This is a genomic window from Sphingomonas sp. NPDC079357, from assembly GCF_044901155.1.
GTDB lineage: Bacteria > Pseudomonadota > Alphaproteobacteria > Sphingomonadales > Sphingomonadaceae > Sphingomonas.
This window is the reverse complement of the sequence record NZ_JBJDOM010000005.1, coordinates 53493-163182: the sequence shown is the minus strand read 5'-3', so window position 1 is coordinate 163182 and position 109690 is coordinate 53493. Positions and strand designations below refer to the sequence as shown.

The following is a 109690-nucleotide window of genomic DNA, read 5'->3' as shown; positions in this document are numbered from 1 at the left end:
TCAAGTCCGGGCCGACGAATAAGAAGTTCGATCGATCAATCGACGAACGGCCTAGCAAGCATCCAGGCCGCCCCGCGCTTACGTGCGGGTTACGAGCTAATCAGAGCAACTCGTCGAGTGCGTGGTGCAGGGCGCGTCGCGGTTCATCGAACCCGTCCATTCCCAGCGCTTCGAGAAAAGCACGCTGCGCCGCCTCGCCGAACCCGCCGAGGTCGCGCCAGCCGATGAAGATGTCGCGATACGGATCGCCGACGCCCAGCAGGCCGACATCGATACAGCCCGCGATCGTGCCGTCCTCCGCGACGATGATATTTCCTAGCGCGAAGTCTCCATGCACCACCACTGCGCCCTGAGCATGGCCGGCCAGTTCCTCGACCTTGGCGAGAACACGCTCAGCGCTCCACCCCTCGTGGGCGGAGTCGAAGTCGTCGACATCGACCAGTCCGTCGGCAACCATCCGGCGCACCATCGGCAGCCACGCCGCCACGCTTGAGTCGAATGGACAGTCGACCGTCGACAGACCGTGGAGCCGCTGGAGAAATGCCGCCATGCCCCGCGCAACCGATACGCTACGCACCGCACGATCCACCTTGATGAAGTCGACAGCCGGCACCCCCGGCACCGCGCTGGTCAGAAGCCACTCGGCGTCGTCCGCCGTCGCCGTCGCGATGACGACAGGCGCATGAATACGGCCGGCCAGCCATTGCAATCGTGCAATCTCGGCGACGACCAATTCGCGCGCCGTGCCGCGCCCGACCTTCAAGTACAAGTCGTCGTTCGCGCCGACGAGGCGGTAGACCTCGGCGCCCGATTGTCCATCGACAACGTTGATCAGACGACGATCACCGGCGTGAACGGCGATCGCGTCCGGCAGGTCCACGTCAGATGAACTCGATCTTCGACACCAGATAATAGCGCTCGCCCGCCGGCACCGACACCTCGACCTCGTCGTCGAGGCTGCGCCCGATCAGCGCGCGCCCCAGCGGCGAATTGTAGCTGATCCGACCGGTCTTGGCGTCGGCCTCGGTCTGGCCGACGATCTGATACTTCACCGGCTTCTCATCCTCGTCGAGCAGCGTGACGGTCGCGCCGAACACGATCTTGTCGCCCGACAGGTCGCGTGGATCGATGATCTGCGCGCGGCTCAATTTGTCCTCGATATCGGCGATCGTCGCCTCGACCTGACCCTGCCGCTCCTTGGCGGCATGATATTCGGCGTTTTCCGACAGATCGCCGTGCGCGCGCGCTTCCTCGATCGCATCCACGATCAGCGGGCGCTCGATCTTCAGCCGCTTCAGGTCGGCAGTCAGCTTTTCATAGCCTTCCTGCAACATCGGCATCTTTTCGACCGTCGCCATCGCCCTTGTCCTTCGTAAAAAACGCGTCCCCGGAAGCGGCCCTCTCCCTGCGAAGGCCGCCCCTTACATCAGCACATATGTCCGGGGATCAGTTGTGCGGCTGCGAATAATAGGATTGCAACGGCCGTACTTCAAGGTTGCGCACGCCATCGCCGGTCACAGCGGCATGGATCGCCTGTGCCGCCTGCACCGCAGCCGAGGCGGTGGTAAAGTATGGCACCTTTCCGTTCACCGCCGCGGCGCGGATCGGCTGCGAGTCCTTCAGGCTCTGCCAGCCCTCGGTCGTGTTGAAGATCAGCGCGATCGCGCCATCCTTGATCCGGTCGACGATATGCGGCCGCCCCTGCGCGACCTTGTTGACCGTCTCGACCGGCAGCCCGGCGCGCGACAGGTGATCGGCGGTGCCGGTCGTCGCGACGATCGTGAAGCCGGCGTCGACCAGTGCGCGCACCGCGGGGACGATCAGATCCTTGTCGCCGGACTTGACGCTGACGAACACCGCGCCGCCGGTCGGCAGCACGGTGCCCGCGCCCAGCTGCGACTTGGCGAAGGCGGTGGTGAAGTCGGTCGAGATGCCCATCACCTCGCCGGTGCTCTTCATTTCCGGCGACAGCACCGGATCGATGCCGGGGAAGCGCGCGAACGGGAACACCGCTTCCTTGACCGCGAAATAATCGATGTCGCGGTTGATCTTCGGCAGGTCGCGCAATTTTTCGCCCGCCATCACGCGGCTGGCGATCTTGGCGATCGGCGCGCCGATCGCCTTGGCGACGAACGGCACCGTGCGGCTGGCGCGCGGGTTGACCTCAATGAGGTAGACCTGCCCGTCCTTGACCGCGAACTGGATGTTCATCAGCCCGACGACGCTCAGCCCGCGCGCCAGCGCTTCGGTCTGTCGCTCGATCTCAGCGATGATCTCCGCCGGCAGCGAATAGGGCGGGATCGAGCAGGCGCTGTCGCCCGAATGGACACCAGCTTCCTCGATATGCTGGAGCACGCCCGCAACCACCACGTCCTCGCCGTCGCAGATCGCATCGACGTCGACCTCGATCGCATCGCGCAGATACTGATCGATCAGCACCGGCGCGTCACCCGACACCTGCACCGCGGTCTGGATGTAATCCTCGAGCTGCTGGTCGCTGTCGACGATCTCCATCGCGCGCCCGCCCAGCACGTAGCTGGGGCGCATCAGCACCGGATAGCCGATGCGGTTGGCGACGTTCAGCGCCTCCTCGCGGCTGCGCGCAATGCCGTTCGACGGCTGGAGCAGCTTCAGGCGGTTGACCAACGCCGCGAACCGCTCGCGATCCTCGGCCAGATCGATCGCGTCGGGCGAGGTGCCGAGGATCGGGATCCCCGCCTTCTCTAGCGCGCGCGCGAGGTTCAGCGGCGTCTGCCCGCCGAACTGCACGATCACCCCGACCAGCTCGCCCCGCGACTGTTCGACGTGCAGGATCTCCAGCACGTCCTCGGCGGTCAGCGGCTCGAAATACAGCCGGTCCGACGTGTCATAGTCGGTGCTCACCGTCTCCGGATTGCAATTGATCATGATCGTCTCATATCCGGCGTCCGCCAGCGCGAAACAGGCATGGCAGCAGCAATAATCGAACTCGATGCCCTGCCCGATCCGGTTCGGCCCGCCGCCCAGGATCACGATCTTGCGGCGATCCGACGGCTGCGCCTCGTTCTCGGGCTCGCCGAACGACGGCGCCTCATAGGTCGAGTACATGTACGGCGTCTTGGCGTCGAACTCGGCGGCGCAGGTGTCGATCCGCTTGAACACCGGACGAACGCCCAGCTTGAGCCGATGCTCGCGCACCTCGTCCTCGGTGACGCCGCCGGTCATCGCCTTGACCGCCTCGTGGATCAGCCCCGAGCCACGCGCGATTCCGCGCTCCATGCCGCGCAGATTCGCCGATTGCAGCGCCAGCCACGCCAGCCGCTTGTCGGAGAAGCCCATCGCCTTGAGCCGGCGCATTCCGGCCGCCTCGATCGGCAGCCCGTCCTTCATCACCTCGTTCTCGGCGGCGACGATCTCCGCCATCCGCTCGAGGAACCACGGATCGTATTTGGCGATCGCGTTCACCTCGGCGACGGTGAAGCCCTCGCGCAGCGCCTGCGCCGCGACCAGCAGCCGGTCGGGCGTCGGCGAGGCGAGCGCCGCCTCGATCTCGGCGCGCGGCGCGCCGACCAGCCGCTCGACATGGTTGAAGCCCGACAGCCCGGTTTCCAGCCCGCGCAACGCTTTTTGCATCGATTCGTGGATGTTGCGGCCGATCGCCATCACCTCGCCGACCGATTTCATCGCGGTGCCCAGCACCGCCTCGGCGCCCTTGAACTTCTCGAACGCGAAGCGCGGGATCTTGGTGACGACATAGTCGATCGTCGGCTCGAAGCTCGCCGGGGTCGCGCCGGTGATGTCGTTCTCGATCTCGTCGAGCGTGTAACCGACCGCCAGCTTGGCGGCGACCTTGGCGATCGGGAAGCCGGTCGCCTTCGACGCCAGCGCCGACGAGCGCGACACGCGCGGGTTCATCTCGATGACGATCAGGCGGCCGTCCTTCGGATTGACCGCGAACTGCACGTTCGACCCGCCGGTCTCGACGCCGATCTCGCGCAGCACCGCGATGCTGGCGTTGCGCATGATCTGATATTCCTTGTCCGTCAGCGTCAGCGCCGGCGCGACCGTGATCGAGTCGCCCGTATGGACGCCCATCGGATCGACATTCTCGATCGAGCAGATGATGATGCAATTGTCCGCGCGGTCGCGGACCACCTCCATCTCATATTCCTTCCAGCCGAGCAGCGACTCCTCGATCAGCACCTCGGTGGTCGGCGACGCGTCGAGCCCCTTGCGGACGATCTCGATGAATTCCTCGCGATTGTACGCGATCCCGCCGCCGGTGCCGCCCAAAGTGAAGCTCGGGCGGATGATCGCGGGCAGCCCGACCTTCTCCAGCCCCTCCAGCGCTTCCTTCTCGCTATGCGCGATATGGCTGCGCGCGCTTTCCAGCCCGATCTTGTCCATCGCGTCGCGGAACTTCAGCCGGTCCTCGGCCTTGTCGATCGCATCGGCATCGGCGCCGATCATCGTCACGCCGAACTTCTCCAGCGTGCCGTCGCGGAACAGCGCAAGGGCAGTATTGAGCGCGGTTTGCCCCCCCATGGTGGGAAGAACCGCGTCCGGACGCTCACGTTCGATGATCCTTGCGACAACTTCCGGCGTGATCGGCTCTACATAGGTCGCGTCGGCCAGCTCGGGATCGGTCATGATCGTCGCCGGGTTCGAATTGACCAGGACGATGCGATAGCCCTCTTCCTTGAGCGCCTTGATCGCCTGCGTGCCCGAATAATCGAACTCGCACGCCTGCCCGATGATGATCGGACCCGCGCCGATGACGAGGATGGAGGAGATGTCGGTGCGTTTGGGCATTAGTAGCGCGCCTGCTTGATGACGAAGACAGAATTGATCATTGCCGGCAGCTGCCCTTCCTCAAGGTCAAACGTGCCGCCGTTGGACGACAATGGGCAGGTTCTTCGGATCAGATTCGGAAAGTCCTTCAGGTTCAGCAGGATCAGCCGCTGGATCCGCTCCGCCGGTATGCCCCGCTTCAGCGGTACGTTGATCCCGATCTTGCGATAGGCGGGCACCTCTTGTCCGATCCCGTTCCGGGCGCGGCCGCAGTCCACCGTCGTCAACAGGCTCATCCCCGCATCGGTGCGGGACACGTTGAGTCGCGGGTAGCCGATGTATTCCGCGGAACAGAGCGGCTGCCCATCCGCACCGACCGGATCGGCGGGGCATGACAGCGACCACTGAAACTGCGTCAATACTGGCGGCTTGCCCGCCTGCTGCGCCGCCGCTCCAGGCGTGAGTTGGAGCGCGAGCAAGACACCAAAAACTTGTCTTGCCACGCTCACGCCAGAAGTCCCACGAACCGCTCGAAAAGATAGAAACTATCCTGCGGCCCCGGGCTCGCCTCAGGGTGGTACTGCACCGAGAACGCCGGCCGGTCGGTCAGCTCCAGCCCCGCGTTCGACCCGTCGAACAGCGACACATGCGTCTCGCGCGCGTTCGCGGGCAGCGAGTCGCGCTCAACCGCGAAGCCGTGGTTCATGCTGGTGATCTCGACCGCGCCGTCCTGCACACGCTTGACCGGATGGTTCGCGCCGCGATGCCCCTGGAACATCTTGGTCGTCCGCGCGCCGACCGCCAGCGCCAACAACTGATGTCCCAGGCAGATGCCGAACAGCGGCTTGCCGGTGTCGAGCAATTGCCGGATCACCGGCACCGCATATGCGCCGGTCGCCGCGGGATCGCCGGGGCCGTTCGACAGGAAGATGCCGTCCGGATTCAGCGCCATGATCTCTTCGAACGTGGCGCTGGCCGGCACCACCGACACCTTCGCACCGGCCTGGACCAGATTGCGGAAAATGTTGAACTTGCTGCCATAGTCGATCGCGACGACGTGCGGGCGCTCGCCATCGTTGCCAGCGTCATAGCCGAAGCCGAGCTTCCAGATGCCGCCCGCCCATGTCCCGTGCGTCTCGCGGGTCACGTCCTTGGCGAGGTCCATGCCCTCCAGCCCCGGCCAGCCGCGCGCCATCTTGAGCAGCGCTTCGAGGTCGAATTCACCGGACGGCGAATGCGCCACCACGCCGTTCGGCGCGCCGCCCGAGCGGATGCGCCGTGTCAGCGCGCGCGTGTCGATGCCGGCCAAGCCGATGCGCGTGTGGCGCTTCATCCAGCCGTCGAGATTCTCCATCGCACGGAAATTGCTTGGCGCGGTCGGGTCCTCGCGGACGATCATGCCCAGTGCGTGCGGGTTGTCCGCCTCGACGTCGTCGGGGTTCGCGCCGACGTTGCCGATGTGCGGGAAGGTGAAGGTGATGATCTGCCCGGCGAAGGACGGATCGGTCATGATTTCCTGATAGCCGGTCATCGCGGTGTGGAAGCACACCTCGCCGACAGCGGCGCCCTCCGCGCCGAAGCCGCGCCCCCACGCGACCTCTCCATTGGCCAGAACGAGGACGCCAGTGGCGCCGTCGGGCATGGGGGCGTGCGGAAACTCAGGCTCGGCCATGATGGGCGGGCACTCCTTGAAAGGGTCGGCAATGTCGCTAAGCCCCGCCCGCTAGAGACGCATCGGCGATGCGTCAATCTGTTAAGGACGAGTAGATGATTCGCGACGACATCAAGGCAGCGCAGATCGCGGCGATGAAGGCCGGCGACAAGGAAGCGCGCGGCGCTATCGGCTTGATTCAGGCCGCGATCAAGAATCGCGACATCGAGGCACGCACCGGATCGGCGCCGACCGACGATGACGCGCTGGTGATCGAGGTTCTGCAGAAAATGGTGAAGCAGCGCCGCGAATCGATCGCGATGTACGAGCAGGGCGGCCGCGCCGAACTCGCTGCCGCCGAGGCCGCCGAGGTCGCGGTGATCGAGCGCTTCCTGCCGGCGCAGATGAGCGAGGAGGAGACGAAGGCAGCGATCGAGTCGATCAAGGCCGATCTCGGCGCGAGCGGCATGAAGGACATGGGCCGCGTAATGGCCGAACTGAAGGCCCGCCACGCCACGACGCTCGACATGAGCAAGGCGAGCGGGCTGGTGAAGGCGGCGCTGGCCTGACGCGGGCCGATCGGGTTGTCATGATCGCGCGCCAAGTAGGAAGCGCTGATCGCTGGTGACTGGTCGAGGCTTTCGCGGCTGGCGACTGCGTCCGGGGCACGTCCTTCGACAAGCTCAGGACGAACGGAAGGGGGAGCGGAAGGCGGTTCGGGCATAAGGGATCGCCCGGGGGGACGTATCACCCTCTCCTCCGTTCGCGCTGAGCCTGTCGAAGCACGTGCCCCACCACGCGGCGTATCGACCTTGCGGCCACATTGTGGCAGGCGCAGCCGATGGTCTTTTGGGCATATCTCCTTCGGTGCGGCGACGGCAGCTACTACGCCGGCCACACCGACGACCTGCCCGCGCGAATCGGTTTGCACAATGCAGGACGTGGCAGCGACTATACCGCGCGCCGTCGTCCGGTAGAGCTGGTCTGGTCGCAGGAGTTTCCGACCCGCATCGAGGCGCTGGAAAGCGAACGCCGCATCAAGGGCTGGTCGCGCGCCAAGAAGGAGGCGCTGATCGCGGGAGACTGGTCGAGGCTTTCGCGATTGGCGACTGCGTCCGGGGCACGTCCTTCGACAAGCTCAGGACGAACCGAAGTCAGCGTGGCAGCGGAAATGTCCGCATGAGTCTCACCCCCGCCTTCCTCGACGAACTCCGCGCACGCACCTCGCTGACCGCGCTCGTCGGCAAGACCGTCAAGCTCACCCGCGCCGGCCGCGAGTCGAAGGGCTGCTGCCCCTTCCACAACGAGAAGACGCCCAGCTTCTACGTCAATGACGACAAGGGCTTCTATCATTGCTTCGGCTGCTCGGCGCATGGCGACGCGATCCGCTGGCTCACCGATCATCAGGGCCTGCCGTTCATGGATGCGGTGAAGGAACTCGCCGCCGCCGCCGGGATGGAGGTTCCCGCCCCCGACGCGCGCGCCGCGCAGCGTGCGGAGAAGGCGAAGTCGCTCCACGACGTCATGCAGGCCGCCGCCGACTGGTTTACCCAGCAACTCGGCGGGATCGACGGTGCGGAAGCGCGCGCGCTGCTCGACCGGCGCGGGATCAAGGACGCGACGCGCAAGGCGTTCGGCTTCGGCTTTGCCCCCGACGCGCGCGGCCGGCTGCGGACCGCGCTCAAGGACTTCGGCGACGACATGCTCGTCGAGGCCGGGCTGCTGATCCAGGTCGAGGGCAAGGAGCCCTATGACCGGTTCCGCGGCCGGCTGATGATCCCGATCCGCGACCCGCGCGGCCGCGTGATCGCGTTCGGCGGGCGGATCATCGGCGAGGGCGAGCCGAAATATCTCAACTCGCCCGACACCCCGCTCTTCGACAAGGGCCGCACGCTCTACAACCTCGATCGCGCGCTGCCCGCCGCGCGCAAGACCGCGCGGCTGTTCGTGGTCGAGGGCTATATGGACGCGATCGCGCTGGCGCAGGGCGGGATCGGCGAGACCGTCGCCCCGCTCGGCACCGCACTGACTGAGCAGCAGCTCGAACGGCTGTGGCGGGTGGTCGACGTCCCGGTGCTGTGCTTTGACGGCGACAAGCCCGGGCAGAAGGCCGCGCTCCGTGCCGCGCACCGCGCGCTGCCGATGCTCGCGCCCGGCCGCAGTCTCGGCTTTGCGACGCTTCCCGAGGGGCAGGACCCGGACGACCTGATGCGCGCGAAGGGCGCACAAGGGTTCGAGGCGCTGGTACGCGAAGCGGAGCCGCTCGCCGATCGCTTGTGGAAGCACGAACTCGCCGCCGAGCCGCTCGATACGCCCGAACAGCGCGCCGGGCTTAAGAAGCGGCTGAACGATCTTGCCGAGACGATCGCCGACCCGTCGGTGAAGGCCGAATACAGGGCCGAGTTCCGCAACCGCTTCGACGAGCGCTTCGCGCGCCAGCGGCAGCCGTTCCAGCAGCGTCAGCCTTTCTACCCGATGGGACAGCGCAAGCCCGGCCAGAAATGGTCGCCGCCCCCGCCCCCCGTCACCGAGGATGCCAAGAAGGTTGGCGCCGCCGGCAATATCGACCGCGTGCTCGCCAAGGCGGTGCTCGCCGGGCTGATCCGTCATCCTGCGGAGATCGCGCGGCACATGGAAGTTCTCGGCAGTCTCAAGCTCGCCGACGGCGCGCTCGGACGGCTGTTCGAGGCGGTAGTCGATGTCGCGCTGGAGGACCGCCGCACCGTGCCGCTTGATAGCGGCGGGCTCGTCACCATATTGGCGCGGTCCGGTTTCGAGGCGATCGCCCACGATCTACTGCGAGCCGATACGATGCCCTATTCGTTCACCCGTGCCGGTGGCGACGAAAAACTTGCGCGCGAGGACCTCGACGAGGCGATCGCGGTGTTGATCGCGCGGCCGGAGGTGGATGCAGCGCTCGCCGAGGCAACCTCGGCGATGCAGACGCATTTCACCGACGAGGCGTTCGAACGGCAGGTGGCATTGGTGAACGAACAGCGTGCGCTCGACGAGCGACTTGCAAATCTGGTGCAGGCAAACGAAGACGCCCGCGCGCTTGGACCCGAGGACGATTGATGGCGAAGATGAACGGTGGCGGTGCTGACGAAGGCGCGGAAGTGGCCGATGCTCCGCTGATCGACCTGAACGACGCGAACATCAAGAAGCTGATCGCGCGCGCCAAGAAGCGCGGCTACATTACCTACGACCAGCTCAACGAAGCGCTCCCGCAGGATCAGATGTCCTCCGACCAGCTCGAGGACGTCATGTCGGCGCTCAATGAGATGGGCGTCAACATCGTCGAAAACGAGGAAGCGGGCGAGGACGGCGAGACCGAGGAGCGCGCCGACGACGAGGAGCAGGAGGCCGTCGACGGGGAAGCCGACGGTTCCGCCCCGGCGGTCGAGAAGAAAAAAGAGACGATCGATCGCACCGACGATCCGGTCCGCATGTACCTGCGCGAGATGGGGGCCGTCGAGCTGCTGTCGCGCGAGGGCGAGATCGCAATCGCCAAGCGCATCGAGGCGGGTCGCGACACGATGATCCTCGGGCTGTGCGAAAGCCCGATCACCTTCAACGCGATCATCGACTGGTCGACCGCGCTCAACGAAGGCACGATGCAGCTGCGCGAGATCGTCGATCTCGACGCGATGCTCTCCAAGGGTCCGTCGGCCGAGCAGGTCGAGGGCGCCGAGGACGATTCGGGCGAGATCAGCGCCTCGAACGCCGGGCCGCAGTTCAAGGAAGAGGACGAGCCCGAGGAAGCGCCCGCCGACGACGATGACGACATGACCGAGCGTCGTGCGCCGCGTCCGTCCGACGAGGAGGAAGAGGACAATACCCTCAGCCTCGCGCAGATGGAGGAAACGCTCAAGCCGCAGGCGCTGGAGAAGTTCGCCAACATCACCGCGATTTACCGCAAGTTCTCCAAGATGCAGGAGAGCCGGCTGGAGGCGATGAGCGGCGGGATCGAGCTGTCGGCGGCCGAGGAGCGCAAGTACCAGAAGCTGCGCGAGGACCTCACCGCCGAGGTCGAGAGCGTCCAGTTCCACCAGACCAAGATCGAGTATCTGGTCGACCAGCTCTACAGCTACAACCGCCGGCTGACGACGCTCGGCGGGCAGATGCTGCGGCTGGCTGAGCGCCACAAGGTCAACCGCAAGGATTTCCTCGAGCGTTACATGGGGCATGAGCTGGACGAGGGCTTCCTCGCTTCGGTCACCGGGCTCGACAAGAAGTGGACGGCGTTCGCGACCAACGAGGTCGCGGCGGTCGATCGCATCCGCACCGAGATCAGCGAAATCTCGCAGCAGACCGGCATGGCGCTCAGCGAGTTCCGCCGCATCGTCAACATGGTCCAGAAGGCGGAGCGCGAGGCGCGCATCGCCAAGAAGGAGATGGTCGAGGCGAACCTGCGGCTGGTGATCTCGATCGCCAAGAAATACACCAACCGCGGCTTGCAGTTCCTGGATCTGATCCAGGAGGGCAACATCGGGCTGATGAAGGCGGTCGACAAGTTCGAGTACCGCCGCGGCTACAAGTTCAGCACCTACGCGACCTGGTGGATTCGTCAGGCGATCACCCGCTCGATCGCGGATCAGGCGCGCACGATCCGCATCCCGGTCCACATGATCGAGACGATCAACAAGCTGGTGCGCACCAGCCGCCAGTTCCTGCACGAGCAGGGCCGCGAACCGACCCCGGAGGAGATGGCCGAGCGCCTCTCGATGCCGCTGGAGAAGGTCCGCAAGGTGATGAAGATCGCCAAGGAGCCGATCAGCCTCGAAACGCCAATCGGCGACGAGGAGGATTCGCATCTCGGTGATTTCATCGAGGACAAAAACGCGGTGATCCCGGTCGATGCCGCGATCCAAGCGAACCTCAAGGAAACCGTCACGCGGGTGCTGGCGTCGCTCACGCCGCGTGAGGAGCGCGTGCTGCGGATGCGGTTCGGGATCGGGATGAATACCGATCACACGCTGGAAGAGGTCGGCCAGCAATTCTCGGTCACGCGCGAGCGTATCCGGCAGATCGAGGCAAAGGCGCTGCGCAAGCTCAAGCATCCGTCGCGCAGCCGCAAGATGCGCAGTTTCCTCGACCAATAAGGCTTTGGGGGAGAGCGGGCGATCTCGTTCTCCCCGGCCTTTCGGCGTGCAATCTGGGTCATCAACTGCCTGATCTGGCCGGTTCGACGTCATTCTGTAAACCCGCCCTTTACATCCCCGCGCTATGGTTGCCGTCGACTGCCGTGCCGCTGCTGGCCGGCGGGCGGTACTGAGCGGAGGAAAGCGTGACGATCGCGATTGACAAGCGGCCTCAGGGTTGCGCTGCGACGATCCTTGCGATGGTCGCCAGTGACGGTACCGCCGCCGCGCCGCACGCCCGCGCTCTGGCCCTGCCGAGCGCAACGCTGCGCGACATCGCCGATGCGGTTCACGCGCTTTGCGTCATCCATGGTTCCTTTCCCGGCATCGTCGACCATGCGTTTAGCGGCTCGACCGATCCTTTCGCGCGCGACTGGCTGGAGCAGGCAGCGAATGCCGTCAGCACGGAACGCGCGCTGCTGGTCCGGCTCACCGCGGCCGTCGGCCCGCTGCCGTCGACGCCCGGTCAGGCCGCATCGCAAGCCGCGATCCTCGGCCAGCGCAACGCGCTGGAACTGCTGTCACGTTCCGACCGCGCGGGTTGTGCGACCGGCACCGCCATCGCGTTCGTGCTCGACTGGGTCGCGGTGCGCGGCGTGCTGGACAGTTGCGCGCGCCGTATGGCGCTGCCGACCGGCGAGCCATTCATGGCCGCCGCGCATCAGGCGATGGCGCTGCTGAAGGCGATCGAGGCAAGCGCATCGGTCGAACGGGCGATGGCATTCGGTGCACAACAGATGCTCGCGCAGCATCGTGGACTGTGGCAATTGCTGGAATCACGCGCCGCCGCCCGTCAGGCGATGTAGCGCTTCGCCTTGCGCGGCCGGGCGCTGCCGCTATCCATACCCGATCTTCGATCAGGATTGGGTTGAGCGATGCAGCGCTTCGAGGGTACGCAGGATTATGTCGCGACCGACGATCTGAAGATCGCGGTCAACGCCGCGGTTGCGCTACGCCGGCCGTTGCTGGTCAAGGGCGAGCCGGGCACCGGAAAGACCGTGCTGGCGCAGGAGATCGCCCGCGCGGCCGGTGCCGAACTGATCGAGTGGAACGTCAAGTCGACCACCAAGGCGCAGCAGGGTCTGTACGAATATGATGCGGTCGCGCGGCTGCGCGATGGGCAGCTGGGTGACCCGCGCGTGCACGACATTGCAAATTACATCCGCCGCGGCAAATTGTGGGACGCGTTCACCCGCCCCACTCCGCCGGTGCTGCTGATCGACGAGATTGACAAGGCGGACATCGAATTCCCGAACGATCTGTTGCAGGAACTCGATCGGATGGCATTCCACGTCTACGAAACCGGCGAGACGGTGCGCGCCGCCCAGCGCCCGATCGTGGTCATCACATCGAACAACGAGAAGGAACTGCCCGACGCTTTCCTGCGCCGCTGCTTCTTCCACTATATACGCTTCCCCGATCGCGAGACGATGCAGGCGATCGTCGACGTGCATTTCCCCGGCATCCAGAAGCTGCTGGTCGGCCGCGCGCTCGACATTTTCTACGAGGTCCGCGAGGTGCCCGGCCTCAAGAAGAAGCCGTCAACCAGCGAGTTGCTCGACTGGCTCAAGCTGCTGCTCCACGAGGACATGCCGCTCGACGTCCTCCAGAACCGCGATCCGACCAAGGCGATCCCGCCGCTGCACGGCGCGTTGCTCAAGAACGAGCAGGACGTCATGCTGTTCGAGCGGCTGGCGTTCATGGCGCGCCGGGCACCGCGCGGCTAATGTTCCTCACGTTCCTCGATCAGCTCCGTGCCGCCGGCATCCCGGCGGGAATGAAGGAGCATCTTCTGTTGCTCGAGGCGTTGCAGGCTGAGGTGATCGAACGCAGCCCGGAGCAATTCTACCATCTGTCGCGCGCGATCTACGTCAAGGACGAGGGGCTGTACGACCGCTTCGATCGGGTATTCGGGCTCGTCTTCAAGGGTTTGGAAACGAGCTTCGCGGCTGCCGACGGGGCAATCCCAGACGAATGGCTGAAGGCGATCGCCGAACGCTATCTGTCGGCGGAGGAAAGGGCGAATATCGCGGCGCTCGGCTCATGGGACGAGATCATGGACACGCTCCGCCAGCGGATGGAGGAGCAGCACGCCCGACATCAGGGCGGGTCGAAATGGATCGGCACCGGCGGCACCAGCCCGTTCGGCAACGGCGGCTACAATCCCGCCGGCGTGCGGATCGGCGGCGAGTCGCGCCACCGCCGCGCGATCAAGGTGTGGGAACAGCGCGAGTTTCGCGATCTCGACAACAGTCGTGAGCTGGGCACGCGCAATATCAAGGTCGCGCTTCGCCGGTTGCGCCGCTTCGCGCGCGAGGGCGCAGCCGACGAGCTGGACATCGACGCGACAATCGCCGGCACGGCGCGCCGCGGCTGGCTCGACGTCGCGATGCGACCCGAGCGACGCAACGCCGTCAAGCTGTTGCTCTTCCTCGACGTCGGCGGGTCGATGGACCCCTTCATCCGACTCTGCGAGGACCTGTTCTCCGCCGCGACCGCCGAGCTTAAGCATCTTGAATTTTTCTACTTCCACAATTGCCCCTATGAGGGCGTGTGGAAGGACAACCGCCGCCGGTTTCAGGAGCGCATGCCGCTGTGGGACATACTCCATCGTTTCGGTCACGATCATAAGCTGGTGCTTGTCGGCGATGCGTCGATGAGCCCGTATGAGATCACCCAGCCGGGCGGATCGGTCGAACACATGAACGACGAGCCCGGCGCGGTGTGGATGCAGCGGCTGACCGCCACCTACCCCGCCGCGGCGTGGCTCAACCCGCTACCGGAAGCACATTGGGACTATACCGCATCGGTCGGAATGATTCGTGAGCTGATGAGCGGGCGCATGTATCCGCTAACCCTCGACGGGCTTGACGCGGCGATGCGCGAGCTCACCCGGAAACGCTGAACAGTTGCGATTCCCGCAGCCATCATCGCGCAGGTTGCAATTGCTGCAACACGCTTCCTTCACCAAATGAATGCCACACGCTGCACCGCAGCAAAGCAATCTTTTGTGAGGCCGTGATGCTCTACCTCGTTTACCTGATCGCCCAATATCGCAACCAGGCTCGCGCGCGCACCGAAGCAGCGAACGACACCGACGTCCGTCACGCTGCCTGAGCCGCGTCCGCGCAGCGCCTATCTCGTGGCGCTGCGCACGTAAGGCGTGAAGGTACCAAGCAACAACGGTGCCTTGGGGATACCCGACTCGCGGGTCAGCGGACGTACCCGATCGTTGCGGCACAATTGGCCGCCGAACGGCTCGGTGATCAGAATATCGTCATCGTCGAGCGTCTCCGCACGCGCCTGCGGCACGTTGACGTAGATGCGCGATCCGACGCGCCATGTGAGCGCCCGCTCCGAGATGATTTGCACCGAGTTATTGTCATTCGGGCTCACCGGAATACAGCGCACCGGCGCCTCCGCCACCCGCCCTTTCAGCAGTTTCGCCATATCCTCATCAGGGCTCGACCGGGCAGCGTGCGCGGGAGCGGCGAAGGTGGCGACCAGCGCGGCGGCGACGATCATGTTCTTCATGGATGACCTTCTGGCGCACGCTGGCTGAACCATCGCTGACCCATGGCCATCCATAACTGATCTGAAGCAAGTGGATGATCCCGGAACGACGGAGGGTCGCGGCCCGTTTCGACGATCTATGGACGCTCTCCGCTGATGCCCGCCGTCGATACCGCCGCGCCGCTATCCGTCGCCGAACAGGCCGCGATGCTTGCCGAACTGCTGGTAAAGCAGAATGTTATCGTGGCGCTCGCCGACGATGTCCGTGCTGCCGCCGTCGCGCAGGCGCTTGAGGCGGCGATGCCGACTGTGACCGTGCTATTCTGCCCCGGCAGCGACGCGCTGCCCGGTGAGGATGCGCCCCCCTCCCCCGCCAACGTCGGCCAGCGCGTCTCCGCATTGCGCCGCGCTCGCCGGCTTGGCGCGGAAAAGCATCCGCCGCGGGTGGCACTCGTCACCACCGGTGAGGCGCTGGCGCGCGCCTATCCCGCGCCCGCCGCCTTCGACTCGGTACCGCCAACCGTCAGGCACGGTGCGCCGCTCGATCTTGCCGCGCTGTTCGCCGAACTCGAAGACCTCGGCTATATCAGCGATGAGCGGGTCGACGAGCCCGGCGAGGTTGCGCTGCGCGGACAAGTGCTCGACGTCTTTCCCGCCGACGCGGCGCTGCCGCTTCGTGTTGAAGTGGCTGACGGCAAGGTGGTTGCGCTGCGCTGCTACGATCCCGCCGACCAACGCTCGATCGACGATGTCGCTGAACGCGAACTCGGACGCGTCGCCGAACCTGCCGCTGGCGACGACCGCACCACTCTGCTCGATCATTTGCCCGGCGCAACCGTGATCGTCGACGATGCCGCCGACGAGCGACGCCGCCGTTTCCTGACGCTCGTCGCGGACGCAACCCGCCGCGCGCCCAAGCGCGCCGCGCGCGACGTAATCGATGACCGCGCTTGGCGAGTGGCGTTCGATGCCCGCGAGAGGCAGGCGCTGGCCCGAGAAGGCGAGCCGCCGCCGCGCTTCGCCGAGCAGAAAGCGCCGCTGCGGGCGTTCGCCAGACTGGCAACGGAGGCATGCGACGCCGGGGATCGCGTCGTGCTGCTTGGCAGCGCGCGTGATCTGCGCTTCTTGCGAACTCGGGTCGCCAAGGTGCTCGGCGACGAGCCCGCCACGGTCGACGCCTGGGCCAAGGTCTCCGTGGCGAAACGGGGCACGTTACTCGCGCTCGAATGGGCCGCCGACCGCGGCTTCCGGCGCAAGGGCGTACTCGCGATCGCCGCCGCCGACCTGCTGGGGAGCCGCGCCGAGCGCGAGCAACGAACGATCGCCTCGACCGACGCCGGTCTGCTCGATGTCGGCGAAATCCGGATCGGCGATGTCGTCGTCCACGAGGATCACGGGATCGGCGTTGTCGCCGGGCTTGAACAACTTCCCGACGATGGCGGCGACGCGATCAAGCTGACCTACGCGCAGGACGGCGTGCGGCTGGTGCCGGTCGGCGAGGCCGACCGCATCTGGCGCTACGGCGCGGAGGCGGATGCGGTGACACTCGACCGGCTCGACGGGTCGAGCTGGCAGAAACGCCGCGGCGAGATCGACGCCGCGATTGCGCAGAGCGCGCGCGATCTTACCGCGCTCGCCGAGGAACGCGCCGCACGCGATGCGCCGGTTCTCGACCCGGACCCCGCCGCTTATGAGCGGTTCGCGGCCGGCTTCGCCTTCACCGAAACCGCCGATCAGGCAAAGGCGATCGCCGCGGTGCGCGCTGACTTGGCTGCCGGGCGGCCGATGGACCGGCTGGTGATCGGCGACGTCGGCTATGGCAAGACCGAGGTCGCCCTTCGCGCCGCCGCGCTCGCCGTGCTGGCGGGCAAGCAGGTCGCGATCGCCGCGCCGACCACCGTGCTCGCACGCCAGCATCTCGACACCTTCACCGCGCGCTTCGAGGGCAGCGGCATCGAGGTCGCGGGGCTATCGCGATTGTCGAGCGCCGCCGAAAAGAAGCGCGTCAAGGCCGGGTTGGCGGATGGCTCGATCCAGATCGCCGTTGGCACCGGCGCTGTCGCGGGTAAGGGCGTGGTCTACAAGGATCTCGCGCTGGTCGTCATTGACGAGGAACAGCGCTTCGGAGCGGCGGACAAGGACAAGCTGCGCGGGCTGTCGGCCGGGCACGTCCTGACCCTGTCGGCAACACCGATCCCGCGGACGCTGCAGTCCGCGCTGGTCGGTCTGCAGCAATTGTCGATCATCGCCACCCCCCCTGCCCGCCGCCAGCCGATCCGCACCGCCGTCGGCGGCTTCAACCCCGAGACGCTGCGCGCCGCGCTGTTGCGCGAGAAGAGCCGCGGCGGGCAGAGCTTCGTCGTGGTACCCCGCATCACCGACATGGCGCCGCTTGCCGAACAGCTCGGCAAGCTCGTGCCCGATCTCGAGGTAATCCAGGCGCATGGCAAATTGCCCGCCGACGATCTCGACGCGGCGATGGTGCGGTTCGGGCGCGGCGAAGGCGACGTGTTGCTCGCCACGAACATCATCGAGGCCGGACTCGACGTTCCGCGCGCCAACACGATGGTGATCGCGCACGCCGACCGCTTCGGTCTGTCGCAGCTCCATCAGCTGCGCGGACGCGTCGGGCGCGGCAGCCGGCGCGGACAGGTGTTGTTGTTCACCGATCCGGACCACGAGATCGCTCCGCGCACGCTCAAGCGGCTGCGGACGCTGGAGGCGTTCGACCGGCTCGGCGCGGGGTTCGCGATCAGCGCGCGCGACCTCGACATGCGCGGCGCGGGCGACCTGCTCGGCGAGACGCAGGCCGGGCATATGAAGCTGATCGGCATCGATCTTTACCAGCAATTGCTCGAAGGCGCGCTGCGCCGCGCACGCGGCGAGGAGGTCGAGCGCTGGACTCCCGAGCTGCACCTCGGGGTCGAGGGACGTCTGCCCGAAACGTGGATTCCCGACGAGGAACTTCGGGTGACGATCTACGCCCGGCTGGCGCGGATTACCGAGGCGGTGTCGCTCGATGCGCTGGAGGAGGAACTGGAGGACCGGTTCGGCGCGCTCCCGGACGAGGCGTGCACCTTGCTGGCGACCGCGAGGTTGCGCGTGGATGCAAGCGCGGCGGGCATCGCCAAGGTCAGCGCGGGGCCGGCGGCGGTGGCGCTGGAGCCGCATAACGGGACCGCGATCGATGCGGCGGCGTTCGGGCTGGAGCAGAAGGAACGGCGCTTCCTGCTGCGCGAGCGGATCGACGATCCGTATGCCCGCCTGGAACGCGCGGGCGAGCTGGTGCGCGAGCTGGCCGAGGCGTGAGCGCCCGGGTGTTGGCGAAGGTGGCGCAGAACGAGGGGTGAAGCGCTCCTTGTGGTGTCGTCGTGCGCGCTCGGGCTTTTACGATAGCAGTTGTTGGATGGTGTAGGACACAGCCTCCTACCCATCCGTCGTCATTCCCGCGAAGGCGGGAATCCAGACGCGCAGGTCGTTGCAGGAGTCCCGACGCCAGAGGTTCTGGATTCCCGCCTTCGCGGGAATGACGGAGTCGGGGAGGAAGCGGCTTCCTCCCCTCGCACGCATCAGAAGCGCACGCGACCGCCGAGTGACAGCACCACGGCGTGTGCGTCCTCCAGCCGGCCGTTGACGAGGATCGGGGTCTGCACACCGGTGCCGGCATAGGCGGCTGTCGTGCGGTCGATCGTCGCATCGGCGAAGTCGACGTAATTGGCCGCGGCATCCAGCGAGAAGTGCGGGGTGACGTCGAACGATGCACCCAGCGCGTAATTCCAGCGATTGGCGTCGGGCACGCGCGCATCGCGCTCGCCGTCGCGGGTCGGGGTCAGCGTGCGTTGCGCACCGCCACGTACCGTGAGGCGCGGCGACACGGCATAGTCGACGCCCGCCGCATAGCTCCAGATGCTGCGATAGTTCTCGGGCAGCGCGGCGTTGATCGGCGCGCCGAGGCGGATCGCATCGAACTTCTCCCAGGTCGAGCGGATCGTCTGCGCATTGAGCGTCAGCCGGTCGGTGGCGCGGAAGCGGCCGCCGACCATGATCTGCGCGGGCGTGTAGAAGGTCGCCTCGACCCCGTTGAGGACACGGTTCTGGCGTTCGAGCGACCCGAGCAGCCCGCTGACGGTCAGGTCGCCCTTGAGGTTATGTTTGATCGCCGACTTGTAGCTGACGCCGACCGTCGCCCAGTCGTTGTGCATCTGGAAGCCCGCGCTCCAGCCCACGTCCCAGCCGTCGCCTTTTAGCGTCTGGTTGCCGTCGGGAAGCGTCGCCGAAAGGTTGGGCAAGGCATTGCCGAGGCTGGCGTCGACGTGCTCGACATTGGCGGCGCCGCCGACGCGCAACCAGTCGGTGACCGCGACCGCGACCGACGGCTGGATGTCGAAGGTGCGCAGATAGGTGCGATCGGCGCTGTAGCGCGCCCAGCTGTCGCTGCTGTAATCGGTCGTAAAGCTGTACGGCGACGTCACCGCCAGCCCGACCGCGAGCCGGTCGCCCAGCGGCACCGCCACCGCACCCGACGGCAGCACGCCCTTGTTGATCGGATCGCGCGACGTTGATGAACCGCCGACCGGCGCGAAGGTGCCGCCCGGACGGCGGATCACGGTGCCGTTGTCGACCACGTCACCCTTTGGAAGGATCACCGACGCACTGACGGTTGCCTCGGCGCGCTCGATCCCGGCGATCGCCGCCGGATTCCACCACAGCGACGCCGCGCCGGTGTCGGCGGTCTCGCCCGAGAAGGCGCGGCCCGCGCCGCGTGCCGCCTGCTCCTGAAGGTAGAAGGCCTGTGCGTGCGCGACGCCGGCGAGAGCGGACGATGCAGCAAGCACGGTCGCCGTGGCGATGATGCGGTGACGGGTATTCATGGCGATCCTCATGTCTTTTTGTGTCTGGGCCCGGTGTTCCTGCGTCCCGCTTCGTTGAACGCAAGATGAATCGCTTCCCCGCCCGAGCCGACGGGGAAGGATGTGGGTCAATTTCGCAACGGTTTGCCCGTCATCAACATGCTCTCGACGCGCGCATGGGTACGCTCGTCATGCGCGCTTTCCATGAAGGCGTCGCGCTCCAGATCGAGCAATTGCTGCTCGGTGACGGTGTCGACCAGATCGGCCTCGCCGCCGGTCAGCACGTTGGCGAGCCGCCCGGCGACCACCTCGTCATAGGCTGTGGCGACGCCCTTGCGGCGGAAGTCGGCGACCGCGCCGGCCAGCCCGGTGCGCCCGCTCGCGCCCGGCAGGCGGAAGGTCGGCGGCTCGGGCGGGGTGTAGCCGTCGACCAGCGCCAGCGCCTTCGCCTTGGCATCGGCGAGCAGCCGGTCGCGGTTCATGGTGATCCCGTCGGAGGGGCGCAGGAACGCCATCTCCTTCGCCTGCGCCGCCGAGCGCGACACCTGCGCGGTCGAGATCAGCTCGAACGCCTTCATCACCGCCGGCATCGGCCCGCGCGGCATGCCCTTCGATGTGGCGAGCCGGTCGAGCAATTCGCCATGGCCGCCCCAGCCGGGGACCAGTCCGACCCCGGCCTCGACCAGCCCGATATAGCTTTCGGCGTGCGCCTGCACCGCGTCGGAGTGGAGCAGCACCTCGCAGCCGCCGCCTAGCGCCATGCCGGCGGGGGCGCTGACCACCGGGAACGGCGCGTATTTTAGCGCCTTGAACGCCTGCTGCCCGCCGACGATCAGCTTCTCGATCTCGCCCCATGCCCCGGCCTTCACCGCGAACAAGGCGAGCCCGAGGTTGGCGCCGGCCGAGAAGTTGCTGCCCTCGTTATAGATCACCAGCGCCTTGAACCGCTCCTGCACCAGCGGGATCGCCTGCTGGATCAGGCTGGCGACCTCGCCGTCGAGCGCGTTCATCTTGGCCGTGAATTCGAGGCACAGCACGCCGTCGCCGATGTCCCACAGCGCGGCCGACGCGCTTTTCGCGACCGGCTGCGAACGGCGCTTGATGTCCTCCAGCAGCACCACACCCTCGGCGCGCGGCACGTCGTGATAGGTGCCGTCGCTGCCGAGATACTGGCGCACGCCGCCCTCGACGCGGTAGAACGGACGGTCGCCGGCGGTGTCGAGGATCGTGGGCACGGCGCGGCCTTCGACGCGCAGCCGCTCGGCGAGCTTGCCCGGCCCGAGCCGGTCGATCAGCTCGAACGGCCCGAACTTCCAGTTATAGCCGAGCTTCATCGCGTCATCGATCGCGACGATATCGTCGGCGGCCTCGCCGACCAGCATCGCGGCATAACCCAGCACGCTGCCGAGGATCGTCCACGCATAGTCGCCGACCTTGCCGGGGACGGTGACGAGCGCGGCGAGATCCTTTTCGGCGGCGGCGGGCAGCCCCTGGGGCTTGGCCTCGGGGCGATAGTCGCCGGTGGTCAGGTCGATCGCCAGCTTGGTGCGCTTGCCATCCGCGCTTTTGTCGAGCCGGTAGAAGCCGCCCTTGCCCTTGCGCCCGGTGAAGCCCTCCGCGATCATCCGGTCGACCAGCGGCATCGGACGGACGGTGTCGAAATACGGATCGCCCTGCGGCAGCGTGTCCGACAGGCTCTTGGCGAGCAGCGGCATCAGGTCGACGCCGACGAGGTCGATCAGCGCGAAGATGCCGGTCTTGGGCACGCCCATCGGTCGCCCGCCGATCTGGTCGGCTTCCTCGACGGTCAGCCCCTGGTCGATCGCGGCATTGACCGCGACCGCCAGCCAATAGGTGCCGATGCGGTTGGCGATGAAGCCCGGCGTATCCTTGGCGCGGACGATCCGCTTGCCCATGAAGCGGTCGACGAAGTCCTCGACCTTGCCTGCGGTGCCCGCATCGGTGTCGGTGCCGCGGACGATCTCGACCAGCCGCATGTAGCGCGGCGGATTGAAGAAGTGCGTGATGAGGAAGTCGCTGCGGAACTGCTCGCTGCGGCCCTCGACCAGCCGTTCGAGCGGGATCGTCGAGGTGTTCGACGACACCGCGGTGCCGGGACGCTTCAGTTGCTCCAGCTTGGCATAAAGCGATTGCTTGATGTCGAGCCGCTCGACGATCGCTTCGACGATCCAGTCGCATTCGGCGACGCGCGTCAGATGGTCGTCGATGTTGCCGATCTCGACCAGCTTCGCCGCCGCCTTGGACATGAACGGCGCGGGTTCGGTCTTGAGCATTTTCGCGACCGCGCCCTTGGCGACCGCGTCGCGATCGTCACCCTGCTTCGCGGGAATGTCGAGCAGTAGCACCGGCACGCCGGCATTGGCGACCTGCGCCGCGATCCCCGCGCCCATCACGCCCGCGCCGATCACACAGACCTTTTTAATGTTGTCGGTCATCACACGCGCTCCAGCACGGTGGCGATGCCCTGCCCGCCGCCGATGCACTGCGTGGCGAGCGCATAGCGCTTGCCTTCGCGTGCAAGCAGCGCGGCGGCCTTGCCGACGATCCGCGCGCCGGTCGCGCCGAGCGGGTGGCCGATCGCGATCGCGCCGCCGTCGAGGTTGATCGTCTCTTCCTTGAGCCCGAGGTCACGGATGCAGGCGATCGCCTGCGACGCGAACGCCTCGTTGATCTCGACGATATCCAGGTCGCTGGCGGCGATGCCGGCGCGCTCCAGCGCCTTCTTCGAGGCGCCGATCGGGCCGAGCCCCATCGTCTCGGGATCGCAGCCCGACACGCTGATCGCCTTGATCCTGGCGAGGATCGGCAGGTTGTGCTTCTTGGCGAAGTCCTCCGACGTGACGAGCACCGCGCTGGCACCGTCGGTCAGCGGCGAGGAGGTGCCGGCGGTCACCGAGCCGTCTGCCGAGAAGGCCGGCTTGAGCCCGGCAAGCGCCTCGGCAGTGGTGTCAGGGCGCAGCGTGCCGTCCTGATCGACCGCGCCGGCCTTGGTGATGATCGCGACGATCTCGTCGGACAGGCGGCCGTCCTCGCGCGCCGCCGCCGCCTTCTGCTGGCTCTTCACCGCAAAGGCTTCCTGCTCGGTGCGGGTGATCTGGTACTTTTGCGCGACATTCTCGGCGGTCTGACCCATGCCCATGTACGCGCCCGCGCTCTTGGCGGCGAGTTCGGGGTTGGGGAGCGGGTTGTAGCCGCCCATCGGCACGCGGCTCATCGACTCCAGCCCGGCACAGATATACGCCTCGCCCGCGCCGACCGCGATCTGCCCCATCGCGATGTGGATCGCGCTCATCGACGAGCCGCAGAAGCGGTTGACGGTCATCCCGCCCACCGACAGCGGCAGATCGGCGAGCAGCCCGATCATCCGCGCGACGTTCAGCCCCTGCTCGCCCTCTGGGAAAGCGCAGCCGAGCACGATGTCCTCGATCAGCGATGCGTCGACGCCGGTCTTCTCGATCAACCCGCGGATCGTCTGCGCGGCAAGGTCGTCGGGCCGGACCCGCGCCAGCGCGCCCTTGCCCGCCAGGTGGAAAGGCGACCGGGCATAGCCGGCAATCACGACGTCGGTCATCGGTAACCCTCTCGATGCGATAAGTTGGCTACCGTTTACGTCAACGTCAGTGTAGGCTCAAGAGGATTTCACTCCGTCGCCTCTGCGAAGGCAGGGGCCTATGGCTGTCGAATGTTGCGGATGATCTGACACACGGATGTCGTCCGTGTGTCAGGCGCATCTACCGACTAAGCAGACATGGGCCCCTGCCTGCGGAGGGCGACGGTGAGGTCAGATTCCCAGCGAAATCCGCGCTGCCAGCCGGTCGCCGGCATGTTCGCGGACAGCGAAGCGCGACAGGTCCGGTCCGTTGCGGATGTCGGTGCCGGTATATTCCAGCGCCACCGTCAGCGGCCCGGTGATATGCTGCACGCCCAGCGACCAGTCGTGATAGCTCCCGTCCGGCCGCAGCCGCGCGGCGCGGATCGCGTCGTCAACGCTGCCCGAGGAGCGCCCGGCGCTGCCGGTCACCGTCCACGGCGTCGCGGGGATGCCGACGCGCCCGCGCACGCCGAGATAGAGATTGTCGCCGCCGATCGCGCTTTGCGACGGGGCGTAGCGCGCCTCGACCCCGGCCTGTGCCGGACCGAGCGAGTAGTTGAGCCCCGCGCCCAACTCGCCGTAATTCATGTTCCCGCGCGCGCCGGTGAAGAAATGCCCGGTCGCGAACGCATCGAGGCGAAAGCCGGCGAGGTCGCGCGAATAGCCGAGCGTCGGCTCGATCACGCCGTCCGCCCCGTCGTGGCGCGCGTCGCCGCGTATGGCGAGCACGCGCGCGCCGAGGTCGAACCCGGCGGGCAAATCAATGCGCGCATAGGCGGACGGCGCCGCCTTGCCCTCGCTCCAGCTGATCCCGCGGCGGCGTTCGTCGGTGGCGAGTTCGACGCCGGCCTGGACCTGCGCTGCGGCGGGAAGTGCCGCCACGCCCGCGAGCATGGCGGCGATCACATGACGCATCCGCACCTCAGCCGCGAACCCGGTCGTGCGCGGCGTCGAGTTCGGCGACCAGCGCATCCTGATCGCGCGCGGCGACCGCGAGCAGATGGTCGCGGACCTTGCCGCTGCGCGCCGCGACATCTTGCGCGATCGCATCGCGCTGCGTCGCGCACCAGCCCGGGCGGCTGCCAGTCAGCGGCGCATCGGCACTGATCGTGCGCGCCATCATATGCCCGGCGGCGTGGCGCGCCTCGCGGTGGACGTCGACCGAAGCGGTCCAGGCGCAGCGCAGCGCGCTCGGGCGTCCAGGCGCGCCGACCGCACCGAGCTGCTTGTGCGTGACGTCGACCGCGCTGCGGTACGTGACATCGACCTGTTGCCCGCGGTGATCCATCTGCACGCGGTGCGCCTCTTCGGCGATGGGGGTGCCGAGCAGCAGCCCGGCGACGATCGAGACGATCATGGGTTTCTCCTTGCGTCGGCCCCGGACCATGCTGCCCGGTAACCGTATTCCGAGATACGTACGCGCCGCATCGCTTCAACGATCCGGCCGCCCGCGTAACAATTTGTCATCGAGCGTTGTCGATTGCGCCACGAGACGCCACAACATACCGCAATGCCCTACGCTCCCGCCCTTCCCACCATCGCCGAGGCGATCCAGGCCTCGCTCAGCCCGGTGTTCGTGCTGACCGGCATCGGCGCGCTGCTCAACGTGCTGACTGGCCGGCTGTCGCGGGTGATCGATCGCGTGCGGGTGCTCGAGGAACGGCATCCGCAGATCGACCTCGACGAACGCGCGCGGCTGGTGTGGGAATTGCGCCGGCTCGCCAAACGGATGAGCGTCATCAACTTCGCGCTGTTCCTGGCGGTAGCCAGCGCGGTGGCGACCTGTATCGTCGTGGCGCTGCTGTTCATGGGGGCGCTGACCCACAGCCATATCGGCCCGTATGTCGCGGTCAGCTTCATCCTCGCGATGTCGCTGCTGATCGCCGCGTTCGTGGCCTTCATGATCGAGGTGCGACTGTCGAGTCGCGCGATACGCGTGCGTGACGAATTGCTGCATTGATCCGGTCGTGGGCCACCGCAACCACGCCCCGCGCAAGCGTACCGTACCGGTCAAGCTCGGCGGCATCGTCCGTCCGCGCGGCGAGGCCGCGGCATGAGCGTGACGCTGGCGATCACCCTCGCCGCCGCGCAGATGCCGGGGATGAATCATGTCGGGCACAGGCCGAGCATGACGATGCCGATGCCCAAGCTGGCCGCCAAGCCGAGGACCACGGCCAAGCCCAAGCCCAAGCCCAAGCCCAAGCCAAGTTCGCGCGCGGCGAAGCGCGTCCCCCGTCCGGCGTCGGCGATGATCATGACAATGCCCGAGGTCGCGCCCTGCTCGCCGGAACATGCGGCGATGGGGCATTGCGAAGCGCCCGAATCGACCACGACACCGGGACCGTTCGAGCCCTGCCCGCCCGAACATGCCGCGATGGGGCATTGCCACGTCGCGCCAGTCGATGCTGCGGCGAGCGGTATCACCCTGCCCGCCAGCGACGCCTTGGCCCGCACGCGATAGCGCCGCGAACACGGCGGCATGCGGTCGCCGCTGTCGACGGCCTCGCGCCTTACTGGTTCGATGTCGAGGCGACCGCCTTCTGCCCAATCGCGGCGACGTGCCGGCGCGGGTTGAAGGTTATGATGACCAGCGGATCACGCAGAGGCTGATCTTGCAGCCGCGTGCCGAACTGAACTCGTCGGCGCAGGACGTCGCGCAGTCGCGGTGTCATAAACCGCGTTCGCGGCGGCGAGGTAGTGCCGCTGGGCGTGCGGGCGTGGTGCTAAGCCCGTTCCCTCAAGAGGAGGGGTGGCAGGACGCGTCACCGCACAAGCGCGTCACCGGTAATCTTGTCGATGCTGGTGCAGCTGGTCAGCGCCATCGCGACGCGCATCTCGGCCTCGACGAGTTGCAGCATGTGGCTGACCCCCGCCTCGCCGCGCGCCGCCAGCGCATAGACCCAGGCGCGCCCGAGCAGCACGCCGTGCGCGCCCAGCGCCAGCATCCGCACCACGTCGAGCCCCGAGCGCACGCCGCCGTCCGCCAGCACCGTCATCCGGTCGCGCACCGCCTCGGCGATCGCGGGCAAGGCGCGCGCGGTCGAGGGCACGCCGTCGAGCTGTCGCCCGCCATGGTTCGAGACGACGATCCCGTCCGCGCCCAGTTCGGCGGCGGCCAACGCGTCCTCGCGATCGAGGATACCCTTGATGACCAGCGGCCCGTTCCAGCTCTCGCGGATGAACTCCAGGTCACGCCACGACACCGTCGGGTCGAAATTGTTGCGCATCCAGGCGAAGAAATCCTCCAGCCCGGTGTTGCGCCCCAGCACCGGCGCGACGTTGCCGAGCTGGTGCGGACGCCCGCGCACCCCGACGTCCCATGCCCATTGCGGGCGCAGCATCGACTGCCACGTCCGCCGCATCGTGCCCGCCAGCCCCGGTGCTCCCGCCAGCCCGCTGCGATAATCGCGATACCGGGAGCCCGGCACCGGCATGTCGACGGTGAAGATCAGCGCGGTGCAGCCGGCCGCGCGCGCCTGCGCCAGCAGGTCCTTCATGAAGGCGCGGTCCCGGATCATGTAGAGCTGGAACCAGAACGGCGCGTCGGTTTGCGACGCTACCTCGCCGATCGGGCAGGCGGAAACGGTCGACAGGCAGAACGGCACCCCGGCCTTGTTCGCGGCGCGCGCCGCCTGCACCTCGCCACGCCGCGCGTTCATTCCCGCCAGCCCGATCGGCGCAAGCGCGACCGGCAGCGCCTGCCGCCGGCCGAACAATTCGGTGGAAAGGTCGAGCGTCGAGACATCGGTCAGCACCCGCTGCCGCAAGGCGATGTCGGCGAGATCATCGACGTTGCGCCGCAGCGTCGCCTCGGCATAGCTGCCACCGTCGATATATTCGAACAGGAACCGCGGCAGTCGCCGCCGCGCCAGCTCGCGATAATCGAGCGCCGATGCTGCCTTCGCCATATGCTGCCGGGTCCCTGTCGTGATCGCGCGCCTGATTAGCGGATGATCACGATGTTGCCACCCCTCGGGGACGAGCGAGGGCGCTCGCTATTCTTTCATCACCCTCGAACCGGGTCGGTGATCAGCCGGCCTCGGCGGTGCGCTGCGCCATCAGCATCTGCAATCCCGGCGGCTGCGCCTGCTGCAACGACAGGTCGCTGAGCGGATCGGACGGATCCTCGCGGAACGCCACCAACCGGATATGCGCCGCGACATAGGAATGAAGAAAACAGCTCTGGAAGATGCTGTCGCTCCACAGTCCGTTCAGCACATGCTGCATATCGAGCGAGAGTTGCGCCATCAGTTGCTGTGCCCCATCGGCGACCACCAGCACGCCGACGCCGGGCCAGCCCTCGCCGACGAACGTCGCCGCTTCACGGTTGAACGGCACGGTCGGCCCGGCATGTTCCTCGCGATAGGCGATCCCCGCCACCGTCACCCCGCGCGCGCGCGCCGCCGCCATGTCCTCGGCGAAGACATCGAACACCGCGGGAAACAGGTCGAACAACACGATCTCGCGCGCTTCCGCGATCATCGCGCGCACGCGCTCGATGACATGCGGGACCGAGCGGAGCTGAAAAAAGTCCTCGGCGCGGGTCGGCTGATAGACCGCGCTCAACGATGTGAGCGCTTCGGTATGACGACGCTCGAAATCGCGCTTGAGCGAAGCGAACAGCTCGGCGGGCGGGATCGGCGTATAGGTGACCGGATCGTTGCTGTTGCTGGCCAGCAGCACGCCCTTCTGCTCCATCACCTTCAATGCCTGATAGACATTGGCCGGCGCCTTGCCGACGCGCTGTGACAGGCGATAGCCGGTGGCGGGCGCCTGGCGGAGCAGCTCGGTGTAGAGCGACGACTCCAGGTCGGTGAATCCGAAGGCGCTGAGCGCGGTGTTCGGCTGCATGGGGTACTCCGGGAAGAACGCGCGGGTGCCGCGTCCCGGCCAGCCCGCCCCGGTGCTATATAGGACAATTCCCCTTTATCCAGCGACTTGCAGCCTTACCGGATCATCCAGGCCCTCTGGAGTGACGATCGCGAAGTGCCGAAACACGTCGCCGCATCGCTCGTCTCCATCTGACGAGCTAAGTTACCAATGGCATGATTTCCGGAGAGCAGGTCACACCCTATGAAGCGGTCGCGATGCTGGACAGGTCCGTGGCGGCGTCGATCGGCACCCCCGCTTCCTTTCGCTCGGAATAACGATCGACCAGTTGCGCTGCGTGCGGGCGTAGCAGCACCGTGAACCGCACCAGCTCCTCCATCACGTCCACGATCCGGTCATAGTAGCTGGACGGCTTCATGCGCCCGGCGTCATCGAACTCGTTGAACGCCTTGGCGACGCTCGACTGGTTCGGGATCGTCACCATCCGCATCCAGCGACCCAGCACGCGTAGCGTGTTGACGCTGTTAAACGACTGTGATCCCGCCGACACCTGCATGACCGCGAGCGTGCGGCCCTGCGTCGGCCGCATACCGCCCATCGAAAGCGGTAGGTGATCGATTTGCAGCTTCATGATGCCGGTAATCTGACCGTGGCGTTCCGGGCTGCACCACACCTGACCCTCCGACCATAGAGACAGCTCGCGCAATTCGTGGACGGCCGGGTGGTCGTCGCCGGCATATTGGTCGGGCAGCGGCAGTGTCGATGGATCAAAAATGCGGGTTTCGCAGCCGAAGAACCGCAGCAGACGCGCTGCTTCCTCGACGCTCAGGCGGGAATAGGATCGCTCGCGCAGCGAACCGTAGAGCAGGAGGATACGCGGCGCGGGATCAAGCGGGCCGAGCCCCAGCGCCGGCCCTTGGATGACGTAGGCAGGATCGAGCGCCGGAAGGGTATCGGGATCAGCGAGCGTACGGAGCGGCATCAGAGGGCTTTCATGAGATAAGCGGCCGACGCGGGGCACAGCGCGGCGAACTCGCGCGATCCGGCGACGGCCGGGGGAGCCGCGCCGCGATCGGCGTCGGCATAGCCGAGCGTCCGGAAGAACGGCGCGGCCGTCGTCGTCAGCAGGTGGAGGCGACGTACCCCGAGGGTGTGCGCCTGTCGTTCGAGGGTGGTGACCAGTGTTCGGCCCAGGCCATGCCTGCGGCGATCGGCGAGGATGACAATCGAGCGGAGCAGGCGGTCGTCCCCTTCACCCTCCAGACCGCCATAGCCGACGAGGCTATCGGCCTCGAACCTGAAGAACAGGCGGCCGGGATCGACGAGATCGGCACTTGGCAGGTTGGCGGCGTCGAGCAGGCGTGCGAGCTCGGTCAGATCGTCGGGTTCGAGCGCCGTGATGGTAAGCCCCATCACGCGATGCTGATCCTGATCGCGAGCGCCGCGAGCGTGATGAGCAGCGCCGGCACGGTAAGCGTGACGCCTACCCGGAAGTAATAGCCCCATCCTATCCGAATGCCCTTTTGTCCGAGGACGTGCAGCCACAGCAGCGTCGCAAGCGAGCCGATCGGCGTCAGCTTGGGACCGAGATCGCAGCCGATCACGTTGGCGTAGATCATCGCTACCCTGATCGCGCCCGTGGCGTGGGTGGCGTCGATCGAGAGCGCGCCCACCAGCACGGTCGGCATGTTGTTCATCACTGATGACAGGACGGCCGCGATCACGCCCGTGCCGAGCGCCGCGCCCCACACGCCGCCTCGCGCCGTGCGATCGAGCAGCGCCGCCAGATGGTCGGTCAACCCTGCGTTCCGCAGGCCGTAGACGACCAGGTACATGCCGAGCGAGAAGATCACGACCTGCCACGGCGCGCCGCGCAGCACCTTGCCGGTCCGGATCACATGGCCCCGCCCGGCGATCACCAGCAGTGTGATCGCGCCGGCTGCGGCCACGGCGCTGACCGGCACGCCAAGCGGTTCGAGCAGAAAGAATCCGGCGAGCAGCAGCGCGAGAACTATCCAGCCTGCGCGGAACGTCGCAGCATCGCGTATTGCGTCATGCGGCGCGCGCAGCGCGGCTAAGTCATAATCGGATGGAATGTCGCGCCGGAAGAAGATCAGCAGCGCGCCCAGCGTAGCGGCGATCGACACCAGATCGACCGGCACCATCACGGCCGCATAGTCGCCGAACCCGATCCTGAAGAAGTCCGCCGACACGATGTTGACGAGGTTCGACACGACCAGCGGCAGGCTGGCGGTGTCGGCGATAAACCCGGCAGCCATGACGAACGCCAGCGTCGCTTTGTCCTTGAAGCCTAGCGCGCGCAGCATGGCGATGACGATCGGCGTCAGGATCAGCGCCGCCCCGTCATTGGCGAACAGCGCGGACACCGCAGCGCCGAGCAGCACGATCAGGACGAACAGCCGGCGACCATGCCCCCCACCCCAGCGGGCGACGTGCAATGCCGCCCATTCGAAGAACCCGGCTTCATCGAGCAGCAGGCTGATGACGATGATCGCGACAAACGCGGCGGTCGCATTCCACACGATGCCCCACACCACCGGCACATCGGACAGCGTGACGACGCCCGCGAGTAGCGCCACGACGGCCCCGCCCATCGCGCTCCATCCGATCCCGAGACCCTTGGGTTGCCAGATGACGAGCGTGATCGTCGCGACGAAGATCAGGACGGCAAGCAGCATCAGGCGACGCGCTGGCCCGAGGCGTCGACCACTTGCTCGCCGTCTTCCTTGGCGAACGCGCCGCGCTGGCCGCTTGGCAGCAGATCGAGGACGGCTTCGGAAGGGCGGCACAGCTTCACGCCGAGCGGCGAGACGACCAGCGGTCGGTTGATGAGGATGGGATGCGCCATCATCGCGTCCACCAACGCGTCGTCGGACAGCGCCGTGTCGCCCAGGCCCAACTCCGCATAGGGCGTCCCCTTCTCGCGCAGCAGATCGCGGGGTGTCATGCCGGCGCGGTCGATCAGCTCGACCAGCAGCGCACGGCCGGGCGGAGTCTTCAGATACTCGACCACATGCGGCTCGATGCCGGCATTGCGGATCATCGCCAGCGTGTTGCGCGAGGTGCCGCAGTCGGGGTTGTGATAGATAATCATATCGACGGCCACGGGATGTCCTTTCAGCAGCAGGGGGTGAGTTCGGCGACGAGCGGCGCGCACAGTTCCGCGTTGCCGGCGCAGCAATCCTTGACGAGGAACAGCGTCAGCGCGCGCAGGCCGTCGAGATCGGCACGGTATATGATCGAGCGGCTATGCCGTTCGGAGCGGACGAGGCCGGCGCGCGCGAGGATGCCAAGATGCGCCGACATGGTGTTCTGCGGTACGTTGAGCTGGCGGGCGATATCGCCCGCAGCCACGCCGTCCGGTTCGTGACGCACCAAAAGGCGGAATACATCGAGCCGCGTCCCTTGCGCGAGCGCACCCAGCACAGCGATCGCCAAATCTTTTTCCATTTATCCAGCATAGTGGATATTATGCAGGCGGCGCAATCTTTCCGACGAAATTCGGCCCGCCACGCCTTCCGGCTCGGAACAGGATTACAGGCGCGGTTTGCGCGCCTTGCCTTGCCGAGGACCAGCAGCATGATTGATGTGAACGACCCCCAAGCGATCAAGGAAGAGTCGCGCCAATCGCCGCCGCTGCTTTTGCGGCTTGGCGAAGGCGGTGCGGCCAATTTCACTACCCGACAGTCGAGTTGCCTCAGTGTGTACGCGGATCAGCGCACCCATCCATGAAGTATCAAAATTGCTTGGTTGCCGAAGGCTGGCTAGATGAGTTTTTCAATGTCGTGCCGGCTCGGTTTGAGCTCACTAACAATGACACCGGCGATGATGAAAGCCGCGCCTACCAGCGCTAACGCAGGTAGGCGGTCACCGGCGAGCCGACCGAGCGCGCAAACTACCGACTCCCGCGACGGTCGGAGTGTGAGAAGTCTGCGTCAACGCGCCTGCGTTGCGCGATGGCTGACCATCCTGTTCATCTCACCATCTGCACTCGGTTTGTACCTGCAGAATGAACAAACGTCCGCTTCTGGGTCGCTACCGCCATCATCGCGCAATCGAGCCGTCCAGCGGATGGAGCTTCACCTCGTCGCGTCGAGAATGACGGCGACTGTCTCCTCCGGCGTGTCCCACATCGGAAAGTGCCCGCTGCCATTAAACCAGTGGAGCTCGGCGCCGGGAAACGCTGCCTGCGCGCGCGCAGCCTGTCTGGGAAGGCAGAGCCGGTCGTGCCTGCCCCACCCAATGACCACCCGGCCGGTGCCGGCAGCGGCAGGACCGGACTGCTCAGGTCCGGTGGCAAGGCTCCGGACCAGCGCATCGAATGTCGGCGTCTTACTGAGACCTTCCAGCTCGGTCGCGACGGTCTCCCCGTCAAGCGCCCAAGGACGCGCAGAGAGCTGAGCGAGCAGCGCCGTGCGCGACGCTGCGTTCCGGCTCAACGCCGGCAGAGCTGGCCGAATGGCTCGCAGCAAGCGACCGGAGGCGCCGATGGTGGTTTTGAATAAGGTTCGCTCCCAGCCTCGCCAGAAGCCGCCAGGATCAAGCGCGACCACGTTGCCGACGAGTCCACGCCGCGCGAGCTCAAGCACAATCCGCGCGCCCATGGAACTGCCGACAACATCAACGCCAGACAAGCCGGCCTCCGCGATGTAACGCTCGACGCTGCCGACCAGGCCATCAAACATTCCGCTGTCTGACTCGGCAGGGGTAGCACCATGGCCGGGAAGGTCGACCGCGACGACCTTCCGCGAGGCGCTGAGTGGGTCCAAGACGGTGCTCCAAGATCGCCAACTCCCGCCCAGGCCGTGGATTAGAAGCAGCGTGCGTCCAGTGCCGCGCTCGATCGTGTTCATGCCGTCTCCGCCTTGTCGCTTAAAGACGCTCAACGAGCACGGTCGCTTCGCGGGCCCGGCCTCTATCGGGTGACGGGCGTTGGAGATCGGTCCGCAGGCCCCCGCCGGAAGGCGGTGGGGCCAAGTAAGTCTTCCTGTTTAGAAAAGCGTCATCGGATATGAAGGAGAGACCACTTGCGAGCAGCGCTACGTTTGCACTGAATGGCCGCTTGTCAGACTTTCTGGCCGCCTTCTAGAAGCTTCGTTTTCGAAGGCGCCTCACGCTCCCACAACTTCCTTTCTGCGGTGTAGTTTCGGGAAAGAGCAATCGGGAACGAATTTTGAGAACACGCCTCCCTGCGTGGACGCCAACGGGGTCGACGCCAGCCGCCTCCCCGCCGTCGATTCGCGCTTTGGAGAAGTCGGGTTCGAGCTCTTGCCCGACTAGTCCGTCCAATCATCAATCAGACGTATCTCAGCACCCTGAACGCGGCTAAGGCTATGCGGGATTGGAAGTCCGGGGGACGGCCAAGCTGTTAAGAGGGCGGGGTATTGTCGCAAATTCAGACTTCGCGCCGTGCGGGCGCGTTGAAGGGGTTGGAGGTACTCGACACCCCTGAGGAGCAGGCGTTCGACGACATCGTGTTCATCGCGTCGCGCACCTGCGACACGCCGATCGCCCTCATCAGCCTGCTTGATGACGATCGACAGTGGTTCAAGGCGCGTCTGGGTCTTGACGTACGCCAGACGGAGATGGCCCAATCGGTATGTCAGATCGACGTGGACGAAGCCGAAATTCTGATCATCCCCGACCTGACGTGCGATCCCCGTACCGCGGCGAACCCCTTGGTAACGGGCGAGCGGGCGTTCCGCTTCTATGCCGGCGCACCGCTGGTCCTCCGCTCAGGAATGGTCGTCGGGCGGCTCTGCGTGATCGACACGAAGACGCGCCCTGAAGGCCTTACACAGGAACAGATGACGCTGTTGCGCGCGCTCGGTCGGCAGGTTTCCGATCAGCTCGAACTTCGGCGTGCCGCGCAGGTCAGCGCGCGGCTGCTGCAGCTGCAAACGGCACTCATTGAAATCGGTGAGCGCATTCGCGCCAGCGAGGAGGCGTTCGAGATGACCTCCGCAGCAGCGGCCGTCGTCGGTCGCATCCTGGGGGTGCAGCGGGCGAGTTTCGGCTTGGTCGATCCCGATGTGGAGATCGTCGATGTAGAGGCGGACTGGACCGCGCCGGGCATCGCGAGCATCGCGGGGCGGCACCGCTTCGACGATTACGGCGCACTTCGCGCCGATCTGGTGGCGGGTGACCCCTTGGTCATCGACGATGTCGCGACGGACCATCGCACTTCAGCCCATACCTCGGCAATGCACGCGCTCGACATCGGTGCGCTGGTCAACATGCCGGTGCGGGAACGCGGACGCACAATTGCCATCTTCATCGTCAACGCATCGCGACCACGGTTCTGGACGCCCGACGAGGTGCTGTTCCTGCGCAGTGTCGCGGATCGTCTGGAGGCAGGCGTCGCCCGCCTGCGTGCCGAGCAGCAGCAAAGCGTCCTCAACGGCGAGATCAACCACCGGCTCAAGAACATGCTGTCGATGATCCAGGCGATCGCCAGCCAGACATTGCGCACCGTTTCCGAGCGCGAACCGGTCGAGAGTTTCGAGCGCCGACTGGTCGCGCTGAGTGCGGCGCACGACGTGCTGCTTCAGAAGAGCTGGAAAGACGCGGACCTGCGGACCGTTGCCAAGGCCGTGGTCGAGACGGTCGGATTCGGTGAGCGGATGACCCTGGATGGTCCTTCGGTGCCGCTGGGCGCGCGTGCCGCGCTGTCCTTTTCGCTCGTCGTTCACGAGCTGATGACGAACGCGTGCAAATATGGCGCGCTCTGCGTGGAGGGGGGTCACGTTGAACTGACTTGGGCCATCGAGGGCAATGACCTGATTGTCCGTTGGCGCGAACTTGGCGGTCCGCCTGTTGTCGCACCGAGCCGAAAAGGCTTCGGATTTAGGCTGATACAGCTTGGTCTGGCCGGAACGGGCGGCACCGAACTCCGTTATGAACCCGACGGATTCGAGGCTGACCTGCGGGCCTCCGTCGAGCACTTGGCCCAGGCGTAGCAGGAATCTATGACAATTGCTTCTCACGAGCCCGTGCCGATCGTCCTCGTTGTGGAGGACGAGCCACTGCTGCGGCTGTTCGCGGTACAGGTGGTCGAGGACGCTGGCTACGAACCTCTGGAAGCGGCGAACGCCGCCGAGGCCATCGCGATCTTGGAGAGCAGACCGGATATCAGGATCGTCTTTACCGACATCGACATGCCGGGCGGCCTGGACGGCATAAAGCTAGCCGCGTGCATCCGCGACCGCTGGCCACCCATCAAGATCATCATCACGTCAGGAAAGCCATTGCCACCGCGGACGGTCATACCGGCGGAGACGGTGTTCTTCCCCAAGCCCTACCGGCAGGATCGCGTAATTGCTTCGCTCCAACAGATGGCTGCATGAGGCGTTTGCGGCAGGTCTTCCGTGACACCTGCCGTCGGTGACGTTTTCTCGATTGACCATCCTTTTCAGGAAAGCGGGTGGCGCATCGCGCAGTCAGCCAGAGCCATACCCAAAGCGTACCGCCACGAAATCGATCAGTGGCGCGGTTCAGGCCAAGGCATGGAGGCCGACCGCAACTCAGAATGAGAAGTTCCGCTTCCGCCCAAAACTAGCCGTTGCTGAGCGATGGCAGCTTGCCCAATAACTGCCTCTCGTTCACGTGATGCGGGAGCCTGAGGTGCCCATGTCCGTACTTGACGAAAACGCCGCGATCTTAAGCGGCATCGAGGCCGATGGGAGCGATCTCGGCTCGCCGCGCAGGGTCGACTTCGCGCACGTCTTTCCGGAGCGCAGGGCTGCCGACGCCTTCGCTGAGGCGGCGACCCGGGTTGGGTTCGAAGTCGGTATCGAAGAGGTCGACCGGGAAGGCGACCCGTGGGATGTGATCGCCTCGAAGACCATGATCCCGTCAGCCGAGAGCATCACTTCGGTCGAAGAGCATCTCGGAAGAATGGCTCAGGAGCATGGTGGCGTTCCAGATGGTTGGGGCTCTGAACGGGTCTGAAGATTGAGGGTCCGCTTCTAGCAAATTCGGCCCGAGGGCGGTCGGACTGCTCACCACCAGAAACGGACATCGAGGCTTTTTTCCTAGATCCGGGGCGAGGACGAACCCGATTATACCCCCCTGATACCGCAGGCATTGGTCCGCTCGCGCACGGTATACGCCACCAACGGGCGTTATTTAGCGCCAGAGAAACCGACGCGGCACCCTCCTTCCAAAAGGCAAGTGGGGAACGCCAACGCTCGCCATTCTTTGGACCATCTTCCGCTACCGGCTATCAGTGTAGCGACGAGGTACCTGGGCGATTGAGGATCATGAACACGAAACCGGGCTGGGGATTGATAAGCGGACTTGCTCTGATCGTGTCAGGCTGCGCCCCAAAGCCCATTCCCATTCAGCCACCGCCTCCTATCGTGTTTGTTACGCCGCCACCCCCATCGATGCCGGCGGGTGGCTATGTCGGCATGAAAATTCCGGCAAAGCTCAAGGACGGCAAATACTTCACCCCGAACCTCAACAATACGGATTCCGCGGCGGTTTGGCATCTACGTAACGCGTTGAACGTAGCGGCGCTTGGCTGCGACCTGGAAGGTGGCGGGATCGTCGATGCCTACAATGCCTGGATCAAGACGCATGCCGCCGTTATCGATCGCTTCTACCAGGCCCTGATTCGGGAATGGCAGGGGCCCGGCTGGATCGATTGGCAGCGCGTTTATGACGACGATCAGACGCGTATCTACAATTTCTATGCGCAACCGGCGATGCGGGCGGGCTTTTGCGCGGCCGCTCGACTGGAGGTGACGCAGGTCGGCCAGATCTCGGATGACGACTTGCCGACCTTTGCCCGAGCGGCTTTGCTTCGGCTAGACAAACCGTTCGTCGATTTTTACGCGGCGTTCGACGCTTGGCAAACCTATTATCAGTCGTTCCAGCCAAAGGCGGAGAAGATCGATAATATTCCCGTCGTGATCGTTCCGCCGCCGGGGAAAGCGACACCCGACGGCGCTAATGCGCCCGAACCACAGACATCGCCGAGACCTGATCCATCATAAAGGCTTCGCCAAGGAGCTCTTTCTGCGGCGCTGTGCGATCGATCCTAGATGAGAATTCGATACGCCTCTTCGTCACCGCAAGCTCGGCCGCAGTCATGCAGCGGCGCGCAATGAGCGACTGAACGGCCGATTACCACGGGAACTCGCTTCAAAGTGGACGGGCAGCTAACCCGCCTCAATGCGACATTCGGCCGTTTGAGGTGGAGGAACCCTCCGCCGCAGTAGCCTTTTTCTCTCGGCGGAACCGGCGATCGAACTCGAATATACCCACCGAGTACCCGTGCACCCTCATCCGCTTGCCCGGCTCGGATTGTGACGACGCACCAGATGTGATCAGGCTGGGCCAATGCTGCGCGCGCACGGTAGCCTGTTTAAGCTTCGCGGGCAGGATCATGGACGCGCCTGACCCTTCGTTTTATTCTGTGATCATGGGCGGACAAAAGGGGAGCACGCCATGCGAACGATCGGTTTGATGGCGGGGATGGCGATCGTCGGAGCCGCGACGCCGGCGTTGAGCAAGGAGGTTCAGCGAACGGCCAAGCAAGTCGTCCCTCTGAATATCGGCGACTGGCTCGGGCCAGACGATTATCCGCCTGGAGCGATCTTCGCTGGTGAGCAAGGGCGCGTGGTGGTGATCGTGTCGATCGACGCTACCGGTCGCCCCACTGCTTGCAGCATCGACGTTTCGATCGGTGCTCCCGCCCTCGAAAAAGGCACGTGCGATCTGGTGCTCAGTAAGGGGAAATTTGAACCGGCCCGCGACAAAGAGGGTCGTGCGCTCGCCAGCAGGTACATGCTTCCGGTCCGCTGGAAGCTTCCCGAAAGCGGCGAAGGCCGTCAGACGACCGGACCCTGGAGCATGACCAAGCTTACATCGGTCGATGCAGCCGATCAGATCGTGCGTTGCGACGTCCTGATTGACGGCAAGGCCGTGTCGGCCACTCCCGAGCAGTGCAGAGGTCGCGGCGAATTGAAGGACCTTCGCAAGCGACTGAATGTCTCCGGGCCATTCCGAATACGTCAGGAATTTGCAGCTCTACACGACGACTCGCCGCCTCCGGTGCCACCTTCAAGCGACGGAGGTCGATTGCTGGCGCTTTACGAGGTCCGGCAGCAGGTAGATGCGGAAGGAACGCCTTCGATTTGCACCGTCTTGGTCTCCGCCGGCGAATGGGCGGAAGAGGAGAAAAAGCACCTTGAGAAGACACCCTGCGAGAGCGGGCATCGCTTCTTTCCGGTTGTCGGCAAGGATGGCGTGGCGAAGGCAGCGCAAGTGTTACTGATGACCCGGGTGACGCTGATGCCTCCAGCAAGCTGAGTCGACCGTGGCGGAGATACCCTCCGCCACGGTGGCCTATGCTCCTCGGCCGCGGCCCCGGAGAAAGCTCGTTGTACCCTGCGTGTACCCGCTGCCCGTCCGCTTGCGCCCACTTGCGGCCGTGAGCGCTCGCCGTAGATTGCTAGATGTGGTTTAAGCTGAAAACCGCTTTTCGGCGTTTCGGGCTTGTTGGCTTAGGTCTACTTTGTTGCGCAGCTCTCCCAGCCGCAGCTTTACGATATGCCCAGGAAATGCCGGCCAAAGTCGAGCCGGGGGATGAGTGGCAGCCTTGGTTGTTCACCGGGTATCTCGTGCTTGACTTGTCAGCGCTCACGTTCCTCCTGTGGCGTCGTGATCAACCGGCAGCTTGGATCGTCGCTGCCGCGAGCGGCGTTGCACCATTCCTCTCGATCTATCTGACAAGCTAAAGCCGCAAATGGAGACGGAGGAGGCTTCCACCTCGATCATATCCTCCCCTAGAGATGGGAGCGGACTGGCCCGATTGTCTCCGCTTGATACCTAGGCGCACTCGTCCAAATTCGCCCAAAATGCGGCTCTTAGCGCGACTTGGGCGACAACGCTCAATGCCCTTTCATTCATGTAACGCTACCCGCGTTTTATCGTCGGAACCAAAGGAATAGCAGGAGCGGGACGGCGGCGATCATCAATATGCCGATCAAGGGAGAGATAATCGCGAGGGTTAATATGCCGAAGGTGAAGAGGACCCCTGCCACATGTATGATGACCCATGAGAGCAAGAACTCAAATAACATCTTGCCCTTGCCGTTCACTGTAGAGCCCCCTAAACTGAGTGAGTGAAACGCTGGCTTGTGCTGCCTCTAAGAACCTCAACAACTCTCACTCAACTGGCCGCTACAGTGGTTTGATTGACATATCGTAACTCGCGTGCTTCGCGTTGCCGGCCCCATCGGGTGGTCGGCGGCAGCCTCAAGCCACGCCTCATACAATCCAAAGGCAACGGCTTCCCAAATAGGCGACGCTCTAAAACGGCCTTTCCGTTTTAACCACTCGTGGACGTTCGAGCTGACAATTCGGCTCTCTGATCGCGATTGTCCGTTCAGCCCGATCTCTCCCGTTTCCCCGTCTTGCATCGAGAGTTTTCGGGAAAGAGCAATCGGGAACAGGTTTCGGAAAAGCAGCTCTCAAAGGCCGCCGGCTGGTCGGTCAGCACCTTTGGATTCTCGTGAGAGGTTCGTTATCGGGAGGGAGGCTTCGGCGAATATTGTCGGATCAAGCGCCAGGACCCGGTATTGTCAATAACGCTCGTCATCGTCAGGCTATGCAATGCAACCGCAAAGGTCGACGACGATATGCTCAAAGCAGTGGCCATCCTCTTGTCGTTAATCATCATTCCGGGCGTATCCGCAGCAAGGGGCAGCTCGGACACTTTTGGGGCCATGGTTTCGACCGGCTGCGATATGCCACATGGTTGGAAGGACATTGCCCTGCGCAAGCCTCGTTTTGTTGTTTTCGGTGAAGTTCACGGAACGCAAGAAGCGCCTGAACTTGTCAGCCGCGTCGCCTGCGCACTTACCGCGCAAAGCAAGAGCGTCTTGGTCGCAGTCGAGCATGACGTCGCATTCGATCCCGCATATCAAGCGGCATGGCGACAGCCGCCCGAAAAGTTCGCGGCGGCCCTTCTCCAAGCGGGTTGGAAAGGAAGCCGTGACGGAAAAGGCAGTGTTGCGATGCTGGGCATGCTGAAGCAACTCCATCAGCTCGCCTGGCAAGGTCGCGCAATCCGTATCACCGCCTTCGATGGCGCGCGCGACGAGGCGCAACGTCGCAAATTTAGCGCGATGCCGCGACAGGGGCAGCGGGACGCGGCTCAGGCAGACAACATCCGCATAGCTGCCGATGCGGCGTCCTATGATATCGTCCTCGTTCTGACTGGCAACGGCCATGCACGTCGACAGTCGTTCGAGCGTGGGGATATCAATGTCGAGCCGATGGCGATGCACCTCGCGCGCGTCGGGCCAATGGTCACGCTTGACGCCAGCTATTCAGGTGGCACCGCCTGGACCTGCGACCTAAAGCCTAGGATGCGACCAGAGCCCGGCAAACCCATCCGCGACGACGCAATCGAATGCGCGGTTCATCCACTGAGCAGGCAGCCGGACCTTGGACATACCCCGTTTTTTTCGCTGACTGCATCGGCCGAAGCAGACGATGCGTATGACGGTTTCTTTTGGCTAGGGACTACCCATGGTTCGCCACCGGCCGTGCGGGATCACTGACCGCAATACAGCGGCGGCTAGACGACGGCCATCGTCCCGAAACTCGATCGTTCTTGCGAAAAGGGGGCGGCGATCCCAGAGCTATTTGTCCGCCTTGATCGCCTGCAGCCGCCGAGATGAACGAATGGCTGAATGCGGGAAGGCGGAAATTGGCCGCTGATGGCTGGGAATGGGGCAATCTGACACGCCACCGGCCTCCGATGCGGTCAGCCAATCGCAAACCGATGCTCGGGTATGACGTCGAGAAGGTAGAAGGCCCGATGCGGGTCGCTCGCGGAACTGTGATGATCGCCCGAACGACGCAGGCCTGCTTGCGCAGAAAGTCTCGTGACCCCTCGATGGCCTTCCAAGGGTTTGACTTATTATCGTTGGCATCTGCCAACACGGCGTCACGGTAAAAATCGAGCAGCCCAACTTGGCGCGCGACCGACAACCGGCGCAGCTTTGCGTCGATATAGGTGGTCAGCGGCCGCAGGATAGTCACCGCCGACGCCTTCCCGGCGATCACCGCATCGACCATGGCGGGCAACCGCTGCTCGGCCTGGATCAGACGGCGGATGGCGGCCGCCAATCGCGACAGGCCGTACCAACCTGTGGCATAGGCCGTGGCCTCGACGTTCTGGGTGCGCGGCGTTGCCGTGCTAATAAGGAACGGGTCCGCTCCCGCTCGATCTGAGCAGCGGAGCGGGGGCTTTCGGCTTGGGGGCAGGCTTACCGGCCAAGGGCCGAGCAGCGTCGGCCAGCAGCTTGTCAGTCTCGACAGTGTGAGCAGGAATGCGGAGCTTGGCCTCTGCCCGATCCTTGGACCGTAACGACACCATGAACTCAGCCCGACCGTCAAAGGCAGGCCGTAGTTCGACGGGGATTACCCGTCGAAAATAGTACGTCCAATCGCGTCTAGCGATATAAGTAAACGTGGCTTTCGGCCCCTGTTACATCTGTAACAGCCGCCTGTAAAAACCTTTGTTTCTCAACTGATTCCTAGGCTCTTCAATAGCCTAGGGTGAATGGTGCCCAGAAGAGGACTCGAACCTCCACGACCTTGCGATCGCCAGCACCTGAAGCTGGTGCGTCTACCAATTCCGCCATCTGGGCACGGGGTAGGCCGGTGCCTCTATGGGCGGTGACCGGGGGTGTCAACACGATTTTGTCGCAGCACCGTCACTTTTTTGCAGCGCGGCATCGAAAGCGGCTAAACCTTGTCAACGCCGGGTGCGGCGGGCAAGGCACGTGCACGAGCTAAAGGGCTTTCGAGATGAAGGACGGCATGGACAACAAGCTGGTGACGCTGATCGGCGGCGGGGGTTTCCTCGGCCGCTATATCGCGCAGGCGCTGCTGTCGGCGGGCGCGCGGGTGCGCATCGCGCAGCGCGATCCGCGGCAGGCATTCTTCCTGAAACCTCAGGGCGGCCTGGGACAGACGCAGTTCGTCGCGGTGGACGTGACCCGGCCAGAGACGATCGCCAACGCGGTCCATGGCGCGGACGGGGTCGTCAATCTGGTCGGCACGTTCGCGGGCAACCTGGCGCGCGTGCATGTCGATGGCGCGCGGCACGTCGCGGAGGCGGCGGCGAAGCACGGCGCGGCGCTGGTCCATGTCTCGGCAATCGGCGCGAATGCCAACGGCGACTCCTTGTACGCGCAGACCAAGGGCAAGGGCGAGGACGCGGTGCGCGCCGCCTGCCCGTCCGCAACGATCCTGCGTCCCTCGACGGTGTTCGGGCGCGAGGACCAGTTCGTGAACCGCTTCGCCGGGATGATCGCGCGGTTGCCGGTGGTGCCGGTGCTGAAACCGAACGCGCGCTTTCAGCCGGTGTTCGTCGGCGACATCGCGCGCGCCGCGGTGACCGCGCTGTCCGATCCGGAGACGTTTGGTGGACGCACCTTCGAGCTGGGCGGCCCGGAAGTGCTGACGATGCTTGAGCTGCAACAGCGGATCGCACGCCACATAGGGCGATCGCCGCATTTCGCTCCCCTGCCCGACGCGATCGGCGGCGTGCTCGCCGCGCTGCCCGGCACGCCGATCACCGCCGACCAGTGGAAGCTGCTCGGTCATGACAGCGTCGTCACCAACGGAGCCGAGGGGCTGATCGCACTCGGCATCGGCGCGACCCCGCTCGACGCGGTCGCGCCCGACTGGCTGGTGCGGTTCCGCAAGGCGGGCCGGTTCGGCCTGATCGAGCGCGCGGCGAACTGATCGTCGGACTGCCATCCATTAGCGGGGACCGCGCGTGAACGATCTTCTGACCATCATCCTGCTCGGCGTCGTCGAGGGGGTGACCGAATTCCTGCCGGTGTCCTCGACGGGGCACCTCGTGCTCGCCGGGGCGTTGCTCGGCCTGTCCGAGGCCGACGCGACCTTCGATATCGTCATCCAGCTCGGGGCGATCCTTGCAGTGGTGGTGCTGTTCTGGCGCCGCTTCCTGCGCGTCGGCACGGGCTTGCTCCGTCGCGAACCACAAGCGATCCAGTTCACGCGCAACGTCCTGCTCGGCTTCCTGCCCTCGGCCGTGGTCGGCGCGATCGCCTATTCGGCCATCCGCGCCTTGCTCGAGGCACCCGGCACCGGACCATTCGTCGTCGCGGTCGCGCTGATCGTGGGTGGCGTCGCGATCCTCTTCATCGAGCGGGTAGCGCCGCGCAGCGTGGGCGGCTCGGTCGAGACGATGCGGTGGAAGACCGCGCTGTCGATCGGCGTCGTGCAATGCCTGTCGATGATCCCGGGCGTCAGCCGCTCGGGCGCGACGATCATGGGCGCGCGCGCGATGGGCGTCGATCAGGAGACGGCCGCGGAGTTCAGCTTCTTCCTGGCGATCCCCACGATGATCGGCGCGACGACATTGTCGCTGTGGAAGAGCCGGCACGAGCTGGGCGACGCGCACCTCTCCGCGATCGCGATCGGGTTCGTCGTCTCGTTCATCGTCGCAATGGTGGTGATCCGCTGGTTCATGGCGATCGTCACCAAGCACGGCTTCGCACCGTTCGCCTGGTACCGGATCATCGTCGGCGTGATCGCCCTTGCCGCCTTGGCATTGAAGTAGGCAACAAATCGGACCTAATAAGCCGGTGCTTTTGCAAGTTGGTCGCAGCTACTAGCAGAAACAGCGATTATTTAGGTCAGTATTACTTCCTTAAATGTCGAATTGGGCGTGACAGCGCCCGCTCCATATGAGAGGCCGGCGATCGGAGGACACCGATGGCCGACATGCTCAAGTTCGTTGAACGCCCGCAATCCTATCCGGCAAAACGCGCCGCCGACGCGCGCGCCGAGGATTTTCGCGAGATCGCCGAACGCTACGCGCCCCCCGCCGCCGAGGATCAGGCGGGGCGCTGCTCGCAATGCGGCGTGCCCTATTGCTCGGTACATTGCCCGCTCCACAACCACATTCCCGACTGGCTGCGGCTTACCGCCGAGGGCCGGCTGCGCGAAGCCTATGAGCTGAGCAACGCCACCTCGACCATGCCCGAAATCTGCGGCCGCATCTGTCCGCAGGACCGGCTGTGTGAGGGCAATTGCGTCATCGAGTTCACCGGCCACGGCGCGGTGACGATCGGCTCGGTCGAGAAGTTCATCACCGACACCGCCTGGGAAGAAGGCTGGGTCGAGCCACTCGTCCCCGGCCCCGCACGCGGCCAGTCGGTTGGGGTGATCGGCGCGGGTCCGGCCGGCCTGAGCGCCGCCGAATATCTGCGCGGGCACGGTTATGAGGTGCACGTCTACGACCGCCACGATCGCGCCGGCGGGCTGCTGACCTATGGCATCCCCGGCTTCAAGCTGGAGAAGCCGGTGGTGATGCGCCGCGTCGAGCGGCTCAAGGCCGGCGGGATCATCTTCCATGAAGGATTCGAGGTCGGCCGCGACGCGACGCTCGACGAGCTGCGCGGGCGCCACGACGCGCTGCTGATCGCGACCGGCGTCTACAAGGCGCGCGCGATCGACGTGTCGGGTAACGACCTGAACGGCGTCGTCGCCGCGCTCGACTATCTGACCGCGTCGAACCGCAAGAGCTTCGGCGACGCCGTCCCCGCGTTCGAGGACGGCCGCCTCAATGCCGAGGGCAAGAACGTCGTCGTGATCGGCGGCGGCGACACCGCGATGGATTGCGTCCGCACCGCGATCCGGCAGGGCGCGAGGAGCGTGAAGTGCCTCTATCGTCGCGACCGCGCCAATATGCCGGGTTCGCAACGCGAGGTCGCCAATGCCGAGGAGGAAGGCGTCGAGTTCGTCTGGCTCTCCGCGCCGGCCGGTTTCTCGGGTGAGGACGGCAAGGCGACGGTGGTGCGCGCCAACCGGATGCGGCTCGGCGCACCGGATGCCAGCGGCCGCCGCGCACCCGAGGTCGATCCCGGCGCGGCGGAGGACATGCCTGCCGATCTCGTCATCAAGGCGCTTGGTTTCGATGCCGAGGAGCTGCCGACGTTGTGGGGCGCACCCGAACTCGGCGTCACGCGCTGGGGCACGGTGCTGGTCGACAGCAAGACGCTGATGACCTCGCTCGACGGAGTCTTCGCGGCGGGCGACATCGTGCGCGGTGCGTCGCTGGTGGTGTGGGCGATCCGCGACGGGCGCGATGTCGCTGCGACGATGCACCAGCATTTGAAGGCGAAGGCCAAGGCGGCGAAGGTGGCGGCGTGATCGCCCTGCTGCTCACCGCCGCGATCGCGGCACCGGCACAGGCGCCGTCGACGACGGCGATCACCCCGCCCGCGAATACCGTCGCGGCGACGGACCCCGCACGGTTCGCTGCGGCGAAGCGGCTGCTGGAGCCAGTTCCTTTCGATCACCAGTATGAGACGATCCTGACGCCGATGCTGCCCGTCATGACCAAACAGATTTTCGGGAATCTGCAAAACGATGCGGGGATGCCGCCGAAGGTTCGCGCCCGCCTCATTGATCCGGCGATCATCGCCGCCAAGAAGGAACCTGTCGAGACGCTGGGGCTCGACGATCAGGAGAAGAAGTCGTGATCGATCAGCGCGACCGTCTGGCCCGTGAGGGCATGTACCGTCCCGAATTCGAGGGCGACGCCTGCGGTGTCGGCCTCGTCGCCGCGACCGACGGCAAGCCGTCGCGACGTGTCGTCCAGTCCGCGATCGACGCGCTCAAGGCGGTGTGGCACCGCGGCGCGGTCGATGCCGATGGCAAGACCGGCGACGGCGCGGGCATCCACGTCGACCTGCCGGTGCGCTTCTTCGACGATTGCGTCGCCGCCAGTGGGCACAAGGCGATGCCGAACCGGCTCGCGGTCGGCATGGTGTTCCTGCCGCGTACCGATCTGTCGGCGCAGGAGACGTGCCGCACGATCGTCGAGTCCGAAGTGATCGGCGCGGGCTACACCATCTATGGCTGGCGGCAGGTGCCGGTCGACGTGTCGGTGATCGGCATGAAGGCGCAGTCGACGCGCCCCGAGATCGAGCAGATCATGATCGCCGGGCCGATGCCCGACGAGGTCACCGCCGAGGAGTTCGAGAAGAACCTCTATCTCGTCCGCCGCCGGATCGAGAAGCGCGTGATCGCGGCGCAGATCCAGGGCTTCTACGTTTGTTCGCTGTCGTGCCGCTCGATCATCTACAAGGGGCTGTTCCTCGCCGAGAGCCTGTCGGTCTTCTACCCGGACCTGACCGATGCGCGCTTCGAAAGCCGCGTCGCGATCTTCCACCAGCGTTATTCGACCAACACCTTCCCGCAATGGTGGCTGGCGCAGCCGTTCCGCTGTCTCGCGCACAATGGCGAGATCAACACGATCCGCGGCAACAAGAACTGGATGCTCAGCCACGAGATCCGCATGGCGTCGATCGCGTTCGGCGAACATTCGGAGGACATCAAGCCGGTGATCCCGGCCGGCGCATCGGATACCGCCGCGCTCGACGCGACCTTCGAGGCGATCTGCCGCTCGGGTCGCGATGCGCCGACCGCCAAGCTGATGCTGGTGCCCGAGGCGTGGCAGAAGAGCACTGACACGCCCGAAAGCCATGCGGCGATGTACAATTATCTCGCCTCGGTGATGGAGCCGTGGGACGGCCCGGCCGCACTGGCGATGACCGACGGACGCTGGGCGGTCGGCGGCGTCGACCGTAACGCGCTGCGTCCGCTGCGCTATACGCAGACCGCCGACGGACTGCTGATCGTCGGTTCGGAGGCTGGGATGGTCGTGGTGCCGGAGAGCACCGTGCTCGCCAAGGGCCGGCTCGGGCCGGGGCAGATGATCGCGGTCGACCTTCAGGAAGGGCGCGTGCTGCTCGACCGCGAGGTCAAGGACCGGATCGCCGCCGAGCAGGATTATGCCGCGATGATCGGCGAATTCTCGACAATGGCCGATCTGCCCCCCGCCCCCGCCGACAGCGTCACCCGCTACGACCGCGCCGATCTGGCGCGGCGGCAGGTCGCCGCCGGGCAGACGATCGAGGACATGGAGCTGATCCTGTCGCCGATGGTCGAAACCGGCAAGGAAGCGATCGGCTCGATGGGCGACGACACCCCGCTGGCGGTCATCTCCGACAAGCCGCGGCTGATCAGCCAGTTCTTCCGGCAGAATTTCGCGCAGGTCACCAACCCGCCGATCGATCCGCTGCGTGAGCGCTACGTGATGTCGCTCAAGACGCGCTTCGGCAATCTCGCCAACATCCTCGATACCGAGGACCGGCGCGAGCGCGTGCTGGTGCTCGACAGTCCGGTGCTGACCTCGACCGACTGGGCGCGGCTGAAGGCCTATTTCGGCAACGCCGCCGCCGATATCGACTGCACCTTCGAGGCCGGGGGTGGCGCAGAGCGGCTGCGCGCCGCGATCCAGCGCATCCGCAACCAGGCCGAACAGGCGGTGCGTGAGGGCAAGAGCGAACTGTTCCTTACTGACGAGCGGATCGACGAGGATCGCGTCGCGATCCCCGGCGTGCTGGCAGCAGCGGCGGTACACACGCATCTCGTGCGGCGTGGCCTGCGCTCGTACGCCTCGATCAACGTCCGCGCCGCCGAGTGCCTCGACACGCATTACTACGCGGTGCTGATCGGCGTCGGCGCGACGACAGTGAACGCCTATCTCGCCGAGGCGGCGATCGCCGACCGCCAGGCGCGCGGGCTGTTCGGCAAATTGTCGATGGAGGAATGCACCAGCCGCCACAAGAAGGCGATCGAGGAAGGGCTGCTCAAGATCCTGTCGAAAATGGGGATCGCGGTCATCTCGTCATACCGCGGCGGCTATAATTTCGAGGCGGTGGGCTTGAGCCGCGCGCTGGTCAACGATCTGTTCCCCGGGATGCCTGCCAAGATCAGCGGCGAAGGCTATGCCTCGCTGCACGTCAACGCGACCGACCGGCATGAGGCCGCCTACGATCAGGCGGTGGCGACGCTGCCGATCGGCGGCTTCTATCGCCAGCGCCACACCGGCGAAGCGCACGCTTACTCCGCGCAGCTGATGCACCTGCTCCAGACCGCGGTGTCGACCGACAGCTATTCGAGCTACCTGCAATTCTCGCGCGGCGTGTCCGACCTGCCGCCGATCTATCTGCGCGACCTGCTCCAGTTCAACTTCCCGAACGAGGGCGTGCCGGTCGATCAGGTCGAGGCGATCACCGAGATCCGCAAGCGCTTCGTGACGCCGGGCATGTCGCTCGGCGCGCTGAGCCCGGAGGCGCACGAGACGCTGGCGATCGCGATGAACCGCATCGGCGCGAAGGCGGTGTCGGGCGAAGGCGGTGAGGACAAGATCCGATACACCCCCTACGACAATGGCGACAACGCCAATTCGGTCATCAAGCAGGTCGCGTCGGGCCGCTTCGGCGTGACGGCGGAGTATCTCAACGCCTGCGAGGAGATCGAGATCAAGGTCGCGCAGGGCGCCAAGCCCGGCGAGGGCGGGCAGCTCCCCGGCTTCAAGGTCACCGAGTTCATCGCCAAGCTGCGCCATGCGACGCCCGGCGTGACGCTGATCTCGCCGCCGCCGCACCACGACATCTATTCGATCGAGGATCTGGCGCAGCTCATCTACGATCTGAAGCAGATCAACCCGCGCGCGCGCGTCTGCGTCAAGCTGGTGTCGTCGGCGGGGATCGGCACGGTCGCGGCGGGCGTGGCCAAGGCCCATGCCGACGTCATCCTCGTCTCCGGCCATGTCGGCGGCACCGGCGCCAGCCCGCAGACCAGCATCAAATATGCCGGCACGCCGTGGGAAATGGGGCTTTCCGAGGTCAATCAGGTATTGACGCTCAACGGCCTGCGCGGGCGGATCAAGCTGCGCGCCGACGGCGGGCTGAAGACCGGGCGCGACATCGTCATCGCCGCGATCCTCGGCGCCGAGGAGTTCGGGATCGGCACGCTCAGCCTTGTCGCGATGGGCTGCATCATGGTGCGGCAGTGCCACAGCAACACCTGCCCGGTCGGCGTCTGCACGCAGGACGAGGCGCTGCGCGGCAAGTTCGTCGGCACGCCCGAAAAGGTCATCAACCTGATGACCTTCATCGCCGAGGAAGTCCGCGACATTCTCGCGCGGCTCGGCGTCCGCAGCCTCGACGAGATCATCGGCCGCACCGAATTGCTGCGTCAGGTCAGCCGCGGGGCCGAGCATCTCGACGATCTCGACCTGAACCCGATCCTCGCCAAGGTCGACGCGACCGACGCCGAGCGCCGCTTCAGCCTGTCGACGTTCCGCAACGAAGTCCCCGACAGCCTCGACGCGCAGATCATCAAGGACGCGGCGGCGGTCTTCTCGCGCGGCGAGAAGATGCAGCTGACCTATTCGGTGCGCAACACGCACCGCGCGGTCGGCACGCGACTGTCGAGCGAGATTACGCGCACCTTCGGCATGTCGAAGCTGGCGGAGAACCACGTCACGATCCGGCTGCGCGGCTCGGCCGGGCAATCGCTCGGCGCGTTCCTGTGCAGCGGCGTGACGCTGGAAGTGTTCGGCGACGCCAACGATTATGTCGGCAAGGGTCTGTCGGGCGGCAAGATCATCGTCCGCCCCGCGGTGTCCTCACCACTGCGCAGCCAGGACAACACCATTCTCGGCAACACCGTCCTGTACGGCGCGACCAGCGGCAAATTGTTCGCGGCGGGCCAAGCTGGCGAGCGCTTCGCGGTCCGCAACTCGGGCGCGACCGTCGTGGTCGAGGGCTGCGGCGCGAACGGCTGCGAATATATGACCGGCGGCACCGCGGTGGTGCTGGGCGAGGTCGGCGCGAACTTCGGTGCGGGCATGACCGGCGGGATGGCGTTCATCTACGATCCGACCGGCAGCTTCGCGCGCCGCGCCAACCCCGAGAACATCGTGTGGCAGCGCGTCGCCGCCGCGCATTGGGAGGAGCTGCTGCGTGGCCTGATCGCCGAACACGCCGACGTGACCGACAGCCGTTGGTCGCGCGGGCTGCTCGATGACTGGGACCGCACGGTCGGATCGTTCTGGCAGGTGATCCCACGCGAGATGCTGACGCGGCTCAGCCACCCGCTCGATGACGCCGAGACGCTGGAGGCGGCGGAATAGGGTTCGCCCACGCGCCACCCTCCCCTGTCACTCCGGCTTTCGCCGGGGCGACAGGGGAAAGACGTCATGCCTGCCGCGCGTACCGCCACCGCAACGCCAGCGACAGCGCGACCGCAGCCAGCGCCAGCACCGGCCACCCGCCATCGGTGCGCCACAGATATCGCGCACCCGCCGCCAGCACCGTGAGCTTCAGCAACCCCGCGATCGCCGGCGCGTGCAGCCGCCGCGCCAGCCACGCCGCCAAGGCCAGCGCCGCAACCGCATTGGCCGCGAGCCACAGATAGGACGCCCCCGCCGACAGCGCGCCGACCAGCGGCAGCTTCACCGTCGCGTAACCGATCATCCGGTTCGGAAACGTATCCGCGGCAAGGTGCAGCCCGGTCCCCGCCCCCATCCCGCACGCCGCCGGATACCAGCGCCGCCGCGCGAGCAGCGCACACGCCGGCACGATGCTATGCGTCAGCGCGCTGCGGTGCCCGAGCCACAGCCGCAGGTCGAGATCGGGCAAGGTCAGCCCGATCAAGAAAGCAACGAAGGTGACAAGCGCGGCGATAAAGGCGGGCGGCATGGCGGCGCAGGTGGCACGATGAAGGGTCGCCGTCCATTACCGTAGCGAATGCCAGCCTGTCGCCTCCAACCCTCCGTCGCCCCGGACGTGATCCGGGGCCCCGCTCCTACCCTGCCGCAAAAGAAGAAGCGGGATCGCGGATCACGTCCGGGATGACGAGGAAGGTTGCTCCAGCATCCGGATGATCCCCGAGAAATCCAGCACGCCCTGCCCGGCATCGACGAACGCCCGGTACAAATCCCGCGCCCGCGTCCCCATCGGCACCTGCGCTGCCGCGCCGTCCGCCGCCGCCATCGCCAGCTCGAGATCCTTGAGCATCAACGCCCCCGCGAAGCCGCCCTGATAGTCGCGATCGGCCGGCGACTCCGGCCCGACCCCCGGCACCGGGCAATAAGAGGTCATCGACCAGCTTTGCCCGGTCGCCTTGCTCGAAATGTCGTAGAAGGTTCGCGCGTCCAGCCCCAATTTCTCGGCCAACGCGAACGCCTCGCACGTCGCCGCCATCGTCGCGCCGAGGATCAGGTTATTGCACATCTTGGCGACCTGCCCCGCACCGCTGTCGCCGGCATGGATCACCGCCTTGCCCATGTCATCGAGAAACGGCCGCGCCCGCTCGAACGCCGCCACCGGGCCGCCGACCATGAAGGTCAGCGTCCCCGCCTGCGCCGCCGCGATCCCGCCCGACACCGGCGCGTCCACCGCCGCGATCCCGCGCGCCGCCGCTTCGCCCGCGATCCGCCGCGCGGTGGCAAGGTCGATCGTCGAGCAGTCGATCAGCACCGTGTCCATCGCGACATCGCCGAGACTCTCGGCATAGACCTGCGCGACATGGGCACCGGCGGGCAGCATCGTCACGACCGCCTCCGCGCCGTCGGCGGCGTCGCGCGCCGACGCGACCGGCAGGCACCCCGCCGCCTTCGCCGCATCGAGCGCCGCTGCCGACAGGTCGAAGGCGCGGACGTCATGCCCCTTCTTCGCGAGGTTGGCGGCCATCCCGCCGCCCATGTTGCCAAGCCCGATGAAGCCGACCCGCGCCATCATGCGATCCTTTCGCGGCGCGGATGCAGCAGCGTACCGAGCCCGGCGCCGATCAGTGCCAGCAGTGCAACGCCGACGAAGGTCCCGATAAAGGTGATCGCCACCGCCTCGAACCGCGCCGACACCGACGCCAGCATCGCGACGATCATCGCCGCCGCGCCGATCAGCCCGACCACCACCGCCGCCTTCACCGCGCCCCAGCGCAGGACACGCGCCGCCGCCGCACCCGCCACCACGATCGCCAGCAGCATCAGGATCATCACGGTCATCGTCGCTTCTCCTATTTGCCCGTCCACTGGCCGGGACGCTTCTCGACGAACGCCGCCATGCCTTCCTTCTGGTCCGCAGTGCCGAACAGCCCGTGGAACAACCGCCGCTCGAACTGCACGCCCTGCGCCAGCGTCGTCTCGAAAGCGGCGTTGACCATTTCCTTGTTCGCCAGCACCGCCAGCGGCGCCATGTCGGCGATCGTCTGCGCGGTCTTCACCGCTTCCTCGACCAGCTCGGCCGCCGGAACGATACGGCTGACCAGCCCGGCGCGTTCCGCCTCGGCGGCGTCGATCATTCGCCCGGTCAGGCACATTTCCATCGCCTTGGCTTTGCCGACCGCGCGCGCCAGCCGCTGCGATCCGCCCATGCCGGGCGTCACCGCCAGCTTGATCTCGGGCTGTCCGAACTTGGCGGTGTCGGCGGCGAGGATGAAGTCGCACATCATCGCCAGCTCGCACCCGCCGCCCAGCGCATAGCCCGCGACCGCCGCGATGATCGGCTTGCGCGTTTGCGTCAGCCGCTCATAGCCGCCGAAGAAATTTCCGCCGTACATTTCGGCGAAGCCTTGCGCCGACATCTCCTTGATGTCCGCGCCGGCCGCGAACGCCTTCTCGCTGCCGGTCAGCACCGCGCAGCCTTGCGACGCATCGCCATCGAAGGCGGCAAGCGCCGCGAGCAGGTCGGCGAGCACCTGCGAATTGAGCGCGTTGAGCGCCTTTGGCCGGTTGAGCGTGATCAGCGTCACGCCGCCGCGTTGCTCGACCAATAGAGTGTCGTATTCGGCCATATCGCCTCATCTCCGTTGCCCCTACGCAGGCAGGGACCCATGTCTGCCAAATCTTCAAGCCTCGGCCCGACGCCCGCGCATCATCCATGTGTCCACCGCAATGCGACAGGCGAAACGCGCAGTCCCCGTCATCCCGGCGTCCATGCCTCGTCGTCCGGCAGCGGCGCGAAGATGCGGTCGATCATGTGGTCGCTTACCCCGGCGACCGTGGCAGGTTCCCAGCGCGGCGCATTGTCCTTGTCGACGATCAGCGCGCGGACGCCTTCGACGAAATCGGGACGCTGCACGACGCGGCACGCAACTGCATATTCCTGCCGCATCTCGTCGGCGAACGTCGCCATCCCGGCGGCATCCTTGAGCAATTTAAGCGACACCTTCATTGCCTGCGGCGACTTGGTCGCGAGCGTCGCCAGCGTCGCCTGCGCGAAATCGCCACCGTCGGTCCGCAAGGTGGCCAACACCTCTTCGAGATCGTCGGACGCGAACAGCCGGTCGATCGTCTCACGTTGCGCGAGCAGCTTCGCCTCGGGCGCATCCTCGGACAGCGCGGAGAGTGTCGCCTCGATCGCGTCCGGGTCGGCGATGATGCGCGCAATGGCCTCCTCGACACGCGCCGCAGGCAGGTAATGCGTCGCCAGCCCGAGCGCGAGCGCCTCTGCGCCGTCGAGTCGCGCGCCGGTCAGCGCCAGATACTGCCCGATCCGTCCCGGCAATCGCGACAGGTACCAGCCGCCGCCGACATCGGGGAACAGCCCGATGCCGGTCTCGGGCATCGCCAGCTGCGTATTCTCGGTCGCGACGCGATACCGGCACGGCTGCGACACGCCGACCCCGCCGCCCATCGTGATGCCGTCCATGAACGCGACCGTGTCCTTCACATAGGTGAACAGCCGGTGGTTCATACGATATTCGGCGTGGAAAAACGCCCGCGCCTCCGCCCCGTCGCCGGCGCCGCTCGCCGCGAGCATCCGGATGTCGCCGCCCGCGCAAAAGCCGCGCCCCTCGGCATGATCGATGACGACGCAGCGCACCGCCTCGTCGCCACGCCACGCCTCCAGCGCGTCGAGCACGCCCCGACACATCGCGGTATCGAGCGCGTGCAGCGCCTTGGGCCGATTGAGCCGGATGCGGCCGACCGGGCCTTCAATGGTCGTGATAAGGTCGCTCATGCCACCGCCTTCCCGGTCGTCATCACTGCCGCACCAGCTCACGGCCGATGATCATCCGCATAACCTGATTGGTCCCCTCGAGGATCGAGTGGACGCGCAGGTCGCGCCAGAAACGCTCGATCGGATAGTCCATCAGATAGCCATAGCCGCCATGGAGTTGCAGCGCGCGATCGACCACGCTCGATCCGGTGTCGGTCGCCAGTCGCTTCGCCATCGCCGCGAAGCGGGTTTTGTCGGGCGCGTTGACGCTCACCTTGGCGGCGGCGACATAGAGCAGGCAGCGCGCCGCCTGCAGCTCCGTCTCCATATCAGCGAGCATGAACTGCGTGTTCTGGAATTCGCTCAGCGCCGTCCCGAACTGCTTGCGGTCCTTCGTATAGGCGATCGCCTCGTCCAGACAGCGCTGCGCCCCGCCCAGCGAGCACGCCCCGATGTTCAGCCGCCCGCCATCCAGCCCGGCCATAGCGAAGCGGAACCCCTCGCCTTCCTCGCCGACGCGATTGGCGACCGGCACGCGGACATTGTCGAACGTCACCGCGCGGGTCGGCTGCGCGTGCCAGCCCAGCTTGCGCTCGTTGGCGCCGAACGACACGCCGGGCATGTCCTTCTCGATGACCAGGCAGGAGATGCCTTTTGCACCTTCGGCACCGGTACGCACCATGGTCACGTAAAGCTCGTTTTCTCCGGCACCGGAGATGAACTGTTTTGTCCCGTTGACGATATATTCGTCGCCGTCGCTGTACGCGCTGGTCTTCAAGGCCGCCGCATCCGATCCCGAACCCGGCTCGGTCAGGCAGTAGCTGGCGATCCGCTCCATCGTGACGAGATCGGGCAGATATCGCGCCTTCAGCGCCGCCGATCCGTAGCGATCGATGATCCAGCTCGCCATATTGTGTATGGAAATGAAGGCGCTGGTGGTCGGACAGCCATAGGCCATCGCCTCCATGATCAGCGCCGCCTCCAGCCGTCCGAGGTTGATCCCGCCGCTCTCCTCGCTGACGTAGATCGCGGCAAAGCCCAGCTCCGCCGCCGCCTTGATCGTATCGCGCGGAAAGATGTGTTTTTCGTCCCACTCCGCCGCGAACGGCGTAATGCGATCGGCGGTAAAGCGTTGCGCAAGCGCCTGAATTTCGCGCTGCTCGTCGGTAAGGTCGAACTGGTCGGTCATCGTTACTTCCTCAACAGCGACGATAGCGCTGCGTGACGGTCGAACTGGTGCGCACCAGAACGGTGCCTCCAGCGTCGAGCCGATAGACTTCGCGGGCATAAACACCTGGCCCGTCGCCGGAAAAGCGCAGGTCGACCGCCAGCTCCTGCTGACTGCGGCGATCAATACGCTGCACACGGGCGCGCGATTCGTAGAAGCGGATCGTGTCGGCGTCGATGTTTAGGCGGCCGGTCGCTTCGGTGTTCGCCAGCTCGCAATCATTGTCCCCTGCGCCCCAATAGCCAAGGAATTCTGTGGGAAAGGCACGGTCGCGCGCGGCGTTGGGTGTGCCTTTGGCGATCGGGACGCCGGTGCGCGCGGTGGTGGCGGCGCCGTTCTGCGCCGCCGCCTGCTCGATCGCCGCCTGCGCCGCGGCTTCCTTTTCGGGCACCTCGACCCGATTGTAGTCGGCGTCGTGGCTCGAGCAGGCGGCGAGCAACGTCATGAAAACAATTCCGTTTGCCTTGATCCTGGCCACCCGTCGCATCGTCTGCATCACCCCATGGTCGGTATCACGAACGCATCCTGTGCCGCTGCGGGTCCGCCGCCTGCCCCGTCGGGCCAGCGCTGCGTCACCGTCTTGATCCGGGTCCAGAATTTGACGCCCTCCATCCCGTGCTGGTTGGTGTCGCCAAACCCGCTGCGCTTCCACCCGCCGAAGGTGTGGTAAGCGATCGGCACCGGGATCGGCACGTTGATCCCGACCATTCCGACGTTGACCCGCGCCGCGAACTCGCGCGCGGCATGGCCGTTGCGTGTGAAGATCGCGACGCCGTTGCCATATTGATGCTCGCTGGGCAGCCGCACCGCGGCCTCGAAGTCGGGCGCGCGGACGATCTGGAGGACGGGGCCGAAAATCTCCTCCTTATACGCCTGCATGTCCGGGGTGACATGGTCGAACAGGCTGGGGCCGATGAAGAAGCCTTGCTCGTGTCCCTGCAACGCGAAGTCGCGCCCATCGACGACCAGCTCGGCGCCCTCATCGACTCCGGTCTGGATCCAGTTGGCGACCCGCTCACGGTGGGCGGCGTTCACTACCGGCCCGTAATGCGCCTGGGCATCGGTCGACACGCCGACGCGCAACCCTGCGATGGCGGGGAGCAATTTCTCGCGCAGCGCATCGGCGGTCTTGTCCCCGACCGGCACCACCACCGGCAGGGCCATACACCGCTCGCCTGCCGAGCCAAACGCCGCGCCGGACAGGTCGGCGACCACCTGATCGAGATCGGCATCGGGCATGACGATGCCATGGTTCTTCGCGCCGCCCATCGCCTGGACGCGCTTGCCCGCCGCGGCGCCACGACGGTAGACATAATGCGCGATGTCGCTCGACCCGACGAAGCTGACCGCGCCGATCGCGGGATGGTCGAGGATCGCGTCGACCATCTCCTTGTCGCCATGAACGACCTGCAACACGCCCTCGGGTAGCCCGGCCTCGCGCATCAGCTCGGCGAGGCGCACCGGTACGCTCGGATCGCGCTCGCTGGGCTTGAGGATGAAGGCGTTGCCGCACGCGATCGCGACGCCGAACATCCACATCGGGATCATCGCCGGGAAGTTGAACGGCGTGATTCCCGCGCCGATGCCGACCGGCTGCCGCATCGAATAGACGTCGATCCCCGGCCCGGCGCCCTGCGTATATTCACCCTTGAGCACATGCGGGATGCCGCAGGCGAATTCGATCACCTCCAACCCGCGCTGGATGTCACCCTTCGCGTCCGCGATCACCTTGCCGTGCTCGGACGACAGCAGATGCGCCAGGTCGTCCATGTGCGCCTCGACCAGTTCCTTGAAGCGGAACATGACGCGCGCGCGCCGCTGCGGGTTGGTCGCCGCCCATGAAGGTTGGGCGGCCTGCGCCGCCGCCACGGCGCGATTGAGATCGGCAGACGTGCCCAGCACGACGCGCGCCTGTACCTGCCCGGTGTTGGGATCGAAAATATCGCCGGTTCGCGCGTCGGCGCCCGGCACGCCAGCATTGCCCGCAATATGATGGTCGACGCTGCGCATCGCATCTCTCTCCTTTGTTGCGGGCCGGTGTGCGCTCCGCACTGTTTGCCGGCAAGCGACAAATCTGCAACGTTCACCTGCAATGACGCAGCCCATGCCCTGGAACGACCTGCAGGATTTCCTCGCCGTCGCGCGTGCCGGACAGATCGCGCGCGCAGCGGCGCTGATCGGGGTCGATGCGACGACGATTGGGCGACGCCTGCGTCGGCTGGAGGCGCGGCTGGGCCGCACGTTGTTCGAGCAGACCCGCGAAGGCCAAGTGCTGACCGAGGCAGGCGAGACGTTGCTCGCGCAAGTCGAGGACATGCAGAACGCGGCCGAGCGGATCGTCGAAACCCGCGGCCCGACCGACGCGCTGACCGGGCTCCTTCGCGTCAGCGTTTCGGAAGGGTTCGGCACCTGGTTGATCGCCGAACATCTTCACGAATTCGCGGCGCAGCATCCCTCGCTGACGATAGATCTCGCGGCCAGTTCAGGATTTCTGAGCCCGTCGCGCCGCGAAGCGGATGTTGCGGTCCTGCTCACGCGGCCACGACACGGGCCGGTCGTGGCAGGCAAACTGTCGGACTATGCGCTGCACCTTTATGCCGCCCGTGCCTTGATCGACCGGTACGGGGTGGTGACGCGCGCGTCGCTTGGCGAGCGTCACCCGATGATCGGCTATATCCCCGACCTGCTCTATTCACCGGAACTGCGGTTCGTCGATGATCTCGGCCGTCTGCCCGCGCCAACCTTGCGCAGTTCCAGCATCAATGCGCAGGCCAGGTTGATCGCGACCGGCGCGGGGGTCGGGGTGCTGCCGCACTTCATTGGCGGCACGCTGCCCGATCTGGTTCGCGTGCTTCCCGAGGTTGCGATCCAGCGCACCTTCTGGCTGGTCACGCATCGTGACACGCGACAATTACGACGGGTTCGGGCCTTTTCGACATGGCTGTCGGGGCTGGTGAACAAGCACCGCGGGCGACTCGACCCTGCGCGTTAACTTTTGCCAGAGCCGTTAACCTTTGGCTCAATTATTAACACATCGCTGCCACAGCTTCGTACCACCCGCCACGTCGGTGGCGCATTGGCAACACCGCGTTGGTATTGGCGCATGTGTAACAGTTCTGGACCAGATTCTTCTGGACTTGCGGAAAGAGTGCAGCGCAAAAGCGTTGCACCACCATCGGATTGTTTCACGGGATTCGCTCGACGGGATGAAGAACTGGCGCGCCCTTATCACCTCCATCTCGCGCGTCACGCTGGTTCGTGCCGCGGTGGTGATCGGCGTTGGTGGTTCGGCAATCGGCGGCTATGCGGCGCTTGGCGTGCTCGGCGGCACCGTTCCGTTTGCTGAGGCGATGAACCTGCCCGCGGCTCTGGCGGTGCTGCCTGACCCGCTCTCGATCATGACCGCGCGTTCGCCCGGCGAGCGTGGCCATGGCGCGATGTTCAACATTAAGCAGACGAAGCGGCCGCGGCAGCTCGCCGGCGTGCGTCCGCGCAGCCCGCGCGAGCGCGTGCTGAGCAACGTGCGCGAGCGTAGCCCGGCGGGCATCGTACCCGCAGGCGATCTGCCGATCGCGCCCGGCGGCTTCGTGCCCGATCTTACGCCGGTTACGCCTGATGCGTTGGGTCCGCTGGGTCCGGGGGGCGGGGATACGTTCGGTCCGCCACCGGTCTTCCCGACGGGTCCGGGCGGCAATATACCGGGCGTGCCCGGCCCGACGCCGACGCCGACGCCGACAACTCCGGTGCCGGCCGTGCCGGAGCCGGCGACCTGGGCGATGATGGCACTGGGCTTCGCCGTTACGGGTTTCGCCGTTCGTCGCCGCAAGCGGGCGCGCGCCACCATCGCATGATTCGCTTTCGGCTCGGCGTCCTCGCGCTGGCGGTAGCGACGCTTGCGTCGACCGCAGACGCGACGACCACCGCCACGACGATCGGCAGCTATGGCGCGCGATTCCGGTACCCCGCCGGACGCGAGGGCATGCTGCCGATGACGGGCGCGTCGGCGCTGCGCGTCCGCAGCCTGCTTGCGATCCGCAAGCCAATGCATTTCGGCGACTATGTCTGGAACGACCTCGGCGTTCCCGCCACCGGCGCGGTGCGTGTCCGGGTCGATCTGCCGCGGCAGACGATTTCGGTATTTCGTGACGGACACGAGATCGGCACCGCGGTCATTCTATACGGCACCGATCATAAGCCGACACCGACCGGCACCTTTCCGATCTTGGCGCGGGCGCGTCAGCACCAGTCATCGCTGTACGATGCGGAGATGCCGTACATGCTGCGGCTCACCAACGATGGCGTCGCGATCCACGCCAGTTCGGTGCGCCGCGGCTCCGCAACGCACGGCTGCATCGGCGTGCCGTTGTCGTTCGCCCAATTGCTGTTCGACCAGGTGGCGCGTGGCGATCTGGTAACGATCGTCGGCACCTGAGGCGTCAATCCGAAGTAGTTGCAGTAGCCCGAGCCATTACGCACTGCAGATATTAAGATGCGCTAACCAGATTCCATAACCGCCGGTAAGGAAGCGGCGCGGTAATTTCTCCTGGTCTTCAGGAAGAGGTTAACCGGCCCATGCCGCGTGCCACCCAGCATCGCCGTCCGTTCTTCGCTGCCGTTGCAGCGTTGCTGTGCGCTCCGTTCATCGCGGGTGCCACAAGCTATTCGAACACCTTCGACGCACGCGTGCTCGCCGCGCACAATGCCGAGCGCGCAGCCCTAGGCATCCCACCGCTGCGGTGGAACATGGAGCTGGTCGAATCGGCGCACGCCTGGGGACAGTATCTCGCCACCAGCGGTCGCTTCGAGCACGCGCCCGAGCGCCGATATGATCCGGAGGGCGAGAATCTCTGGGCCGGCACACGCGGCTATTTTGCGCCGGAGGCAATGGTCGGCGGCTGGGTACGCGAGAAGCGCTATTTCAAGCCCGGCGCGTTCCCGAACAACAGCACCACCGGCCGCGTCGCCGACGTCGGCCATTATACGCAGTTGATGTGGCGCGACACGGTCGAGGTAGGATGCGCCCTGGCGCGCGGTCATGACGAAGACGTGCTGGTCTGCCGCTACAAGAACGCTGGCAATTACCGTGGTGAGCGCCCGTTCTGACGCACCGCATGAGCGACGATCTGGTGTTTGGCCTGATTATCGCCCACAATCTGTAGCGTCTGTGGCCACCTTCGCGTAGAATGGCGGCGACACGGATCGTGACTCGGCGGAGGACCGTCGATCGCGGTGAAAGGGTGCCGAGGCGGGCGCCTGGCGCAGGCGAAGGATGGGCGGCAACGGATGAACGGCGATATGCCTCGGCAGGCAAACGAAACCCCGGCGCGCCTTTCGGCGGCCGGGGTTGTCGTGCGTGGCCGGGCGGTCAGCGTCGCGGCCGTGAGGCGATCACTCCGCCTCTTCGAACATATCCTGTGCGTTCTGGGCGGTCGCGGACAGGCGCACCGTGTCTCCTTCCACCTCGGCGACAAGCCCGAGCGGCAGATAATGGTGCTTGGCGCCCTGCCCGTCTTGCGTGGACGGCGAGTCGTTCTTGGTCAGCTTGATGCGGTCGCCATCGACATGGTCGACGGTGCCGACGTGCACGCCGTCGGCGCCGATCACTTCGGCATGTTCCTTAATCTGGGTGGCATCGACCATCATAATTCTCCTTGGTTGGCTTCGAGCGGCAAACGCGCCGGGGCGGCTTTGGTCGCATGATCGAGACGCTGCCGCTTCAGTCCGCGGTCATGTTCGCGGTCGCCGCCGTCTTCGTGGCCGCGGGAGCGTGGCTGCTTGGCCAGTTGCGTCACCCGCAGGGGCCGGCGCGCGTCTATGTTTATCGGATGGTCGGGATCATGGCGCTGGCGGGGGGCAGCGTGCTGGCGATGTCGGCCTGGGCGATGTGGCGATGGAGCCTGGAGGCCTGATCGTACGCGATCGTTGATACGTTTTTTAAATATTTCTCACCGGAGTAACCCCATGCCGCTTCTTCAGGCATCCAAACAGTACAAGCCCTTCGAATACCCGTGGGCGTTCGAATATTGGAAGCGCCAGCAGCAGCTGCACTGGCTGCCGGAGGAAGTGCCGCTCGGCGAGGATTGCCGTGACTGGGCGCAGAAGCTCACCGATCACGAGCGCAATCTGCTCACGCAGATCTTTCGCTTCTTCACGCAGGCCGATGTCGAGGTGCAGGACTGCTACCACGAGAAGTACGGGCGCGTGTTCAAGCCGACCGAGATCAAGATGATGCTGACCGCGTTCAGCAACATGGAAACGGTGCACATCGCCGCCTACTCGCACCTGCTCGACACGATTGGGATGCCGGAAAGCGAATATGGCGCTTTTCTGGAATATGCCGAGCTGAAGGAGAAGCATGATTACATGCAGAACTTCGGTGTTGACAGCGACGAGGATATCGCGCGGACGCTGGCGATGTTCGGCGGCTTCACCGAGGGCGTGCAATTGTTCGCCAGCTTCGCGATGCTGATGAATTTTCCGCGCTTCAACAAGATGAAGGGCATGGGGCAGATCGTCACCTGGTCGGTGCGCGACGAAAGCCTACATTGCGAAGGCATCATCAAGATGTTCCACACGTTCTGCGCGGAACGGCAATGCCTGACCAAGGCGGTGAAGGACGATATCGCCGACGTGTGCCAGACGACGATCCGGCTGGAAGACAATTTCATCGATCTCGCCTTCGAGATGGGGCCGGTGAACGGGATGACCGCCAAGGATATCAAGAAGTATATCCGCTACATCGCCGACTGGCGGATGGGGCAATTGGGGCTGAAGCCGATCTACATGATCGACGAGCATCCGATCCCGTGGCTGACGCCGCTGCTGAACGGCGTAGAGCATGCGAACTTCTTCGAGACGCGCGCCACCGAATATTCCAAGGCAGCGACGCGTGGGCAGTGGAACGACGTGTGGGACAGCTTCGACAAGCGCCAGAAGGCGAAGGTCACCACCACCGCGGCCAACGAAGATCCTGGCGAAACGGGCGACATGTTCTCCCGCGCGGGCGTCGCCGCCGAGTAAGCGCATTCGCCCCGGTGAATGAGGAAGGCCGCGCGTGGCGACACGTCGCGGCCTTTCACATGTCAGGGGCGGAAGCGTTGGCGACGGCGGCCGGAAGATCAGCAAGCCGCATGCGCAATATTGGCGCGAGCGGCCGGTCAATCAAAGACTGAAGAGATGCAAGCGCCGGAATAGCGGCCACGAAAAAAGGGGCAGCTTTCGCTGCCCCTCTATTTCCACGATCTTTCCCTTGAGGGGGAAAGTGGTGCGCCCGGAACGATTCGAACGTCCGACCCTCAGATTCGTAGTCTGATGCTCTATCCAGCTGAGCTACGGGCGCCCTGTGGAGCGGCGCTGTTACGCGGCGAATCGGATAGGCGCAAGGGCATTGCGCCACTTTTTTTGCGCCTCTAGGCAAAAAACATGCTTCGCCCCCTCGCCCTGCTCGCTTCACTCTCCCTGCTCGCCGCCTGTGCGAGCGATCCAACCGTCTATCCGTCGCTCGCGCCGCGCCCGGTGGAGAAGCTTGGCTTTGCGGAGCCGGTGACCGCGCCGGCTGCCCCCGCAGCGCAAGATCCTGCATTGGATGGGGAATTGGCGGCGATTGTCGCGAAGGGCAGTGCCGCCGCGCGCGACTTCGATCGGGCGGCGACACGCGCCGCGACGCTTGCGCGCGCCGCAAAGGGGGCGAAGGTCGGCAGCGATGCGTGGATCGCGGCGCAGACCGCGATCGCCGATCTGGACGCGCTCCGGTCGAGCCATGGCGACACAGTGGGGACGCTCGACGACCTCGCCAGCGGGCGCGCCGCGGCGCTACAGCCGCCATATCCGGCGCTTGAACAGGCACTTGCCAACGCTCGCGCGACAGCGGAGGCGCAGACCGCACGGATCGACGCGCTCGCGGCCTCGCTGCCGGGCGCCTAGAAGGTCAGCAGCGGAAGAATGCTGGCATATTCGTCGGTCCAGGGCGCAAATCCCGGACGACGAACCAGATTCTTCCAGTCGGCCTCACCGCCCGCCACCAGCGCGAGCGTCCACGGATCGCGGGTCATCACCACCCAGGACGACGGGGTTTCCTCTTCCTGAAGAAGCGACGGGCGGTGGTCGAGGATCAGCGCCTGCCAACCGCCGGCGCGCGCGGCGGCGGCGACCACGGGACGCAGATTGACGAAACGGTTCGAGATATGAACCGCCAGAACACCTTGCGGTGACAGAACACGCGCATAGACGGCGAATGCTTCGCGGGTCAGGAGATGCATCGGGACCGCATCCGACGAAAAAGCGTCGAGTGCGAGCACGTCCAGGCTCGCCGGGGACGCCCGCTCGAGCGATAATCGCGCATCGCCGAGCACCATCGTCGCCTTCGGTGCGCAATCTGTTACGAAGGTGAAGCGTCGGGTACGCGTCAGTGCCACCATTGCGGGATCGATCTCGTAGAAGCGCCAGCGCTGCCCCGGCTGCGCGTAGCAAGCAAGCGTGCCGGTACCGAGACCGACCACCCCGATTCGCGCATCCGGCCCGAACAGCATCGGCGCGGCGCGCATCACGTGCCCGACCCCCGAGTCGGGGGTGTAGTAGGTCGTCGGCGTCCGCTCGCGCGCGGGGGTGCCGGTCAATTGCACGCCGTGGAGCGTAGTGCCGTGGATCAACGTGCGGCGGCGCGGCTCGTCGGCAACGGTGTAGACCCCGAAATAGCTGCGCACCCGCGCGCCGGGCTCGAGCGAAAGCGACAGCGAGCGAACGCCGCCGAACAGCAGCAGCCCGCTGGTCAGTACCAGCACATAGGGGATGCGCGCGCCGAGCGACGCCAGCCCGCCGACCGCCACCATCGTGAAGATGACGCCGGTGTGGTGCACCTCGCGAAAGCCGGTCGGATCGCGCGACAGCACTAGCAATGTGAGACAGAGCGCGCCGACGATCAGTGTCGCACCCGCGACCGTCATCCCGCGGCGGTGCCAGAATGCCCGCAGCGCCGGGGTGAGATAGGTCTGCGGCACCAGCGCGCCCGCCGCGACGATCAGCAGCGGATATTCCCACGTCCAGTCGAACAGCGTCGGCGCGATCAGCCCGGCGAACACCCCGCCGAGCGCGCCGCCGAACGACATGGCGAGATAGAAGCCGGTCAGCCGCGCCGGCTCCGGGCGGAGACGATAGAGCTGCGTGTGGAGCGCGACCGAGATCATGAACAGCAGGATCAGCGCGGTAATCGCGCTGAACGTCGCGCGCTCGGCAAAGCCGCCCATCAGCACGCCGCCGAACAGCACGATCGTCACCGGCGCGCTGCTCGTCAGCAGGTCGGCCACCCTGCGTCGCGCGGCAAAGGCGATCGAGAAGCTGAGCAGGTAAAGCGCGAGTGGGATGACCCAGAGCAGCGGCATCGCGACCAGATCGGTGCTGACGAAGGTGCTGGTCGCCAGCATCATCCCGGACGGCACGAAGCCGAGTGCGATCCAGCGCGCCACCCGCGCCCGGCTGGGTGCCGGCTCCAGCGCCTGCGCGCGGGCCGGCTCGCGTCCGGCGGGTAGCAGCCGCGCGCATGCGGCGACGAGGACGATCAGCAACAGATAGCCGGCGCTCCACAGCCAGCGCTGCCGCGACACGCTGAGCAACGGCTCGACGAGCAGCGGGAAGGCGAGCAGCCCCGCGAAGCTCCCGAAATTGGAGGCGGCATAAAGCGCATAGGGATCGGTGTCGGGCCGAGCGCTGGCGAACCAGCGCTGCATTAGCGGCGCCTGCGCCGACACCGCAAAGAACAGCGGCCCGATCGAGACGACGAACAGGTACGGCACCCACAAGGCCGGCTCGGCCCCGGCGGGGAGCACGCGGTCGCGGAGCCCGATCGGCAGGAAGGCGCAGGCGGCGAACAGCACGAGCAGATGGACCACACCCTGCCGGCGCGGCGCGACTCGTCCGAGCAGGTGCGCATAGCCATAACCGCCCAGCAGCAGCGCCTGATAGACGAGCATCGCCGAGTTCCAGACCGCGGGCGCGCCGCCGAGCCGCGGCAAGGCGATCCGCGCAATCATCGGCTGGACGAGGAACAGCAGGAACGATCCGGTCAGGATCGTCGCGACGAACAGCCCTCGCCCACGCGGCGTGGCGGGGTCAGCCATTCAGCGGTCGGGCGATGCGGTAGAGGACGTGGCGGCGCAAGGGACTGTCCGGGGCAAGATCGGGATGATCGAAGTCACCGTCCTCAACGCGCGTCATGCCGAGCCGCTCCATCAGCGCGCGGCTGCGCTGGTTGGCGGGAACGGTGATCGCAAAGACCGTATCGGTGCCGCGTTCCCATTCGGCGGCCAGCACCGCGCGTGCCGCTTCGCTCGCCAGCCCCTGCCCCCATGCCTTGCGCGCCAATCGCCAGCCGATTTCGGGCAGCCCCGCGATCGGGCTGCCCACCGGGCCGGGCTCGACGCCGCAGAAGCCGATGAAGGCGCGGTCCTCCCGCCGCTCCACCGCCCAGAAGCAGCGCCCGAACGTCTGCGCGGTCTCGTTCGCCTCACTCATCATGGCGCGTGCGCCGGCGTCGGTGGTCGGCGGGCCGAGGAAGCGCATCACCTCGGCGTCCTGTCCCATCGCGTGGAACGGCGCGACGTCCTCCTCACGCCACGCGCGCAGGATCAGGCGTTCGGTTTGGATCACGGACAGTCGATTCGGCGGCTCACGGTGTCAGACAACGCCGGATCGAGCAGGTGCACCGGATGGAAATAGCCCATGTCAGGCACATGCCGCATTCCTGCTCGTGACATCAACGTTTGGTATCACCTCAGCCACGCCAGCGTTAATCAACATTCGGCGGTTCCGTGCCCGTGTTCGTCATCCGGACTCGATCCGGAATGACGCTTTTAGCCCCTTCGCCAAGAAGAAGCGGGGCGCCGGACCAAGTCCGGGGCGAGGCACGGGAGGATGTTTAGCTCAAGGACTGACAATACCATCGGAACGGACTCAGCGGCGTCCTTTCCATCACGGACGTTCGATGCGGTACGTCACGCTGTCGGCGAGCGCCGGGTCGTCGGGATATTTGGGGTGCAGGAAGTCCATCTCGGGCACATGCCGCATGCCGAGCCGGTCCATGACCCGCTGGCTGGCGACGTTGCGCCGCCCGGTGATCGCGTACACCGCGCGATCAGGCCGGTTCGCCCATGCCCAGTCGAGCCACCCCGCCGCCGCCTCGGGTGCATAGCCCGCCCCCCACCAGTCGCGGCCGATCATCCAGCCGATCTCCAGCAGGCTCTCGATCGGCGTATCCGGCGCACCGGGCTTGAGCCCGACGTGCCCGATCACCTGCCCGTCGTCGCGGCGCTCGACCACCCCGAAGCCGAGCGGCGCATAGCCCGCGTGGCGGTCCAGCACCGCGAGGCACGCCGCCTCGTCCTTCGGGCCACCGAGATCGGCGGTGACGACAGGATCGCCCCACATCGCGAACAGCGCCGCGTGATCCGCGGGGGTCGGCATTCGCAGGATCAGGCGGGCGGTCTCGATCATGCGCCGAGCAACCGCGCCGCCAGCGGTGCGTGATAGGTAAGGACGCCCGAACAGCCGGCGCGCTTGAACGCCAGCAATGTCTCCAGCACCATCGCGTCGCGATCCGCCGCGCCCGCCGCCACCGCAGCCTCGATCATCGCGTATTCGCCGGACACCTGGTAGGCGAACACCGGCACCGCGAACGCCTGTTTCACCTTCGCGACGATGTCGAGATACGGCAGGCCCGGCTTGACCATCACGCTGTCGGCGCCCTCGGCGAGATCGAGCCCGACCTCGCGCAGCGCTTCCTCGGCATTGGCCGGGTCCATCTGATAGGTGGTCTTGTCGCCCTTCAGCAGCCCGCGGCTGCCGACCGCGTCGCGGAACGGACCGTAGAAGGCCGAGGCATATTTGGCGGCGTAGGCCATGATCTGGACGTTGACGAAGCTCTCGCGCTCCAGCGCGGCGCGGATCAGCCCGACGCGGCCGTCCATCATGTCGCTGGGCGCGATCACGTCAGAGCCGTTGCGCGCCTGATTGAGCGCCTGCTGCACCAGCGCATCGACGGTGCTGTCGTTGGTAACATAGCCGCGCGCGTCGACCAGCCCGTCGTGGCCGTGGGTCGTATAGGGATCGAGCGCGACATCGGTGAGCAGGCCGATGTCGGGGACCGCATCCTTGATCGCGCGCAACGCCTGGCACATCAGGTTGTCGGGGTTGAGGGCCTCCGCGCCATCGTCGCTGCGCCGGCCCGATTGCGTATTGGGGAAGAGCGCAAGACACGGGATGCCGAGCGCAGCGGCTTCCTTGGCGCGCGCGACGATCCGGTCGACCGACCAGCGCGAGACGCCGGGCAAGGCGGCGATCGGCTCCTCGACGTCGTGCCCTTCGGTCACGAACAGCGGCCAGATCAGGTCGGCCGGGGTGAGGACATTCTCGGCGTGGAGCCGACGGCTCCAGGCGGCGGCACGGGTGCGGCGCAAGCGCAGCGCGGGATAAGCGGCGTGCATGGAGTGCGCTTTCCCGCAATCCGACTTTCCATGCAAGCGTTACGGAAGCGGAACGCGTGCTGGTGCGTTGGGCGCGGCATGAGAGAGATCCGCTCCGCCGCCCTGATCGTCAACGCCAAGTCGCGTCGTGGCCGCAAGCTGTTCAAGCGCGCGTGCCGGCGGCTGCGCGACCTGCCGTTCGGGGTGACCCCCTATGCGGTCAAGGACCCCAAGCACCTCGACCGCACGGTGCGCAAGGCGCTGGAGAAGAAGCCCGATCTGGTGATCCTCGGCGGCGGCGACGGGACGATCAGCGGGCTGGTCGACCTGCTGGTCGGGCATGACGTGATCCTCGGCGTGCTGCCGCTCGGCACCGCCAACAGTTTCGCGCGGTCGCTGGGGCTGCCGCTCGACATCGACGGCGCGATCGACGTGCTGCGCGACGGGGTGGCGAAGCGGATCGACCTCGGCATGATCGACGACGATTATTTCGCCAATTGCGCGGCGATGGGTCTGAGCCCGCAGATCGCCGAGACCGTGCCGCACAATCTGAAGAAGGTGGCGGGGCGGATCGGCTATCTCGGTTGGGCGGGATATCAGCTGACGCGGTTCAAGCCATTCACGCTCTATGTCGACGACGGCTCGGGCGAGAAGAAGCTGCGCGTTGTCGAGGTGCGGATCTCGAACGGGCCGTATCATGGCGGCACGTGGCTGGTCGACGAGGCCGGTATCGCCTCGGGCGAGATCGTCGTGCAGGCGGTGAAGGGGCATTACAAACGCCGGCTGGTGCGCAACTGGGCGTACAGCTTTCTCGGGCGCAGCGAGCGGCACCACGATACCGTCAGCTTCTCGGGCAAGTCGATCAAGGTGCGCACCGATCCGCCGCTGCCGATCTCGATTGACGGCGAGGTGCTGGCGCATACGCCGGTGACCGCGCATGTCGCGGCGGGGGTGATCGAGGTGATGGTGCCTAAACCGTAGCTCGTCATTCCCGCGCAGGCGGGAATCCAGACGCGCAGGTCTTCGCAAGAGTCGCCCCGTCAGAGGTTCTGGATTCCCGCTTTCGCGGGAATGACGGGCTGAGTGGAATAACGGTTACGGGGGCGGCATCGGCCCGGCGACGAGCAGCGGATCGATCCGCGCGCCGTTCCATGTCATCGCCCAGTGCAGGTGCGGGCCGGTCGCGCGGCCGGTGCGGCCGACCAGCCCGAGCGGCTGCCCCTGCCGCACCCGCTCGCCAACGCGCACGTCGATCCGCGACAGGTGGAGGAACGCGCTGGTCACGCCGTGCCCATGATCGAGGATCAGCAGCCGCCCCTCCAGCGTAAACGGCGGATCGGCGGCGAGCGTGACCACGCCGTCGGCGGGCGCGACCACTTCTGCGCCCTCGGGCTTCGCGACATCGACGCCGCCGTGATAGCTGCCCGGCTCGCCGGCATAGATGCGCTGCGCGCCGAACAGCCCCGAGATGCGCCCGCGCGCCGGCCAGACGAAGCGCTGCCGCCAGCCGTCCGCATCGCTGCCGGTCGCGCGCGCGGCGACGATCTGCGCCAGTTCGCCCGACCGTTTCGCGGCGAATTCCGCGCTCGGCACCGGGATCTTGCGCAGCGTGGGCAGCCGCTCGATCCGCCAGTCACCGGGGGCGATCGCCAGCGTCGCGGTCTGCGTCGTGCCGTCGGCCAGCGTCGCGGCGAGCAGCGCCTGCGGTTTGGCGTCACGGTCGAAGGCGATCACGAAGCGGCCGTCCGGGGCGATGACGACCGGCGCATTGTCGAGCGTCAGGCGGGTCGTGCCAGTCGGAGCGGTGCCGAGTACCAGCGCGCCCTGCCGCAGTCCGTCGCTCAGGCCGAAGCGCGCGGGCGGGATCGTCTGAGCCGGTGCAGGGGCAGCGACGGTCAGCAAGGGCACCAGATACGCGATCCGGCGCATCACCGCGGCGCCAGCTCCTCCATCGCGATCGCGCCGCTGGCGAACGGCCGCTGCGTCGCGACGTCCCAATAGCGCAAATCCTCGAGCGCGATCCGCGCGCCGCTGACCGCGCACACCACGTGATCGCCCGGCGTCAGAATGCGGAAGCCATTGGCCATATAATGCAATTTGGCGGGACGGTCGGTGTGGGACATCAACATCGGTATCGGGCTCTCAGATCAGGCGGGGCTGCTCGGGTTTGTCAGGATAGGCGCGGCGGGCTGCGCGCTCAACCTTTGCCTCGGGTCTGGCGCTCCCGTCGACCTGCACCGCCACCGCCCCATCGCGGAAGCGCAGGTTGAGCGCACCCGCCGTGCGCGCGGCCTCGGCAGTGGTGACGGTGCCGCCCGCCGCCGCCTCGACACGCGCATAGCCGCGTTCGAGAATTCGGTCGGGGTTCAGGCTGTCGACCAGCCGCCCGACATCGGCAAGTCGCCGCCGCGCCGCCTCCAGCCGCCGCTCCAGCGTCGCGGGACGGATCGCGCCCGCGGCATGAGTCAGCTCGCCGCGCGCGCGCGCGACGCGGCGCTCCAGCGCCCGGTCGCCGCGCATCCCGAGATCGTCGAGCCGCTGTCGCTGCGGCCCGAGCAGCCGGTCGCGGGTCGGCATCACGCGTACCAGCGCCGCCAATTGCTCGCGACCACGCTCGACATAGCGGCGCGCGCAGCGCTGCGTGCGGTTGGCCATCGCGTCGAGCGTCAGCCGCAATTCCGCAAGCACCGGCACCGCGATCTCCGCCGCCGCCGTGGGCGTAGGGGCGCGCAGGTCGGCGACATGGTCGCACAGCGTCGTGTCGGTCTCGTGCCCGACCGCCGAGATGATCGGGATCGAGCAATCCGCGACCGCGCGCACCACCACTTCCTCGTTGAACGCCCACAGATCCTCGATCGAGCCGCCGCCGCGTGCGACGATCACGAGGTCAGGGCGCGGGATCGCGCCACCTTCGGGCAGCGCGTCGAACCCGCGCACCGCCGCCGCCACCTCCTCGGCCGCGCCGGCGCCCTGCACCTTGACCGGCCAGACGATCACATGCGTCGGACAGCGATCCTCGAGCCGGTGAAGGATGTCGCGGATCACCGCGCCGGTCGGCGAGGTGACGACCCCGATCACGCGCGGCATGAACGGCAGCGGCTGTTTGCGCGCGGTGTCGAACAGCCCCTCGCCGGCCAGCTTGGCCTTGAGCTTTTCGAGCAGCGCCATCAGCGCGCCCGCGCCGGCCAGCTCCATCCGCTCGATGATGATCTGGTACTTTGAGCGGCCGGGATAGGTGGTCAGCCGCCCGGTCGCGATCACCTCGACGCCGTCCTCGGGGCGGAAGGCCAGCCCACCCGCGCTGCCCTTCCACATCACGCCGTCGATGACCGCGCTCTCGTCCTTCAGGCAGAGGTACAAATGCCCGGAGGTCGCGCGCTTGTAGCCCGAAATCTCGCCCCGCAGCCGAACGTGGCCGAACTCGCCCTCGACCATCCGCTTCAATCGGCCCGACAGTTCGCCGACGGTCAACGCCATCGCATTGTCGCCGGGCGTTGGCTCGGCTACCAGCCGCCCCGCCTGAGTATCGTAAAGGGGGTCGGCCATGAACATCCTGCTGGTGGGTTCGGGGGGACGCGAACATGCGCTCGCCTGGAAACTGGCGCAGTCTCCGACGCTGGATACGCTCTTCGCCGCGCCGGGCAACCCTGGCATCGCCGAACATGCGACGATCGCCGAGCTGGACGTGACGGATCACCGCGCGGTGGTGGATTTCGTGCGGCGTCATCGGGTTGGGCTGGTGGTGATCGGGCCGGAGGCGCCGCTGGTCGACGGTCTCGCCGACAATATCCGCTCGATCGGCGTGGCCGTGTTCGGCCCCGGCCGCGAGGCGGCGAAGCTGGAAGGGTCGAAGGGCTTCACCAAGGATCTGTGCGCGCGAATGGGCATCCCGACCGCGCGCTATTTCCGCGTCACCTCGAAGGACGGCGCGCTCGCCTGCCTCGACGATTTCGGCGACGCGTGCGTCATCAAGGCCGACGGGCTGGCGGCGGGCAAGGGCGTGGTGGTCGCCACGTCGCGCGCCGAGGCCGAGGCGGCGATCGCCGACCTCTATGCGCACGGCCCGGTCGAGGCGGTGATCGAGGAAATGCTCGAAGGCCCGGAGGCGAGCCTGTTCGTGTTGTCGGATGGCACCACCACCGCCGCGTTTGGCTCGGCGCAGGACCACAAGCGCGTCGGCGACGGCGACACTGGCCCCAACACCGGCGGGATGGGCGCGTACAGCCCGGCGGCGGTGCTGACCCCTGAGCTGGAGGAACGCGCGCTCGGCGAGATCGTCCGCCCGACGATCGATTGCCTCGCCGCCGCGGGCACACCCTATGTCGGCGTGCTGTACGCCGGGCTGATGCTGACCGCCGATGGCCCGAAGCTGATCGAATATAACGTCCGCTTCGGCGATCCCGAATGTCAGGTGCTGATGATGCGCTACACCGGCGATCTCGCCGCGCTGCTGCTCGCGGTCGCCGAGGGTCGGCTGGCCGATGTGCCCGCGCCGACCTTCTCCGACGAGGTCGCGCTGACCGTGGTGATGGCGGCGGAAAACTATCCGGCCACGCCGCGCACGGGCGGCACGATCGGCGGCATCGACGCCGCGCAGGCGGATGGCGCGGTGGTCTTTCAGGCAGGGACGGCGTTGAAGGACGGGCGGTTGGTATCGGCGGGCGGGCGCGTGCTGGCGGTGACCGCGACGGGCACCGATGTGCCCGCCGCGCAGCGCGCCGCTTATGCCGCGGTCGCGAAAGTCGACTTCCCGACCGGCTTCTTCCGCAGTGACATCGGAGCCAAGGCGGTGATCGACGGTTGAGCGGGCAGCACTTTCGGCGCAGGACCGGCTCATGAACTCAGGCACCTTCGATCTCGACCCAATTTCCCAGAACGGCGTGCTCGTCACGATCGCGCTCGCGCTGGTCGCGGTCCTCGCCGTGCTCACGATCATCGCGATGGTGTGGGGCGCACGGCTGAAGCGCCAGCGCCGCGCCGCCGAGGTCGAGGAGCAGCGCCGGATCGAGGAACTGAAGGCGGACGGCGTCGAGGCGACAAACACCGCCGAGGGCGGCTCGCCATTTGTGACGGCGGCGGATCCTGCGCCATCGGCACCGCCGACCTCCGCCCCGGTCGCCCCCGCGGCTGCGCCGGTTGCGCAGAGTCCGGCCGAGCGCGTCGCGGATGATCATCAGGCGGCGCTCCCCGACGAGCCGATCGCCGCGGCGGCCCCGCTGGATGCGACTCCCGCCAGCGTCGCCGCCGACGCGCCGGTTGCACCTGCCGAAACGGGCGGCGCGCAGTCGGTGACGATCCTCAAGGGGCTCGGCCCGAAGATCGCGACGCGGCTGTCCGAATTGGGGATCACGCGGCTCGATCAGCTGGCGTGGCTCGACGATGCCGAGGCCGAGCAGCTCGATGCGCAGCTCGGGGTGTTTGAGGGGCGTATGGAGCGCGACCGCTGGCGTGAACAGGCGCGACTGCTCGCGCAGGGCGATCGCGCCGGTTATGAAGCGCAGTTCGGCAAGCTCGGATGAGCGTCGCCTTTCGTCGCGAGAGCGATGACGAACATCTTGAGCCGAAGTTCGAATTGCCGATCCCGCCCGGGCCCAATCTGGTCACGCCGCGCGGGCGCGCGCTGATCGATGCGCGCGTGGCCGAGCTGGAGGCGGCGCTGGCGGAGGCTCCCGACGCCGAGGCGGCCAAGCCGATCGCGCGCGACCTGCGTTACTGGAAAACGCGGCGGGCGACTGCGATCGACACCGTGCCGCGCGGTGATGGGGTTGTCGGCTTCGGGAGCCGGGTGCGGTTCGCGCTGGCGGGGAAGGAACGTGAGGTGACGCTGGTCGGGGATGACGAGGCGGATCCACCGGCGGGCTTGCTGTCGTTTTCCGCGCCACTGGCGCGGGCGCTGATGGGCGCGGAAGCCGGGGAACTGGTCGCGTTCAACGGGCGTGAGGATGCGATCGAGGTGCTGGAGGTCGAAACGGCGGGGTAGCGGCGGCGATTCCGTTGCTCGTCACCCCAAGCCTGCTGTCTGGTCACCCCCTGCGTAGGCCGGAGCTCAGCTTCGTGACTTCCATGACCACGCGCACCGCTTCTTTGCGGCGATCCTCCCAACTGGGCCCCGACCGTCGTTGGGGTGACGGCTTCGAAAGGGATGGCTCTTTCTGTCGATCGTTGCCCCGGACTTGATTCGCGGCCCCGGTTATTTTGCGCGCTCAGGAAAGAAGAAACGGTATCCCGGATCAGGTCCGGGATGACGAGCGCGGCAGGATCACGCCTCGCTGACGAGCAACTTGTCGATTCGGCGTCCGTCGAGATCGATCACCTCGAACCGCCAGCCCTGTTCCTCGAAGCTCTCGCCCTCCTCGGGCAGCTTGCGGAATGCCGCCAGCGCGAGGCCGGCGACGGTGGCGTAATCGCGGTCTTCGGGCAGATCGATGCCCAGCCGCTCGGCCAGCGCATCCGCCGCCATCGTCCCCGCGACCAGCAGCGAGCCATCGTCGCGAATCACGACGTTGGGGCTTTCCTCCGGGTCGATGTCCGACAGGAACTCACCCGCGATCGCCGCGAGCAGGTTCGCAGGGGTGACGATGCCCTCGAAATGCCCGTACTCGTCGTGGATCAGCGCCATCGGCACCTCGGCGCGGCGCAGCGCGTCGAGCGCGTCCATCGCGTCGATCTGGTCGATCACCACCGGCGCCTTGCGGACCAGCTTCTCCAGGTCGAGTGTCTCGTCCCGGAACAGCGCCGCCGCCACGTCGCGCGCCTGCACCACGCCGACCACCGAATCGATTGACCCACGCGCCACCGGCAGACGGCTGTGCGGCGTCTCGCGGAGCTTGGCGCGGATACCGGCATCGTCGAGCGCGATATCGAGCCAATCGACCTCCGTGCGCGGAGTCATGACCTCGCGCACCGGCCGGTCGGCAAGCCGCACCACGCCAGAGATAATCGACCGCTCATGCTCCTCGATCACGCCCGACTTGCTCGCCTCCGCGACGATCAGGTGCAACTCCTCGGCGGTGACCTGCTCTTCATTCTCGCGGTTGAGCCCGAGAAGGCGGAACAGCAGCGCGCTGCTCGCATCCAGCACCCACACGACCGGCTTGGTAAATTTGGCGAGCCACCACATCGGCAGCGCGACCAGCGACGCGACCGCCTCGGGCTTGCGCAGCGCGAATTGCTTGGGAACCAGTTCGCCGACGATCAGCGAGGCATAGGTGGTGAGCGCGATCACCAGTGCGAAGCCGGCGCTTACGGCGGTTTCATGCGCCAGCCCCAGAAGCTCCATCCGCGCGGCGACCGGCGTGCCGAGGCTAGCGCCCGAATAGGCGCCGGTGCCGATGCCGATCAGTGTGATGCCGATCTGAACGGTCGACAGGAACTTGCCGGGATCGGCCGCCAGCTCGATCGCGGTGGCGGCACCCTTGCGGCCGCTGCGCGCCATCGCCTCCAGCCGCGCCTTGCGCGCCGACACGATCGCCAGTTCGCTCATGGCGAAGACGCCATTGAGCGCAACCAGCGCAAGGATGATGATGACGTCGACCCAGGGGAACGGCGGTAGCATGGTGTGCATCCCTCTTGGCGGCAAAGCGCGCGCGCGACAATCGGCAATTTGTTGCTGGCTGGCTTCAGCGACCATTCAGTACGCAGGCGGAACCATAAGCGCGAACGTCGGGTTGATCGACGTCAGGTATCGAAAGGGAAGAAGATGAAGCTGTCGTCGAAGCTGGCTGCCGCGCTGGCCTGCGTGTCACTGGTGGCCGTATCGGCGTGTACGACGGACCCGGATACAGGCGAGCGGCGTATCTCCAAGACCGCGATCGGCGGGATCGGTGGCGCGCTGGGCGGGTATCTGCTCGGCGATCTGGTCGGCGGGCGGCGCGACCGGACCGAAAAGATCATCGGCGCGGGGCTCGGCGGCATCGCCGGTGCCGGCATCGGCGCGTACATGGACAAGCAGGAGCGCGAATTGCGCGAACGGACGCGCGGCACGGACGTGGAAGTGACGCGCCAGGGCGACGATCTGCTGCTCAACATCCCGTCGGGGATCAACTTCGCGTACAATTCCGCGAACGTGCAGCCGCAGTTCCGCACGACTCTCGACAAGGTCGCCGGCGTGCTCGCCGATTATCGCGAGACCTATGTCGACGTCTACGGCCACACCGATTCGACCGGCAGCGATTCGTACAACCAGGATCTGTCGGAGCGGCGCGCGCGCTCGGTGGCGGACTATCTGTCGAGCCACGGCGTGCAGGACGCGCGGATCGCGACGCGCGGGTTCGGCGAGACGCAGCCAATCGCCTCGAACGAGACCGAGGCCGGGCGCGCCGAGAACCGCCGCGTCGAGATCAAGATCGTCCCGATCTCGCAGAACGATCTGCCGCGGCGCTGATCAGCGCCGGGCGGCGAAGAAATCGCGCAGCAGCACCGCCGCCTCCCCCGCCCCGATGCCGGCGAACAGCTCGGGGCGGTGGTGGCAGGTCGGCTGGGTGAAGAAGCGTGGGCCGTGCTCGACCGCGCCGCCCTTGGCGTCGTCGGCCGCATAATAAAGGCGGGCGACCCGGGCATGGGCAATCGCGCCGGCGCACATGGCGCAGGGCTCCAATGTCACCCACAGCTCGCAACCTTCAAGCCGGTCGCGACCGAGCGCAGTGGCGGCGGCACGAATCGCCAGCATTTCGGCGTGGGCGGTCGGGTCGCAAAGACGACGAGGGGCGTTGGCGGCGACGGCGACGATCCGGCCCGCGTGTACTACCACCGCTCCGATTGGCACCTCACCGGCAGCAGCCGCATCGCGAGCGGCGTCTAGCGCGACGCGCATTGGGTGTGGCAGCGGAAACATCGTCGCTGCCTAGGGTCTGTAGTCAGTCACAACAAGGAGGCGCGGCGCCCCGGCTCAAGGCCGCGGCGCCCGCCGGGCAATCCGTTGGCTCAGCGCTGTTCGCCGGGCTTCTGGACCTCGACCTTGGGAACCTCGACGGTCTTGTTCTCGGTACCAACCCGGACCTTGGCGACATCGGCATCGAACTTCGGCGCCTGCCCGCCTTCGAGTCGCGGCAGTTGTGCCGTTTGTGTCTGGTCGAACTTGACGAAGCCGAGCAGCAACGCCGCGAGGAACACCAAGGCGACGATTCCGATCAGCACCAGCAGCGCGCGCATCCTTTTTCTCCCGATCCATGTTGATTCGCTGCCGCAACAACGCTGCCGGGCGGGGCTGGTTGCAGCGCTGACGACTTGACCGATCGTCACCCACGGGTTACTGGCGCGCACTTTCCGGGCAACCGAAATCAGGATTAGTCACATGTCGCGCATTTGCGAGCTGACCGGCAAGGGCCGGCAGGTGGGCAACAACGTTTCCCACGCCAATAACAAGACCAAGCGTACGTTTCTGCCGAACCTGCAGAACGTCACCCTGCTGTCCGACTCGCTGGAGCGGTCGATCCGCCTGCGCGTCTCCACCCACGGCCTGCGTTCGGTCGAGCACAATGGCGGGCTGGACAACTGGCTGGTGAAGACCTCGGACGACAAGCTGTCGCTCAAGGCGCGCCGCCTGAAGCGCGACGTCGTGAAGAAGCGCTCGGCCGCCGTCGCGGCCTGACGCTGACGGCTCTGCCCGCATCGCTGCGGCCCGCCCTCCTTCTTGGACGGCGGGCCGTAGTGCGTTGCGCCGTCAGCCGCGCCAGCGGAATTTGGCGAGGATCGTCCGCCGCCAGGACGCGCCGTCGTTGTCGGTGACGAGCCAGATCATCGTCTGACCCCGCTCCTGCGAGACCGCCAGTCCCTCGGCATTCTCACGCCCCAGCGTGTCGCCGAATCGCGCCACGACCTGACCATGGAGCAATGCGCCCGGCCTGATGCTGTGTGCGGCGATACGGACCAACGTCATTTCGAAGCGCATCGGCAGATGGACGCGGCGATTGAGCACCAGCACGTCGCCGTTCGGCAACACCGCCGCGTCGCTTGGCGAATGATGCGGCGGCGGCAGGTAGCGAAGCGCGGCAGTGGGCGTGTCGTAAAGCGCCGGGTCGCCGTAGAAGAGCAAGGCGGCCCGCGCACCATTCTGCCACAGCCCGCCCTCGCGGAAGGCGAGGAAGCGTCCGTCGTTCAGCCGCGCCAGTGATTCGATGCTGCTGTTCACGCCCCAGTCGCGCATCGCCAGCGGGGGACTCGCGGCATCGGCATGTTCGAAGTCTGGAGCATAGCGCCAGATCATGTTGATCCGCTCATAACCGATCCACGCCCTGCCGGTGCGCGGGTCAAGTGCAAGCGACTCGGTATCGCGAGACGCCTTGCGCCACGGGGTCTCTGGCCCGTCCGAAAGTTCTGCGGTGCCCAGCGTCCACAATTTGTCGCCGGAGATCCGCAATCTCACCACCAAACCGCCGTCGCTGAGCAAGATCGCCTGCCCATCGTGCAGGGCCAGCGCCGATATGCCGCCGAACGCACGCTGGTTCGCGCGCAGTGACACCGCACCGACGGGTTCGAGCGCCCCTACGCGGCGTGGCCAGCCGCCGCGCGGCACGAACGGCGTGGCGGTGATGCTCAGGCCGGGATCGAACACCGCGCGGCGGCCGTCACCCGTCCAGGCCGGCACCAACGTCAGCACCAGGGCGAGAGTGATCGGCCATCGCACGTCTCGCGGGTAAACCACCGAAGCAGTCCGCGAAAGGATGAACGCCCGATAACGAGCGCATTCAGCGTCGGCTCAAAGCGAATCGGGCAAAAGCTCTTTCATCGACGGGAAAGCCCGCCGACCGGAACAGCAAACGGGAGACTGCTCATGTTCAAGAATCTCGCCCTTGCCGGTGCCGCGCTCGCGATGGGTGCCGCCGCCGTGGCCCCGACTGCCGCCGACGCCCAGCGTTATTACGGCGACCGCTACGACCGCTACAGCGACAATCGCGGCTATTACGATCAGCGCGGTTACGATCGGCGCGATTATCGCGGCAACAACCGTCGTTACAGCTACAATCGCCGCTGCTCGAACGGCACGACCGGCACGGTGGTCGGCGCGATTGCCGGCGGTCTGCTGGGTCGCGTGATCGACTCGCGCGGTGATCGCACGCTCGGCACGGTGCTGGGTGGTGTCGGCGGCGCGGTCGCGGGCAATGCGATCGAGAAGTCGAACAACCCGCGTTATTGCCGCTGACGCTGGCAGGTCGGGAGCGATGCTCCCGGCCGGGGCGCGAGGCGCCGCCAGCGGCACGGCCGACGGGTCGGCAGCGCCGATCCGGTCGACGACGGCCCGGCCGTCGTTCACCCCTTCCCTCGCGTAGCGTATGAGGGCGCGAGCCCGGTACCGAAAGGTGCCGGGCTCGTGTTATTTCCGGGACTGTACGTTGAGGTAGGTAGTTTCGTCATTGCGAGCGTAGCGAAGCAATCCTGGGCCGGGTCAGGACGTTCTGGATTGCTTGCTCGCAATGACGGACAAAGGGTGCCGCGGGCCGTTGGCAACCCGCCGCGGGCGAAGCCAGCGTCGTCGGCAGGGTCGGCGCGAAGCCGACCCGCCAGCCGGGCCGAGCCGCGCTGCGCGACGGCGCCGTTGCCGCGGTACCGGGCGACGCGCCTCGGCCCGTCAGTACATATGCTGCCCGCCGTTGATGCTCAGCGTCGACCCGGTCACGAACCCGGCCTCCTCCGAACACAGGAACGCCACGCCGCGCGCGATCTCCTGCGCCTGGCCGAGCCGGCCGACCGGGATCTTGGCAACGATCTTCTCCAGCACATCGGCGGGGACCGCTGCGACCATATCGGTGTCGATATAGCCCGGCGCGATCGCGTTGACGGTCACCCCTGCGCGTGCGCCTTCCTGCGACAGTGCCTTGGTGAAGCCGTGAATGCCACTTTTCGCGGCGGCATAATTCACCTGACCATATTGGCCGGCCTGACCGTTGATCGAGCCGATATTGACGATCCGGCCCCATTTGCGGTCGCGCATTCCCGGGAACACCGCCTTGGCCATGTTGAAGCAACCGCCGAGGTTGGTGTCCATGACCTCCTTCCACATCTGATAGGTCATCTTCAGGATCGTGCCGTCGCGGGTGATGCCGGCGTTGTTGACCAAGACGTCGACCGGGCCCAACTCGGCCGCGACCTTCGCGCAGCCGTCGAGGCACGCCTCATGATCCGCCACGTCCCATTTGTATGCCGCGATGCCGGTCCTCTCGGTAAACTCGCGCGCACGCTCGTCGTTGCCGGCATAATTGGCCGCGACCGTCATTCCCGCGTCCTTCAGGGCAACGCTGATCGCCTCCCCGATGCCGCGCGTCCCCCCTGTGACGATCGCCACACGTGCCATAACATCCTCTCCCGTCGCCCGCCCGGAATGAGGCGGTATCCCAAATCCACGTCAGCCTAGGCGGGGGCAACCCACCCTTCAAGTTCACGTGCCAGTAACGTGCGCAACATCGCCACACCGTCCGCGCTGTCGTTAAGGCAAGGAATATAGGCGAAATGCGTGCCGCCCGCCTCCACGAAGCTCTCGCGTCCACGGATCGCCAGCTCTTCCAGCGTTTCGAGACAATCCGCGGAGAAGCCCGGCGCGAGGATGGCGACCTTGCGGATGCCTTGCTTGGGCATCGCCTCCAGCGTGGTGTCGGTGGCGGGTTCGAGCCATTTGGCGCGGCCGAAGCGCGACTGGAAGGCGACCGTCAATGGGCGGCCTAGTGCTTCGCCGAGCAACCGCGCGGTCTTGCGACAATGGCAATGGTACGGATCGCCGAGCGCCAGCGTTCGCTGCGGCATGCCGTGAAAGCTGGCGACGATCGCATCGGGCGCAAAGTCGAGGTTGCCGAGTGCCGCAGTGACGTTGCGGGCGAGCGCGTCGATATAGGCCGGGTCGTCGTAATAGGGCGGCAGGGTGCGGATCGCGGGCTGCCAGCGCATTGCGGCGAGCGCAAGAAATGCCTTGTCATTGGCGGTCGCGGTCGTGGCGGCGCAATATTGCGGATAGAGCGGCGCGATCAGGATGCGTTCGCACCCGGCGTCCTTCATGGCTTGAAGTCGGTCGCCGATCGCCGGGTTGCCGTAACGCATCGCCCAGTCGACCAGCACCTCCGCGCCGAACGCGTCCTTTAGCGAAAGCGCCTGCGCGCGCGTCACCGCCGCGAGCGGCGACCCCTGATCGGTCCAGACCTGTTGATAGGCGTGTGCCGATTTCCTGGGGCGCGTCGTAAGGATCGCACCGCGCAGGATCGGTTGCCACAGCAGTTTCGGGATCTCGACGACGCGGCGATCCGACAGGAACTCCGCGAGATAGCGGCGCACCGCGCGCGTGTCCGCTGCATCGGGCGTGCCAAGGTTGACGAGCAGCACGCCGATGCGTGGCCGCGGGATGGTCGGGTGGTCGAGGGGAAGCATCACGCGCTCCTGAACGGCAAGTGGCGCCACCGCGTTCCGCCGGCGGCAAACAGGGCGTTGGCGATCGCGGGGGCGGCGGCCGGCACGCCGAGATCGCCGACGCCACCGGCATCGGCGGTCGAGGATATCAGCTCAACGGTGATCTCGGGCGCGTCGGCGAGGGTCGGGAGCCCGACATCGCCATAGCGGCGGATGCTCGCGAGCCCGTCGTGATAGTGCGCCGCGGCGCCTTGCGTCGTCGCGGCGCCGAAGATCAGCCCGCCCTCGATCTGCTGGCGGACGATGTCGGGGTTGATCGCGCGACCGCAATCCACCGCTGCCACCAGCCGGTCGAGGCGCGGTCGCCCGGCGGGGTCGAACCCGGCCTCGGCGAGCACCGCGATCATGCTGCCGGCCATCGTGTGACTGGCAATCCCCTGCCCGCTGCCCGGCACGCCGCCACTCCACCCGCCAAGCGCCGCCACCGTCGTCAGGCAGCGCGCAAGTCGCGGCTCGCCGCCGAGCAGCCCGACGCGATATGACATCGGCTCGCTCCCGGCGACGCGCGCCAGTTCGTCGAGAAAGCATTCAGTGAAGAAGGCGGTGTACCCGTCCGCCCCGCCGCGCAGATGTCCGGTCGGCAGGTCGAGCGCGACCGGGTGATGCCAGACCTCCGACGCGCCCAGCCGATACGGCGGTACTGCACCGTGGATCGCATACGCGTCCGCGCCCGCCGGCAGCGCCGCGGCGAGCCGGCGCAGCGGATCGTCGGGCAAGAGCCGCGCGGCAAGGGCACACCCGGTCGCCGGCACCGCGACGCGCGCGCGCCACCCAAGGATCGCGCCATTGGGAGCGAGCCGCGCCGCCATTCGCGCGCGCGCTGGCGGACGCACCCGGTCGTGGAGCAGCGCCTCGCCGCGCGACCAGGCGAGTTGCACCGGCCGGCGCAGCTCTTTGGCGAGGATCGCGGCCTGTTCGATGACATCGTTCTCCAGCGCCGCGCCGAACGACCCGCCGCTGAGCATCGGATGGAGGATGACCTGCGCCTCAGACACGTCGATCGCCCGCGCCGCCGCCGCGCGCGCCAGCGACGGCGCCTGCGTCGCGGCCCATAGTTCCAGCCGCTCGTTCTGCCAGTGTGCGGTCGCGGCGGGCGGCTCGACCGCGGCGTGGAGCGCGGGGGCGACGCGATATTCGGCCTCGACCAGCCGCGCGCCGGCAAAGGCGGCATCGACGTCGCCGGTGCTGGCGACCCGGTGCCCGGCAGCATCGAGCGCCACGACGAGCGCGCGGTCGATCGCGGCGTCGTCGGGCGGCACCGGGCCCGCAAAGCGCGGGGCGAGCGCGTTCAAGGCGCGGTTGGCGGCCCACCAGTTGTTCGCGACCGCCGCGATCCAGCGATCGTTGCGGACGACGTGGAGCATCCCCGGCACCCGCTCGGCGGCGGCGAGATTTGCCGATTGTAGCCGCGCGTCACGGTGCGGGGCCTGACGGATGCTTGCGAAGACCATGTCGGGCAGCCGCACGTCGGCGACGAAATTGGCCGAGCCATCGACCTTCGCAGGCACGTCGAGCCGTGGCAGCGCTTCGCCGGTCAGCCGCCCCTCGTCGCCGATCCGGTACGGCAGTTCGGCGGGGATACTGCCCGACGCTGCCGCCTCGGCCAGCTCGCCGAAGCGCAAGCGCCGGTCGCCATGGACGACGAAGCCGTCGGCGGTGGTGCAGTCACGCCAGTCGACGTCCCAGCGGCTGGCCGCTGCCTGACACAGCAGCACGCGCGCCGCCGCGCCCGCATCGCGCAGCGGTGCCTCGAACCGTCGCACGGACGTCGAGCCGGCGGTGAGCATCAGCGCATCGCGCGTCCAATGTTCGTCGCGCAACCGCTCGGGGACGCCCGCGAACGCATCGCCGAACAGCCCGTCGGCGGCGAGCGGGTTGGCGTAAAGGGGCGAAACCGGCGCCGCCTCGACGCCGACCGTCCGCCAGTCGGCACCGAGTTCGTCGGCGACGATCTGCGGCAAGGTGGTGAAGACACCCTGCCCATGCTCGCACTGCGGGACCGCGACAACGATCTTGCCGTCGCGCGCGATCTTGAGAAAGGCATTGAAGACACGCTCGTCGGGCGCGGCGGCGAGATTGGGCAGATAGGCGCGCGGCCACGCCGCCCACGCCACGACCAGCCCCGCGCCGATACCACCGGAAACGAGAAGCCTGCGCCGCGTGATCTCCGCCATGCGAAGCGGCGTAGCGGGCGCGGCGGCGCGGCGAAAGGGGCTTTCGCGGCCAGAAATCCACTAAGGGAGCGAAGCGGAGGAAGCCGTGAGATGGTTCAACCTGCGTCGAAAATTCGCGGCTGACCGCTCCCGCTCAGGAGGCTGTCCAGGTTTGGCCGCGACGTTCGCGCGCCAGCGTCATTGGCAGGATGTTCTGCGCCCATGGGCCATAGGGAACAGCCTGCTGCCCGGCCGGTTCGCGGCGCGCGTCACGGATTGACACCACCTTTCCCGACGTATCGCCAAACGGTGCGGCAGAGACAGGCAGTTCCGGCGGCTTCAGCATTCGCCTGCGCCATCGCACCGCTATGGCACTTAGCAATCCGCCGAGACGGCTGAGGAGATAGCCGTAGCAGCCGCCGATGAGCAGAACGTGCAGATCGGACCGCCCGGCAAGCTGCGCGGCGTGCAGCAGATAAAGCGCGATGATCGTCAGCGTTCCAGCGAAGACCGGATACATTACTGACGTTCGCATCTGCGCCTCCTGTCATGACAAGGCTATGACAGGCTTATCTGACCGACAAGCTTTTTTGTGCACTTGCGTCATAAAATTTGGTTGCGACCGCTCAATCGCTCACAAACTTGCAAACGTTCGACACTCGCACACGCAGCATTTTTCGGGAGTACGCTCCGCCTCAGGCCGCCACCAGCGCCGCATAGTCTTTGCGCAACAACTGCTTGTCGATCTTCTCCGTGCCGAGCCGGGGAAGCGGACCGGGGCTGAGCCACAGCCGTTGCGGCACCTTGAACGCGGCGAGATGCTCGCCGAGGAAGGCGATCAGTTCCGCGGCGGTGGTCGCGTCCGGGTCAGCAAGGTGGACGACCGCGCAGGGCACCTCGCCGAGCCGCTCGTCGGCGAGCCCGAACACCGCCGCCTCGGCGACCGCGCCATGCGTATAAAGTGCCGCCTCGACCTCCTGACAGCTGATGTTCTCGCCGCCGCGAATGATGATGTCCTTCTTGCGGTCGACGATGAACAGATAGCCGTCGGCGTCGAGATAGCCGAGGTCGCCAGTGCGAAAGAAGCCGTCGGCGGTGTAGCAGGCTGCGGTGTCGGCGGGACGGCCCCAATAGCCCTCGAAACACGCCGCCGAGCGAATTCCGATCTCGCCGACGCCGCCCAGCCGCACCTGCTGCCCGGCATCGTCAAGGATCGCGAACTCGACCAGCGGCGCGGAGGCGCGCCCGGTCGAGGCGGGCTTGGCGAGATAGTTGCTGCGCCAATTGCCTGCGCCGACCGCGTTGGTCTCGGTCAGGCCATAGCCGATCAGCGGGGAGCCGGGCAGCTCGGCATCGAGCCGCCGGACATGCTCGACCGGGCGCGGTGCGCCACCGGCCGCGAAATCAGTGACAGTCGACAGGTCATAGGCGTCGCGGCGCGGATGGTTGAGCATTTCGAGGCTCATCAGCGGCACGCCGACGAAATAGGTGACCTTCTCGCGCTCGATCAGCCGCATCGCTTCCTCGGCATCCCAGCGCGACATCAGCACCAGCTTGCGCCCCATCGCGAAGCTCTGGAGGAAGGTCGGCACCATGGCGGTGACGTGGAACAGCGGCACATTGAGCAGGGTCGCGGGCTGCGCGGCCATCGGCTTGCCGTCCTGAGTCGAAATCGCCAGCATCATCATCGCCGAGGCGAGGAAGTTGAAGGTGCCCTGCACCACCTGGAATTGGGTCGACAGCGCGCCACGCGCGCGACCCGTCGAGCCCGAGGTGAACAGGATGGTCGCGTGATCGTCAGGCCCCATCGTCGGCAGCGTCGCGCCCTTAGCGCGCGCGAACACCGCGTCGAGCGCCTGTTCGAGCGGGAGCGTGTCGTCGAACGCCTCGACAGGCACGGTACAGTCGCCGAGCCGCTTCACACGCGGCGGATCGGCGAGGATCAGTGCCGGAGTCGATTCCGCAACCGCCGCCGCGAGTTCCTCGCCCTGCCACCAGCCGTTGAGCAGGGTGGCGACACCACCGGCCATGACGATCCCCATGTAGAGGACGATCCAGGCCGCCGAGTTGCGCGCGGCGATCGCGACGCGGTCACCCGGCGCGATGCCGTAGCCGTCGATCAACGCCTGTGCGACGCGGGTCGCGGCATCATACGCCTGCCCGAAGGTCAGCCGTTCGTCGCCGCAGACCAGAAAGGTCTTGTCGCGATGCTCGGCGCAGAAATGCGCGAAATAGGCCGGCAGCGTCAGCGGGGCGGTGGCGATACACGGCAGCGTGCGGCCGAAACGTGCAATCGATCCCAATGCGAGCGGACCACCCTGCCCCGTCAGGGTCGCCATTATGGCATCCATGCGTGCGTCAAGCTCGGTCCGCATCACTCTCTCCGCTTGGGTTTGTCTTATTCGCCCCTTATGGAGGCGCGATTCACGAGGGGAAAGCCTTGATCCTGCCCGCGCTCACGGCTGCCGTAGCGGCAAGCCACATACATTTTTCCGATCTGGGGCTGCATCCCGACGTCTTCTCGATCGGGGTGTTCACGCTGCGCTGGTACAGCCTGGCCTATATCGCCGGAATCGTCATCGGCTGGTGGTATCTGCTCAAGCTGCTCGACCAGCCGGGCGCACCGATGGCGCGGCGTCATGCCGACGATCTGGTCTTCTACGCGACGCTGGGCATCATCCTCGGCGGCCGGATCGGCTATGTGCTGTTCTACGCGCCCGAGATGCTGACGCGGCCCTTGTCGATCCTGCGACTATGGGACGGCGGGATGTCCTTCCACGGCGGGGTGATCGGCACCTCGCTGGGCCTGATCTGGTTCGCGCGCAAACATGGGCTCAACTGGTTGCGCGTGCATGATTATGTCGCGGCCTGCGTGCCGTTCGGGCTGTTCTTTGGGCGGCTCGCCAATTTCGTGAACGGCGAATTGTGGGGCAAGCCCGCCGACGTGCCGTGGGCGATCGTCTTCGAACGGACGGTGCCGTTCGGCGTGCCCGAGCCGGCGCGCCACCCGAGCCAGCTCTACGAGGCGGGGCTGGAGGGCATCCTGCTGTTCGCGTTGCTGTGGTTCTTCTTCTGGCGCACCGATGCCCGCTATCAGCCGGGCAAGCTGGTCGGGCTGTTCCTGACCGGTTACGGCCTTGCGCGCTTCACCGCCGAGTTCTTCCGCGAGCCCGACGCGCAGCTCCGCCAGTTCGCCGAGGCGACAGGGCTGCACATGGGGCAGTGGCTGTGCGTGCCGATGATCCTTGCCGGGCTGTTCCTGATCCTGACCGCACTGGGCCGCAGGACGCGCGTCGAGCCGATCGCCGGCCCGGACGCGGTCGCCTGATGGGCGAGCCCCTGCTTGCCGAACGATTGGCCCGCGCCATTGCGCTGGGCGGGCCGATCCCGGTCAGCCAGTTCATGGCCGCCGCCAACACGCATTATTATGCAGCGCGCGACCCGCTCGGCGCGGCCGGCGACTTCACGACCGCACCCGAGATCAGTCAGATGTTCGGCGAGCTGATCGGCGCATGGGCGGCGGACCTGTGGGACCGCGCCGGGCGTCCCGTAGTGGCATGGGTCGAGCTGGGACCGGGGCGCGGCACGCTGAGCGCCGATGCGCTGCGCGTGATGGCGCATGCCGGCCTGACGCCGGCAGCGCATCTCGTCGAGACCAGCGCGACGATGCGCGCCGCGCAAGCCGAGCGTGTGCCGGGCGCGACGTGGCATGATTCGATCACGACGCTGCCCGAGGACGTGCCGCTGATCGTCATCGCCAACGAATTCTTCGACGCGCTGCCGATCCGCCAGCTCGTGAAGCGTGGGCAGACGTGGCACGAGCGGCTGGTCGCGTGTCAGGACACGTTGTTCCTGCCGATCGCGGGGACCAGCGTGCCCGACACGATTATCCCGCCCGCGCTCGCCGCCGCCGCGTCGGGGGCGATCGTCGAGACGTCGCCCGCCAGTGTCGCGATCATGGCCGATCTGTCGGCGCGGATCGTCACGCAGGGCGGCGCGGCGCTGGTGATCGACTATGGCTATGACGGTCCGGCGGTCGGCGACACATTGCAGGCGGTGCGTGGTCATGCCTATGCCAATCCGTTCGAGGCACCGGGCGAACAGGACCTGACCGCGCACGTCGATATGGCGACGCTGCGGCTGGTGGCCAGCGCCTCGGGCGCGGCGACGTTCGGAACGACCGGGCAAGGCGCGTTCCTGCGCGCATTGGGAATCGACCAGCGCGCCGCGGCGCTGGGCGAGAGAGTGGCCGGCGACCGCCGCCGGCTGGTGGACGACATGGGGGAGTTGTTCAAGGTGATCGCAGCGACACATCAGAACTGGCCGCAACCGGCGGGGTTCGGGGCATGACCCGCCGCGCCACCCTGCGCCGTGCCACCGCGAAGGACGCCGCCGATCTGGCCGGCGTCGCCCGCGCGACCTTCACCGAGACGTTCGGCATGCTGTATTCCGCGGCCGATCTCGCCACCTTCCTCGAACAGCACACGCCGGAGGACTGGGCGCGCGAGATCGCCGACCCGGCCTATTCGGTCGCGGTGGTCGAGGACGGGCATATCGTCGTCGGCTATGTCAAACTCGGCCCCCCACGGCTGCCGTTCACGCCCAAGGAAGGCGCGATCGAGCTGCGGCAATTCTATCTGCTCCAGCCCTGGCAGGGCGCGGGCATGGGACCGAAGATGATGGAATGGGCGCTGGAGGAAGCGCGCGCACGCGGGATGCGCGAAATGTACCTGTCAGTGTTCGTCGACAACGAGCGCGCGCGGCGGTTCTACGCCAAGTACGAGTTCAAGGATGTCGGCCGCTACGCCTTCATGGTCGGCGACCATGAGGATACCGACGTCGTGATGCGACGCGCACTGTGACCTTGCCGGTGCCGTTCCGCGCCGCGGTGCTGAACGGTGTCGCGCATGGCTTTTTCGGGCGGCAGGGCGGTGGCTCGGCGGGGATCCATGCCGGGCTGAACGTCGGGCTGGGCTCAGCGGACGACGAGGCGTTGGTGCAGGCGAACCGCGCGGCGGCGGTCGGCGCGGTCGCGCCGGGGGCGTGTCTGCTGACGCCGTACCAGACTCACTCGGCAACCTGCATCACGGTCGAGGCGCCGTTCGCCGAACGACCGCAAGCGGATGCGCTGGTCACCGACCGCGCCGGCCTTGCGATCGGGGTGGTCACGGCCGATTGCGCGCCGGTGTTGCTCGCCGACATCGCGGCAGGCGTCGTCGGGGCCGCGCATGCCGGCTGGAAGGGGGCGCTGACCGGGATCACCGATGCGACGGTCGCGGCGATGATCGCGCGCGGTGCACAGGTCGAACGGATCGTGGCGGCGGTGGGGCCGTGCATCGCGCGGGCCAGCTATGAGGTCGACGATGCGTTCCGGCAACGATTCGAGGAAGCGGACGGTGCGAACGAGCGCTTCTTCGTCAATGCGCGCGCGGGGCATCACCGCTTCGATCTGGAAGGCTATGTCGTCCACCGGCTCGCGGCGGCGGGGGTCAAGCGGGTCGCGGCCTTGGGGCTGGACACCTATGCCGACGAGGCGCGGTTCTTTTCCTATCGCCGGGCGACGCACAGGGGCGAGCCGGGCTACGGGCGGCAGATCGCGATCATCGCCCCGGCGGGCTGACGCCACCGATGCGAAGCGCTCCTCGTAAACAAAACGTCACCCCGGAGCGGCTCCGGGGTGACGGTAGGCTCGATGCGGATCGTTCCGCCGCGCCGCCGGTTGATGCGGCAACACAGGAGAACGATCATGGCCGACAAGCTGGTTCGCGAGGAACTGAGCGAGGGCCCGACCTTCGATCGGAAGGCGAAGCGACCGATCAAAGGCGGGCTATATTATCTCGCGTTCCTGTTGGTGGCCGCGATCCTGATACTATTTTACGCCGGCAATCTGATCTGACCGCCGCGGCGCTGACGCAGTGCCGCCCCGACCAGACCGAAACCCAGGATCATCATCGCCCAGGTCGCCGGCTCGGGCACTGCGCCGCCAGTGACGCCGTTCAGCGAGAAGCTGATCGAACGATCGTACTTATAGGCCTGCGTGCCCGCACCGATCACCTGCGCATCGGCGTTGCTGAACCCGGTGCGCGGCAGCGTGTTTACCGACACCTTGTAGCTGGTGCCCGCCTGGAAGGTCTTCGACGCGGTCGCAGCGGCGGTGTAGTCGGCAAGCGTGCCGGTGAAGAGCAATGTGTCGTTCGCGCCCTGGTAGATGTTGATATAGTCGAGCGCGCGACCGGCGATATTGCCGCTTCGGGTGTCCAGATCGGTTGCCGCCGCGATGTAGCCGATGTTGAGCAGGCCGGTCTGGTTGAGCAGGAAGGTGGTGATCACCTCATGGCTGATCGACACCGATGCCGAAGCCGCTGCCGAGGTGGACGCAGCCGACAGGTCGTCGACGAAACGCGCAACCCAGCCGTCGGGCGAGGTGCTGGTCACGAGCGTGTTGCCCGTGCCGGTCGCGTTGGCGACGTTGCCGGCGCCGAACGCGCCCGACACCGCGGCGTTGGTCGAACCCTGACCGGCGAACGAGCCGTTGCCCGAGCGCACCGTCGAGCTCTGGTCACGCGTCGCGGCATTGTCGGTCACCTGCGCGCCGAGCAGCAGGTCAGTCGAGGCATCGATCGACTTGGTTGAAACAACGGTCGCTGCATAGGACGGCGTCGCCGCCGTCACTGCCACAGCCGCGAGTACGAGCCGCATACCCAACTTCATATCCATTCCCCCCAAGTAGCTACCAACTGGTTCACAGCCGAACCATGCCGGCCTGCTAAGGCGGAAATTTTCGGCAGGCTTTAACTCATTTGCAGTAGATGATCCCCCTGAACGCACCAAATCACCCAAAACGGGACAGTAGACGGATCAGCTCGGCCTGTCTTGAAGTATGCGTTTTGGCAAAAATTTGTCGCAAATGCACACGGATAGTATTGATCGTGATGCCCAGCGGGGCCGATGCTTCCTCCAGCGTGCGTCCTGAAAAAAGTTGCTCTGCCAGATCGGCCTCGCGGGCGGTCAATCCAAATGCGGCGCGCCACAATGCGACGCGAGACACGGGGGCTGCCAGCGGATCGACCAACGTGACCAGCGCCGCAGCCTGATCGGGCACGAGCGCGCGACGCTCCGCCACCAGCGGCCAGGCACACAGCACATAGCCGGGCCGATCATCGCTTCGCTCGATCCGCGTCGCGTCTGCGATCGCTCCCTGCGCGGCGGTAGCGCGCGCGATCGCCGCAGCCAGACGCCGCTGGCTGGCCGGGTCGGTCGCCAAGAGCCGCCCCCCGGCCATCCGCAGGCCATCGTCACGGCGCAGCGCCTGCTCGAAATCGGGCGTCGCCCGCAGCACCACCCCACTTTCGTCGAGCAAAGCAGCGGGTTCGCCCGCAGCATCGAGCCGCGCGCTCCACCATTGTTCGCGCAACTTCTCGGCGTGGAGCACGCCGAAGGTCAGCGTCTGCTCCAGCGTTCCCGCCAGCGAGGCGAGTCGTCGCCATTGCTCATCGTCGATCGCACCGCGCGACACGGCGTTGTGCACCGACAGCCCGCCGACCCAGCGACCGTTGCCGATCACCGAGGCCGAGGTAATGAAATGTCGGGTGCGGCTGTGTGCTTCCATCCAGCGCAGATACACGGCCACCTTGGGGTCGTCGCGATCGAGCACGTCCGTGTCGCGATACAGGCTGCTCTGCTGGAGCCGCGCCACCACCGGAATCTGCGGATCAAGCAGGTGCATACGATCCGCCTCATATCGCGCGGGCCCGGCGGGGTCGACGTGGTGGATCGTGTTCCACGTCAGCGCCCCTTTCGCGCGATCGACCATCGCGAGATAGCCCGCGGCGCCACCGACCCATTCCGATGCACGCCGCAGCCATGGGGTCCAGCCCTCCGGACCGTCGTCCATGGCCGCCAGATACGCACCATGGATCAGTGCGTCGCGTTCGTCGTTCATGCCGCCCCCCAGCGATCACTGAGGCTGACCTAGATTAGAGGACGAAGCGACTCAAGTCGGAGTTGCGGGCGACGCCGGACAGTTGCGCCTCGACATAAGCGGCATCGACGACTACCGCCGCGCCCTGCCGATCCTCTGCATCGAAGCTGACCTCCTCGAGCAATTTCTCCATGACGGTCTGGAGACGGCGGGCGCCGATATTCTCGATCTCGCCGTTCACCTCCGCCGCAATCTTGGCAATCGCGCGGATGCCGTCGTCGGTGAAGCTGACGTTGACGCCCTCGGTGGCGATCAGCGCCTTGTATTGCGCGGGCAACGACGCCTTGGTGTCCGACAGGATCGCGACGAAATCGTCCTCGGTCAGCCCCTTCAGCTCGACGCGGATCGGCAGGCGGCCCTGAAGTTCGGGCAGCAGGTCGCTGGGCTTGGCGACGTGGAACGCGCCGCTGGCGATGAACAGGATATGGTCGGTCTTCATCGGGCCGTATTTGGTCGAAACGGTCGTGCCCTCGATCAGCGGCAACAGGTCGCGCTGGACGCCTTCACGGCTGACCGAGCCGCCGCGCACGTCGCTGACCGCGATCTTGTCGATCTCGTCGAGAAAGACGATGCCATTTTCCTCGGCGTCCTGCAGCGCGATGCGGCTGACCTCGTCCTGATCGAGCCGCTTGTCCGCCTCTTCCTCGACCAGTTTCTCCCAGGCAGCGGGGACGAGCAACTTGCGGCGCTGCTTGGGCCCGCCGCCGAACGCCTTGCCCATCATCTCGCTGAGATTGATCATCCCGACCGAGCCCTGCCCGCCGGGCAGCTCGAACGGCATCGCCGGTGCCTGTTGCAGCTCGAGTTCGACTTCCTTGTCGGCGAGATGCCCGTCGCGGAAGCGCTGTCGGAAGCTCTCGCGCGTCGCCTGGCTGGCGTCCTTGCCGACCAAAGCGTCGAGCAACCGGTCCATCGCCGCGGCCTCGGCCTTGTCCCTCACCGCAACGCGGCGGCGTTCCTTTTCCAGCCGCACCGCCTCCTCGACGAGATCGCGTGCGATCTGCTCGACGTCCCGGCCGACATAGCCGACCTCGGTGAACTTGGTCGCCTCGACCTTGACGAACGGCGCGTCGGCCAGCTTGGCGAGGCGGCGGCTGATCTCGGTCTTGCCGCAGCCGGTCGGCCCGATCATCAGGATGTTCTTGGGCGTCACCTCGTCGCGCAGATCGGGCGCGAGCTGCTGGCGGCGCCAGCGGTTGCGCAGCGCGACGGCGACCGCGCGCTTGGCGTCCTGCTGCCCGATGATGTGGGCGTCGAGCGCGGCGACGATCGCCTTGGGAGTGAGATTATCATTCATGGTGTTTCAAAGCCTTGGTCGGCGAATGTTGTGAATGTTGAGACGCGGATGAGGTGAGCCGTCGCCCCTAGCTGCGCAGGGGTGACGGCATCCGGATCACGTCGTGCTGTCCAGCGTCTCGATCGTGACGCGGTCGTTGGTGTAGACGCAGACCTCGGCGGCGATCTTCATCGCCTTGCGGCACAGCACCTCGGCGTCATTCTCATATTCGACCAGAGCACGCGCCGCGGCGAGCGCATAGTTGCCGCCCGAGCCGATCGCGGCAACCCCGGCCTCGGGCTCCAGCACGTCGCCGTTGCCGGTGAGGATCAGCGTCACTTCCTTGTCGGCGACGATCATCATCGCCTCCAGATTGCGAAGATATTTGTCGGTGCGCCAGTCCTTGGCCAGCTCGACCGCGGCGCGCATCAGGTGATAGCCGTGGCGCTCCAGCTTTGCCTCCAGCCGCTCGAACAGGGTGAAGGCGTCGGCGGTGGCGCCCGCGAAGCCGGCGATGACCTTGCCGTCTCCAAGCGTGCGGACCTTGCGCGCATTGGGCTTCATCACGGTCTGCCCCATCGAGACCTGGCCGTCGCCGATCACGACAACCTTGCCGCCGCGCCGTACCGAAAGAATGGTGGTGCCATGCCAGACCGGCATGGAGGAGGAATCGTTAACGCTCATAGGCGCAGGATTTGGGGCGCGGATGTGTCCCAGGCAAGGGCAATGAAAGTTTGCACGCCGGCGATGGTATCGCCACGAACGAACGACCATATGACGCGCGGAGAGTGAGTGCGTCGATGATAACCGATAAAGATCGCTTGTATTTTCAGACGCGTGCCGAAGCCGAATTGCGGCTGGCCGCGGAGGCGGAAGACCCGGTGGTGTGCCAGGCGCATTATGCGATGGCGACCGAATATCTGGAGGCCGCGCATGGCGCGAGCATGCGGTTGCCCCCCGACCCGCAGCGGCTGGCGCGCTCGGGATAACGGGTCTTCTTCCGCCGTCATCCCCGCAGAGGCGGGGATCCAGACGCGCTGCCGCCACGCCTCTATCGAGACGACATGGGTTCTGGATTCCCGCCCTCGCGGTAATGACGGTCAAGGACTATTTCGCCTTGGCCTTCCCCCATTCGCGCGCGACGGTGTAGCCGAGATAGCCAGTCGCGAAGAGCGTGTAGAGCGGCTCGGGCAGGCCCGACAAATAGGCGTTCATCGCCTGCGCGATCGCCGCCGCCGCCTGCGGGCGGACGGCGGCGATCAGGCCCATCGGGATGCTCCACAGCAGCAGCGCATACATGACGTAGAGGAAGCCCGGCCGCGCGCGGCTGGTCCACGGATCGGTCGCCTGTGCCTCGGCGAGAATCGCGGCCATCTGCGTCTTGACGCGTTCCAGCTCCTGCGTGCCCTCCATCCGCAACAGCTCGCGCTGTGCCGCCTCACGAGCGCGAGGATCGGGGATCAGCTTGTCGAGCAGCCCGGCGACGGGCGCGATGATCGAATCGAGTACCGGCATCCTCAGCGCTCCGTGCCGCCGACGCGGTTGGCGAGCCAGCCATAGAGGAAGGCTTCGTTGGCGGGACGATGCTCGGCGAGCGACAGGTAGCGTTCGCCCTGCAACGCCTCGACCGCGCGGATCAGCACCGTCTCGGCGGTGTTGCCACGCATTTTGAGGAAGCGGCTCAGCGCGTCGAGCGTCTGCGCGCCGATCCGACCGTCGCAGTCGAGGTCGGGATAGTCGCGGCCGCCACGGTTCAGCGCGGAAAGTGCGCGTTGCAGGAAGGTCGCGGCGACCGCCGGCCCCATGTTGACCGCAGTGTCGAACAATTCGGCCGCCAGGCGCGGGGCGAGCGCGGCGATGCGGTCGAAGCCGGGGGCGGCCCAATAGAGGCGACGGTAGATCGCGACCGCCGCCGGGCGCGCGAAATGCTGCATGTCGCCGCTATAGCCGTTGGCGCGCGCGACCGCCTCGGTGATGCCGAAACGCGTCGCGCCGCCGCGGTCAGCTGGGTGGTTCACATACCCGCCCTCGCGGTCGATCACCGCGTCGATGAGGTCGTCGATCATGGTTGACGTTCTCCTTGGTTGGATGGAGAACGTATCAGGAACGAGGCTGTGTAGGACAGGGTGTCACCCCCTCATTCCCGCGCAGGCGAGAACCCGGAACCTCGGACGTTTGCGCCCCTATCGACGGATTTGCGCGTCTGGATTCCCGCCTTCGCGGGAATGACGGTGTTGGCCGTTACCGCACCCTCACGATCTCACAGCCGACGCGCGCGTCAGGGTAGACGTCGGGCTTCATCGAGCGCACCCGCACCTCGCGAACGCGCGGATCGGCAAGGCAGAAGGCGGCGATGCGCTCGACCAGCGTCTCCTGCAACGCAAAGCCGTCGCCCGCCGCCAGCGCCTGAATGCCGTCGCGGATCGTGTCGTAATCGAGCACCTCGGCGATCGTGTCCGCACCCGGCGTCTGCGGGTAATCGACCATCAGCCATACCGAAACCAGCACGCGCTGCGGCGCGGCCTCGTGCGGGTGGATGCCGAGCCGCATCTGCACCGCGAGATCGTCGAGGATGATCGCATAGTCAGCCATGATCGGTTCCGAACATCACATCACGCGGACTCTTCACGAAGCGCTGCCCGCAATCCACGAAGATGTTCTGTCCGGTGACGCTGCGCGCCTGCAGCAGCCAGACGACCGCTTCGGCGACCGCCTGCTCGCCGACCGGGCGCTGCAACAGATTGGCGCGCGCCACCTCGTCAAAGTCGGCGTCGGTCTGATCACCGCTCGGCAGCGTCAGCCCGGGTGAAACCGCGTTGACGCGGACGCGCGGCGCAAAGGCCTGCGCCATCAACACGGTCGCCTGCGCGAGCGCGGCCTTGGTGAGCGTGTAAGTGTAGAAGTCGGGGTTGGGATTGGCGAGCTTCTGGTCCAGCAGGTTGACCACCGCGCCCTCGCGCCCCTGCCCCGCCAGCGCAGCGGCGAGCAGCGACGGCGCGACGACGTTGACTGCATGGAGCCGCGCGGCGAGCGTCGCATCCGGGGTGGTGGGCGAATCATAGTCGAACAGCGAGGCGCTGTTGACCAGCCCGTCGATCGCGCCCCCTTGGCAGGCGCGGGCGAACAGCGCGCGGATGTCGGCGAGATCGGAGAGGTCGCCCTGCACCGCCGCTCCGCCCAGTTCGGCGGCCAGCGCCTCGGCCTCCTGCTGCGACGTGCCGTAGTGGATTACGGGCTCATGCCCCGCCGCCGCGACCGCGCGCGCGATCGCCGCGCCGAGCCGCTTCGCGCCCCCGGTCACCAGCACCCGCATCGCGGTCAGGCGAGCCCCATGAGCGACAGCACTTCCTTGCGGCTGCGGTCATCGTCGCGGAACACGCCCATCATCCGGCTCGTCACCATGTTGACGCCGGAGGTGCGCACGCCGCGCGCGGTCATGCAGGCGTGGCTCGCCTCGATCACCACCGCGACGCCCAGCGGCCTGAGCCCGTTCCAGATGCAGTCGGCGACCTCGGCGGTCAGCCGCTCCTGCACCTGCAACCGTCGCGCATAGCCATGGAGCACGCGCGCCAGCTTCGAGATGCCGACGACATGGTTGCGCGGCAAATAGGCGATGTGCGCCTTGCCGATGATCGGTGCCATGTGATGCTCGCAATGCGACTGGAACGGAATGTCCTTCAGCAACACGATCTCGTCATAGCCGCCGACTTCCTCGAACACCCGCGACAGATGGACCCCGGGATCTTCTCCGTAGCCGGCGCAATATTCCTTCCACGCCCGCGCCACCCGCTTCGGGGTGTCGACCAGTCCTTCGCGCGCCGGATCGTCACCGGCCCAGCGCAGCAGCGTCCGCACCGCTTCCGCCACGTCGTCGGGGACCGCGATCTTGCCGTCTTCCGCCACCAGATCGCCGTCGCCGGGCGTCGCCTGACCCTTGTCGTTCATCATGTCCTCGTTCGTATCGACGCCGGCTGTAGCATGAATTGATCCAGCGCAACCTGTCATGTCCTTCGCGGGTTGCATCCCGGCAACGAAGGAGACGGACGATGGCGGATAATCTGAAGAAGGGTGACGACGTGACCTGGAAGTCGCACGGCGGCACCGCACACGGCACGGTCGAGAAGAAGCTGACGTCCGAAACCTCGATCAAGGGCCACAAGGTCAAGGCGTCGAAGGATGACCCGCAATATCTCGTGGAGAGTGACAACGGCGGAAAGGCGGCGCACAAGCCCGCTGCGCTGAAAAAGGCGTGATTCTGTGCGCGGTCCGCTCGGGCCGGCGCAAAGGGAAGGATTACAATGGCTACCACCCCAAAGACCGGCGGTATTCACGCCCCCGTTCAGCCCTCGGCTGAGCTGGGCGCGGTCGTCGGCAACGAGAAGCTGCCGCGCAGCCAGGTTATCAGCAAGGTTTGGGACTATATCAAGTCGAACAACCTGCAGAACCCGGAAAACAAGCGCGAGATCCTGGCTGACGACAAGCTGAAGAAGGTGTTCGGCAAGGACAAGTGCACGATGTTCGAGATGAACAAGTACATCTCGCAGCACGTGAAGGCTTGACGCTTCTCGACTGACACGACGCGCCGCTGCCCAGAACCGGCGGCGCGTTTGTTTCTAAAGTCCACCGTTCGCCCTGGGCTTGTCGAAGGGCGTGCCGTTGGGACACGAGCTTCGACGGGCTCAGCACGAACGGTAAGCTGTTTTACACCGCCACCGGAACCGCTGCGCGCGCCTCGTCGCCGAACACGCGGAGATAGCGGGCGATTTCCTCGGGCGTTCCGGTCGCCTTGGCGGGATTGTCGGACAGTTTGACCGCCGGATGCCCGTCGGCGCTCACCACCTTGCAGACCAGCGAGATCGGCTCCAGCCCGCTCGCGTCATCCGGGTCGCAGCCGCGGAAGTCGTTGGTGAGATTCGTGCCCCAGCCAAAGCTCATCCGCACCCGGCCGCGGAAATGGCGATAGGTCGCCTCGATCGAGGCAGTGTCCATGCCATCGGAGAAGATCAGCAGCTTTTCGCGCGGGTCGCGACCGTGCGTTTTCCACCACGCGATGATCCGCTCGCCCGCCTCGATCGGCGGCGCGCTGTCGGGGCGGAAGCCGGTCCAGTCCGCCACCCAGTCGGGCGCGTCGCGCAGGAAGGCGGCGGTGCCGAACGCATCGGGCAAGGCGATCAGCAAATTGCCGCCATAGGCCTGCCGCCATTCGTCGAGTACCCGATACGGCGCCTCGGCGAGCGCGGCATCGTCGGGCGCGAGCGCAGCGGCGACCATCGGCAGCTCGTGCGCATTGGTGCCGATCGCCTCCAGATCGTGATCCATCGCGAGCAGCACGTTCGACGTGCCGATGAAGCGCTTGCCCAGCCCCTCCTTGAGCGCCTCGACGCACCAGCGCTGCCACAGGAAACCGTGGCGGCGGCGCGTGCCGAAGTCCGACAGCGCGAGGTCGGGCAGGTCTTGCAACCGTTCGACCTTCTCCCACAATTTCGCCTTGGCGCGCGCATAGAGCACGTCGAGCGTGAAGCGCCCCTTGCCGCGCAGCGCCGCGCGGGCGCGCAGCTCGTTGACGATCGCGAGCGCGGGGATCTCCCACATCGTCGTGCACATCCACGGGCCGTCGAAATGCAGCTCGAACTGGCCGTCGACGCTGCGCAACTCGTAGTCCGGAAGGCGGAAGTCGGCGAGCCAGGCGAGGAAATCGGGCGCGAACATCCGCGCCTCGCCATAGAAGCTGTTGCCCGCCAGCCAGATCAACTCCTTCTTGGTGAAGCGTAGCCCCCGCGCATGATCGAGGTGCGCGCGCAATTCGGCTTCGTCGATCACCTCGGCCAGCCGGACGCTGCGGGTGCGGTTGATGAGCGCGAAGGTGGCGTGGGTATGGCGATGCCGCCGCCAGATCAGCTGGAGCATCAGCAGCTTGTAGAAATCGGTATCGAGCAGGCTGCGCACGATCGGGTCGAGCCGCCAGTTATGATCCCAGGTACGCGTTGCGATGTCGGTATAGACCATCGTCACGCCTCCCAGGGCGTGATGTCGGGCTCGGCACCGATCAGCGCGAGGCCGTGCGCGATCGAGGTCAGCTCGCCGCCGGTGGCGATCCGATCCGCGCCGAAGCGGCGGCCGAAGATCGCGCGGATCGCCGGGATCAACGACGACCCGCCGGTCAGGAACACGCGGTCGATCGCGCCGGCCTCCACCCCGCCGCGCGTCAAGGCGGCGTCGAGTGCGGCCTCGATGCGGACGAGATCGTCGGCGATCCAGCGCTCGAAATCGGCGCGCGTAACGTCGGCGGCGATGCGGATCCCGCCGCCCTCGAACGCGAATTCGGCATGATCGGCGCTCGACAGCGCGCGCTTGAGCCGGCCGACCGCGTCATAGAGCGGGAAGCCCTGCTCCTCCTCGACCAAGGCGATCATCCGCCCGATCGCATCGGGATCGAGCGCGTCGCGTTGCAGCTTGCGCAATTCCTCAAGCGTGCGGCGATTGCGCATCATCGCCAGCCGCGACCAGTCCGCGACGTCGTTGAAGAAGCCGCCGGGGATGTCGAGCACCTTGCCGAACGAGCGATATTGCCCGCCCTTGCCCAGCAGCGGCAGCACCAGCTGCGAGACGATCCGTTGGTCGAAGCGGTCGCCGGCGATCCCGACGCCGGTCGAGGCAAGTGGGACGCAGCGCCGCTCCGCCCCCGGTGCGGCGACGCGCACCAGCGAGAAGTCGGTCGTCCCGCCGCCGAAATCGGCGACGAGAATCGTCGCCGGCTCGGTCAGCCGCGCCGCGAAACTGTGCGCCGCGCCGAGCGGTTCGTAGACATAATGGACCTCGGCGCCGAACTCGCGCAGCATCAGGTCGTAGCGGGCCCTCGCCAGCGCCTCATCGGGGCGCGCACCGGCATATTCGACCGGCCGTCCGACGATCACGCGCGCGGGGCGATCGTCGAGCTGCCCGCCGGCATGGCGCACCAGCTTCTGGAGCAGCAGCCGCCCGAGATCCTCGAAGCGCATCTGGCGGTTGAAGATCGTCGTCCGCTCGAATAACGGGCTGGCGGCGACGGTCTTGAACGACTGGACGAAGCGGCTGTCGAGCGGTGCCTCCAGATATTCGGCGATCGCCCACGGCCCCGCCTCGCTGGCAACGCCGTTCCAGCCTTGTTCGTCCTCCCAGAAGCACAAGGCCGAGCGGAAAACCGCGCCGGTCGCTTCCTTGCCGGTGAACTCGACCAGCCGCGCGTCATCGTCCTCGGCGAGCGCGACGACGGTGTTGGTGGTGCCGAAATCGAGGCCGAGCGCACGCGCCACGTCTTGCTCCGTCGCAGGTGTGGTGCCCCCGGCGAGATTCGAACTCACGGCCTGCGGTTTAGGAAACCGTCGCTCTATCCTGCTGAGCTACGGGGGCACGGGCGGTTTTCCTAGGTTTCCGCGCGCGCGCGGTCAACGACGAAGCGGATCAGCCGAACAGTGCGGCATAGCGTTCCGGCTTGAAGCCGACCTCGATGCGCTCACCATCGACAAGCACCGGGCGCTTGATCGTGGACGGGTGCGCGATCATCAGCGCGCGCGCTTTCGCGGTATCGAGGTCGGCCTTGTCGGCGTCGGGCAGCTTGCGAAAGGTGGTGCCGGCACGATTGAGCAGCGGCTCCCAGCCGAGCTGCCTTATCCATGCGTCGAGCGCTGCTTCGTCGACGTCAGACTTTTTGTAGTCGTGGAACGTGTAGGCGATATCGCGGTCAGCGAGCCAGGTGCGCGCCTTTTTGACGGTGTCGCAATTGGGGATGCCGTAGAGGGTAACGGGCATGAGGGTTCGATCCGTGCACATGGGGAGATCGCCGGCTAGCGGCGCGCGGAAGGCAGCGCGGCGAAATTGATCTTCTTGAACCCCGCCGTCTGCAACGTATAGATCAAGCCGGCGACGCACCGCCACGGCGTCTCGACCGTCTTCGTGGCGACCTGTGCCTCGGGCGTCTTCCGCACCCTTGCACGGGCAATTTCCAGCAGTTCGGCATTGGTGAGGTCACGTCCCTCGAACGTGGTGATGCACGTTGCGCCTGTTTCGCGCAGCGCGACATCGAACCGCGTGCCGGCGGCCGGTGCAGCACAGCCAAGGGTCAAACCGCACAAGGAGACGATCGGACACCATGATCGCATCGTCCACATGCCGGCTAGCGCCGCTGCGGCGTCACGAGCTGACGCACCATGCGGATCTCGGTCGCAAAGCCCGGTTTCACGGGTGTGCTGCGAATCAGGTAGATCGCTTCCGCCGTGCCGCCGGCGCCCTGCTTCTGGACACCGCTGGCCTGCGAGCGAATGTCGCCGACCGCGAAGGTCTGCGGCGGCAGTGTGAGGAACCCGCCGCCGCTGCGTGCCTGCGCCGCGGTGAGCAGTTGCTGCCACTTGCCCTCGTCGATCACGCCGTCGGTATTGGTCATGCGCACCGCACAGGAGCGGATCGGCGGCGCCTCCAGCGTCACGACGATCCGGCTGGTGCCTGCGGGCATGATCCAGCCGCGCCCGGGATCATCCTTGAGATAGGTGCGCAGTTCGGCCGGGCTCAACGTGCGGACGCCGGGGAGCTTTGCCATCGCGGTCGCGATCCGCCCCTCGTCGGGGAAGACTCGTCCACAGATCATGTCGAACAGCGCCATCTGCCCCTGCCCGCGGAACGACGGCGTGTCGGGGAGGTGCGGCGCGGGCGCGGCTTGCAGGGCGAGCGACAGGAGGGCGGCGATCATCAACTATTCCATCGTGGTCGCGGCGATTGTGGCACGGTTGGAAGGCCGCGACCACCATGCCGTCATTGCGAGCGTGGCGAAGCAATTCAGCGCCGGACCACGACGCGCCCTGGATTTCTTCGCTACGCTCGCAAAGGCGGATGGGCTTTACGCTGAACGGCGTTGCCTATTCATTATCCTGCCACATCAACCGTTCCGGCTCAGCGGCATCTTGCGATTTCGAAAATGAGGCCGCGACTCTGCCACGTCAGCGCTCGTGGCCCATCGGCGTCTTGCGACGCCAAATGACCCGGTCGCGATTCCGCCCCACGGGATCGCGAGTCCGGATCATTCCCACTCGATCGTGCCGGGCGGCTTGGAGGTGTAGTCGTAGGTGACGCGGTTGACGCCCTTCACCTCGTTGATGATCCGCGTCGCGACCCGCGGCAGGAAGCCCCCCGGGAACTCGAACGCCTCCGCGGTCATGCCGTCGACCGAGGTGACCGCGCGCAGCGCCAGCACGCTGTCATAGGTTCGTCCGTCGCCCATCACTCCCACCGAGCGCACCGGCAGCAGCACCGCGAACGCCTGCCAAATCGTGTCGTACAGCCCGGCGTTGCGGATTTCCTCGAGATAGATCGCATCGGCCTTGCGCAGGATGTCGCAACGCTCGCGCGTCACCTCGCCGGGGATGCGGATCGCGAGGCCCGGGCCCGGGAACGGATGGCGGTTGACGAACACCTCGGGCAGCCCCAGCTCGCGGCCGAGCGCGCGGACCTCGTCCTTGAACAATTCGCGCAGCGGCTCGACCAGCTTCATGTTCATCCGCTCGGGCAGCCCGCCGACATTGTGGTGGCTCTTGATCGTCACCGACGGGCCGCCGGTGAAGCTGACGCTCTCGATCACGTCCGGGTAGAGCGTGCCCTGCGCGAGGAAGTCCGCGCCGCCGATCTTCTTCGCCTCGGCCTCGAAGACGTCGATGAAGGTCTTGCCGATGAACTTGCGCTTCGCCTCCGGGTCGGTGACGCCGGCCAGCCCGTCCATGAACAGATCCTGGGCCTGCACGTGCACCAACGGGATGTTATAGGCGCCGCGGAACAGGCCGACGACCTGCTCGGCCTCGCCCTCGCGCAGGATGCCGCCGTCGACGAACACGCAGGTCAGCTGCTCGCCGATCGCCTCGTGGATCAGCACCGCCGCGACTGCCGAGTCGACGCCGCCCGATAGGCCGCAGATCACGCGCTTGTCACCAACCTGCGCGCGGATCTCGGCGATCTTGACGCTGCGGAACTCGGCCATCGTCCAGTCGCCCGCCAGCCCGCAGACGTGACGCGCGAAATTGGCGATCAGCTTCGCACCGTCGGGGGTGTGGACGACCTCGGGGTGGAACTGCATGCCGTAGAAGCGCCGCGCCTCGTCGGCGGTGATCGCGAACGGCGCGCCGGGCGACGAGGCGACGGGCGCGAAGCCGGGGGCGAGCCCCGCGACATGATCGCCGTGGCTCATCCACACCTGATGCTTCTCGCCGGCCTGCCATAGTCCATCGAACAGCGCGCAGGTCTGGTCGACCTGAACGAACGCCAGCCCGAACTCGCCCGACATGCCCTTTTCGACGCGTCCGCCAAGCTGGGTGTTCATCACCTGCTGTCCGTAGCAGATGCCGAGCACGGGGACGCCCGCGTCGAAGATCTCCTGCGGCGCGCGCGGGCTGTTCGCATCGACCACCGACGCCGGGCCGCCCGACAGGATCACGCCCTTCGGCTTCAGCCGCGCGAACGCCTCGGCGGCGGACTGGAAGGGCGCGACCTCGCTATAGACCCCCGCCTCGCGCACGCGACGCGCGATCAGCTGGGTCACCTGGCTGCCGAAATCGACGATGAGGATGTTGTCGGGATGCTCCATGGCGGGCCTGTAGCGGGATGGCGCGCGAGGGGAAAGAGGGAGCATCTTCGCCGTCATCCCGGACTTGATCCGGGGTTCCGCTTCTTACTTCCGACAGCAGGAAGAAGAAGCGAGGCCGCGGATCAAATCCGGGGCGACGTACGCTTTCAGGCGCGAACCTCCTTCGGCACCGCCTCGCCTTCGCGCAGCGTCAGCACCTCGACGCCGGTCGCGGTCACTGCCACCGTATGCTCGAATTGTGCGGAGAGCTTGCCGTCGCCGGTGACGACCGTCCAGCCGTCGTCGCGTGTCGCGACCTTGCGGGTGCCCTGATTGACCATGGGTTCGACCGTGAAGGTCATGCCTTCGCGCAGCACCGGGCCGGTGCCGGGGCGACCGTAGTTGAGCACCTCGGGCGCCTCGTGCATCTCGCGCCCGATGCCGTGCCCGCAGAAGTCGCGTACCACCGAATAGCCGTGCTGCTTGGCATGGCGGTCGATCGCCGCGCCGACATCGCCGAGCCGCGCGCCGGCGCGGACCTGCGCGATCCCCTTCCACATCGCCTCCTGCGCGACGCGCACAAGCCGGCGTGCAGCGGGCGCGACCTCGCCGACCAGATAGGTCTTGCTGGAGTCGGCGATGAAGCCGTTCTTCTCGAGCGTGATATCGAGATTGACGATGTCGCCGTCGCGGATCACGTCGGCGTCTGACGGTACGCCATGACAGACGACCTGATTGATCGAGCTGTTGAGCACGAACGCGAAGTCATACTGCCCCTTGCTGGCGGGACGCGCGTGCAGCTCGTCGACGATATAGCGTTCGACCCGATCGTTGATCGCGAGCGTCGACTGGCCGGCGAGCGTCTCGCGATCGAGCATCGTGAACACCTGCGCGAGCAGCCGGCCGGACTCGCGCATCAGCGCCAGCTCGTCGGGGGTCTTGAGGATCGGGGTCATGCGGCGGTCGCGATCGGGACGGCAGCGCGCTCGCGGGCGACGATCTCGCTGAACGACAGGGTCGGGTTGGCCTCCGCGAGCATCCCGATCTTCATCCAGAACTCGGCCTGCGCATTGATCGAGCGGCACATCACCGCGCTGGCGCGGCGCGCTTCCTCGTGGAGCAGGTCGTCGATCTTCACAATGCCCACACAGCTTCTCCACGGAGTTATCAACATACGAAGTGTATATGAAGTGGATGGTTGATTGTCACCTCACCCGTCATTCCCGCGGAAGCGGGAATCCAGACGCACGATCCTCACGCTTCTACCGAGACGGCGTGGGTTCTGGATTCCCGCCTTCGCGGAAATGACGGACCGAGGCAGGTCCGCAAACCCGAGACAAACGAAAAAGGCCGCCCCGTTGCCGGAGCGGCCTGTACGTTTCAGCGCGGTCGCCCGATCAGGCGGCGGCGTCGAAATCCTCGTCGTCGTTCATGACCGGACCCGAGTCCTGACCCTTGGCCGAGACGTCGCGGTCGACGAACTCGATGATCGCCATCGGCGAGGCGTCCGACGCGCGGATGCCGGCCTTGATGATGCGGGTGTAGCCGCCGTTGCGGTCGGCGTAGCGCTTGGCGAGCACGTCGAACAGCTTGACGAGCTGCGCATCGTCGAGCAGCCGGGCGTGCGCCAGACGGCGGTTGGACAGGCCGCCCTTCTTGCCGAGCGTCACCAGCTTCTCGATGTACGGACGCAGTTCCTTCGCCTTGGCGACGGTGGTGGTGATCTGCTCATGCTTGATGAGCGCGGCCGACATGTTGCGGAACAGCGCGATGCGATGTGCCGAGGTCCGCTGGAGCTTACGACCGCCTACACGATGGCGCATGATAGTCTTCCTTCTCGTTCGTCAGGGGGCCGTTCGACGGAACCCCGGGACAGGTGAGGACGGTGGCTCACCCGGATTGCCGTCGCCCCTGCGGAGGCAGGGGCCCATGTCTGGTCCGGCATTCGGCACGCCGGTTGTTTTTGGCAGGAGGCGGCCGGGTGGCGCCGCGGCGAAGCCGCGTCGTCGGTCGGGGCGGCTTGCCGCCTCGCCGGCCGGGCTTATGCCGTCTCGCGCGTAGCATCGCTACGCGCGTGCGGCTCAGCCCATAATCTCCTGCTCGAGCTTCTTGGCGACTTCCTCGATGTTCTCGGGCGGCCAGCCGGGGATTTCCATCCCGAGCCGCAGCCCCATCGACGACAGCACTTCCTTGATCTCGTTGAGCGACTTGCGGCCGAAGTTCGGCGTGCGCAGCATCTCGGCCTCGGTCTTGCCGACCAGATCGCCGATATAGATGATGTTGTCGTTCTTGAGGCAGTTCGCCGAACGGACCGACAGTTCCAGCTCGTCGACCTTCTTGAGCAGGTAACGGTTGATCTGCGCGGTGTCGCTCGGTGCTTCGCCACCCGTCGCCGCCGGGGCGGCAACGCCAATCGGCGCCGACCGCGTAACCGACGAATCGTCGAAGTGCACGAACAGCGCAAGCTGGTCCTGGAGAATGCGACCGGCATAGCCGACCGCGTCTTCCGGGGTCACGGTGCCGTCGGTCTCGATCGTCAGCGTCAGCTTGTCGTAGTCAAGGTCCTGCCCGACGCGGGTCGGGTCGACCTTGTACGACACCTGGCGTACCGGCGAGTAGAGCGCGTCGACCGGGATCAGCCCGATCGGCGCATCCGCCGGACGGTTGTTGACCGCCGCGACATAGCCCTTCCCGACATCAGCGGTCAGTTCCATGTTGAACGTCGCGCCGTCGTCGAGATGGCAGATGACCAGCTCGGGGTTCATCACTTCGATGTCACCCGACACCGCGATGTCGCCCGCCTTCACCTCGGCCGGGCCGGTGGCGGAAAGCTGGAGGCGCTTCGGGCCTTCGCCCTGCATGCGGATCGCGATCTGCTTCACGTTCAGGACGATGTCGGTAACGTCCTCGCGAACGCCCGCCAGCGAGCTGAACTCGTGGAGCACGTTCTCGATCTTGATCGAGGTCACCGCCGCGCCCTGCAGCGACGACAGCAATACGCGCCGCAGCGCGTTGCCCAGCGTCAGGCCGAAGCCCCGCTCCAGCGGCTCGGCGACGAAGGTCGCCTTGCGCTTGCCGTCACCGCTCTTCTTCTCGAGCTGGTTGGGCTTCTTCAGTTCTTGCCAGTTCTTTGCGTTGACAGACAAGCTCTCGTCCCCTGGGGTTGGGCCGGACGCGGGGGACGCGTACGGCCGGGTAATGAACGTGGCCACTCGTCAGCGGCCACGCGAAGCGCAATCGTCAGACGCGACGGCGCTTGGACGGGCGGACGCCGTTGTGCGGGATCGAGGTCACGTCGCGAATCGACGTGATCTGGAAACCGACCGCCTGCAGCGCGCGAAGCGCCGATTCGCGACCCGAACCCGGACCCTTGACCTCGACCTCGAGCGTGCGGACGCCGTGCTCGGCGGCCTTCTTGCCCGCGTCCTCGGCCGCGACCTGCGCCGCATACGGGGTCGACTTGCGGCTGCCCTTGAACCCCATCATGCCGGCCGACGACCAGCTGATCGCATTGCCCTGCGCATCGGTGATGGTGATCATGGTGTTGTTGAAGCTGGCGTTCACGTGCGCGACGCCTGCGGTGATGTTCTTGCGCTCGCGCCGACGGATGCGCTGCGGTGCCTGTGCCATATGGTATTCCTGACCTTATCTTACAACGCGGCCGGGAGGGGTGAACCTGCAACCGGCCAACGGAGAGGAAGAAGCGCTGGCGCTTACTTCTTCTTGCCGGCGATCGGCTTCGCCTTGCCCTTGCGGGTACGCGCGTTGGTGTGCGTGCGCTGACCGCGGACCGGCAGGCCCTTGCGGTGACGCAGGCCGCGATAGCAGGCCAGATCCATCAGGCGCTTGATGTTCATCGCGGTCTCGCGACGCAGATCACCCTCGACCGTGTGGTCGGCGTCGATCGTCTCACGGATCTGCAGCACTTCCTGATCGCTCAGGTCCTGCACGCGGCGATCGGCGGCGATGTTCAGCTTCGTGGTGATTTCCAGCGCCTTGGCCGGACCGATGCCGTGGATATAGGTCAGCGCGATCAGAACGCGCTTGTTGGTCGGGATATTGACACCCGCGATACGTGCCATGAAACTTTTCTCCTGTGCTCCACGGGGTGCGGCATGGCTGCCACGCATCCCATCTCGTCGCATTGCAACTCCGCCCCGCCTCCTCCCAATGCCCTGCCCGCAAACGCAGGCAGAACGGCAGCACAAAATGGCCGCCGGGACTCGGTGGTTAGGAAGGAGAAGCCGTTAGGCGGGCGGTAACGTTGTGTCAAGCGAGCGGTTCCGCTCGAACCGCCGCAACTGCGCCCAGCGTCGCAATGCCACACCGAACCATGCCAGCTCGACGAGCCCGAACGGCCACGCACCTTGCAGGAATCCATATGCCGATCCCATCAGGCAGCCAATCGCGAACAGCAGCGTCCAGAACGCCGCGCGCGCCTCCAGCGCGTAGCAGAGCAAAGTGAAACTGACGGCGAACAGGCCGAAAATGCTGAGCGCATCCATGCGCGGCCTTGTGTCGCAGATATCCTGCCAGGGCCACCCCGCAGCGGTCAAAAAAGGAGAGGCCGGCGGAGGACAGGGAACCTCCGCCGGCCATCGCCGCCCTTCGGGAGTTCAGGCGACGATCAATACCGTCGCCTCGGGGAGAGGATCGACGGGGCAGCGTTGCACGTCGCTGCCGACCCGATCGTCTCTACATCCCCTCACCCCACGATCGCCTTACACGACCATGAACTTTCCGTCACTTATCGCTCGGGCGTCACCTTCAGGATCGACTCGATCTCCGCGGCGACGGCGTCCATCGGGCCCATGCCGTTGACCCGCGAAACCAGCCCACGCGCCTCGTAGATCGGAATGATCGGCGCAGTCTTGGCGCGATATTCGCCCATCCGGGTCCGCACCGTTTCCTCGTTGTCGTCGGGACGACGCTTGAACTCATGGCCGCCACATACGTCGCAGGTGCCCTCGACCGCCGGCTGCTTGAACCGGTCGTGATAACCCGCCCCGCAGTTGCCGCAGGTGAAGCGTCCGACGATCCGCTCGACAAGCGCATCCTCGTCGACCTCCAGTTCGATGACCGCGTCGAGCTTCTGCCCGCGCTCGTCGAGCAGCAGGTCCAGCGCATCAGCCTGCGCGGCGGTGCGCGGATACCCGTCGAAGATCGCTCCGCTTGCGGTGCCGGCGTCGAGCCGCTCGCCGATCAACGCGGAAACGATGGCATCACTGACCAGCTCGCCGGCCTCCATCACCGCCTTGGCCTGCAGGCCGACCGGCGTGCCCGCCTTCACCGCGGCACGCAGCATGTCACCGGTCGACAATTGCACCATCCCGTGATGCTCGACCAACCGTTGCGCCTGGGTTCCCTTGCCCGCCCCCGGCGGCCCCAGCAGAATGATGTTCACCGAACTCTCCCCGTTGCGCCCGTCCCTGCCGGGCGTCTTTGCCTCAGCGACGGCGCGCGCCTTTCAGCTTCGCCTTCTTGATGAGATCGCCATATTGATGCGCGAGCAGGTGCGACTGGATCTGCGTCACCGTGTCCATCGTCACGTTGACGACGATCAGCAGGCTGGTGCCGCCCAGGTAGAAGGGGATCGACAGCGCCGACACCAGATATTCCGGCACCACGCAGATGAAGGTCAGGTACGCCGCGCCAATCACGGTGATGCGGGTCAGCACGTAATCGAAATAGCTCTCGGTGTTCTTGCCCGGACGGATGCCCGGGATGAAACCGCCATAGCGCTTCAGGTTCTCGGCCGTCTCCTCGGGGTTGAAGACCACCGCGGTGTAGAAGAACGAGAAGAAGATAATGCCGGCCGAATACAGCAGCATGTAGATCGGCGAGCCGTGCTGGAGGTACTGGTTCAGCCCGATCAGGATGTCGCCGAAGCGGCTCTCGCCCGCGACGCGATTGCCCGCGAACTGCGTGATCGTCAGCGGCAACAGCAGCAGCGACGAGGCGAAGATCGGGGGGATAACGCCCGCGGTGTTGATCTTGAGCGGCAGGTGGCTGCGATCGGCCTGCATCCCGCGCTGCGTCTGGCGCTTGGGATATTGGATCAGGATGCGGCGCTGCGCACGCTCCATGAAACAGATCAACAGGATAAGCCCGACCACCACGACGATGATCGCGATGATCGACACCGCGCTGGTCGACCCCGAGCGGCCACCTTCGAGCAGGTTGAGCAGCGTCGTCGGCAGATGCGCGACGATGCCGGCCATGATGATCAGCGAGACGCCGTTGCCAATGCCGCGGCTGGTGATCTGCTCACCCAGCCACATCAGGAACATCGTCCCGCCGATCAGCGAGATCACCGCGCCGACGCGGAACAGCATTCCCGGCTCGATCACCGCGCCACCGGCCTCCAGCCCGCGCGCG

At 66.4% G+C, this 109690-nt stretch carries 115 protein-coding genes, 3 tRNA genes and 1 pseudogene (1 of these 119 running past the window's edge); 46 read left to right on the top strand and 73 right to left on the bottom strand.

Going from position 1 to position 109690, the window contains the following annotated elements; genetic code table 11:
- Positions 1 to 100: 100 nt before the first annotated feature.
- The 5 genes from ACI2JO_RS15460 to carA all read right to left on the bottom strand — a co-directional run bounded on the left by ACI2JO_RS15460 (position 101) and on the right by carA (position 6442).
- Positions 101 to 880 (bottom strand): APH(3') family aminoglycoside O-phosphotransferase, encoded by a 780-nt coding sequence (locus ACI2JO_RS15460; protein ID WP_404721507.1) that lies wholly within the window; start codon positions 878 to 880, stop codon positions 101 to 103.
- 1 nt (position 881) lies between these two features.
- On the bottom strand, positions 882 to 1358 hold the full coding sequence (gene greA / locus ACI2JO_RS15455; protein WP_404721506.1) for a transcription elongation factor GreA: 477 nt from the start codon (positions 1356 to 1358) through the stop codon (positions 882 to 884).
- Positions 1359 to 1446: 88 nt separating this feature from the next.
- Positions 1447 to 4791, bottom strand: a complete 3345-nt coding sequence (carB, locus tag ACI2JO_RS15450; RefSeq protein ID WP_404721505.1) for a carbamoyl-phosphate synthase large subunit — start codon at positions 4789 to 4791, stop codon at positions 1447 to 1449.
- Positions 4791 to 5279 (bottom strand): hypothetical protein, encoded by a 489-nt coding sequence (locus ACI2JO_RS15445; RefSeq protein WP_404721504.1) that lies wholly within the window; start codon positions 5277 to 5279, stop codon positions 4791 to 4793. The genes carB and ACI2JO_RS15445 overlap by 1 nt, the downstream gene beginning before the upstream one ends.
- Complete coding sequence (carA, locus tag ACI2JO_RS15440; RefSeq protein ID WP_404721503.1) at positions 5276 to 6442, bottom strand: glutamine-hydrolyzing carbamoyl-phosphate synthase small subunit; 1167 nt, start codon at positions 6440 to 6442, stop codon at positions 5276 to 5278. Before carA ends, ACI2JO_RS15445 begins: the two co-directional genes overlap by 4 nt.
- A 95-nt stretch (positions 6443 to 6537) precedes the next feature.
- Here carA and ACI2JO_RS15435 point away from each other — a divergent pair, with 95 nt between their 5' ends.
- The 7 genes from ACI2JO_RS15435 to ACI2JO_RS15405 all read left to right on the top strand — a co-directional run bounded on the left by ACI2JO_RS15435 (position 6538) and on the right by ACI2JO_RS15405 (position 14467).
- Entirely contained in the window at positions 6538 to 6990 is a 453-nt protein-coding gene (locus ACI2JO_RS15435; RefSeq protein ID WP_404721502.1) for a GatB/YqeY domain-containing protein, read from the top strand.
- 272 nt (positions 6991 to 7262) lie between these two features.
- Positions 7263 to 7604: a GIY-YIG nuclease family protein gene (locus ACI2JO_RS15430; protein WP_404721501.1), complete on the top strand. Its 342-nt coding sequence runs from the start codon at positions 7263 to 7265 to the stop codon at positions 7602 to 7604.
- Positions 7601 to 9496, top strand: coding sequence for a DNA primase (gene dnaG, locus ACI2JO_RS15425; protein WP_404721500.1), 1896 nt, complete (start codon positions 7601 to 7603; stop codon positions 9494 to 9496). The genes ACI2JO_RS15430 and dnaG overlap by 4 nt, the downstream gene beginning before the upstream one ends.
- Entirely contained in the window at positions 9496 to 11523 is a 2028-nt protein-coding gene (gene rpoD / locus ACI2JO_RS15420) for an RNA polymerase sigma factor RpoD (protein ID WP_404721499.1), read from the top strand. The genes dnaG and rpoD overlap by 1 nt, the downstream gene beginning before the upstream one ends.
- Positions 11524 to 11708: 185 nt before the next feature.
- Positions 11709 to 12368 carry a DUF6975 family protein gene (locus tag ACI2JO_RS15415; protein WP_404721498.1) on the top strand — a complete coding sequence of 220 codons (660 nt, stop codon included), beginning with the start codon at positions 11709 to 11711 and terminating at the stop codon, positions 12366 to 12368.
- Positions 12369 to 12437: 69 nt separating this feature from the next.
- Positions 12438 to 13289: an AAA family ATPase gene (locus ACI2JO_RS15410; protein WP_404721497.1), complete on the top strand. Its 852-nt coding sequence runs from the start codon at positions 12438 to 12440 to the stop codon at positions 13287 to 13289.
- Positions 13289 to 14467, top strand: a complete 1179-nt coding sequence (locus ACI2JO_RS15405; RefSeq protein WP_404721496.1) for a VWA domain-containing protein — start codon at positions 13289 to 13291, stop codon at positions 14465 to 14467. The genes ACI2JO_RS15410 and ACI2JO_RS15405 overlap by 1 nt, the downstream gene beginning before the upstream one ends.
- A gap of 230 nt (positions 14468 to 14697) precedes the next feature.
- Here ACI2JO_RS15405 and ACI2JO_RS15400 read toward each other — a convergent pair whose 3' ends face one another.
- Complete coding sequence (locus ACI2JO_RS15400) at positions 14698 to 15096, bottom strand: hypothetical protein (protein ID WP_404721495.1); 399 nt, start codon at positions 15094 to 15096, stop codon at positions 14698 to 14700.
- Positions 15097 to 15231: 135 nt separating this feature from the next.
- Between ACI2JO_RS15400 and ACI2JO_RS15395 the strand changes: the two genes are divergently transcribed.
- The gene (locus ACI2JO_RS15395) at positions 15232 to 18384 is read left to right on the top strand and encodes a TRCF domain-containing protein (protein ID WP_404721494.1); all 3153 of its coding nucleotides are present in this window, start codon (positions 15232 to 15234) and stop codon (positions 18382 to 18384) included.
- A gap of 260 nt (positions 18385 to 18644) precedes the next feature.
- On the opposite strand, the gene ACI2JO_RS15390 is transcribed toward ACI2JO_RS15395, so the two are convergent.
- The 5 genes from ACI2JO_RS15390 to ACI2JO_RS15370 all read right to left on the bottom strand — a co-directional run bounded on the left by ACI2JO_RS15390 (position 18645) and on the right by ACI2JO_RS15370 (position 24895).
- A complete protein-coding gene (locus ACI2JO_RS15390) occupies positions 18645 to 19946 on the bottom strand; it encodes an OmpP1/FadL family transporter (protein WP_404721493.1) in 1302 nt (433 codons plus the stop codon).
- Positions 19947 to 20053: 107 nt separating this feature from the next.
- Positions 20054 to 22381: a 3-hydroxyacyl-CoA dehydrogenase NAD-binding domain-containing protein gene (locus tag ACI2JO_RS15385; RefSeq protein WP_404721492.1), complete on the bottom strand. Its 2328-nt coding sequence runs from the start codon at positions 22379 to 22381 to the stop codon at positions 20054 to 20056.
- Positions 22381 to 23517, bottom strand: a complete 1137-nt coding sequence (locus tag ACI2JO_RS15380) for a thiolase family protein (RefSeq protein WP_404721491.1) — start codon at positions 23515 to 23517, stop codon at positions 22381 to 22383. Before ACI2JO_RS15380 ends, ACI2JO_RS15385 begins: the two co-directional genes overlap by 1 nt.
- 210 nt (positions 23518 to 23727) lie before the next feature.
- Positions 23728 to 24510 (bottom strand): TorF family putative porin, encoded by a 783-nt coding sequence (locus ACI2JO_RS15375; RefSeq protein WP_404721490.1) that lies wholly within the window; start codon positions 24508 to 24510, stop codon positions 23728 to 23730.
- Positions 24461 to 24895 (bottom strand): hypothetical protein, encoded by a 435-nt coding sequence (locus tag ACI2JO_RS15370; protein ID WP_404721489.1) that lies wholly within the window; start codon positions 24893 to 24895, stop codon positions 24461 to 24463. The genes ACI2JO_RS15375 and ACI2JO_RS15370 overlap by 50 nt, the downstream gene beginning before the upstream one ends.
- Before the next feature lie 153 nt (positions 24896 to 25048).
- Between ACI2JO_RS15370 and ACI2JO_RS15365 the strand changes: the two genes are divergently transcribed.
- The 3 genes and pseudogenes from ACI2JO_RS15365 to ACI2JO_RS15355 all read left to right on the top strand — a co-directional run.
- Positions 25049 to 25498: a DUF2721 domain-containing protein gene (locus ACI2JO_RS15365; protein ID WP_404721488.1), complete on the top strand. Its 450-nt coding sequence runs from the start codon at positions 25049 to 25051 to the stop codon at positions 25496 to 25498.
- Positions 25499 to 25591: 93 nt separating this feature from the next.
- Positions 25592 to 25999 carry a hypothetical protein gene (locus tag ACI2JO_RS15360; protein WP_404721487.1) on the top strand — a complete coding sequence of 136 codons (408 nt, stop codon included), beginning with the start codon at positions 25592 to 25594 and terminating at the stop codon, positions 25997 to 25999.
- A pseudogene (locus tag ACI2JO_RS15355) lies at positions 25905 to 26144 on the top strand (hypothetical protein); the annotation flags it as partial. The gene ACI2JO_RS15360 and the pseudogene ACI2JO_RS15355, both read left to right, overlap by 95 nt.
- Positions 26145 to 26300: 156 nt before the next feature.
- Here the strand turns inward: ACI2JO_RS15355 and lldD are convergent.
- From lldD to ACI2JO_RS15320, 7 genes are all read right to left on the bottom strand, one after another.
- Complete coding sequence (gene lldD / locus ACI2JO_RS15350) at positions 26301 to 27446, bottom strand: FMN-dependent L-lactate dehydrogenase LldD (RefSeq protein ID WP_404721486.1); 1146 nt, start codon at positions 27444 to 27446, stop codon at positions 26301 to 26303.
- 121 nt (positions 27447 to 27567) lie between these two features.
- Positions 27568 to 28389 (bottom strand): TrmB family transcriptional regulator, encoded by an 822-nt coding sequence (locus ACI2JO_RS15345; protein WP_404721485.1) that lies wholly within the window; start codon positions 28387 to 28389, stop codon positions 27568 to 27570.
- A 220-nt stretch (positions 28390 to 28609) separates the two neighbouring features.
- A complete protein-coding gene (gene arsH, locus ACI2JO_RS15340; protein WP_404721484.1) occupies positions 28610 to 29350 on the bottom strand; it encodes an arsenical resistance protein ArsH in 741 nt (246 codons plus the stop codon).
- Positions 29350 to 29781, bottom strand: coding sequence for an arsenic resistance N-acetyltransferase ArsN2 (gene arsN2, locus ACI2JO_RS15335; RefSeq protein WP_404721483.1), 432 nt, complete (start codon positions 29779 to 29781; stop codon positions 29350 to 29352). Before arsN2 ends, arsH begins: the two co-directional genes overlap by 1 nt.
- Positions 29781 to 31067, bottom strand: coding sequence for an arsenic transporter (locus ACI2JO_RS15330; RefSeq protein WP_404721482.1), 1287 nt, complete (start codon positions 31065 to 31067; stop codon positions 29781 to 29783). Before ACI2JO_RS15330 ends, arsN2 begins: the two co-directional genes overlap by 1 nt.
- Complete coding sequence (gene arsC / locus ACI2JO_RS15325) at positions 31067 to 31483, bottom strand: arsenate reductase (glutaredoxin) (RefSeq protein WP_404721555.1); 417 nt, start codon at positions 31481 to 31483, stop codon at positions 31067 to 31069. The genes ACI2JO_RS15330 and arsC overlap by 1 nt, the downstream gene beginning before the upstream one ends.
- Before the next feature lie 23 nt (positions 31484 to 31506).
- A complete protein-coding gene (locus ACI2JO_RS15320) occupies positions 31507 to 31839 on the bottom strand; it encodes an ArsR/SmtB family transcription factor (protein ID WP_404721481.1) in 333 nt (110 codons plus the stop codon).
- On the opposite strand from ACI2JO_RS15320, the gene ACI2JO_RS15315 reads away from it, so the two are divergent.
- Together ACI2JO_RS15315 and ACI2JO_RS15310 are read left to right on the top strand one after the other, a co-directional pair.
- Positions 31795 to 32121, top strand: coding sequence for a hypothetical protein (locus ACI2JO_RS15315; RefSeq protein WP_404721559.1), 327 nt, complete (start codon positions 31795 to 31797; stop codon positions 32119 to 32121). The two genes, ACI2JO_RS15320 and ACI2JO_RS15315, sit on opposite strands and share 45 nt — an antisense overlap.
- The gene (locus ACI2JO_RS15310; protein WP_404721480.1) at positions 32118 to 32243 is read left to right on the top strand and encodes a hypothetical protein; all 126 of its coding nucleotides are present in this window, start codon (positions 32118 to 32120) and stop codon (positions 32241 to 32243) included. Before ACI2JO_RS15315 ends, ACI2JO_RS15310 begins: the two co-directional genes overlap by 4 nt.
- 225 nt (positions 32244 to 32468) lie before the next feature.
- On the opposite strand, the gene ACI2JO_RS15305 is transcribed toward ACI2JO_RS15310, so the two are convergent.
- On the bottom strand, positions 32469 to 33242 hold the full coding sequence (locus ACI2JO_RS15305) for an alpha/beta fold hydrolase (RefSeq protein ID WP_404721479.1): 774 nt from the start codon (positions 33240 to 33242) through the stop codon (positions 32469 to 32471).
- Between the two features lie 531 nt (positions 33243 to 33773).
- Between ACI2JO_RS15305 and ACI2JO_RS15300 the strand changes: the two genes are divergently transcribed.
- The 6 genes from ACI2JO_RS15300 (at position 33774) to ACI2JO_RS15275 (ending at position 40964) form a co-directional block, all read left to right on the top strand.
- Positions 33774 to 35348 (top strand): GAF domain-containing protein, encoded by a 1575-nt coding sequence (locus ACI2JO_RS15300; RefSeq protein WP_404721478.1) that lies wholly within the window; start codon positions 33774 to 33776, stop codon positions 35346 to 35348.
- Positions 35349 to 35357: 9 nt separating this feature from the next.
- Positions 35358 to 35735, top strand: coding sequence for a response regulator (locus ACI2JO_RS15295; RefSeq protein ID WP_404721477.1), 378 nt, complete (start codon positions 35358 to 35360; stop codon positions 35733 to 35735).
- Between the two features lie 283 nt (positions 35736 to 36018).
- Positions 36019 to 36339: a ribonuclease E inhibitor RraB gene (locus tag ACI2JO_RS15290; RefSeq protein WP_404721476.1), complete on the top strand. Its 321-nt coding sequence runs from the start codon at positions 36019 to 36021 to the stop codon at positions 36337 to 36339.
- 311 nt (positions 36340 to 36650) lie between these two features.
- Positions 36651 to 37388: a hypothetical protein gene (locus ACI2JO_RS15285; protein ID WP_404721475.1), complete on the top strand. Its 738-nt coding sequence runs from the start codon at positions 36651 to 36653 to the stop codon at positions 37386 to 37388.
- Between the two features lie 454 nt (positions 37389 to 37842).
- A complete protein-coding gene (locus ACI2JO_RS15280) occupies positions 37843 to 38706 on the top strand; it encodes an energy transducer TonB (protein ID WP_404721474.1) in 864 nt (287 codons plus the stop codon).
- A 1271-nt stretch (positions 38707 to 39977) separates the two neighbouring features.
- On the top strand, positions 39978 to 40964 hold the full coding sequence (locus ACI2JO_RS15275) for a hypothetical protein (RefSeq protein WP_404721473.1): 987 nt from the start codon (positions 39978 to 39980) through the stop codon (positions 40962 to 40964).
- Here the strand turns inward: ACI2JO_RS15275 and ACI2JO_RS15270 are convergent.
- The 3 genes from ACI2JO_RS15270 to ACI2JO_RS15260 form a co-directional block, all read right to left on the bottom strand.
- Complete coding sequence (locus tag ACI2JO_RS15270) at positions 40927 to 41535, bottom strand: hypothetical protein (protein ID WP_404721472.1); 609 nt, start codon at positions 41533 to 41535, stop codon at positions 40927 to 40929. The genes ACI2JO_RS15275 and ACI2JO_RS15270 overlap by 38 nt on opposite strands.
- Before the next feature lie 70 nt (positions 41536 to 41605).
- Entirely contained in the window at positions 41606 to 41869 is a 264-nt protein-coding gene (locus ACI2JO_RS15265; protein ID WP_404721554.1) for a DUF6538 domain-containing protein, read from the bottom strand.
- Between the two features lie 103 nt (positions 41870 to 41972).
- A tRNA-Leu gene (locus ACI2JO_RS15260) sits at positions 41973 to 42059 on the bottom strand.
- A 172-nt stretch (positions 42060 to 42231) separates the two neighbouring features.
- Between ACI2JO_RS15260 and ACI2JO_RS15255 the strand changes: the two genes are divergently transcribed.
- From ACI2JO_RS15255 to gltB, 5 genes are all read left to right on the top strand, one after another.
- On the top strand, positions 42232 to 43161 hold the full coding sequence (locus ACI2JO_RS15255; RefSeq protein WP_404721471.1) for a complex I NDUFA9 subunit family protein: 930 nt from the start codon (positions 42232 to 42234) through the stop codon (positions 43159 to 43161).
- Positions 43162 to 43195: 34 nt separating this feature from the next.
- Positions 43196 to 44005 carry an undecaprenyl-diphosphate phosphatase gene (locus tag ACI2JO_RS15250; RefSeq protein ID WP_404721470.1) on the top strand — a complete coding sequence of 270 codons (810 nt, stop codon included), beginning with the start codon at positions 43196 to 43198 and terminating at the stop codon, positions 44003 to 44005.
- Positions 44006 to 44160: 155 nt separating this feature from the next.
- Positions 44161 to 45600 carry an NAD(P)-dependent oxidoreductase gene (locus ACI2JO_RS15245; protein WP_404721469.1) on the top strand — a complete coding sequence of 480 codons (1440 nt, stop codon included), beginning with the start codon at positions 44161 to 44163 and terminating at the stop codon, positions 45598 to 45600.
- Positions 45597 to 45932, top strand: coding sequence for a hypothetical protein (locus ACI2JO_RS15240; protein WP_404721468.1), 336 nt, complete (start codon positions 45597 to 45599; stop codon positions 45930 to 45932). Before ACI2JO_RS15245 ends, ACI2JO_RS15240 begins: the two co-directional genes overlap by 4 nt.
- A gap of 32 nt (positions 45933 to 45964) precedes the next feature.
- Positions 45965 to 50440 carry a glutamate synthase large subunit gene (gene gltB / locus ACI2JO_RS15235; RefSeq protein WP_404721553.1) on the top strand — a complete coding sequence of 1492 codons (4476 nt, stop codon included), beginning with the start codon at positions 45965 to 45967 and terminating at the stop codon, positions 50438 to 50440.
- 64 nt (positions 50441 to 50504) lie between these two features.
- Here gltB and ACI2JO_RS15230 read toward each other — a convergent pair whose 3' ends face one another.
- The 8 genes from ACI2JO_RS15230 to ACI2JO_RS15195 all read right to left on the bottom strand — a co-directional run bounded on the left by ACI2JO_RS15230 (position 50505) and on the right by ACI2JO_RS15195 (position 57489).
- Entirely contained in the window at positions 50505 to 51008 is a 504-nt protein-coding gene (locus tag ACI2JO_RS15230; protein WP_404721467.1) for a hypothetical protein, read from the bottom strand.
- A 141-nt stretch (positions 51009 to 51149) separates the two neighbouring features.
- The gene (gene mmsB, locus ACI2JO_RS15225; protein WP_404721466.1) at positions 51150 to 52046 is read right to left on the bottom strand and encodes a 3-hydroxyisobutyrate dehydrogenase; all 897 of its coding nucleotides are present in this window, start codon (positions 52044 to 52046) and stop codon (positions 51150 to 51152) included.
- The gene (locus ACI2JO_RS15220; protein ID WP_404721465.1) at positions 52046 to 52315 is read right to left on the bottom strand and encodes a hypothetical protein; all 270 of its coding nucleotides are present in this window, start codon (positions 52313 to 52315) and stop codon (positions 52046 to 52048) included. Before ACI2JO_RS15220 ends, mmsB begins: the two co-directional genes overlap by 1 nt.
- Positions 52316 to 52326: 11 nt before the next feature.
- Positions 52327 to 53103 (bottom strand): enoyl-CoA hydratase, encoded by a 777-nt coding sequence (locus tag ACI2JO_RS15215; protein WP_404721464.1) that lies wholly within the window; start codon positions 53101 to 53103, stop codon positions 52327 to 52329.
- Between the two features lie 128 nt (positions 53104 to 53231).
- Positions 53232 to 54272 (bottom strand): enoyl-CoA hydratase/isomerase family protein, encoded by a 1041-nt coding sequence (locus ACI2JO_RS15210; RefSeq protein ID WP_404721463.1) that lies wholly within the window; start codon positions 54270 to 54272, stop codon positions 53232 to 53234.
- Positions 54273 to 54294: 22 nt separating this feature from the next.
- Positions 54295 to 55440, bottom strand: coding sequence for an acyl-CoA dehydrogenase family protein (locus ACI2JO_RS15205; RefSeq protein ID WP_404721462.1), 1146 nt, complete (start codon positions 55438 to 55440; stop codon positions 54295 to 54297).
- A 10-nt stretch (positions 55441 to 55450) separates the two neighbouring features.
- Positions 55451 to 55924, bottom strand: coding sequence for a hypothetical protein (locus tag ACI2JO_RS15200; protein WP_404721461.1), 474 nt, complete (start codon positions 55922 to 55924; stop codon positions 55451 to 55453).
- Positions 55925 to 55974: 50 nt separating this feature from the next.
- Positions 55975 to 57489 carry a CoA-acylating methylmalonate-semialdehyde dehydrogenase gene (locus ACI2JO_RS15195; protein ID WP_404721460.1) on the bottom strand — a complete coding sequence of 505 codons (1515 nt, stop codon included), beginning with the start codon at positions 57487 to 57489 and terminating at the stop codon, positions 55975 to 55977.
- A gap of 94 nt (positions 57490 to 57583) precedes the next feature.
- On the opposite strand from ACI2JO_RS15195, the gene ACI2JO_RS15190 reads away from it, so the two are divergent.
- The 4 genes from ACI2JO_RS15190 (at position 57584) to ACI2JO_RS15175 (ending at position 60582) form a co-directional block, all read left to right on the top strand.
- Positions 57584 to 58471, top strand: a complete 888-nt coding sequence (locus ACI2JO_RS15190; protein WP_404721459.1) for a LysR family transcriptional regulator — start codon at positions 57584 to 57586, stop codon at positions 58469 to 58471.
- Positions 58472 to 58685: 214 nt separating this feature from the next.
- Positions 58686 to 59330: a PEPxxWA-CTERM sorting domain-containing protein gene (locus ACI2JO_RS15185; RefSeq protein WP_404721458.1), complete on the top strand. Its 645-nt coding sequence runs from the start codon at positions 58686 to 58688 to the stop codon at positions 59328 to 59330.
- Positions 59327 to 59911, top strand: coding sequence for a L,D-transpeptidase family protein (locus tag ACI2JO_RS15180; RefSeq protein WP_404721457.1), 585 nt, complete (start codon positions 59327 to 59329; stop codon positions 59909 to 59911). The genes ACI2JO_RS15185 and ACI2JO_RS15180 overlap by 4 nt, the downstream gene beginning before the upstream one ends.
- Positions 59912 to 60051: 140 nt before the next feature.
- Positions 60052 to 60582, top strand: coding sequence for a CAP domain-containing protein (locus ACI2JO_RS15175; RefSeq protein WP_404721456.1), 531 nt, complete (start codon positions 60052 to 60054; stop codon positions 60580 to 60582).
- 285 nt (positions 60583 to 60867) lie between these two features.
- Here ACI2JO_RS15175 and ACI2JO_RS15170 read toward each other — a convergent pair whose 3' ends face one another.
- Positions 60868 to 61119, bottom strand: a complete 252-nt coding sequence (locus tag ACI2JO_RS15170; protein WP_404721455.1) for a DUF2171 domain-containing protein — start codon at positions 61117 to 61119, stop codon at positions 60868 to 60870.
- Between the two features lie 56 nt (positions 61120 to 61175).
- Between ACI2JO_RS15170 and ACI2JO_RS15165 the strand changes: the two genes are divergently transcribed.
- The gene (locus ACI2JO_RS15165) at positions 61176 to 61388 is read left to right on the top strand and encodes a hypothetical protein (RefSeq protein ID WP_404721454.1); all 213 of its coding nucleotides are present in this window, start codon (positions 61176 to 61178) and stop codon (positions 61386 to 61388) included.
- A 52-nt stretch (positions 61389 to 61440) separates the two neighbouring features.
- A complete protein-coding gene (locus tag ACI2JO_RS15160) occupies positions 61441 to 62499 on the top strand; it encodes a ribonucleotide-diphosphate reductase subunit beta (RefSeq protein ID WP_404721453.1) in 1059 nt (352 codons plus the stop codon).
- Between the two features lie 242 nt (positions 62500 to 62741).
- On the opposite strand, the gene ACI2JO_RS15155 is transcribed toward ACI2JO_RS15160, so the two are convergent.
- Positions 62742 to 62818: transfer RNA gene (locus ACI2JO_RS15155), tRNA-Arg, on the bottom strand.
- 83 nt (positions 62819 to 62901) lie between these two features.
- On the opposite strand from ACI2JO_RS15155, the gene ACI2JO_RS15150 reads away from it, so the two are divergent.
- Positions 62902 to 63402 (top strand): hypothetical protein, encoded by a 501-nt coding sequence (locus ACI2JO_RS15150; protein WP_404721452.1) that lies wholly within the window; start codon positions 62902 to 62904, stop codon positions 63400 to 63402.
- Here the strand turns inward: ACI2JO_RS15150 and ACI2JO_RS15145 are convergent.
- From ACI2JO_RS15145 to hemB, 4 genes are all read right to left on the bottom strand, one after another.
- Positions 63399 to 65591, bottom strand: coding sequence for a fused MFS/spermidine synthase (locus ACI2JO_RS15145; protein WP_404721451.1), 2193 nt, complete (start codon positions 65589 to 65591; stop codon positions 63399 to 63401). The two genes, ACI2JO_RS15150 and ACI2JO_RS15145, sit on opposite strands and share 4 nt — an antisense overlap.
- Positions 65584 to 66120, bottom strand: coding sequence for a GNAT family N-acetyltransferase (locus ACI2JO_RS15140; RefSeq protein ID WP_404721450.1), 537 nt, complete (start codon positions 66118 to 66120; stop codon positions 65584 to 65586). The genes ACI2JO_RS15145 and ACI2JO_RS15140 overlap by 8 nt, the downstream gene beginning before the upstream one ends.
- Positions 66121 to 66441: 321 nt before the next feature.
- Positions 66442 to 66963 carry a GNAT family N-acetyltransferase gene (locus tag ACI2JO_RS15135; protein ID WP_404721449.1) on the bottom strand — a complete coding sequence of 174 codons (522 nt, stop codon included), beginning with the start codon at positions 66961 to 66963 and terminating at the stop codon, positions 66442 to 66444.
- Entirely contained in the window at positions 66960 to 67952 is a 993-nt protein-coding gene (gene hemB / locus ACI2JO_RS15130; RefSeq protein WP_404721448.1) for a porphobilinogen synthase, read from the bottom strand. Before hemB ends, ACI2JO_RS15135 begins: the two co-directional genes overlap by 4 nt.
- A gap of 78 nt (positions 67953 to 68030) precedes the next feature.
- On the opposite strand from hemB, the gene ACI2JO_RS15125 reads away from it, so the two are divergent.
- On the top strand, positions 68031 to 68912 hold the full coding sequence (locus ACI2JO_RS15125) for a diacylglycerol/lipid kinase family protein (RefSeq protein ID WP_404721447.1): 882 nt from the start codon (positions 68031 to 68033) through the stop codon (positions 68910 to 68912).
- A gap of 114 nt (positions 68913 to 69026) precedes the next feature.
- Here the strand turns inward: ACI2JO_RS15125 and ACI2JO_RS15120 are convergent, their stop codons facing one another.
- The 3 genes from ACI2JO_RS15120 to xseA are packed head-to-tail and all read right to left on the bottom strand — an operon-like array spanning position 69027 to position 71477.
- Positions 69027 to 69860 (bottom strand): M23 family metallopeptidase, encoded by an 834-nt coding sequence (locus ACI2JO_RS15120; protein WP_404721446.1) that lies wholly within the window; start codon positions 69858 to 69860, stop codon positions 69027 to 69029.
- A complete protein-coding gene (locus ACI2JO_RS15115) occupies positions 69860 to 70060 on the bottom strand; it encodes a DUF2093 domain-containing protein (protein WP_404721445.1) in 201 nt (66 codons plus the stop codon). The genes ACI2JO_RS15120 and ACI2JO_RS15115 overlap by 1 nt, the downstream gene beginning before the upstream one ends.
- A gap of 13 nt (positions 70061 to 70073) precedes the next feature.
- The gene (xseA, locus tag ACI2JO_RS15110; protein ID WP_404721444.1) at positions 70074 to 71477 is read right to left on the bottom strand and encodes an exodeoxyribonuclease VII large subunit; all 1404 of its coding nucleotides are present in this window, start codon (positions 71475 to 71477) and stop codon (positions 70074 to 70076) included.
- Between xseA and purD the strand changes: the two genes are divergently transcribed.
- From purD to ACI2JO_RS15095, 3 genes are read left to right on the top strand one after another with little or no spacing between them, the layout of a single operon-like run.
- Positions 71476 to 72735: a phosphoribosylamine--glycine ligase gene (gene purD / locus ACI2JO_RS15105; protein WP_404721443.1), complete on the top strand. Its 1260-nt coding sequence runs from the start codon at positions 71476 to 71478 to the stop codon at positions 72733 to 72735. The genes xseA and purD overlap by 2 nt on opposite strands.
- Positions 72736 to 72766: 31 nt before the next feature.
- Positions 72767 to 73450, top strand: coding sequence for a hypothetical protein (locus ACI2JO_RS15100; protein WP_404721442.1), 684 nt, complete (start codon positions 72767 to 72769; stop codon positions 73448 to 73450).
- A complete protein-coding gene (locus tag ACI2JO_RS15095) occupies positions 73447 to 73911 on the top strand; it encodes a GreA/GreB family elongation factor (protein ID WP_404721441.1) in 465 nt (154 codons plus the stop codon). Before ACI2JO_RS15100 ends, ACI2JO_RS15095 begins: the two co-directional genes overlap by 4 nt.
- A gap of 279 nt (positions 73912 to 74190) precedes the next feature.
- On the opposite strand, the gene ACI2JO_RS15090 is transcribed toward ACI2JO_RS15095, so the two are convergent.
- Entirely contained in the window at positions 74191 to 75486 is a 1296-nt protein-coding gene (locus ACI2JO_RS15090; protein ID WP_404721440.1) for a hemolysin family protein, read from the bottom strand.
- Between the two features lie 144 nt (positions 75487 to 75630).
- Between ACI2JO_RS15090 and ACI2JO_RS15085 the strand changes: the two genes are divergently transcribed.
- Positions 75631 to 76314 (top strand): OmpA family protein, encoded by a 684-nt coding sequence (locus tag ACI2JO_RS15085; RefSeq protein ID WP_404721439.1) that lies wholly within the window; start codon positions 75631 to 75633, stop codon positions 76312 to 76314.
- Here the strand turns inward: ACI2JO_RS15085 and ACI2JO_RS15080 are convergent, their stop codons facing one another.
- Together ACI2JO_RS15080 and ACI2JO_RS15075 are read right to left on the bottom strand one after the other, a co-directional pair.
- Entirely contained in the window at positions 76315 to 76764 is a 450-nt protein-coding gene (locus ACI2JO_RS15080; RefSeq protein ID WP_404721438.1) for a nucleoside deaminase, read from the bottom strand.
- An 89-nt stretch (positions 76765 to 76853) separates the two neighbouring features.
- Positions 76854 to 77081 (bottom strand): hypothetical protein, encoded by a 228-nt coding sequence (locus ACI2JO_RS15075; RefSeq protein ID WP_159754549.1) that lies wholly within the window; start codon positions 77079 to 77081, stop codon positions 76854 to 76856.
- A 142-nt stretch (positions 77082 to 77223) separates the two neighbouring features.
- Here ACI2JO_RS15075 and rpmB point away from each other — a divergent pair, with 142 nt between their 5' ends.
- Complete coding sequence (gene rpmB / locus ACI2JO_RS15070; protein ID WP_028966567.1) at positions 77224 to 77520, top strand: 50S ribosomal protein L28; 297 nt, start codon at positions 77224 to 77226, stop codon at positions 77518 to 77520.
- A gap of 72 nt (positions 77521 to 77592) precedes the next feature.
- Here the strand turns inward: rpmB and ACI2JO_RS15065 are convergent, their stop codons facing one another.
- Positions 77593 to 78573: an esterase-like activity of phytase family protein gene (locus ACI2JO_RS15065; RefSeq protein ID WP_404721437.1), complete on the bottom strand. Its 981-nt coding sequence runs from the start codon at positions 78571 to 78573 to the stop codon at positions 77593 to 77595.
- Between the two features lie 129 nt (positions 78574 to 78702).
- On the opposite strand from ACI2JO_RS15065, the gene ACI2JO_RS15060 reads away from it, so the two are divergent.
- Positions 78703 to 79071, top strand: coding sequence for a glycine zipper 2TM domain-containing protein (locus ACI2JO_RS15060; protein ID WP_404721436.1), 369 nt, complete (start codon positions 78703 to 78705; stop codon positions 79069 to 79071).
- Positions 79072 to 79497: 426 nt separating this feature from the next.
- Here ACI2JO_RS15060 and phbB read toward each other — a convergent pair whose 3' ends face one another.
- The 5 genes from phbB to ACI2JO_RS15035 all read right to left on the bottom strand — a co-directional run bounded on the left by phbB (position 79498) and on the right by ACI2JO_RS15035 (position 85848).
- On the bottom strand, positions 79498 to 80220 hold the full coding sequence (gene phbB / locus ACI2JO_RS15055) for an acetoacetyl-CoA reductase (protein WP_404721435.1): 723 nt from the start codon (positions 80218 to 80220) through the stop codon (positions 79498 to 79500).
- 56 nt (positions 80221 to 80276) lie between these two features.
- Complete coding sequence (gene hemH, locus ACI2JO_RS15050) at positions 80277 to 81281, bottom strand: ferrochelatase (RefSeq protein WP_404721434.1); 1005 nt, start codon at positions 81279 to 81281, stop codon at positions 80277 to 80279.
- Positions 81281 to 83494 carry a molybdopterin cofactor-binding domain-containing protein gene (locus tag ACI2JO_RS15045; RefSeq protein ID WP_404721433.1) on the bottom strand — a complete coding sequence of 738 codons (2214 nt, stop codon included), beginning with the start codon at positions 83492 to 83494 and terminating at the stop codon, positions 81281 to 81283. The genes hemH and ACI2JO_RS15045 overlap by 1 nt, the downstream gene beginning before the upstream one ends.
- A 133-nt stretch (positions 83495 to 83627) precedes the next feature.
- Entirely contained in the window at positions 83628 to 84008 is a 381-nt protein-coding gene (locus ACI2JO_RS15040; protein ID WP_404721432.1) for a hypothetical protein, read from the bottom strand.
- Between the two features lie 160 nt (positions 84009 to 84168).
- Positions 84169 to 85848 carry a class I adenylate-forming enzyme family protein gene (locus ACI2JO_RS15035; protein ID WP_404721431.1) on the bottom strand — a complete coding sequence of 560 codons (1680 nt, stop codon included), beginning with the start codon at positions 85846 to 85848 and terminating at the stop codon, positions 84169 to 84171.
- 65 nt (positions 85849 to 85913) lie between these two features.
- On the opposite strand from ACI2JO_RS15035, the gene lgt reads away from it, so the two are divergent.
- The 5 genes from lgt to ACI2JO_RS15010 all read left to right on the top strand — a co-directional run bounded on the left by lgt (position 85914) and on the right by ACI2JO_RS15010 (position 89369).
- Positions 85914 to 86801 (top strand): prolipoprotein diacylglyceryl transferase, encoded by an 888-nt coding sequence (gene lgt, locus ACI2JO_RS15030; RefSeq protein WP_404721430.1) that lies wholly within the window; start codon positions 85914 to 85916, stop codon positions 86799 to 86801.
- Positions 86801 to 87823, top strand: a complete 1023-nt coding sequence (locus ACI2JO_RS15025; protein WP_404721429.1) for a class I SAM-dependent methyltransferase — start codon at positions 86801 to 86803, stop codon at positions 87821 to 87823. The genes lgt and ACI2JO_RS15025 overlap by 1 nt, the downstream gene beginning before the upstream one ends.
- Positions 87820 to 88335, top strand: a complete 516-nt coding sequence (locus tag ACI2JO_RS15020) for a GNAT family N-acetyltransferase (protein ID WP_404721428.1) — start codon at positions 87820 to 87822, stop codon at positions 88333 to 88335. Before ACI2JO_RS15025 ends, ACI2JO_RS15020 begins: the two co-directional genes overlap by 4 nt.
- Positions 88332 to 89093: a peptidoglycan editing factor PgeF gene (gene pgeF, locus ACI2JO_RS15015; RefSeq protein WP_404721427.1), complete on the top strand. Its 762-nt coding sequence runs from the start codon at positions 88332 to 88334 to the stop codon at positions 89091 to 89093. Before ACI2JO_RS15020 ends, pgeF begins: the two co-directional genes overlap by 4 nt.
- A gap of 126 nt (positions 89094 to 89219) precedes the next feature.
- Complete coding sequence (locus ACI2JO_RS15010) at positions 89220 to 89369, top strand: hypothetical protein (RefSeq protein WP_404721426.1); 150 nt, start codon at positions 89220 to 89222, stop codon at positions 89367 to 89369.
- Here ACI2JO_RS15010 and ACI2JO_RS15005 read toward each other — a convergent pair.
- From ACI2JO_RS15005 to hslV, 4 genes are all read right to left on the bottom strand, one after another.
- Complete coding sequence (locus tag ACI2JO_RS15005; RefSeq protein ID WP_404721425.1) at positions 89348 to 90184, bottom strand: PEPxxWA-CTERM sorting domain-containing protein; 837 nt, start codon at positions 90182 to 90184, stop codon at positions 89348 to 89350. The genes ACI2JO_RS15010 and ACI2JO_RS15005 overlap by 22 nt on opposite strands.
- A gap of 121 nt (positions 90185 to 90305) precedes the next feature.
- On the bottom strand, positions 90306 to 91415 hold the full coding sequence (locus tag ACI2JO_RS15000) for a helix-turn-helix transcriptional regulator (RefSeq protein ID WP_404721424.1): 1110 nt from the start codon (positions 91413 to 91415) through the stop codon (positions 90306 to 90308).
- 34 nt (positions 91416 to 91449) lie between these two features.
- Positions 91450 to 92751: an ATP-dependent protease ATPase subunit HslU gene (hslU, locus tag ACI2JO_RS14995; RefSeq protein WP_404721423.1), complete on the bottom strand. Its 1302-nt coding sequence runs from the start codon at positions 92749 to 92751 to the stop codon at positions 91450 to 91452.
- Positions 92752 to 92847: 96 nt separating this feature from the next.
- On the bottom strand, positions 92848 to 93390 hold the full coding sequence (hslV, locus tag ACI2JO_RS14990) for an ATP-dependent protease subunit HslV (protein WP_404721422.1): 543 nt from the start codon (positions 93388 to 93390) through the stop codon (positions 92848 to 92850).
- Positions 93391 to 93530: 140 nt separating this feature from the next.
- Between hslV and ACI2JO_RS14985 the strand changes: the two genes are divergently transcribed.
- On the top strand, positions 93531 to 93719 hold the full coding sequence (locus tag ACI2JO_RS14985; RefSeq protein WP_404721421.1) for a hypothetical protein: 189 nt from the start codon (positions 93531 to 93533) through the stop codon (positions 93717 to 93719).
- A gap of 118 nt (positions 93720 to 93837) precedes the next feature.
- On the opposite strand, the gene ACI2JO_RS14980 is transcribed toward ACI2JO_RS14985, so the two are convergent.
- The 5 genes from ACI2JO_RS14980 to folE all read right to left on the bottom strand — a co-directional run bounded on the left by ACI2JO_RS14980 (position 93838) and on the right by folE (position 96675).
- Positions 93838 to 94245, bottom strand: a complete 408-nt coding sequence (locus tag ACI2JO_RS14980; RefSeq protein WP_404721420.1) for a 3TM-type holin — start codon at positions 94243 to 94245, stop codon at positions 93838 to 93840.
- A gap of 2 nt (positions 94246 to 94247) precedes the next feature.
- Positions 94248 to 94796 (bottom strand): glycoside hydrolase family 108 protein, encoded by a 549-nt coding sequence (locus ACI2JO_RS14975; RefSeq protein WP_404721419.1) that lies wholly within the window; start codon positions 94794 to 94796, stop codon positions 94248 to 94250.
- A 175-nt stretch (positions 94797 to 94971) separates the two neighbouring features.
- Positions 94972 to 95322: a dihydroneopterin aldolase gene (locus ACI2JO_RS14970; protein ID WP_404721418.1), complete on the bottom strand. Its 351-nt coding sequence runs from the start codon at positions 95320 to 95322 to the stop codon at positions 94972 to 94974.
- Complete coding sequence (locus ACI2JO_RS14965) at positions 95315 to 96043, bottom strand: SDR family oxidoreductase (protein WP_404721417.1); 729 nt, start codon at positions 96041 to 96043, stop codon at positions 95315 to 95317. Before ACI2JO_RS14965 ends, ACI2JO_RS14970 begins: the two co-directional genes overlap by 8 nt.
- A gap of 5 nt (positions 96044 to 96048) precedes the next feature.
- Entirely contained in the window at positions 96049 to 96675 is a 627-nt protein-coding gene (gene folE, locus ACI2JO_RS14960) for a GTP cyclohydrolase I FolE (RefSeq protein WP_404721416.1), read from the bottom strand.
- A 101-nt stretch (positions 96676 to 96776) separates the two neighbouring features.
- Between folE and ACI2JO_RS14955 the strand changes: the two genes are divergently transcribed.
- Positions 96777 to 96983, top strand: coding sequence for a DUF2945 domain-containing protein (locus ACI2JO_RS14955; protein WP_333915926.1), 207 nt, complete (start codon positions 96777 to 96779; stop codon positions 96981 to 96983).
- 45 nt (positions 96984 to 97028) lie between these two features.
- Positions 97029 to 97289, top strand: a complete 261-nt coding sequence (locus ACI2JO_RS14950) for an SWIB/MDM2 domain-containing protein (protein WP_404721415.1) — start codon at positions 97029 to 97031, stop codon at positions 97287 to 97289.
- Positions 97290 to 97431: 142 nt separating this feature from the next.
- Here the strand turns inward: ACI2JO_RS14950 and pncB are convergent, their stop codons facing one another.
- The 16 genes from pncB to secY all read right to left on the bottom strand — a co-directional run.
- Positions 97432 to 98736, bottom strand: coding sequence for a nicotinate phosphoribosyltransferase (gene pncB / locus ACI2JO_RS14945; RefSeq protein WP_404721414.1), 1305 nt, complete (start codon positions 98734 to 98736; stop codon positions 97432 to 97434).
- A gap of 2 nt (positions 98737 to 98738) precedes the next feature.
- Positions 98739 to 100022: an Hsp70 family protein gene (locus tag ACI2JO_RS14940; protein WP_404721413.1), complete on the bottom strand. Its 1284-nt coding sequence runs from the start codon at positions 100020 to 100022 to the stop codon at positions 98739 to 98741.
- Between the two features lie 20 nt (positions 100023 to 100042).
- Positions 100043 to 100119 (bottom strand) — tRNA-Arg (locus ACI2JO_RS14935).
- Positions 100120 to 100170: 51 nt separating this feature from the next.
- Positions 100171 to 100518, bottom strand: coding sequence for an ArsC family reductase (locus tag ACI2JO_RS14930; RefSeq protein WP_404721412.1), 348 nt, complete (start codon positions 100516 to 100518; stop codon positions 100171 to 100173).
- A 35-nt stretch (positions 100519 to 100553) separates the two neighbouring features.
- The gene (locus ACI2JO_RS14925; protein ID WP_404721411.1) at positions 100554 to 100868 is read right to left on the bottom strand and encodes a hypothetical protein; all 315 of its coding nucleotides are present in this window, start codon (positions 100866 to 100868) and stop codon (positions 100554 to 100556) included.
- A 14-nt stretch (positions 100869 to 100882) separates the two neighbouring features.
- Entirely contained in the window at positions 100883 to 101452 is a 570-nt protein-coding gene (locus ACI2JO_RS14920) for a hypothetical protein (protein WP_404721410.1), read from the bottom strand.
- Positions 101453 to 101779: 327 nt separating this feature from the next.
- Positions 101780 to 103333, bottom strand: a complete 1554-nt coding sequence (gene guaA / locus ACI2JO_RS14915) for a glutamine-hydrolyzing GMP synthase (protein ID WP_404721409.1) — start codon at positions 103331 to 103333, stop codon at positions 101780 to 101782.
- Between the two features lie 146 nt (positions 103334 to 103479).
- Positions 103480 to 104259 carry a type I methionyl aminopeptidase gene (gene map, locus ACI2JO_RS14910; RefSeq protein WP_404721552.1) on the bottom strand — a complete coding sequence of 260 codons (780 nt, stop codon included), beginning with the start codon at positions 104257 to 104259 and terminating at the stop codon, positions 103480 to 103482.
- A 5-nt stretch (positions 104260 to 104264) separates the two neighbouring features.
- Entirely contained in the window at positions 104265 to 104459 is a 195-nt protein-coding gene (locus ACI2JO_RS14905; RefSeq protein ID WP_404721408.1) for a ParD-like family protein, read from the bottom strand.
- 250 nt (positions 104460 to 104709) lie between these two features.
- Positions 104710 to 105135: a 50S ribosomal protein L17 gene (rplQ, locus tag ACI2JO_RS14900; RefSeq protein ID WP_159754625.1), complete on the bottom strand. Its 426-nt coding sequence runs from the start codon at positions 105133 to 105135 to the stop codon at positions 104710 to 104712.
- A 258-nt stretch (positions 105136 to 105393) separates the two neighbouring features.
- The gene (locus ACI2JO_RS14895) at positions 105394 to 106458 is read right to left on the bottom strand and encodes a DNA-directed RNA polymerase subunit alpha (RefSeq protein ID WP_404721407.1); all 1065 of its coding nucleotides are present in this window, start codon (positions 106456 to 106458) and stop codon (positions 105394 to 105396) included.
- Positions 106459 to 106552: 94 nt separating this feature from the next.
- Entirely contained in the window at positions 106553 to 106942 is a 390-nt protein-coding gene (gene rpsK / locus ACI2JO_RS14890) for a 30S ribosomal protein S11 (RefSeq protein ID WP_019516037.1), read from the bottom strand.
- 83 nt (positions 106943 to 107025) lie between these two features.
- On the bottom strand, positions 107026 to 107394 hold the full coding sequence (rpsM, locus tag ACI2JO_RS14885) for a 30S ribosomal protein S13 (RefSeq protein ID WP_056637528.1): 369 nt from the start codon (positions 107392 to 107394) through the stop codon (positions 107026 to 107028).
- Between the two features lie 165 nt (positions 107395 to 107559).
- Positions 107560 to 107817, bottom strand: coding sequence for a hypothetical protein (locus ACI2JO_RS14880; RefSeq protein ID WP_404721406.1), 258 nt, complete (start codon positions 107815 to 107817; stop codon positions 107560 to 107562).
- Positions 107818 to 108059: 242 nt separating this feature from the next.
- A complete protein-coding gene (locus ACI2JO_RS14875; RefSeq protein WP_404721405.1) occupies positions 108060 to 108716 on the bottom strand; it encodes an adenylate kinase in 657 nt (218 codons plus the stop codon).
- 43 nt (positions 108717 to 108759) lie between these two features.
- Positions 108760 to 109690 carry the 3' portion of a preprotein translocase subunit SecY gene (gene secY / locus ACI2JO_RS14870; protein ID WP_335307503.1) on the bottom strand. It continues 416 nt past the right edge of the window, so 931 of the gene's 1347 nt are visible here — the last part of the coding sequence; its start codon lies off the right edge, out of view — the gene reads right to left on this strand; it ends in the stop codon at positions 108760 to 108762.

Coding starts and splice junctions, on each gene's coding strand:
- greA (WP_404721506.1), bottom strand. CDS start 1,358: ATGGCGACGGTCGAAAAGATGCCGATGTTGCAGGAAGGCTATGAAAAG.
- carB (WP_404721505.1), bottom strand. CDS start 4,791: ATGCCCAAACGCACCGACATCTCCTCCATCCTCGTCATCGGCGCGGGT.
- carA (WP_404721503.1), bottom strand. CDS start 6,442: ATGGCCGAGCCTGAGTTTCCGCACGCCCCCATGCCCGACGGCGCCACT.
- ACI2JO_RS15435 (WP_404721502.1), top strand. CDS start 6,538: ATGATTCGCGACGACATCAAGGCAGCGCAGATCGCGGCGATGAAGGCC.
- ACI2JO_RS15430 (WP_404721501.1), top strand. CDS start 7,263: ATGGTCTTTTGGGCATATCTCCTTCGGTGCGGCGACGGCAGCTACTAC.
- dnaG (WP_404721500.1), top strand. CDS start 7,601: ATGAGTCTCACCCCCGCCTTCCTCGACGAACTCCGCGCACGCACCTCG.
- rpoD (WP_404721499.1), top strand. CDS start 9,496: ATGGCGAAGATGAACGGTGGCGGTGCTGACGAAGGCGCGGAAGTGGCC.
- ACI2JO_RS15410 (WP_404721497.1), top strand. CDS start 12,438: ATGCAGCGCTTCGAGGGTACGCAGGATTATGTCGCGACCGACGATCTG.
- ACI2JO_RS15405 (WP_404721496.1), top strand. CDS start 13,289: ATGTTCCTCACGTTCCTCGATCAGCTCCGTGCCGCCGGCATCCCGGCG.
- ACI2JO_RS15400 (WP_404721495.1), bottom strand. CDS start 15,096: ATGAAGAACATGATCGTCGCCGCCGCGCTGGTCGCCACCTTCGCCGCT.
- ACI2JO_RS15395 (WP_404721494.1), top strand. CDS start 15,232: ATGCCCGCCGTCGATACCGCCGCGCCGCTATCCGTCGCCGAACAGGCC.
- ACI2JO_RS15390 (WP_404721493.1), bottom strand. CDS start 19,946: ATGAATACCCGTCACCGCATCATCGCCACGGCGACCGTGCTTGCTGCA.
- ACI2JO_RS15385 (WP_404721492.1), bottom strand. CDS start 22,381: ATGACCGACAACATTAAAAAGGTCTGTGTGATCGGCGCGGGCGTGATG.
- ACI2JO_RS15380 (WP_404721491.1), bottom strand. CDS start 23,517: ATGACCGACGTCGTGATTGCCGGCTATGCCCGGTCGCCTTTCCACCTG.
- ACI2JO_RS15375 (WP_404721490.1), bottom strand. CDS start 24,510: ATGCGCTGGTCGCCGAACTCGACGCCGCGCACGACCGGGTTCGCGGCT.
- ACI2JO_RS15370 (WP_404721489.1), bottom strand. CDS start 24,895: ATGATCGTCTCGATCGTCGCCGGGCTGCTGCTCGGCACCCCCATCGCC.
- ACI2JO_RS15365 (WP_404721488.1), top strand. CDS start 25,049: ATGCCCTACGCTCCCGCCCTTCCCACCATCGCCGAGGCGATCCAGGCC.
- ACI2JO_RS15360 (WP_404721487.1), top strand. CDS start 25,592: ATGAGCGTGACGCTGGCGATCACCCTCGCCGCCGCGCAGATGCCGGGG.
- lldD (WP_404721486.1), bottom strand. CDS start 27,446: ATGGCGAAGGCAGCATCGGCGCTCGATTATCGCGAGCTGGCGCGGCGG.
- ACI2JO_RS15345 (WP_404721485.1), bottom strand. CDS start 28,389: ATGCAGCCGAACACCGCGCTCAGCGCCTTCGGATTCACCGACCTGGAG.
- arsH (WP_404721484.1), bottom strand. CDS start 29,350: ATGCCGCTCCGTACGCTCGCTGATCCCGATACCCTTCCGGCGCTCGAT.
- arsN2 (WP_404721483.1), bottom strand. CDS start 29,781: ATGGGGCTTACCATCACGGCGCTCGAACCCGACGATCTGACCGAGCTC.
- ACI2JO_RS15330 (WP_404721482.1), bottom strand. CDS start 31,067: ATGCTGCTTGCCGTCCTGATCTTCGTCGCGACGATCACGCTCGTCATC.
- arsC (WP_404721555.1), bottom strand. CDS start 31,483: ATGATTATCTATCACAACCCCGACTGCGGCACCTCGCGCAACACGCTG.
- ACI2JO_RS15320 (WP_404721481.1), bottom strand. CDS start 31,839: ATGGAAAAAGATTTGGCGATCGCTGTGCTGGGTGCGCTCGCGCAAGGG.
- ACI2JO_RS15310 (WP_404721480.1), top strand. CDS start 32,118: ATGAAGTATCAAAATTGCTTGGTTGCCGAAGGCTGGCTAGATGAGTTT.
- ACI2JO_RS15305 (WP_404721479.1), bottom strand. CDS start 33,242: ATGAACACGATCGAGCGCGGCACTGGACGCACGCTGCTTCTAATCCAC.
- ACI2JO_RS15295 (WP_404721477.1), top strand. CDS start 35,358: ATGACAATTGCTTCTCACGAGCCCGTGCCGATCGTCCTCGTTGTGGAG.
- ACI2JO_RS15290 (WP_404721476.1), top strand. CDS start 36,019: ATGTCCGTACTTGACGAAAACGCCGCGATCTTAAGCGGCATCGAGGCC.
- ACI2JO_RS15285 (WP_404721475.1), top strand. CDS start 36,651: ATGAACACGAAACCGGGCTGGGGATTGATAAGCGGACTTGCTCTGATC.
- ACI2JO_RS15280 (WP_404721474.1), top strand. CDS start 37,843: ATGCGAACGATCGGTTTGATGGCGGGGATGGCGATCGTCGGAGCCGCG.
- ACI2JO_RS15255 (WP_404721471.1), top strand. CDS start 42,232: ATGGACAACAAGCTGGTGACGCTGATCGGCGGCGGGGGTTTCCTCGGC.
- ACI2JO_RS15245 (WP_404721469.1), top strand. CDS start 44,161: ATGGCCGACATGCTCAAGTTCGTTGAACGCCCGCAATCCTATCCGGCA.
- gltB (WP_404721553.1), top strand. CDS start 45,965: ATGTACCGTCCCGAATTCGAGGGCGACGCCTGCGGTGTCGGCCTCGTC.
- ACI2JO_RS15230 (WP_404721467.1), bottom strand. CDS start 51,008: ATGCCGCCCGCCTTTATCGCCGCGCTTGTCACCTTCGTTGCTTTCTTG.
- mmsB (WP_404721466.1), bottom strand. CDS start 52,046: ATGGCGCGGGTCGGCTTCATCGGGCTTGGCAACATGGGCGGCGGGATG.
- ACI2JO_RS15220 (WP_404721465.1), bottom strand. CDS start 52,315: ATGACCGTGATGATCCTGATGCTGCTGGCGATCGTGGTGGCGGGTGCG.
- ACI2JO_RS15215 (WP_404721464.1), bottom strand. CDS start 53,103: ATGGCCGAATACGACACTCTATTGGTCGAGCAACGCGGCGGCGTGACG.
- ACI2JO_RS15210 (WP_404721463.1), bottom strand. CDS start 54,272: ATGAGCGACCTTATCACGACCATTGAAGGCCCGGTCGGCCGCATCCGG.
- ACI2JO_RS15205 (WP_404721462.1), bottom strand. CDS start 55,440: ATGACCGACCAGTTCGACCTTACCGACGAGCAGCGCGAAATTCAGGCG.
- ACI2JO_RS15200 (WP_404721461.1), bottom strand. CDS start 55,924: ATGACGTTGCTCGCCGCCTGCTCGAGCCACGACGCCGACTACAATCGG.
- ACI2JO_RS15195 (WP_404721460.1), bottom strand. CDS start 57,489: ATGCGCAGCGTCGACCATCATATTGCGGGCAATGCTGGCGTGCCGGGC.
- ACI2JO_RS15190 (WP_404721459.1), top strand. CDS start 57,584: ATGCCCTGGAACGACCTGCAGGATTTCCTCGCCGTCGCGCGTGCCGGA.
- ACI2JO_RS15185 (WP_404721458.1), top strand. CDS start 58,686: ATGAAGAACTGGCGCGCCCTTATCACCTCCATCTCGCGCGTCACGCTG.
- ACI2JO_RS15180 (WP_404721457.1), top strand. CDS start 59,327: ATGATTCGCTTTCGGCTCGGCGTCCTCGCGCTGGCGGTAGCGACGCTT.
- ACI2JO_RS15175 (WP_404721456.1), top strand. CDS start 60,052: ATGCCGCGTGCCACCCAGCATCGCCGTCCGTTCTTCGCTGCCGTTGCA.
- ACI2JO_RS15170 (WP_404721455.1), bottom strand. CDS start 61,119: ATGGTCGATGCCACCCAGATTAAGGAACATGCCGAAGTGATCGGCGCC.
- ACI2JO_RS15165 (WP_404721454.1), top strand. CDS start 61,176: ATGATCGAGACGCTGCCGCTTCAGTCCGCGGTCATGTTCGCGGTCGCC.
- ACI2JO_RS15160 (WP_404721453.1), top strand. CDS start 61,441: ATGCCGCTTCTTCAGGCATCCAAACAGTACAAGCCCTTCGAATACCCG.
- ACI2JO_RS15150 (WP_404721452.1), top strand. CDS start 62,902: ATGCTTCGCCCCCTCGCCCTGCTCGCTTCACTCTCCCTGCTCGCCGCC.
- ACI2JO_RS15145 (WP_404721451.1), bottom strand. CDS start 65,591: ATGGCTGACCCCGCCACGCCGCGTGGGCGAGGGCTGTTCGTCGCGACG.
- ACI2JO_RS15135 (WP_404721449.1), bottom strand. CDS start 66,963: ATGATCGAGACCGCCCGCCTGATCCTGCGAATGCCGACCCCCGCGGAT.
- hemB (WP_404721448.1), bottom strand. CDS start 67,952: ATGCACGCCGCTTATCCCGCGCTGCGCTTGCGCCGCACCCGTGCCGCC.
- ACI2JO_RS15125 (WP_404721447.1), top strand. CDS start 68,031: ATGAGAGAGATCCGCTCCGCCGCCCTGATCGTCAACGCCAAGTCGCGT.
- ACI2JO_RS15120 (WP_404721446.1), bottom strand. CDS start 69,860: ATGCGCCGGATCGCGTATCTGGTGCCCTTGCTGACCGTCGCTGCCCCT.
- ACI2JO_RS15115 (WP_404721445.1), bottom strand. CDS start 70,060: ATGTTGATGTCCCACACCGACCGTCCCGCCAAATTGCATTATATGGCC.
- purD (WP_404721443.1), top strand. CDS start 71,476: ATGAACATCCTGCTGGTGGGTTCGGGGGGACGCGAACATGCGCTCGCC.
- xseA (WP_404721444.1), bottom strand. CDS start 71,477: ATGGCCGACCCCCTTTACGATACTCAGGCGGGGCGGCTGGTAGCCGAG.
- ACI2JO_RS15100 (WP_404721442.1), top strand. CDS start 72,767: ATGAACTCAGGCACCTTCGATCTCGACCCAATTTCCCAGAACGGCGTG.
- ACI2JO_RS15095 (WP_404721441.1), top strand. CDS start 73,447: ATGAGCGTCGCCTTTCGTCGCGAGAGCGATGACGAACATCTTGAGCCG.
- ACI2JO_RS15090 (WP_404721440.1), bottom strand. CDS start 75,486: ATGCTACCGCCGTTCCCCTGGGTCGACGTCATCATCATCCTTGCGCTG.
- ACI2JO_RS15085 (WP_404721439.1), top strand. CDS start 75,631: ATGAAGCTGTCGTCGAAGCTGGCTGCCGCGCTGGCCTGCGTGTCACTG.
- ACI2JO_RS15080 (WP_404721438.1), bottom strand. CDS start 76,764: ATGTTTCCGCTGCCACACCCAATGCGCGTCGCGCTAGACGCCGCTCGC.
- ACI2JO_RS15075 (WP_159754549.1), bottom strand. CDS start 77,081: ATGCGCGCGCTGCTGGTGCTGATCGGAATCGTCGCCTTGGTGTTCCTC.
- rpmB (WP_028966567.1), top strand. CDS start 77,224: ATGTCGCGCATTTGCGAGCTGACCGGCAAGGGCCGGCAGGTGGGCAAC.
- ACI2JO_RS15060 (WP_404721436.1), top strand. CDS start 78,703: ATGTTCAAGAATCTCGCCCTTGCCGGTGCCGCGCTCGCGATGGGTGCC.
- phbB (WP_404721435.1), bottom strand. CDS start 80,220: ATGGCACGTGTGGCGATCGTCACAGGGGGGACGCGCGGCATCGGGGAG.
- hemH (WP_404721434.1), bottom strand. CDS start 81,281: ATGCTTCCCCTCGACCACCCGACCATCCCGCGGCCACGCATCGGCGTG.
- ACI2JO_RS15045 (WP_404721433.1), bottom strand. CDS start 83,494: ATGGCGGAGATCACGCGGCGCAGGCTTCTCGTTTCCGGTGGTATCGGC.
- ACI2JO_RS15040 (WP_404721432.1), bottom strand. CDS start 84,008: ATGCGAACGTCAGTAATGTATCCGGTCTTCGCTGGAACGCTGACGATC.
- ACI2JO_RS15035 (WP_404721431.1), bottom strand. CDS start 85,848: ATGCGGACCGAGCTTGACGCACGCATGGATGCCATAATGGCGACCCTG.
- ACI2JO_RS15025 (WP_404721429.1), top strand. CDS start 86,801: ATGGGCGAGCCCCTGCTTGCCGAACGATTGGCCCGCGCCATTGCGCTG.
- ACI2JO_RS15020 (WP_404721428.1), top strand. CDS start 87,820: ATGACCCGCCGCGCCACCCTGCGCCGTGCCACCGCGAAGGACGCCGCC.
- ACI2JO_RS15010 (WP_404721426.1), top strand. CDS start 89,220: ATGGCCGACAAGCTGGTTCGCGAGGAACTGAGCGAGGGCCCGACCTTC.
- ACI2JO_RS15005 (WP_404721425.1), bottom strand. CDS start 90,184: ATGAAGTTGGGTATGCGGCTCGTACTCGCGGCTGTGGCAGTGACGGCG.
- ACI2JO_RS15000 (WP_404721424.1), bottom strand. CDS start 91,415: ATGAACGACGAACGCGACGCACTGATCCATGGTGCGTATCTGGCGGCC.
- hslU (WP_404721423.1), bottom strand. CDS start 92,751: ATGAATGATAATCTCACTCCCAAGGCGATCGTCGCCGCGCTCGACGCC.
- hslV (WP_404721422.1), bottom strand. CDS start 93,390: ATGCCGGTCTGGCATGGCACCACCATTCTTTCGGTACGGCGCGGCGGC.
- ACI2JO_RS14985 (WP_404721421.1), top strand. CDS start 93,531: ATGATAACCGATAAAGATCGCTTGTATTTTCAGACGCGTGCCGAAGCC.
- ACI2JO_RS14980 (WP_404721420.1), bottom strand. CDS start 94,245: ATGCCGGTACTCGATTCGATCATCGCGCCCGTCGCCGGGCTGCTCGAC.
- ACI2JO_RS14975 (WP_404721419.1), bottom strand. CDS start 94,796: ATGATCGACGACCTCATCGACGCGGTGATCGACCGCGAGGGCGGGTAT.
- ACI2JO_RS14970 (WP_404721418.1), bottom strand. CDS start 95,322: ATGGCTGACTATGCGATCATCCTCGACGATCTCGCGGTGCAGATGCGG.
- ACI2JO_RS14965 (WP_404721417.1), bottom strand. CDS start 96,043: ATGCGGGTGCTGGTGACCGGGGGCGCGAAGCGGCTCGGCGCGGCGATC.
- folE (WP_404721416.1), bottom strand. CDS start 96,675: ATGAACGACAAGGGTCAGGCGACGCCCGGCGACGGCGATCTGGTGGCG.
- ACI2JO_RS14955 (WP_333915926.1), top strand. CDS start 96,777: ATGGCGGATAATCTGAAGAAGGGTGACGACGTGACCTGGAAGTCGCAC.
- ACI2JO_RS14950 (WP_404721415.1), top strand. CDS start 97,029: ATGGCTACCACCCCAAAGACCGGCGGTATTCACGCCCCCGTTCAGCCC.
- pncB (WP_404721414.1), bottom strand. CDS start 98,736: ATGGTCTATACCGACATCGCAACGCGTACCTGGGATCATAACTGGCGG.
- ACI2JO_RS14930 (WP_404721412.1), bottom strand. CDS start 100,518: ATGCCCGTTACCCTCTACGGCATCCCCAATTGCGACACCGTCAAAAAG.
- ACI2JO_RS14925 (WP_404721411.1), bottom strand. CDS start 100,868: ATGCGATCATGGTGTCCGATCGTCTCCTTGTGCGGTTTGACCCTTGGC.
- ACI2JO_RS14920 (WP_404721410.1), bottom strand. CDS start 101,452: ATGATCGCCGCCCTCCTGTCGCTCGCCCTGCAAGCCGCGCCCGCGCCG.
- guaA (WP_404721409.1), bottom strand. CDS start 103,333: ATGGAGCATCCCGACAACATCCTCATCGTCGATTTCGGCAGCCAGGTG.
- rplQ (WP_159754625.1), bottom strand. CDS start 105,135: ATGCGCCATCGTGTAGGCGGTCGTAAGCTCCAGCGGACCTCGGCACAT.
- rpsK (WP_019516037.1), bottom strand. CDS start 106,942: ATGGCACAGGCACCGCAGCGCATCCGTCGGCGCGAGCGCAAGAACATC.
- rpsM (WP_056637528.1), bottom strand. CDS start 107,394: ATGGCACGTATCGCGGGTGTCAATATCCCGACCAACAAGCGCGTTCTG.
- ACI2JO_RS14880 (WP_404721406.1), bottom strand. CDS start 107,817: ATGGATGCGCTCAGCATTTTCGGCCTGTTCGCCGTCAGTTTCACTTTG.